83 protein-coding genes and 1 pseudogene are annotated in these 94,470 nt (G+C 71.5%); 45 read left to right on the forward strand and 39 right to left on the reverse strand.

The genetic code is table 11. The features are described 5' to 3' along the window. Positions 1-202: 202 nt before the first annotated feature. Positions 203-631 (forward strand): SRPBCC family protein, encoded by a 429-nt coding sequence (locus J4573_RS48860; protein WP_307797522.1) that lies wholly within the window; start codon positions 203-205, stop codon positions 629-631. Then, positions 628-1,200 (forward strand): DNA-3-methyladenine glycosylase I, encoded by a 573-nt coding sequence (locus J4573_RS48865; RefSeq protein ID WP_208263304.1) that lies wholly within the window; start codon positions 628-630, stop codon positions 1,198-1,200. The genes J4573_RS48860 and J4573_RS48865 overlap by 4 nt, the downstream gene beginning before the upstream one ends. Here the strand turns inward: J4573_RS48865 and J4573_RS48870 are convergent. Beyond that, positions 1,191-3,764: an ABC transporter permease gene (locus J4573_RS48870; RefSeq protein ID WP_208263305.1), complete on the reverse strand. Its 2,574-nt coding sequence runs from the start codon at positions 3,762-3,764 to the stop codon at positions 1,191-1,193. The two genes, J4573_RS48865 and J4573_RS48870, sit on opposite strands and share 10 nt — an antisense overlap. A 5-nt stretch (positions 3,765-3,769) precedes the next feature. Then, positions 3,770-4,504 carry an ABC transporter ATP-binding protein gene (locus J4573_RS48875; protein ID WP_208263373.1) on the reverse strand — a complete coding sequence of 245 codons (735 nt, stop codon included), beginning with the start codon at positions 4,502-4,504 and terminating at the stop codon, positions 3,770-3,772. Positions 4,505-4,878: 374 nt separating this feature from the next. Here J4573_RS48875 and J4573_RS48880 point away from each other — a divergent pair. Next, positions 4,879-4,986, forward strand: a pseudogene (locus J4573_RS48880) (DNA-binding response regulator); the annotation flags it as partial. A 145-nt stretch (positions 4,987-5,131) separates the two neighbouring features. On the opposite strand, the gene J4573_RS48885 reads toward J4573_RS48880, so the two are convergent. Continuing rightward, positions 5,132-6,439, reverse strand: a complete 1,308-nt coding sequence (locus J4573_RS48885; protein WP_208263306.1) for a cryptochrome/photolyase family protein — start codon at positions 6,437-6,439, stop codon at positions 5,132-5,134. Positions 6,440-6,643: 204 nt separating this feature from the next. Here J4573_RS48885 and J4573_RS48890 point away from each other — a divergent pair, with 204 nt between their 5' ends. The 3 genes from J4573_RS48890 (at position 6,644) to J4573_RS48900 (ending at position 9,253) form a co-directional block, all read left to right on the forward strand. After that, entirely contained in the window at positions 6,644-7,567 is a 924-nt protein-coding gene (locus tag J4573_RS48890; protein WP_307797513.1) for a MerR family transcriptional regulator, read from the forward strand. A gap of 106 nt (positions 7,568-7,673) precedes the next feature. After that, positions 7,674-8,306: an RNA polymerase sigma factor gene (locus J4573_RS48895; RefSeq protein ID WP_243774827.1), complete on the forward strand. Its 633-nt coding sequence runs from the start codon at positions 7,674-7,676 to the stop codon at positions 8,304-8,306. Between the two features lie 5 nt (positions 8,307-8,311). Further along, positions 8,312-9,253 carry a YbgA family protein gene (locus tag J4573_RS48900; protein ID WP_208263308.1) on the forward strand — a complete coding sequence of 314 codons (942 nt, stop codon included), beginning with the start codon at positions 8,312-8,314 and terminating at the stop codon, positions 9,251-9,253. A 7-nt stretch (positions 9,254-9,260) separates the two neighbouring features. On the opposite strand, the gene J4573_RS48905 is transcribed toward J4573_RS48900, so the two are convergent. Both J4573_RS48905 and J4573_RS48910 read right to left on the reverse strand, forming a co-directional pair. Continuing rightward, positions 9,261-10,085, reverse strand: a complete 825-nt coding sequence (locus tag J4573_RS48905) for an enoyl-CoA hydratase-related protein (RefSeq protein ID WP_208263309.1) — start codon at positions 10,083-10,085, stop codon at positions 9,261-9,263. Beyond that, positions 10,039-10,851, reverse strand: coding sequence for a PaaX family transcriptional regulator (locus J4573_RS48910; protein ID WP_208263310.1), 813 nt, complete (start codon positions 10,849-10,851; stop codon positions 10,039-10,041). Before J4573_RS48910 ends, J4573_RS48905 begins: the two co-directional genes overlap by 47 nt. 77 nt (positions 10,852-10,928) lie before the next feature. Here J4573_RS48910 and J4573_RS48915 point away from each other — a divergent pair, with 77 nt between their 5' ends. From J4573_RS48915 to J4573_RS48930, 4 genes are all read left to right on the forward strand, one after another. Beyond that, positions 10,929-12,131 (forward strand): RNA-guided endonuclease InsQ/TnpB family protein, encoded by a 1,203-nt coding sequence (locus J4573_RS48915; RefSeq protein ID WP_208263311.1) that lies wholly within the window; start codon positions 10,929-10,931, stop codon positions 12,129-12,131. 192 nt (positions 12,132-12,323) lie between these two features. Next, on the forward strand, positions 12,324-12,491 hold the full coding sequence (locus J4573_RS48920; protein ID WP_075022250.1) for a DUF3117 domain-containing protein: 168 nt from the start codon (positions 12,324-12,326) through the stop codon (positions 12,489-12,491). A 148-nt stretch (positions 12,492-12,639) separates the two neighbouring features. Continuing rightward, complete coding sequence (locus J4573_RS48925) at positions 12,640-14,115, forward strand: leucyl aminopeptidase (protein ID WP_208263312.1); 1,476 nt, start codon at positions 12,640-12,642, stop codon at positions 14,113-14,115. A gap of 142 nt (positions 14,116-14,257) precedes the next feature. Beyond that, positions 14,258-14,800, forward strand: coding sequence for an anthrone oxygenase family protein (locus J4573_RS48930; protein WP_208263313.1), 543 nt, complete (start codon positions 14,258-14,260; stop codon positions 14,798-14,800). A 64-nt stretch (positions 14,801-14,864) separates the two neighbouring features. Here the strand turns inward: J4573_RS48930 and J4573_RS48935 are convergent, their stop codons facing one another. Then, entirely contained in the window at positions 14,865-15,479 is a 615-nt protein-coding gene (locus J4573_RS48935) for a hypothetical protein (RefSeq protein ID WP_208263314.1), read from the reverse strand. Positions 15,480-15,487: 8 nt separating this feature from the next. Beyond that, complete coding sequence (locus J4573_RS48940; RefSeq protein ID WP_208263315.1) at positions 15,488-16,090, reverse strand: O-methyltransferase; 603 nt, start codon at positions 16,088-16,090, stop codon at positions 15,488-15,490. Positions 16,091-16,301: 211 nt separating this feature from the next. Between J4573_RS48940 and sigE the strand changes: the two genes are divergently transcribed. The 6 genes from sigE to J4573_RS48970 all read left to right on the forward strand — a co-directional run bounded on the left by sigE (position 16,302) and on the right by J4573_RS48970 (position 21,618). Next, entirely contained in the window at positions 16,302-16,946 is a 645-nt protein-coding gene (sigE, locus tag J4573_RS48945) for an RNA polymerase sigma factor SigE (RefSeq protein ID WP_243774828.1), read from the forward strand. A gap of 54 nt (positions 16,947-17,000) precedes the next feature. Beyond that, positions 17,001-17,666, forward strand: coding sequence for an anti-sigma factor family protein (locus tag J4573_RS48950; protein ID WP_208263316.1), 666 nt, complete (start codon positions 17,001-17,003; stop codon positions 17,664-17,666). Next, complete coding sequence (locus tag J4573_RS54965; RefSeq protein WP_208263317.1) at positions 17,663-18,961, forward strand: sigma-E factor regulatory protein RseB domain-containing protein; 1,299 nt, start codon at positions 17,663-17,665, stop codon at positions 18,959-18,961. Before J4573_RS48950 ends, J4573_RS54965 begins: the two co-directional genes overlap by 4 nt. Before the next feature lie 81 nt (positions 18,962-19,042). Then, positions 19,043-20,842, forward strand: a complete 1,800-nt coding sequence (locus J4573_RS55805) for a trypsin-like peptidase domain-containing protein (RefSeq protein WP_208263318.1) — start codon at positions 19,043-19,045, stop codon at positions 20,840-20,842. 178 nt (positions 20,843-21,020) lie between these two features. Then, positions 21,021-21,371 carry a sec-independent translocase gene (locus J4573_RS48965; protein ID WP_208263319.1) on the forward strand — a complete coding sequence of 117 codons (351 nt, stop codon included), beginning with the start codon at positions 21,021-21,023 and terminating at the stop codon, positions 21,369-21,371. A 52-nt stretch (positions 21,372-21,423) separates the two neighbouring features. Next, positions 21,424-21,618, forward strand: a complete 195-nt coding sequence (locus tag J4573_RS48970) for a hypothetical protein (protein WP_208263320.1) — start codon at positions 21,424-21,426, stop codon at positions 21,616-21,618. A gap of 95 nt (positions 21,619-21,713) precedes the next feature. On the opposite strand, the gene J4573_RS48975 is transcribed toward J4573_RS48970, so the two are convergent. After that, entirely contained in the window at positions 21,714-22,856 is a 1,143-nt protein-coding gene (locus J4573_RS48975; protein ID WP_208263321.1) for an Mrp/NBP35 family ATP-binding protein, read from the reverse strand. 125 nt (positions 22,857-22,981) lie between these two features. Between J4573_RS48975 and J4573_RS48980 the strand changes: the two genes are divergently transcribed. After that, on the forward strand, positions 22,982-23,446 hold the full coding sequence (locus J4573_RS48980; RefSeq protein WP_307797514.1) for a MarR family winged helix-turn-helix transcriptional regulator: 465 nt from the start codon (positions 22,982-22,984) through the stop codon (positions 23,444-23,446). Positions 23,447-23,547: 101 nt separating this feature from the next. Here the strand turns inward: J4573_RS48980 and J4573_RS48985 are convergent, their stop codons facing one another. Both J4573_RS48985 and J4573_RS48990 read right to left on the reverse strand, forming a co-directional pair. Further along, positions 23,548-24,066 carry a DUF1003 domain-containing protein gene (locus J4573_RS48985; RefSeq protein WP_208263323.1) on the reverse strand — a complete coding sequence of 173 codons (519 nt, stop codon included), beginning with the start codon at positions 24,064-24,066 and terminating at the stop codon, positions 23,548-23,550. Then, complete coding sequence (locus tag J4573_RS48990) at positions 24,063-25,379, reverse strand: magnesium transporter MgtE N-terminal domain-containing protein (RefSeq protein WP_208263324.1); 1,317 nt, start codon at positions 25,377-25,379, stop codon at positions 24,063-24,065. The genes J4573_RS48985 and J4573_RS48990 overlap by 4 nt, the downstream gene beginning before the upstream one ends. Before the next feature lie 132 nt (positions 25,380-25,511). Here J4573_RS48990 and J4573_RS48995 point away from each other — a divergent pair, with 132 nt between their 5' ends. Next, positions 25,512-26,411, forward strand: coding sequence for an RNA polymerase sigma-70 factor (locus J4573_RS48995; RefSeq protein ID WP_208263325.1), 900 nt, complete (start codon positions 25,512-25,514; stop codon positions 26,409-26,411). A 43-nt stretch (positions 26,412-26,454) separates the two neighbouring features. Here the strand turns inward: J4573_RS48995 and J4573_RS49000 are convergent, their stop codons facing one another. Next, the gene (locus J4573_RS49000; RefSeq protein ID WP_208263326.1) at positions 26,455-26,982 is read right to left on the reverse strand and encodes a hypothetical protein; all 528 of its coding nucleotides are present in this window, start codon (positions 26,980-26,982) and stop codon (positions 26,455-26,457) included. A gap of 39 nt (positions 26,983-27,021) precedes the next feature. On the opposite strand from J4573_RS49000, the gene J4573_RS49005 reads away from it, so the two are divergent. After that, complete coding sequence (locus J4573_RS49005) at positions 27,022-27,963, forward strand: HpcH/HpaI aldolase/citrate lyase family protein (protein ID WP_208263327.1); 942 nt, start codon at positions 27,022-27,024, stop codon at positions 27,961-27,963. Positions 27,964-28,159: 196 nt separating this feature from the next. Next, the gene (locus J4573_RS56500) at positions 28,160-29,710 is read left to right on the forward strand and encodes a CPBP family glutamic-type intramembrane protease (RefSeq protein WP_208263328.1); all 1,551 of its coding nucleotides are present in this window, start codon (positions 28,160-28,162) and stop codon (positions 29,708-29,710) included. Here the strand turns inward: J4573_RS56500 and J4573_RS49015 are convergent. The 3 genes from J4573_RS49015 to J4573_RS49025 form a co-directional block, all read right to left on the reverse strand. Further along, complete coding sequence (locus tag J4573_RS49015) at positions 29,602-31,296, reverse strand: serine/threonine protein kinase (protein WP_208263329.1); 1,695 nt, start codon at positions 31,294-31,296, stop codon at positions 29,602-29,604. The genes J4573_RS56500 and J4573_RS49015 overlap by 109 nt on opposite strands. Positions 31,297-31,414: 118 nt before the next feature. Beyond that, a complete protein-coding gene (locus J4573_RS49020; protein ID WP_208263330.1) occupies positions 31,415-32,098 on the reverse strand; it encodes a hypothetical protein in 684 nt (227 codons plus the stop codon). A gap of 128 nt (positions 32,099-32,226) precedes the next feature. After that, positions 32,227-32,646, reverse strand: coding sequence for an NUDIX hydrolase (locus J4573_RS49025; protein ID WP_208263331.1), 420 nt, complete (start codon positions 32,644-32,646; stop codon positions 32,227-32,229). A gap of 72 nt (positions 32,647-32,718) precedes the next feature. Between J4573_RS49025 and J4573_RS49030 the strand changes: the two genes are divergently transcribed. The 4 genes from J4573_RS49030 to J4573_RS49045 all read left to right on the forward strand — a co-directional run bounded on the left by J4573_RS49030 (position 32,719) and on the right by J4573_RS49045 (position 35,930). Further along, positions 32,719-33,372 (forward strand): DUF6758 family protein, encoded by a 654-nt coding sequence (locus tag J4573_RS49030; RefSeq protein WP_208263332.1) that lies wholly within the window; start codon positions 32,719-32,721, stop codon positions 33,370-33,372. Between the two features lie 54 nt (positions 33,373-33,426). Continuing rightward, positions 33,427-34,269: a PHP domain-containing protein gene (locus J4573_RS49035; RefSeq protein WP_208263333.1), complete on the forward strand. Its 843-nt coding sequence runs from the start codon at positions 33,427-33,429 to the stop codon at positions 34,267-34,269. Positions 34,270-34,338: 69 nt separating this feature from the next. Continuing rightward, a complete protein-coding gene (locus J4573_RS49040; RefSeq protein ID WP_208263334.1) occupies positions 34,339-35,046 on the forward strand; it encodes an MBL fold metallo-hydrolase in 708 nt (235 codons plus the stop codon). Further along, positions 35,043-35,930, forward strand: a complete 888-nt coding sequence (locus tag J4573_RS49045; protein WP_307797515.1) for a RecB family exonuclease — start codon at positions 35,043-35,045, stop codon at positions 35,928-35,930. The genes J4573_RS49040 and J4573_RS49045 overlap by 4 nt, the downstream gene beginning before the upstream one ends. Here J4573_RS49045 and J4573_RS49050 read toward each other — a convergent pair. Beyond that, positions 35,927-36,835, reverse strand: coding sequence for an oxygenase MpaB family protein (locus J4573_RS49050; RefSeq protein ID WP_208263335.1), 909 nt, complete (start codon positions 36,833-36,835; stop codon positions 35,927-35,929). The two genes, J4573_RS49045 and J4573_RS49050, sit on opposite strands and share 4 nt — an antisense overlap. Positions 36,836-37,038: 203 nt before the next feature. Continuing rightward, complete coding sequence (locus J4573_RS49055; RefSeq protein WP_208263336.1) at positions 37,039-37,914, reverse strand: alpha/beta fold hydrolase; 876 nt, start codon at positions 37,912-37,914, stop codon at positions 37,039-37,041. Between the two features lie 69 nt (positions 37,915-37,983). Between J4573_RS49055 and J4573_RS49060 the strand changes: the two genes are divergently transcribed. Further along, positions 37,984-38,682 carry a glycerophosphodiester phosphodiesterase gene (locus J4573_RS49060; protein ID WP_208263337.1) on the forward strand — a complete coding sequence of 233 codons (699 nt, stop codon included), beginning with the start codon at positions 37,984-37,986 and terminating at the stop codon, positions 38,680-38,682. A 33-nt stretch (positions 38,683-38,715) separates the two neighbouring features. Here J4573_RS49060 and J4573_RS49065 read toward each other — a convergent pair whose 3' ends face one another. After that, entirely contained in the window at positions 38,716-40,791 is a 2,076-nt protein-coding gene (locus tag J4573_RS49065) for a phosphocholine-specific phospholipase C (protein ID WP_208263338.1), read from the reverse strand. A 295-nt stretch (positions 40,792-41,086) separates the two neighbouring features. Further along, the gene (locus J4573_RS49070; RefSeq protein ID WP_208263339.1) at positions 41,087-42,568 is read right to left on the reverse strand and encodes a DEAD/DEAH box helicase; all 1,482 of its coding nucleotides are present in this window, start codon (positions 42,566-42,568) and stop codon (positions 41,087-41,089) included. 605 nt (positions 42,569-43,173) lie between these two features. Here J4573_RS49070 and J4573_RS49075 point away from each other — a divergent pair. Together J4573_RS49075 and J4573_RS49080 are read left to right on the forward strand one after the other, a co-directional pair. After that, positions 43,174-43,983, forward strand: coding sequence for a hypothetical protein (locus tag J4573_RS49075; RefSeq protein ID WP_208263340.1), 810 nt, complete (start codon positions 43,174-43,176; stop codon positions 43,981-43,983). Then, positions 43,980-46,010: a protein kinase domain-containing protein gene (locus J4573_RS49080; protein WP_208263341.1), complete on the forward strand. Its 2,031-nt coding sequence runs from the start codon at positions 43,980-43,982 to the stop codon at positions 46,008-46,010. Before J4573_RS49075 ends, J4573_RS49080 begins: the two co-directional genes overlap by 4 nt. A gap of 101 nt (positions 46,011-46,111) precedes the next feature. Here J4573_RS49080 and J4573_RS49085 read toward each other — a convergent pair whose 3' ends face one another. The 7 genes from J4573_RS49085 to ligD (J4573_RS49115) all read right to left on the reverse strand — a co-directional run bounded on the left by J4573_RS49085 (position 46,112) and on the right by ligD (J4573_RS49115) (position 51,506). Next, positions 46,112-46,402: a GlsB/YeaQ/YmgE family stress response membrane protein gene (locus J4573_RS49085; protein WP_208263342.1), complete on the reverse strand. Its 291-nt coding sequence runs from the start codon at positions 46,400-46,402 to the stop codon at positions 46,112-46,114. A 140-nt stretch (positions 46,403-46,542) separates the two neighbouring features. Continuing rightward, positions 46,543-46,776: a DUF3107 domain-containing protein gene (locus J4573_RS49090; protein WP_208263343.1), complete on the reverse strand. Its 234-nt coding sequence runs from the start codon at positions 46,774-46,776 to the stop codon at positions 46,543-46,545. 308 nt (positions 46,777-47,084) lie between these two features. After that, a complete protein-coding gene (locus J4573_RS49095) occupies positions 47,085-47,705 on the reverse strand; it encodes a TetR/AcrR family transcriptional regulator (protein WP_208263344.1) in 621 nt (206 codons plus the stop codon). A 122-nt stretch (positions 47,706-47,827) separates the two neighbouring features. Continuing rightward, complete coding sequence (locus tag J4573_RS49100; RefSeq protein ID WP_208263345.1) at positions 47,828-48,025, reverse strand: hypothetical protein; 198 nt, start codon at positions 48,023-48,025, stop codon at positions 47,828-47,830. Positions 48,026-48,050: 25 nt separating this feature from the next. Beyond that, positions 48,051-49,433, reverse strand: coding sequence for a dihydrolipoyl dehydrogenase family protein (locus tag J4573_RS49105; RefSeq protein WP_243774829.1), 1,383 nt, complete (start codon positions 49,431-49,433; stop codon positions 48,051-48,053). Positions 49,434-49,541: 108 nt separating this feature from the next. After that, a complete protein-coding gene (gene ligD / locus J4573_RS49110) occupies positions 49,542-50,441 on the reverse strand; it encodes a non-homologous end-joining DNA ligase (RefSeq protein ID WP_307797516.1) in 900 nt (299 codons plus the stop codon). Positions 50,442-50,531: 90 nt separating this feature from the next. Beyond that, positions 50,532-51,506: a non-homologous end-joining DNA ligase gene (ligD, locus tag J4573_RS49115; RefSeq protein WP_208263346.1), complete on the reverse strand. Its 975-nt coding sequence runs from the start codon at positions 51,504-51,506 to the stop codon at positions 50,532-50,534. 113 nt (positions 51,507-51,619) lie between these two features. On the opposite strand from ligD (J4573_RS49115), the gene ku reads away from it, so the two are divergent. Next, positions 51,620-52,498: a non-homologous end joining protein Ku gene (ku, locus tag J4573_RS49120; RefSeq protein WP_208263347.1), complete on the forward strand. Its 879-nt coding sequence runs from the start codon at positions 51,620-51,622 to the stop codon at positions 52,496-52,498. 75 nt (positions 52,499-52,573) lie between these two features. On the opposite strand, the gene J4573_RS49125 is transcribed toward ku, so the two are convergent. The 7 genes from J4573_RS49125 to J4573_RS49155 form a co-directional block, all read right to left on the reverse strand. Beyond that, entirely contained in the window at positions 52,574-53,332 is a 759-nt protein-coding gene (locus tag J4573_RS49125) for an SGNH/GDSL hydrolase family protein (protein WP_208263348.1), read from the reverse strand. Between the two features lie 116 nt (positions 53,333-53,448). After that, positions 53,449-54,063: an ATP-binding protein gene (locus J4573_RS49130; RefSeq protein ID WP_208263349.1), complete on the reverse strand. Its 615-nt coding sequence runs from the start codon at positions 54,061-54,063 to the stop codon at positions 53,449-53,451. A gap of 359 nt (positions 54,064-54,422) precedes the next feature. After that, on the reverse strand, positions 54,423-54,623 hold the full coding sequence (locus J4573_RS49135) for a DUF397 domain-containing protein (protein WP_208263350.1): 201 nt from the start codon (positions 54,621-54,623) through the stop codon (positions 54,423-54,425). Then, a complete protein-coding gene (locus J4573_RS49140; RefSeq protein WP_208263351.1) occupies positions 54,620-55,498 on the reverse strand; it encodes a helix-turn-helix domain-containing protein in 879 nt (292 codons plus the stop codon). The genes J4573_RS49135 and J4573_RS49140 overlap by 4 nt, the downstream gene beginning before the upstream one ends. 299 nt (positions 55,499-55,797) lie before the next feature. After that, positions 55,798-56,547, reverse strand: coding sequence for a nucleotidyltransferase domain-containing protein (locus J4573_RS49145; RefSeq protein ID WP_307797517.1), 750 nt, complete (start codon positions 56,545-56,547; stop codon positions 55,798-55,800). A gap of 34 nt (positions 56,548-56,581) precedes the next feature. Then, positions 56,582-57,211, reverse strand: coding sequence for a potassium channel family protein (locus J4573_RS49150; protein ID WP_208263352.1), 630 nt, complete (start codon positions 57,209-57,211; stop codon positions 56,582-56,584). Between the two features lie 119 nt (positions 57,212-57,330). Beyond that, positions 57,331-59,601 (reverse strand): MMPL family transporter, encoded by a 2,271-nt coding sequence (locus J4573_RS49155; protein ID WP_208263353.1) that lies wholly within the window; start codon positions 59,599-59,601, stop codon positions 57,331-57,333. Between the two features lie 160 nt (positions 59,602-59,761). Here J4573_RS49155 and J4573_RS49160 point away from each other — a divergent pair, with 160 nt between their 5' ends. Then, positions 59,762-60,487 carry a TetR/AcrR family transcriptional regulator gene (locus J4573_RS49160; protein ID WP_307797518.1) on the forward strand — a complete coding sequence of 242 codons (726 nt, stop codon included), beginning with the start codon at positions 59,762-59,764 and terminating at the stop codon, positions 60,485-60,487. Positions 60,488-60,661: 174 nt separating this feature from the next. Here the strand turns inward: J4573_RS49160 and moeZ are convergent, their stop codons facing one another. Then, positions 60,662-61,843 carry an adenylyltransferase/sulfurtransferase MoeZ gene (moeZ, locus tag J4573_RS49165; protein WP_208263355.1) on the reverse strand — a complete coding sequence of 394 codons (1,182 nt, stop codon included), beginning with the start codon at positions 61,841-61,843 and terminating at the stop codon, positions 60,662-60,664. Between the two features lie 213 nt (positions 61,844-62,056). Here moeZ and J4573_RS49170 point away from each other — a divergent pair, with 213 nt between their 5' ends. The 8 genes from J4573_RS49170 (at position 62,057) to J4573_RS49205 (ending at position 69,195) form a co-directional block, all read left to right on the forward strand. Then, positions 62,057-62,263 carry a hypothetical protein gene (locus J4573_RS49170; protein WP_208263356.1) on the forward strand — a complete coding sequence of 69 codons (207 nt, stop codon included), beginning with the start codon at positions 62,057-62,059 and terminating at the stop codon, positions 62,261-62,263. A 238-nt stretch (positions 62,264-62,501) separates the two neighbouring features. Then, positions 62,502-63,329, forward strand: coding sequence for a hypothetical protein (locus J4573_RS49175; RefSeq protein ID WP_307797519.1), 828 nt, complete (start codon positions 62,502-62,504; stop codon positions 63,327-63,329). Further along, positions 63,323-64,792, forward strand: a complete 1,470-nt coding sequence (locus J4573_RS49180) for a S8 family serine peptidase (RefSeq protein ID WP_208263357.1) — start codon at positions 63,323-63,325, stop codon at positions 64,790-64,792. Before J4573_RS49175 ends, J4573_RS49180 begins: the two co-directional genes overlap by 7 nt. A gap of 25 nt (positions 64,793-64,817) precedes the next feature. Further along, entirely contained in the window at positions 64,818-65,570 is a 753-nt protein-coding gene (locus J4573_RS49185; RefSeq protein ID WP_208263358.1) for a hypothetical protein, read from the forward strand. Continuing rightward, positions 65,564-66,754, forward strand: coding sequence for a S8 family serine peptidase (locus J4573_RS49190; protein ID WP_208263359.1), 1,191 nt, complete (start codon positions 65,564-65,566; stop codon positions 66,752-66,754). The genes J4573_RS49185 and J4573_RS49190 overlap by 7 nt, the downstream gene beginning before the upstream one ends. Before the next feature lie 57 nt (positions 66,755-66,811). Beyond that, a complete protein-coding gene (locus J4573_RS49195) occupies positions 66,812-67,561 on the forward strand; it encodes a hypothetical protein (protein WP_208263360.1) in 750 nt (249 codons plus the stop codon). Then, entirely contained in the window at positions 67,555-68,706 is a 1,152-nt protein-coding gene (locus J4573_RS49200) for a S8 family serine peptidase (protein WP_208263361.1), read from the forward strand. The genes J4573_RS49195 and J4573_RS49200 overlap by 7 nt, the downstream gene beginning before the upstream one ends. 183 nt (positions 68,707-68,889) lie before the next feature. Then, positions 68,890-69,195 carry an MGMT family protein gene (locus tag J4573_RS49205; protein ID WP_208263362.1) on the forward strand — a complete coding sequence of 102 codons (306 nt, stop codon included), beginning with the start codon at positions 68,890-68,892 and terminating at the stop codon, positions 69,193-69,195. On the opposite strand, the gene J4573_RS49210 is transcribed toward J4573_RS49205, so the two are convergent. Both J4573_RS49210 and J4573_RS49215 read right to left on the reverse strand, forming a co-directional pair. Beyond that, positions 69,117-70,583, reverse strand: a complete 1,467-nt coding sequence (locus tag J4573_RS49210; protein WP_208263363.1) for a phosphodiester glycosidase family protein — start codon at positions 70,581-70,583, stop codon at positions 69,117-69,119. The two genes, J4573_RS49205 and J4573_RS49210, sit on opposite strands and share 79 nt — an antisense overlap. A gap of 98 nt (positions 70,584-70,681) precedes the next feature. Beyond that, positions 70,682-75,865 carry an L-type lectin family protein gene (locus J4573_RS49215; protein WP_208263364.1) on the reverse strand — a complete coding sequence of 1,728 codons (5,184 nt, stop codon included), beginning with the start codon at positions 75,863-75,865 and terminating at the stop codon, positions 70,682-70,684. A gap of 414 nt (positions 75,866-76,279) precedes the next feature. On the opposite strand from J4573_RS49215, the gene J4573_RS49220 reads away from it, so the two are divergent. The 6 genes from J4573_RS49220 (at position 76,280) to J4573_RS49245 (ending at position 86,172) form a co-directional block, all read left to right on the forward strand. Next, positions 76,280-76,699 (forward strand): hypothetical protein, encoded by a 420-nt coding sequence (locus tag J4573_RS49220; RefSeq protein ID WP_208263365.1) that lies wholly within the window; start codon positions 76,280-76,282, stop codon positions 76,697-76,699. Positions 76,700-76,924: 225 nt separating this feature from the next. Beyond that, on the forward strand, positions 76,925-80,050 hold the full coding sequence (locus J4573_RS49225) for an ATP-dependent helicase (RefSeq protein WP_208263381.1): 3,126 nt from the start codon (positions 76,925-76,927) through the stop codon (positions 80,048-80,050). 165 nt (positions 80,051-80,215) lie between these two features. Then, positions 80,216-83,578: an ATP-dependent helicase gene (locus J4573_RS49230; protein WP_208263366.1), complete on the forward strand. Its 3,363-nt coding sequence runs from the start codon at positions 80,216-80,218 to the stop codon at positions 83,576-83,578. 101 nt (positions 83,579-83,679) lie between these two features. Next, complete coding sequence (locus J4573_RS49235) at positions 83,680-84,462, forward strand: class I SAM-dependent methyltransferase (protein ID WP_208263367.1); 783 nt, start codon at positions 83,680-83,682, stop codon at positions 84,460-84,462. A gap of 52 nt (positions 84,463-84,514) precedes the next feature. Next, positions 84,515-84,901 (forward strand): hypothetical protein, encoded by a 387-nt coding sequence (locus tag J4573_RS49240; protein WP_243774830.1) that lies wholly within the window; start codon positions 84,515-84,517, stop codon positions 84,899-84,901. A 56-nt stretch (positions 84,902-84,957) separates the two neighbouring features. Then, complete coding sequence (locus tag J4573_RS49245) at positions 84,958-86,172, forward strand: cation:proton antiporter (RefSeq protein ID WP_208263368.1); 1,215 nt, start codon at positions 84,958-84,960, stop codon at positions 86,170-86,172. A gap of 78 nt (positions 86,173-86,250) precedes the next feature. On the opposite strand, the gene J4573_RS49250 is transcribed toward J4573_RS49245, so the two are convergent. Continuing rightward, positions 86,251-87,855, reverse strand: coding sequence for an AMP-binding protein (locus J4573_RS49250; protein WP_307797520.1), 1,605 nt, complete (start codon positions 87,853-87,855; stop codon positions 86,251-86,253). A 167-nt stretch (positions 87,856-88,022) separates the two neighbouring features. On the opposite strand from J4573_RS49250, the gene htpX reads away from it, so the two are divergent. Then, complete coding sequence (htpX, locus tag J4573_RS49255; protein WP_208263369.1) at positions 88,023-88,880, forward strand: zinc metalloprotease HtpX; 858 nt, start codon at positions 88,023-88,025, stop codon at positions 88,878-88,880. Positions 88,881-88,902: 22 nt separating this feature from the next. Here the strand turns inward: htpX and J4573_RS49260 are convergent, their stop codons facing one another. From J4573_RS49260 to J4573_RS49270, 3 genes are all read right to left on the reverse strand, one after another. After that, a complete protein-coding gene (locus tag J4573_RS49260) occupies positions 88,903-90,654 on the reverse strand; it encodes an IucA/IucC family protein (RefSeq protein WP_307797521.1) in 1,752 nt (583 codons plus the stop codon). Beyond that, positions 90,645-92,231 carry an IucA/IucC family protein gene (locus J4573_RS49265; protein ID WP_208263370.1) on the reverse strand — a complete coding sequence of 529 codons (1,587 nt, stop codon included), beginning with the start codon at positions 92,229-92,231 and terminating at the stop codon, positions 90,645-90,647. Before J4573_RS49265 ends, J4573_RS49260 begins: the two co-directional genes overlap by 10 nt. A 75-nt stretch (positions 92,232-92,306) precedes the next feature. Next, the gene (locus J4573_RS49270) at positions 92,307-93,446 is read right to left on the reverse strand and encodes an ATP-grasp domain-containing protein (protein WP_208263371.1); all 1,140 of its coding nucleotides are present in this window, start codon (positions 93,444-93,446) and stop codon (positions 92,307-92,309) included. A 131-nt stretch (positions 93,447-93,577) separates the two neighbouring features. Between J4573_RS49270 and J4573_RS49275 the strand changes: the two genes are divergently transcribed. Then, a complete protein-coding gene (locus tag J4573_RS49275; protein WP_208263372.1) occupies positions 93,578-94,186 on the forward strand; it encodes an HD domain-containing protein in 609 nt (202 codons plus the stop codon). The last annotated feature ends 284 nt before the right edge of the window (positions 94,187-94,470 follow it).

The following is a 94,470-nucleotide window of genomic DNA, read 5'->3' on the forward strand; positions in this document are numbered from 1 at the left end:
GGGGCGGGGGGGGGGGGGGGGGGGGGGGGGCGGGGGGGAGGGCGGGTGGGTGCGTGGGGGGGGACTCGGTTGTTGAGGTTCCCAAGGGGGAGAACGGGCGGCCTGTGCCGCCTAAGGAGCAGTCTTTCGAAGAGGATGAGCTCTTCGAGCAGACGTTGTTCGATGACCATGAGTCGAACGCTGAGGAGCGGTCTTGAGCCGGGTGGCGGTTCACGCGGAGGTCGTGTCGGGGGCGCCTGCCAAGCGGGTGTTCGAGGTGCTGACCGATTGGCCGCGGCATGCGGAGTGGATGCCGTTCACCCGGGCCGAGGGCGGGCATGAGGTGGGCGCGACGCTGGAGGGGTGGACCGGGATCGGGCCGGTGGGGTTCACCGACACCATGGTCATCACGGAGTGGATTCCGGGGCAGCGGGTGACCGTTGAGCACACCGGGAAGCTGGTGCGGGGCGACGCGTGGTTCGAGGTCACGCCGGTGGCGGACGGCTGCAAGATCTTGTGGGTGGAACGCGTCGACCTGCCGCTGGGGGTGCTCGGGCGGGTCGGGTGGCTCGTCGCGGGGCCGGTGGTCCGGTTCTTCATGGGGCTCGGGCTTCGGAGACTGTCAGAGGTGGCAGGTAGAACGGGCGCATGACCGCGGTAGTGGGTGAGGACGGGCTGGCGCGCTGTCCCTGGGGGTTGTCGGCACCGGATTATGTGGCTTACCACGATGAGGAGTGGGGCCGCCCGATCCGGGATGACCAGGGGCTTTACGAGCGGCTGTGTCTGGAGGCGTTCCAGTCGGGGCTGTCGTGGCTGACGATCCTGCGTAAGCGGGAGGGGTTCCGGGCGGCGTTCGCCGGGTTCGACATGGAGAAGGTCGCTTCTTTTGGTGAGGCGGATGTCGAACGGTTGCTGGGCGACGCGGCGATCGTGCGGAATCGGGCCAAGATCGAGGCGGCCATCAACAATGCGCGGGCCGCTTTGGAAGTGCCGGGTGGGCTGGCCGAGGTTGCTTGGAAGTACGCCGATGCGGATTCTCCTGGGTACGCGGACATCGGGGATGTGCCGGCCACCACGGATGGGTCCAAGGCGCTGGCCAAGGAGCTGAAGCGGCACGGATTTCGGTTTGTGGGGCCCACTACCGCTTATGCGCTGATGCAGGCTTGTGGGCTGGTCGACGACCATCTGGTGGGTTGCTACCGGCGGGGCGCCTACCGCTGAGCTGCTTGGAGTACGGGGATCGCGGCGGCTCGGCGGGCGGGGAGTGCTGAGGTCGCCAGGGTCACGGCGGTGGCGGAGAGCGCGATGAGCGGGAACAGCCACCAGGGTGGGTTGGGCTGCAAGAAGCTGCTGCCGCTCGCCACGTGCATGAGGTAGACGGTGGCGATCGAGGTGCCCACGCCCAGGAGCGTGCCCAGGAGGACGACCGTGGCGGCCTCCCAGCGGACGATGGAACGGATCTGGGTCGTGGTGGTGCCTACGGCTCCTAGGAGGCCGAACTCGCGGGTTCGTTCGGCGACGCTCATCGAGATGGTGGTCGCCATGCCGAACAGGGCGATCACCAGGGCCATCGCCAGGAAGCCGTAGATCACCTGGAGGCCGTTGGTCATCGCGCCCTTGGCGAGCTTGATGTAGGCGGAACGGTCGTAGACCTTGGCGCCCGGGATGGCGGACAGGGCCTGGTTGAGGGCTTGTGAGCTGCCGCCGCTGACGAGGACTGCCTGGGTCGCGGCGGAGCCGTCCAGGCGGTCCATGGTGGCGGGCGCTACCAGGGCCTGGTCGGCGAAGAGGTGGGACGGGTCGTGGTAGGCGGCGCGGACCTTGAGGGTCAGGCGGCCCTGGGTTGCACGAACGACGATGTTCTGGCCCGGCTTGATGTGCTGGGCGCGGAGAACGTTGGTCGTGAGGGCAATCTCGTTCTGGCGCAGGGGCGGGAGGTGTCCGCCCAGCTTGAGGAGCGCGGAGAGGCCGATCTGGTCCGCTCCGGTGATGGAGAGGTAGACGGGTTCGGGGTCCTCTTCGGGGGACGGACGGCGGGGAGGAGGTGAGACCAGTTTGGCTTCGGTCTGAGTGAGGGCCGTCGCGTGGGTGACTCCGGGTACGCGGGCCAGCTTGTCGGCGGTGTCGCGGGGGAGCGGCGTCTGCGTGCCCGCTGTCTTGCTCCCCACGGCGACGGCGTGGTCGGCCTTCATGACCTGGTGGCCGGTCTCGTCGAAGCGGGCCTGCGCGGACAGGACCATGAGGGCGGTGGACGCGGCCAGCGTCACGCCGAGCATGAGCGAGGACGCGGCGGACGAGACCCGGCGGGGGCTGCGGGTGATGCTGGCGCGGGCCAGGCGTCCGGCCTCGCCGCTGAAGAGGACGCCGATGCGGCCGACCAGGCCGCCCAGCGGGCCCACGAAGAACGGGGCGAGCATCGCCAGCGAGCCGACGGCGACCATCGTGCCCATGAGGATCATGATCGCGGTGCCGACCGTACGGTCCGGGCCGGGCGGTTCCTCGTAGCGGATCGCGAAGACCGGGCCGTAGAAGATCCACGCGGTGGCGAAGACCGCGAGGGCGCCCAGGAGCCGGGGCCAGCGGCGGCCTCGGTCTTCGGAGGCCGAGTCGCGCAGCGCCTGCATCGGGGCGATCCGGGCGGCCTTGCGGGCGGCGCGCCACGCGGCGAGCTGCGTGACGAGGATGCCGCCGAGCGCGGGGGCCAGCAGCGGGATCCAGCCGAACTGGACCTCCCCGGCGGAGATGTCGAAGCCGTCCTTGGCGAACAGGTAGGTAAGGATCGAGGAGACCGGATAGCCGAGGGCCACGCCCGCGATGCCCGCGACCAGGCCGAGGGCCAGGGCCTCGAAGCGGATCAGCCGCTTGATCTGGCGCGGGGTGGCGCCGATGGCGCTGAGGAGCGCGAGCCTGCGGGTGCGCTGGCGGATGAGCGTGCCGAACGTGTTGGCGACGACGAAGATGCCGACGAAGACCGCCACGGCGGCGAGCATGCCGATCGAGCCGCCGATGGAGACCCCGGCGGACTGCACGTCGGCGGACTGCGCGTGCCGGACCGAGGCGGCGGTACGTACGGTCGCGCCGGGGACGGAACGGGCCAGGTCGGCGCGGAGACGGTCGGGCGCGACGGAGGACTTCACCCACACGCTCTGCCACGTGCCGGCGGGCAGCCCGGCGGCCTGCCGTACGGTCTCGGGCGCGCCGAGGATCAGGTCGCCCGCCGCGACCGCGCTGTGGCCCTGCACGGTGACGACGCCGACGATCTTCATCGTGGTCGTCTGGCGAGGAAGGAGAAGGCGCAGGTCGGAGCCCACGTGGAGGTGACCGGCGCGGGTGAGGTGGCGTACGACCGCCACCTCGTTCGGCGCGGCGGGCGCGCGGCCGGACTCCAGCCTGTACGGGTTGAGCCGCGCGTCGGCGACCCACGGGCGCAGCAGCGTACGGGCCCCGGCGGGCGGCGAGATCGCCTTGCCGTTCGACCCGGCGGCCGTCACCGGCACCATCGCGTCACCGGCCGCCGCAGCGACCCCCGGGCGGCCGGTCACCTGGTCGAGCCGGACCCGCCCGTCCGGCGCGGCGTAAACGTCGTCAGGGTCGGTCTCGCCGCCCTGCACCAGCACGTCCGCGCGGTGATACTCGCTGGCGTCGCTGCCGGACACGGCCGACTGCGCCCGCATCGCGAACTGCAGCGACCCCGACATCAACCCGACCGACAACAGGGCCGCGACCATGGTGGCGACCAGCCGGGGCCACTCCCCGGCGAACGAACGGCGCGCGATGAGCCACATCTCGTTCAGCCCTCCAGCCGGCGCATGCGCGCGTGTACGGCGTCGATCGACGGGGAGAGCAGCTCGTCCACGATCCGGCCGTCCGCCAGGAACAGCACCCGGTCGGCGTACGAGGCGGCACGCGGGTCGTGCGTCACCATGATCACGGTCTGCCGGTAGGCGTCCACGGCGGACCGCAGAAAGCCCAGCACCTCGGTGCCCGACCGCGAGTCCAGGTTGCCGGTCGGCTCGTCCGCGAACAGCACCTCGGGCCGGGTGAGCAGCGCACGCGCCACCGCGACCCGCTGCTGCTGCCCGCCCGACATCTCCGCCGGCCGGTGCCCGAGCCGGTCGCGCAGCCCCAGCGCGTTCACGATCGTGTCGAACCACTCGCGGTCCGCACGCCGCGCCGCCAGCCGTCCGGTGAGCCGGATGTTCTCCTCGGCGGTCAGCATCGGCAGCAGATTGAACGACTGGAAGACGAAGCCGAGCCGGTCGCGGCGCAGCTTGGTCAGCCGCGTGCGCGACAGCCCGGTGATGTCCACGCCCCCGATCAGCACCTCGCCGGACGTGACCCCGTCCAGCCCCGCCAGGCAGTGCAGGAACGTCGACTTGCCCGACCCCGACGGCCCCATGATCGCCGTGAACTGGCCCCGCGCGAACGCCGCCGACACCCCCCGCAACGCGGTCACAGCCCCATCGCCCGACCCGTACGACTTGACCAGGTTGTGCGCGACCGCAACGAACTCGCCCCCAGGCATACCGGACGCGCCTGCCGCACCAGTTGCGTTGGGTGCGCCGAGGGTGCTGAGCATTGGGGGTGTGCCGGGGGTGTTGGGCTGGCCCTGTGGGGTGGGCGTGCCGGGGGAGGTGCGGGGAGCGGCGGGTGTCTTAGCCATGCCCTCAAGCCAACCCGGCGGCGGCGCCGGGCACATTGGCGTGATCCGGAGATCCTTTGCGGGGGACAGCCCTACCTACGGCGGGGTGGAACGCCGGGGTATGGCTGGCCCTACCCCGAAGTCGGCGAACAGGCCTACTGATCTTCGAGGTCCGTCCCGGTTGCCTTGAATGCATGAAATGCGCAGCTCAGGAGCCTCTTCTTTACGGCGGATCGGCCGCCTTCGCCGGGGTGACCGCCGCGGTGACCAAGCACGTCGGCTCGATCCTGGCCAAGCTCGACCTGCCGCCCGCCCCCGACGATCACCGTCGCGTCCGCGCCGTTCTCACCTACCTCCGCGGCTAGGGACGGAGTGGCTGGCCGCGGAGGTAGGCGGAGCGGGGTGTTGCGCGGGCGGCCCCGCGACTCGTGGAAAAGACGCGGGGCCGGCCGCACCGGCGGGGCGGCTCACGCCGCCGTGTGGGCCGCTCCGCCGGGGTCTGGTGCGCGGTCAATCGGGCGGGTCGATGATGGGGGCGGGGTAGCCCAGGTCGCGGCGCAGGCCCGCCGGGAGTTTCCACGGGGTGTGGATGAACGACGGGCTCACCGGCTCCAGTTCGGGGACGTATTCGCGCACGTAGTCGCCCTTCGGGTCGAAGCGCGAGGCCTGGCGGAGCGGGTTCATCACGCGGTTCGGGCGGGTGTCGTTGCCCGTGCCCGCGATCCACTGCCAGTTGCCCGCGTTGTTCGGCACGTCGCCGTCGGCGAGCAGGGAGGCGAAGTGCCGCAGGCCGTGCCGCCAGTCGATGTGCAGGTTGCGGGTGAGGAACGAGGCGGTGATCATGCGGGCGCGGTTGTGCATGAAGCCCTCGCGGAGCAGCTGGCGCATGCCGGCGTCCACGATCGGGTAGCCGGTCCGCCCCTGCCGCCAGGCCTCCAGCGCGTCCTCGTCGTCGTGCCAGCGCGCGTCGTCGCGCGGCCGGTAGTCGTCGCGGTTGATGCGGGGGAACGCGGCGGTGACCTGGTGGTGGAAGTCGCGCCAGGCGAGCTGCCGTGCGAACCCGAAGCCGCCCTCACGCCCGCGCGCGGCCGTCGCGAGCTCCAAAGGTGAGACGCAGCCGAAGCGCAGGTACGGGCTGAGCCGCGAGGTCCGGTCGCCGGGCAGGTCGTCGTGCCCGTCCTCGTATTCGGCGAGGTGGTCCCGCAGCCAGGCGCGCACCCGTTCACGGCCCGCGCCCTCGCCGCCCGGCATCAGGTCGGGTGACACGCCCGCGACGTCGAACGTGGCGAGATCGATCCCCGGTTCCAGCCCCGAAGGCACCCGTACTGCCTCCGGGGCTGGAAGCACCGGCCGCCAGCGGAGCCCGCTCCACGCCCGGAAGTAGGGCGTGAAGACCTTGTAGTGGTCGCCCGACACCGGGGTGACCGCACCCGGCGGAACGACGGTCACGCCAGGGTGGACCGCGACCGCGATCTCCCGTTCGAGCCGCTCCCGGCGCCGCCTCGCGTACTCGCTGACGTCGTCGCTCAGGTGAACGCGCCCTGCGTCGTGGTGACGCGCCAGGGCCAGCGTCTCGGCCACCGGGTCACCGCGCCGCACCACGAGCTCGGCGCCGCGCTCGTGCAGCGATTTGCGCAGGTCGTCCAGGCCGTCCAGGAGGAAGCGGACCCGGTTGGGCGCCCCGGCCGGGCTCGCCAGGAGCGCGTCGTCCAGCACGAACAGCGGCACGACGTTCTCGGCGTCCTCACAGGCCGCGTGCAGCGCCGGATGGTCATGGACCCGCAGGTCGCGGGTGAAGAGCAGGATCGTGGTCTTCATCACCCTGTGGTTCGTGGCACGGCCCGGCCACGGTTGCACGGAAACCGTCGCCAGTTGCGCGGAGACCCGCCGTCGGCTGCGCGGGGACCTGCGGGCGGGACCCGGCGGAGATTGCAACCGCGCGGCGATCTCGCGCCGAATTCCCTGACGGGGGCCTAATCTGGCCCACGTTCACAAGACGGGTGGGACGCGATGGACGGCGGGGTGGGGCTCAGTGTCGGCGCGGTGGCGCGCCGGCTGGGCGTCGCGCCCTCGACGCTGCGCACCTGGGGACGCCGGTACGGGATAGGCCCGAGCCGCCACAGCGCGGGCGGCCACCGACGCTACGACACGACCGACGTCGCCCGCCTCCAGCTCATGAACCAGCTGATCCTGGACGGCACGCCACCCGAGGAGGCCGCCCGCAAAGCCCTGGCGGCCGCCCCCGAGGATCTCCCGGCCCAGCCACCACCGCAGCAGCCCGAGCCGCGCCCGGCCTGGGGATCGGGCGGTCAGCGCCTGGCCGTCACCGAGTCGACCCCGGCCACCCGTGCGCTCGCACGCGCCGCGATGGGAATGGACGCGGTGACCATGCAACGGCTGATCGACGAGGCGCTGCGCCGGGACGGGGTCGTTCAGGCCTGGCAGGAGCTGTTCGCGCCCGTCCTGATCGGGATCGGCGAGCGGCACGCGGAGACCGGCGCGATCGTCGAGATCGAGCATCTGCTCTCCGGGACGCTGCTGAGCGCGCTGGCCAGGGAGGTCGCCACCGCCGGGCCGCCGATCACCGCGCGCCCGGTCGTGCTGGCGTGCGCGGCCGAGGAGCAGCACAGCCTGCCGGTCTACGCGCTGGCCGCGTCGCTGGCGGCGGAACGGATCGCCGTGCGGGTCCTGGGCGCCCGGATGCCGTACGAGGCGCTCGCGGCGGCCATCCGGCACCTCGGCCCGGCCGCGGTGTTCGTCTGGTCACAGACGCCCGATACCGGCGATCCGGCGCCGCTGGCCGGGCTGCCCGGCGGCCGTCCCCGTGTACGCCTGCTGGCGGGCGGGCCCGGCTGGGCGGACGACCGGCTGCCCGAACGCGTCCACCGCGTGGGAACGCTTCCCGAGGCGATCGCCGAGGTCCACGCCGCCTACGGCCACGCCTGATCTGCCCTTTCTTTACCTCTCGGATCGCCCTCCTCCGGTTGCGCACGATCTTCAAAGCGACTATGAACAAGTTTTGAAGAGGTTTTCTGCGATGGAGGGAGCGGCCATGACGGCAATGATCGAGGCCCCGGCGTCTCCGGCGTCCGCGACGTCTCCCACGTCCGCGACGTCTCCCACGTCCGCGACATCCGCGGCGTCTCCGGGGTCCGCGGCGTCTCCGGGGTCCGCGACGCTGGCGGGGCGGCTGCTCGCCGACGACGAGACCGCGCTGGCCGAGTGCCAGGCCGAGTTCGGTCCCGCGCTGCGCCGCTACCTGCGCCGCCTGGTGCCCGCCGACCTGGTCGACGACGTGGTCCAGGCCGTTCTGGTGGAGCTGTGGCGCTGCCGCCACCGGCTGGACCCGGAGCAGCCCCTGCGCGGCTGGATCTTCACGATCGCCCGCCGCCGCGCCGTCGATCAGCTGCGCGCGCGGCCCCCGGCGAGCCTGCCCCTCACGCAGGCGCTCGTTCAGGCACTCGCCCAGCCCGGCCCCGACCCGGCCGAGCGGGTGGCGCGGGCGCAGGACGTCAGGCGCGCGCTCGCCACGCTGCCCGACGCGCAGCGCGAGGCCCTCGTGCTGGCCTACTTCGGAGACCTGACCCAGACCGAGATCGCGGCCGCGGTCGGCGCGCCGCTCGGGACGGTCAAGGCACGGACCGCCCGCGGCCTGCGCCGCCTGGGCGCGCTGCTGGAGGCCTGACGGCCATGGAACCGACCAAGATCGAGACCACTCGCCCCCGCGTCGCCGTGTCGAGCTGCCTGCTCGGCGAGCCGGTCCGCTACAACGGCGGGCACAGCCGCAGCCGCTTCCTGACCGACACGCTCGCCCAGCACGTCGACTGGTTCCCGCTGTGCCCGGAGATGGAGATCGGGCTGGGCGCGCCCCGGCCGACGCTCCGCCTGGTGACCGTCGGCGACGAGGACCGCCTGCGCCCGCGGAACGGCGAAGGCGACCACACCGAGGCGATGCGAGAGCTGGCCGACCGGCAGAACGCCGTGGTGGACGGCTGGGTGCTGAAGTCCAGGTCGCCCAGCTGCGGCCCGCGCGGGGTGTCGCGCTACCTGGAGAACGGAAACCCGATCGACCGCCGCGCGAGCGGGATCTTCGCGGCCCGGCTGATGACGAACCGCCCCGACCTGCCGATCGAGGAGGACGGCCGCCTGAACGACACCGTCCTGCGCGAGCACTTCGTCGAACGGATCTTCGCGCACGCCCGGCTCCGCGCGCTCTTCGACGGTGGCTGGGCGCCCCGCGACCTGGTCTCGTTCCACGCCGCGCACAAGCTCCAGCTCCTCGCGCACGACCCGTCGCTCTACCGCGTCATGGGCCGTACGGTCGCCGCCGCCGGAAGCAGCCCGCAGGCGGAGCTGGAGGCCGACTACACCGAACTGTTCGCCGCCGCGTTCGCCGTCCGGCCCACCCGCGGCCGGCACGTGAACGCGCTGCAGCACGTCTTCGGGCCGATGAGCGAACGCCTCGACGACGCGCGGCGGCACGACATCGTCGCCGTCATCGAGGCCTTCGCGCGCGGCGAGGTGCCGCGGGAGGTCCCGATGACCCTCCTGCGGCACCACGCGCGCGGCGAGGACAACGCCTACCTGCAGGCCCAGACCTACTTCGAGCCGTTCCCCAAGCACATCGCGTAGAAGCGGATCAGCGTCCCTCGAACTCGGGCTGCTGCTTCTTCAGGAACGCCTCGGTCGCGTTGTGGTGGTCGGCGGTCTTCTCGCAGAGGTCCTGCAGCTCGGCCTCCTTCTCCAGGGCCGAGTCCAGGTCGTGAGTGGCGGCGTGGTCGAGCGCCTCCTTGACCGCGCCGAACGAGACGGTCGGCCCGGCGGCCAGCGTCCGCGCGAGCTCCACCGACGCCGGCGCCAGCTCGTCGGCCGCGACGACCCGGTTGACCAGGCCGATCTCCAGCGCCTCGGGCGCCTTCACCGGCTCGGCGAGCAGCAGCAGCTCGGCGGCCTTCGTACGGCCCACCCGGCGCTGCAGGGTCCACGACATGCCGCTGTCCGGCGCCAGGCCGATCTTGGTGAACGCGGTGCCGAACGAGGCCTTCTCCGACGCGATCACCAGGTCGCAGGCCAGCGCCAGCGACGCGCCCGCACCGGCCGCCACGCCGTTCACCGCCGCGACGACGGGCTTGGGCATCCCGGCGATGGCCTTCACGACCGGGTTGTAGTGCCGGCGCACGGTGTCGTCCAGACCCCTGCCCGCGGCGAGGTTGTCGGCGTGCTCGCGCAGGTCCTGGCCCGCGCAGAAGCCGCGCCCGGCACCGGTGATGATCACCGCGCGCACCGCCGCGTCGCCCGCCGCGCGCTCCAGCGCCGCGCCCAGCGCCTCCTTCATCTCGGCGATCAGTGCGTTGTAGGCGTCGGGCCGGTTGAGTGTGATCGTCGCCACACCCTCGGTGACGTCGTACAGCACAGTCTCAGACACCGTTGTCCTCCTCGTTACCGCGGTTCTCCAGGCAACCATCGACGAACCGGGACGCCGCGGGCAAGAGACGCGCGGCCTCGGCGTCGAAGAACCGGGCCGCTCGGATGCCCGGCCAGCCCTCCGGCAACAGGTCTGGAGGCAGTCCCGGGTCGCGGAAAAGAAACTTGCGCCATTCATGGACAAGCCTGCTGCGAATGGCGAAGGCCCGCTCGTCCGAGGGCACCCGCACATCCGACTCCGTGCCCGCCACGAACTCCCGCGCGTCGGCCATCCACTGCTCGTACGCGCGTCCCAGACCGTCCAGATCCCACGCCCGGGCCACCAGGCCGCGCACGTCCCCCTCGTACGCCGAAACGAACCGCTCGGCCCGCACGGACTCGGCGTTGAGCAGGGGGTCCAGTTCGCTGGAGGCGCGCGGGCCGACCCACGTGGACTCGTCCAGCCGCGCGTAGCCGAGGTAGCCCAATCCCGAGGCCAGCCGCTCGCGCCGCGCCCGGTCCCGGACGCGTTCGACCACCAGAAGGTGCCAATGCCCGTCCCACGGGCCCAGATCGCGGTAGATCCGGTGGGCCGCCTCGTCGAGCCGGCGGGCCGCGCGGGGGGTCAGCGCATACCCCGGGCCCTGCGGCAGGCGGACCGGCTCCAGCCACTCCTGGCGGACCATCCGGGACACCGCCGTGCGCACCGCCGGGGCGGCCACGCCGAGCGCCGCGAGCAGCCTGACCAGGGCCGCGATCGGTGCCCGCCCGCCCCGCTCGCGGAGGTGATCACCGTAGAGATCGAACAGCGCCGAACGAGCGTTCATCGAAGATCTCCCAAGACGCCCCGCCGAGGAAGGGGATTCAGGCGGGCCTCACAAACTGGCATGTTAGTTTGTGAGACATGCCCAGGACAGGTGTGAAGCGGGCGTTCAAGTACCGCTTCTATCCGACCGATGAGCAGGCGGCCGAGTTGTCGCGCACGTTCGGTTGCGTGCGCAAGGTCTACAACCTCGCTCTCGCCGCCCGTACGGAGGCATGGATCCTGAGGCAGGAACGGGTCAACTACAACGCCACTTCGGCGATGCTGACCGCATGGAAGAAGAGCGAAGAGCTCGCCTACCTCAACGAGGTTTCGAGCGTTCCGCTGCAACAGGCGCTGCGCCATTTGCAGATGGCATTCGCCGGTTTCTTCTCCAAACGGGCCAAGTATCCGCGCTTCAAATCCAAGCGCAAGTCGCGCGCCTCGGCCGAGTACACACGCTCGGCGTTCACCTACCGCAAAGGGGCGCTGACCCTGGCGCGGGTGGCCGGGCCGTTGGCGATCGTCTGGTCCAGACCCCTTCCAGCCGGTGCCGAACCGACCACGGTGACCGTGAGCAGAGACGGCGCGGGCCGCTGGCACGTTTCCTTGCTGTGTGAGGACGCCGCGGTCCAGCTGCTACCGGCGCTCTCCACGGCGGTCGGTATCGACGCCGGCCTCGATCACCTGCTCACGCTGTCCACCGGAGAGAAGATCGCCAACCTCCGGTCCGAACGCCGTGACCGGGAGCGGCTGGCCAAGGCCCAGCACGTTCTGTCCCGCAAGGCCAGGGGCAACGGCGCGAACCGGAGCAAGGCCCGGCAGAGGGTCGCACGCATCCATGCCCGGATCGCCGACCGGCGCCGCGACCACCTCCACAAGCTGACCACTCGACTCGTGCGCGAAAACCAAACGCTCGTGATCGAGGACCTGAATGTCCGGAACATGGTCAAGAACCGGAGACTCGCGCGCGCCATCTCCGACGCGTCCTGGTCGGAGTTCCGCAGCCTGCTGGAGTACAAAGCGCAGTGGTACGGACGCGAGGTGATCGCCGTGGACCGGTGGTTCCCGTCTTCCAAACTGTGCTCGATCTGCGGCACTCTCGCGAATGCGATGCCGCTTAATATTCGCAACTGGGTCTGCGATGGCTGTGACACGACCCATGATCGGGACGTCAATGCGGCCCGCAATTTGCTGGCGGCCGGGCGGGCCGCATCAGCCTGTGGAGACGGTGTGAGACCCCAACGGAAACCTCCGGGCGGGCGGTCGTCGGTGAAGCAGGAAACCCCGGCTCGCGAGGGCTAGGAGTCTCCCTTCCTGGCGGAAGGGAGGGGACGCCAAGGCATGAGTCTCTCGATCTGGAGGCTGATCGTTACCACTTCGCGCCCGGAAGACGAGATAATGGACCACTACTGATGACGCGGATGCGACAGGCGGCCACGCGGCCAACGGTGCCCGGAGGCCCCACGCGGCCCTAGGCAGGAAGGGGATGCACGCATGGCGGCGATGAAGCCGCGGACAGGAGACGGTCCGCTCGAAGTGACCAAGGAGGGGCGCGGAATCGTCATGCGGGTCCCGCTGGAAGGCGGCGGACGCCTTGTCGTGGAGCTGTCCGCAGACGAGGCCAAGGAGCTCGGCGAGGCCCTCAAAGAGGTCGTCGGCTGACGCGCCGAAGGTCTCCGCGACCCCGAGATGCGGTGACGGTCCCGGCGCTCTAGCCGGGACCCTCGCCGTCTCCGCCAGAAGACCGGGCACAGAGCAACGACCGGCGGCCTGAACGGCTCGCCGGCGCACCCTAGGGGGAACCAGCAGCATGCCCATCGAGACCCAGGTGACCGGTGCGGGCGGGACGCTGTCGCAGGCGGCGGAGTCCCTGAGCGCCGAGGTGGTGGCCGTCCCGATCACGTCCGGACCGGACGGCGCGGTGGCGCCGGCGGCCGAGATCGCGGCGCTGCTGCCCTTCACGCTGGACGAGCTGCTGACCCTGCACGGCGCCAAGGGCGAGGCCGGCGAGGTCGTCTCCACCCCGGTGCGGGTGGGCGGAACGGTGCGCGAACTGCTGCTGTACGGGGTGGGCGCGGCGACCCCCGCGGACCTGCGCAAGGCGGGGGCCGCACTGGCCAGGCGCGGCAAGGGCAAGTCCAATCTGGCGGCGGGCGTGCCCGCGGGCGACCTGGCCGCGTTCGTCGAGGGCGCGCTGCTCGGGTCCTACACGTTCAAGATCGGGGCGCCGCCGGCCAAGGCCAAGGCGCCGCTCGGCACGCTGACCGTGCTGACCGAGGCGGGCCCCGAGGCGAGCGCCCCCGCGATCGAACGCGGCACCGCCGTCGCACGGGCCGCCGCGCGCGCCCGCGACCTGGCCAACACCCCCTCCGGCGAGAAGGGCCCCTCCTGGCTCGCCGAGCAGGCCGAACGGGTCGCCGCCGAGAAGGGCCTCACCGCACGCGTGCGCGGCGAGAAGGAGCTGGCCGAGGGCGGCTTCGGCGGCCTGCTGGCGGTCGGCTCCGGCTCGGCCCGGCCGCCCCGGCTGATCGAGCTGTCGTACGAGCCCGAGGGCGGCTCCGACCGCCACGTGGTGCTGGTCGGCAAGGGCATCACGTTCGACAGCGGCGGCCTGTCGCTGAAGCCGAACGACAACATGAAGACGATGAAGACCGACATGGCCGGCGGCGCCGTGGTCATCTCGGTCATGGGCGCGCTGCGCGAGCTCGGCGTGAACGCCAGGGTCACCGGGCTGGTCTCGGCCGCGGAGAACATGCCGTCCGGTTCGGCCATGCGCCCCGGCGACGTCATCACCCACTTCGGCGGCACCACCTCCGAGGTGCTGAACACCGACGCCGAGGGCCGCCTGGTGCTGGCCGACGCGCTCGCCTACGCCGACGCCGAGCTGGACCCGGACGTGATCGTCGACGTCGCCACCCTCACCGGCGCCGCCAAGGTCGCTCTCGGCCTGCGCACCGGCGCGCTGTTCAGCAACGACGACGCGCTCGCCGAGGCCCTGACGGGTGCGGGTGGCGCGGCGGGCGAGCCGCTCTGGCGGCTGCCGCTGTCGGAGGATCTGCGCCCGGCGATCGACTCCGACGTCGCCGACATCAACAACATCGGCAAGCCCGGCTTCGGCGGCGGCTCCATCACCGCGGCGCTGTTCCTGCGCGAGTTCGTGGGGTCGCGGACGTGGGCGCACCTGGACGTCGCGGGCCCCGGCCGTTCCACCGCCGACGACGGCGAGATCAGCAGGGGCGCCACCGGCTTCGGCACCCGCCTGCTGCTGCGCTGGCTGACTTCCTGACCTCCTGACCTGCGCAGACGAAGGGTCTAGACGTCCGCGTATGCGGTCCACTCTTTCGGACATGTTCCGCGCGGCCCCGCGCCGCGAGTCTTAAAGCACGACGGAAACACCGTCTGAACTTCTGAGAGTGGAGAACACACGAATGAACGCGCTGCAGACCGGCTCGCCGCGGCAGACCACTCGGCTGACGAACGCCGTGCTGGTGGCGGCCATCCTGACCACCGGCCTGGTCACCGGGGTCGAGTTCCTCTACGCGACCACGATCATGCCGGGCCTGCACGACCTCGACGACAAGACCTTCGTCGCCGCGTTCCAGGCGATCGACAAGGCGATCATGAACCCGTTCTTCATGGGGTCCTTCTTCGGCGCGGTCGTTCTCACGGCCGTCGCCGCCTTCCAGCACCGCGGTCCGGCCCTGCGCGGGGCGCTGCCCTGGCTGATCGCCGCCGCGGTGCTCTACTTCCTCGGCGTCGCGATCACGATGGCGGTCAACGTGCCGCTGAACGACGCGCTCAAGGCGGCGGGCGACCCCGGCCACATCGCGAACATCGCCAAGGTCCGCCACGACTTCCACGAGAGCCGCTGGGTGGCCTGGAACATCGTCCGGACGCTGCTGTCGCTGGCCTCGTTCGGGATCCTCTCCTGGGTCGCGGTCGCCTACCGCGCCCGCCGCACCGCCGCCTGATCCGACGCCTACCGAAGCAAAGCCCCGGGGCCCAGGGCCCCGGGGCTTCTTCCTTTGCTCGGGCTCACTTCTTGCGGCGGTCGATGACCGGGACCTCGTGCCGCTTGCGGGCCTCGGACACGATCTCCTTGAGGGAGGCCGACCAGCTCTGGTCGACCGCGAAGCACCAGCGGGCCGCCTCGGCGGTCGCCGGGACGTCGGGGAGGGTCAGCACGACCAGCCTGGGCCGTTCCTCCGTACGGGCGGTCTCGACCAGCTCCGCCGACGACAGCACCACCAGGTAGTCCTGCTCACCGCGCTTGGCACCCGGAACCCCGCGGCGCAGCGCGCACAGGCCGTGGATCTCGGACCAGGGGAGGACTCGGTCGGCCCTGCGCGGCAGCGGCCACCGGGCCGGGCGGCGCACGCCCTCGGTGTCGATCTCGAAGAGGGGGCGGCGGCTGATCAGGGTGCCCGCCACGGTCGACAGCCCGGCGCTGAACAGCGCGATGCCGACCACGCCGAGCGCGACGAATGCGACGCTGCCCACACTCAGGCCGCTCATCAGCCCGCCTGTGATGAACGCCACGGACGCGACGATCAGGATCAGGCAGGCGGCGATCTGGAAGCCTCCGCGCCAGGTCATCCGGGCACGGACCTGAAAAGCGCCGCCGTCGCGTTCCGTGGAGCCGGGTTTCATGCAGGCGCTCAGTCGCGCTTGAGAGCGCAGAGCAGGCCGTCGCCGACCGGCAGCAGCAGCGGCACCAGCCGCTCGTCCTCGCGGACCATCCGGTTGACCTCGCGGATCGCGAGCGTCTCGGGGTCGCGGACGTCGGGATCGGCCACCCGGTCGTGCCAGAGCGCGTTGTCGAAGGCCACCACGCCGCCCGGACGCAGCAGCCGCAGCGCCGCCTCCAGGTATTCGGGGTACTCCTGCTTGGCGGCGTCGCAGAAGACCATGTCGTACGCCCCGTCGGTGAAGCGCGGCAGCACCTCCAGCGCCCGCCCGACGATCATCCGGGTCCGCGAGCCGCCGAGGCCCGCCTCGGCGTAGGCCTGCTTGGCCAGCCGCTGGTGCTCATGCTCGACGTCGACGCTGGTCAGCACGCCGTCCTTGCGCATCCCGCGCATCAGCCAGATCCCCGACACGCCGCAGCCCGACCCGACCTCGACCACCGTACGGGCGTCGATCATGGCGGCCAGGAACCGCAGCGCCGCCCCGCCCGCCGGGCCGATCGGCGTCGCGCCGACCTCGCGGCCGAGACGGCGGGCGTTAAGGATGGGTTCGTCTTCGGGGAGGAATTCCTCCACGTAGGCCAGGGTGGCCTGAATGGCGTCGATGGCTGCCTCCTCGCGGGACCCCCGCCTGGCTCATGCTGGAAAGACCATATCGCTGACCGGGAACCAACTCGCGTTCCGTCGCGTTCTAACTGACAACCGGTCCACAACCGCCCCAGCCCAGGCGTGACCGTGTCGTTCCAATGCGACGAGCGTTAGGCACAGAGAGGAACAACCCGGCACCATGGGAGTCGCAGCACTTACATTCAAGGGCGCTGTGGGGGTCGGCCCCCGGCAGGGGATCGGTAACGCAGCCGCCGGGCGTGAGAACGCCCCCGAGGCCGAGTGGGCACCGCCGTCGTGGGACGAGGTGGTCCGCGAGCACTCCGCCCGGGTCTACCGTCTCGCCTACCGGCTGACCGGCAACCAGCACGACGCCGAGGACCTCACGCAGGAGGTCTTCGTCCGGGTGTTCCGTTCGCTGTCGAACTACACGCCCGGCACGTTCGAGGGCTGGCTGCACCGCATCACGACCAACCTGTTCCTCGACATGGCGCGGCGCCGCCAGCGCATCCGCTTCGAGGGACTCGCCGACGACGCCGCCGAGCGGCTGCAGGGCCGCGAGCCCACGCCGGCGCAGGTGTACGACGACCGCAACTTCGACGCCGACGTGCAGGCCGCGCTCGACGCCCTGGCGCCCGAGTACCGGGCCGCCGTGGTGCTGTGCGACATCGAGGGCCTGTCCTACGAGGAGATCTCGGCGACGCTCGGTGTCAAACTGGGTACGGTGCGCAGCCGTATTCACCGGGGAAGGGCGCAGTTGCGCGCCGCGCTCGAGCACCGCGCGCCGCGTCGCCGCGGCGCCGAGCTGCAGCCGGAGGGCGTGTAGCCCGCCGGGTGCGCAACGATGGCGCGAGACTGATCTGAACGACGAGGGAGCCGCGTGAGTTGTCTGGGGGAGCGTCTGACCGCTCTGGTCGACGGTGAGCTGGGCCACGACGAGCGCGACCGAGCGCTGGCCCATCTCGCGCGCTGCGAGCGCTGCCGCTCTGAGGCGGACGCGCTGCGGCGGCTCAAGGGCCGGTTGCGCGGACTGGCCGACCTTCCCGCGAGCGACGGGGCCGACGACCTCCCGTCCGGCGACTTCCTGTCCCGCCTGCGCGGGATGGCCGAGCCCGCCGGCGGCCTCGGCGACCAGGACTCGGGCGACGGCGAGCCGCCCACCGGGATGCCGACGCCCTCACTGCCCCTGACCAGGCCCCTGCGGCCCGGCGTTCGCGCAGGACACCCAGGGTCGGGACGGATCCCGTCCAGGCCCCGTGACAACAGGCCCGCAGCCCGGGCCGGCGGCCGTTCCGGCGCCGGTCACGCGGCCGCCGTGGGACTCGCGCGCCGCCCGCCGCGGCGCCGCTACCTCGCGGTCGGCGCCGCAACGCTCTTCCTCGGGCTCGGCACCGCCAGCTACGCCGTGGGCGGCCGCCAGGAGGCGCCCGCCGTGACCCCCGCGTTCGACCGGTTCGCGGTCGAACACGCGCTGACGTCCGGAGACGCCCCGCTCACCGATACGCTGACCGACCAGACCACCGTCCAGGTATCCCCGGAGCCGTGACCGGCCGATCTTCCAGCCCGGATCGTCGCCGCCGCCCGCTGACGGCCGCGCGTCATGCCGTGCTGCCAGGACACTTCGGGTCGTCGCCGCGCACCGACTCCGCGCGGCACCTCGGGTCGCCGCTGCTCGCCGAGGCGCGGCCGCACGCCGGGTCGCCGCTGCGTCGCAGGTCGAGCGCCGCGCTGCTCGCGGGCGGGCTCGCCGCCGCGCTCGCGCTCGCCGGGGCGCTGGCCGGGGACGCGTGCGCCGCGCGCCGCGTGGAGAGCGATCCCGAGGCCGTACGGCTGCTGGAGGCGGCCACCAAGGCGGCCAGGCAGGTGCCGTACGAGGGGACCCAGTTCCTCACCACATGGGGTCACAAGGGCTCCACCACGTCGCTGGTACGGGTCGCGCACACGCCCGGTGCCGGGACCTACTTCGACGCCGGGGAGCCCGTCCAGCGCGGCACCGCACCCGTGTCGGGCCCGAGCCGTACCGGCGGATCCACCGCCGAGCGCACCTACCAGGCCGACTCCTCCGTCGGCCGGAGCGCGCTGATCGGCTTCACGACCGAGATGCTCGCGCTGCTCACCCGCAACTACTCCCTCGTACGGGCCGCCGACGCGTCCGTGTGCGGCCGCCAGGCGCGGGTGATCGAGGCGCGGCGTTCCAACGGCACCGCCGCCGGGCGCTTCTGGGTCGATTCCGAGACCGGCCTGATGCTGCACCGCGAGCTGCTGGACGCGGGCGGCCGTTCGGTCGCCGCCACCGGCTTCCGCGAGCTGCGCATCGCCCGTCCCGCCCGCGACACCCGGGTCGCCCTGCGCGGCGGCCGTTCCGTCGGCGAGAGCACCGTCCCGGTCGTCACCGCCTCGCCCTGGGAGGACCGCCTGGCGTCGGGCGACCTCGCCTCGCTGCGCCGCTCCGGCTGGCGCATCCCCGACGCCCTGCCCGAGCATTTCAAGCTCTACGACGCCCGCCGCGACACCAAGGCCGACACCGTTCACCTCAGCTACACCGACGGGTTGTCCGCGGTGTCGGTGTTCGTCCAGCGGGGCGGCGCCGTCGACCGGTCGCGGATGAACGGGTGGCAGCGCACCCGCGACGACGGCAAGACGATCTTCCGTCGCGACTCGCTCCAGCATTGGGCCGTATGGTCCGGGGACGGCTACGTTTACACGGTGCTGACGGACGCGCCCCAGGACACCGCCGACTCGGTGATCGACGCCCTCCCCGAAGGGAGTGGCCTGCACTTCTGGGGTCGCATGGGGCGGGGCGCGCGCCGTCTTGGTACGTGGGTCAATCCGTTCGGCTGATGAACTCTTATGCTCATCACATGCCCCGATGGGCACTATGAGCGCGGATGACGAGAGCCATGCTCGGTAGGAGAGATGGGGATGACGGAAGAGAGCCGCGAGCCCGCCAAGACGCCGTCGGGGAGCGATCGGGTCGTCGCCGGCCTTGGGGCTGAGCGGACGGGGGACACCGGCGAGCAGCCGGTTTCCCCTGAGACCGCCGACGATCTCCAGCAGCCCTCGGCGGGGAACGATCCCGTCGAGCCGCAGCCGTGGGACGATCCCGCCGAGCCGCGGGCGTGGGACGACCCGGTCGAGCCGCCCGCCGCGGACCGGTCCTCCGACCTTCCGGCGGGCCGGCACGACCAGCCCGTCGAGATCGAGGCCGACCCGGCCGCCGCGCACGCCTTCGCCCCGCCGGACTCGCCCGGCGGCCACCTGCCGCAGGACGACGTCCCGCTGGTCCCGGGCATGTCCGCGGCGTCCGGCGCGCCCGCCACCGCCGTGGAGATGCCCATGCCCGAGAGCATGGACCCCGCGCGGCACCGGCCCGGCTTCGTACCGCACAACCAGGACCCGCGGGCCGGCTACGGCTGGCCGCAGCAGGCGTCCCACCAGCCTCCGCCGCCCGGAGCGCACGGCCAGGTCCCGCCCTCGGGCGCTCAGCCGATGGGCCCGCCGCCCGGCGGACCCCGGCCGATGCCCGGCCCCGGCGGCTACGGCCCGCCTCCCGGCGGCACCGGCCCCAACTGGGCCCCCGTGCCCCCGCCGCCCTCGGTGCGCGGCGGCGGCCCCAGCGTCGGCGTGCTCGCCGTGATCGGCCTCATCGTGGCGCTGGTCGCGGGCGGCGTCGGCGCGGGCATCGGCGTGATGGCCTCCGGCGACGACGACCACGGTACGGTCAGCCTCGGCAGCAGCGACGGCGGCGGCTCGTCGGCCAACAACCGGCCGCCGGACTCGATCGCGGGCGTGGCGCGCAAGGTGCTGCCCAGCGTCGTGATGATCAAGGTTCAGGCGGCGAACGGCGAGGGCGGCGCGGGCACCGGCTTCATCGTCAACAGCGGCTACATCATCACCAACAACCACGTGGTCGCCGGCGGCGGCAGCGGCGGCAGCATCCAGGTCGTCTTCAACGACAAGAAGAGCCTGCCCGCCACCGTGAAGGGCACCGACCCCGGCTCCGACGTCGCCGTGCTGAAGATCGACGGCAACCACAACCTGCCGCCGCTCGCGGTCGGCAACTCCGACAAGATCGCGGTCGGCGACCCGGTGATCGCGGTCGGCTCGCCGCTCGGCCTGCAGAGCTCGGTCACCACGGGCATCGTCAGCGCCCTGAACCGCCCGGTCCAGACGCGCAGCGAAGAGGGCGGCGACGCCTCGGTGCTGAACGCGATCCAGACCGACGCGGCGATCAACCCCGGCAACTCCGGCGGCCCCCTGGTCGACTCGCAGGGCCGGGTGATCGGCATCAACACCGCCATCGCCTCGCTCGGCGGCGGCGGCCAGTCCCCGTTCGGCGGCGAGCAGCAGAGCGGCAGCATCGGCCTCGGCTTCGCCATCCCGATCAACCAGGCCCGGCGGGTCGCCGAGGAGATCATCAACACCGGCGGCGCCAAGCGGACCCAGCTCGGCATCAACATGGACACCCGCTTCCAGGGCTCCGGCGTGAAGATCCTGGACAAGGCCCAGGGCAACTCCGAGCCCATCGTCAAGGGCGGCCCGGCCGAGAAGGCGGGCCTCAAGGCCGGCGACGTGATCACCAAGATCAACGACCAGATCGTGGACGGCCCCGCCGACCTGTCCGCCCAGATCCGCAGCAAGGCCCCCGGCGACAAGGTGAAGATCACCTACGAGCGCGGCGGCAAGGAGAGCTCGGTCGAGGTCACCCTCGCCGCAGCCTGAGCATGAAGGGCCGGGCGCGCCGCACGCGGCGCGCCCGGCCCTGTCACCTGACTGACAGGTTTCGGCGAGATGACCGGTGATCGCTGGGGCCCACGGGCTGTCGTCGAGAGCATGTTCGGCGGATACTCTGAGGGAACCGGGCCGCGCAGGTCCGGTCCCATGGTGTGTGGAGGACGGGTTGTTCGACGTCGGACTGGGCGAGATGGCGGTGCTCGTCGTGCTCGCCCTGGTCATCTTCGGTGACAAGCTGCCCCAGGCCGCCGGCCAGGCGGGCCGTGCGCTCCGGCAGCTGCGGCAGATGGCCAACAGTGCCAAGGCGGACCTTCAGGAGGGACTCGGCCCGGAGTTCAAGGACTTCGACATCGCCGACCTCAACCCGAAGACCTTCGTCCGCAAGCACCTGCTCGACGACGATGACACCACGTACGCCAACGGTCACACCTTCGACGACGACCCCTCCTACGCCACCGCCGTCGCCGGCGGCCTGGACCACGACGAACCCGCCCCCTTCGACAACGAAGCCACCTGACCTTGGGCCGGGAGCGTCCTCACGAGCAGAGAGAAGCCGAACTCTGGCATCGGTGCACACTTTGGAACTCCGGCTGACCGCGCTCGAGGCGCGGGTCGCCGACGTCGAGAACCACTTCGGTGGGCAGCTCTACCAGATCCGCCGGGAGAGCGTGGCGACGCAGCTCAACCTGGGCAAGATCATGGATCACCTCGGCGTTGCCGCGGCGACCGACGCGGAAGCCGACGAGGTGCTCGACAACGAGTGATCCTCAGACGCAACGAGAGAGGGCCCGTCCCGGGTGGGGCGGGCCCTCTCTCGTGTCCGTGGCCTCGGGCGGCTGTACGGCCGTGTGAGCGGGGCTTAGAGCTTGTTGCGGGGGGTGATGCCGAGGCTCATGCCGGACAGGCCGCGGGAGCGGCCGCCGATCTTGTCGGCGATGGTGCGGAGCTCCTTGGCGGCGCCGGAGTCGGGGTCGCCCAGGACGAGCGGGGTGCCGTTGTCGCCGCCCTCGCGCAGGCGCGGGTCGATCTGGACCTGGCCGAGCAGCGGGACGCGGGTGCCGAGGGTCTTGGTGAGGGCGTCGGCGACCGTCTGGCCGCCGCCCGAGCCGAAGATGTCCTGGCGCTCGCCGCAGTGGGCGCACGTGAGGTACGACATGTTCTCGATCACGCCGACGACCTGCTGGTGGGTCTGGGCGGCGATCGCGCCGGCGCGCTCGGCGACCTCGGCGGCGGCCTGCTGCGGCGTCGTGACCACCAGGATCTCGGCCGAGGGCAGCAGCTGGGCGACGGAGATCGCGATGTCGCCGGTGCCCGGGGGCAGGTCCATCAGCAGAATGTCCAGGTCGCCCCAGTAGACGTCGGCGAGGAACTGCTGGAGCGCGCGGTGCAGCATCGGGCCGCGCCACACGACGGGCTGGTTGCCGGCGGTGAACATGCCGACCGAGATGACCTTCACGTCGTGCGCGGTCGGAGGCATGATCATGTCCTCGACCTTGGTCGGCGCGTGCTCCACGCCGAGCATGCGCGGCACCGAGTGGCCGTAGATGTCGGCGTCCACGACGCCGACCTTGCGGCCCTGCGCGGCCAGGGCCGCGGCCAGGTTGACCGTGACGGAGGACTTGCCGACGCCGCCCTTGCCGCTCGCGACGGCGTAGACCTTGGTGAGGCTGTTGGGCTTGGCGAACGGGATCTCCTTGGCGGCCTCGCCGCCGCGGAGCTTGGTCTGGAGCGCCTTGCGCTGCTCCTCGCTCATCACGTCCAGCTCGACCCGCACCGAGGTCACGCCCTCGAGTTTCGAGACGGCCTCGGTGACGTTCCTGGTCAGGGTGTCCTTCATCGGACAGCCGGCCACGGTGAGGTAAATGCCGACGTCCACCGTGCCGTCCGGCGCGATGTCGACGTTCTTGACCATGTCGAGCTCGGTGATGGGCTTGCGGATCTCAGGATCGTTCACCGTGGCGAGCGCCGCGGTCACCTGCTCGGTCGTCAACTGGGAGGCCATGACCCCATGGTATGAACCTCCAACGGGTGCAGGCGAACCCGGGTGCCACGCAGGGTGATCAACACGCCCATACCCCGTCGTCGAGAGGCATCGCGCGGGGCGGTCGCCGGCCTTACCATCGGGGCGTGACAACGCAGTCCAGCGCCATATCGGCAGCCGAGTTCACCGTCTGGCGGACCCTGCTGCGGGCCCAGGTCCAGATCTCCCGCCGTCTTCAGGCCGATCTCCTGGCCGATCACGACCTCGCGCTCGGCTCCTACGACGTGCTGATGCACCTGGGGGAGGCCGATGGCGGCCGGCTGCGGATGAACGATCTCGCCGACCGGGTGCTGCTGTCGCGCAGCGGCCTCACCCGGCTCGTCGACCGGCTGCAGCGGGAGGGCCTGGTCTGCCGCGAGTCGTGCAGCAGCGACGCGCGCGGGCTCTTCGCGGTGCTGACGCCGACGGGGCGAGCGCGGCTGGCCGAGGCCACTCCCACGTATCAGCAGGGCGTACGGGACTACGTGCTGAGCCGGCTGGACGAGGACGACCTGAAGCAGTTCGGGCTGATCCTCGACAAGCTGGCCGACGAGCCCGTCGCGATCGTCTAGCCCGTGTGCCGGCGCGGTCTGCCATCGCGCGAGTGCGTCCGAAGGTCTGGCCGAGGAACGAGGCCAGATCGCGAAGCGATGCAGCGCTCGCCAAAGCTCGGTTAGGTCGAGCCGCCAGGCGAGGCCGTGGGCCGGGCTTTTTCGAACAGCGCGCGTTCGCCGTCCAGCTCCTTCAGCATCTGCTGGAGCTCCGAACGCAGGAAGTCGCGGGTCGCCACCTCGCTGAGCGCCAGCCGCAGCGCGGCGACCTCGCGGGTGAGGAACTCGGTGTCGGCGATGGTCCGCTCGTCGCGGGTGCGGTCCTGTTCGTTCTGAACGCGGTCCCGGTCGTCCTGCCGGTTCTGCGCCAGCAGGATCAGCGGCGCCGCGTACGACGCCTGCAGCGACAGCATCAGCGTCAGGAAGATGAACGGGTAGGCGTCGAAGCGGAGCGACGACGGGGCCAGCGCGTTCCACCCGATCCAGACCGCCACGAAGACGGTCATGTAGACCAGGAATCGCGCCGTGCCCAGGAACCGCGCGATCCGTTCGGAGAACTGGCCGAACGCCTCGGAGTCGTAGCGCGGCAGCTGCAGCGTGGAGCGCCGGATGTCGCGCGGCTGGTCCAGTCGTGCGGTCATCGTTCCTCCTCTGCGGCGGCTGAACGCAACGCCTCTTCTTCGGGGTCGTGCTGCTCGTCGGCGGTGGCGTCCATCACGGTCTCCCGCCAGTCCTCGGGCAGCAGGTGGTCGAGCACGTCGTCGATGGTGACCGCGCCGAGCAGCCGGCCGTTCTCGTCGACGACCGCGCCCGCCACCAGGTTGTAGGTCGCCAGGAACGTGGCCACGGCCTCCAGCGACATGGTCGGGCGCAGCGGGTCCAGCTCGGTGTCCACGATGCCGCTGACCAGGGACGAGGGCGGCTCGCGCAGCAGCCGCTGGAAGTGCACGGTGCCGAGGAAGCGGCCGGTCGGCGTGTCGTTCGGCGGCCGGCACACGTACACCTGGGCGGCGAGCGCCGGGTTGAGGTCGGGGTTGCGGATGTGCGCGAGCGCCTCGGCGACCGACGCGTCCGGCGGAACGACGACCGGGTCGGTCGTCATCAGGCCGCCCGCGGTGTCGTCCTCGTAGGTGAGCAGCCGCCGCACCGGCGCCGCCTCGTGCGGCTCCATCAGCGTCAGCAGCTGCTCGCGCTGCTCGGTCGGCAGCTCGCCCAGCAGGTCGGCGGCGTCGTCGGGGTCCATCGTCTCCAGGACGTCGGCGGCGCGCTCCACCTCCAGCTTGCCGAGGATCTCGATCTGGTCGTCCTCGGGCAGCTCCTCCAGAACGTCGGCGAGGCGTTCGTCGTCCAGCGCGACCGCGACCTCGGTACGGCGCTTCTCCGGCAGGTCGTGCACGAAGTTGGCGAGGTCGGCGGGCTTCATCCGCTCGAACGCGGCGATCAGCCCGGCCGCGCCCTGCCCGTTCTCGATGGACGACAGCCCGGTCACCGCGTCCCAGTCGACGACGAACAGCTCGCCGCGGCGGCGGCGCAGCCCGCGGCCGACCGTGCGGTTGACCGCGACCTTGGAGACCAGCCAGTCCTTGGTCCGGGCCCGCTCCATGGCGACGTCGACGACCTGCACGTCCTCGCCGTTCTCGGTGAGGTGGACCGTGCGGTCCAGCAGTTCGGCGATGACCAGCGTCTCGGACTCGCGCTGCTGGAACCGGCGCACGTTCAGGCGCCCGTTGAAGACGATCGCGTCGGACTCGATGACGGTGACGCGGGTGATCGGCAGGAACAGCGGGCGGCGCGGCTGCACCTCCACGACGAAGCCGAGCACGCGCGGCGGCTTGGCGCCGAGCCGCAGCGCGACGACGACGTCGCGGACCCGGCCCACCTGGTCGCCGGCCGGGTCGAAGACGGCGATTCCGGCGAGCCGGGCGATGTAGACCCGGGTCGGGGATGCGCTCATGGGCGGAACACTACCCGTGATCATGCAGCTCACCCGGAGTGGGACCGCCGCCTGGGCGGCGCGGAAGGGTGGGCGACACCCGGCCCGGGGGTGGGGTTAACCGGGCGTTCGCCGCGTGAGAAGGTCGGTGCCATGGGCGTTGCGGTGGACGAGGTCTTCCAGGAGTACCGGAACCTGCTCTTCTCGGTCGCCTATCGGATGCTCGGCACGGCCGTCGACGCCGAAGACGCGGTCCAGGACGCCTGGATCAAGTGGTCGGCCGCCGATCGCGGCGACGTGACCGACCCGAAGGCCTACCTCATCCGCATCACCACCAACGTCTCGCTTGACCGGCTCCGGTCGGCGCAGGCGCAGCGCGAGACCTACGTCGGCCCGTGGCTGCCCGAGCCGATGCTGACCTCGCCCGACGTCGCCGAGCAGGCCGAACTCGCCGAGTCGGTGTCGATGGCGCTGCTGGTCGTGCTGGAGACGCTGAGCCCGCTGGAACGCGCCGCGTTCGTGCTGAAGGAGGTCTTCGGCTTCCCGTTCGCCGAGATCGGCACGGCGCTGGACCGTTCGGAGGCGTCGGTACGGCAGCTGGCCACGCGTGCGCGCAAGCACGTGGAGGCGGGCCGGTCGCGCTTCGAGGTGGACGCGGAGAAGCGGACCGCCGCCACCGAACGCTTCCTGGACGCGATGGGCGGCGGCGACATCAACGCGCTCATGGAGGTCCTCGCGCCCGACGTCACGATGTGGAGCGACGGCGGCGGCAAGGTGCGGGCCCCGCTGCGCAACATCGTCGGCGCCGAGAAGGTGGCCCGCTGGGTCGTGGGCATCACCGGCGATCCGTACGCGGGCGTGGACTGGAAGGACATGGCCTTCCGCCGGGTCACTATCAACGGCTCTCTCGGCCTGGTCATCGACGGGCCGGACGGCGTGCTGTCGGCCATCACGGTCGAACTGGGCGCGGACGGCAAGGCCGTCAGCCTGCACCTGGTCGCCAACCCCGACAAGCTCAAGGCGCTGAACGAGGGCCTCGTGCTCGACGCTTAGCGATTAACGGCGGGACGGGGCGGGGCGGGACGGGCCGTGAGGTTCACTGGTCGACCTTGCGGCGCTTGCCGCCGTACATGCGGGGCGGCGGACCGGCGGTCGTGGCGGGCGTCGGGACCGGGCGTACGGTCGCGTAGTCGTCGGGGTACTCGCCCGGCTGCTCGGTGACCTCGTCGGTCGGGGTCAGGCGGATCACCCACGACTCGGTGGCCCAGCGTTCGACCTGGCCATCGTGGCTGGGGGCGTTCAGGCGCTCCTTGGCCATCACGGGCGTCACGGCGTCCCACAGCTCCGAGCCCGGCCGCACCTGCTCGCAGGCGGCGACGAACGTGATGAGCCGGTTGCCCTTGTCCTTGCTGCGCAGGATGACCGTCACGCGTTCGGCCTCGGGCAGGCCCGGCAGCGGCTGCTCGCCCTCGCCGCCGGTCAGCACGTACGCCGAACCCTCGTGCCAGACGTGCCAGGCCGCGCGCGGCTGGGGCAGGTCCGGCAGCGCCAGCCACAGCAGGCCGGACTTCTTGGCCGCCTCCTCCAGGAGGGCCTCCAGAAGCGCACCGCTCAGCTCACCCATACCGGCAGCGTCTCACACCCGGTCGATAGCATCCGGCCCATGCGATCGCGACGTACGACCCTGGCCGTTCCCGGCAGCAATCCGCGCTTCATCGAGAAGGCACAGGGCCTGGCCGTGGACGAGTTCTTCCTGGACCTGGAGGACGCGGTCGCGCCCTCGGCCAAGGAGGACGCGCGCAAGAACGTGGTCGCGGCGCTGCGCGAGGGCGACTGGAGAGGCAAGGTCCGGGTCGTGCGGGTGAACGGCCTGGAGACGGCGTGGGCCTACCGGGACGTGATCGAGGTCGTGGAGGGCGCGGGGGAACGCCTGGACTGCCTGATGCTGCCCAAGGTGCAGGACCCCTCACACGTGCAGTGGCTGGACCGGCTGCTGACCCAGATCGAGCGCGCCATGGGGTACGAGGTCGGCCGGATCGGCATCGAGGCCCAGATCGAGGACGCGCGCGGGATGGTCAACATCGACGCGATCGCAGCGTCGTCGCCGCGGCTGGAGACGCTGGTCTTCGGGCCGGGGGACTTCATGGCCTCGATCAACATGAAAACGCTGGTCGTGGGGGAACAGCCGCCCGGCTATACCGAGGGCGACGCCTACCACTACATCCTGATGCGAATTCTCATGGCGGCGCGGGCCAACGACCTCCAGGCGATCGACGGGCCGTACTTCAACGTGCGCGACGTGGAGGCGTTCAAGCGCGTCGCCCAGCGTTCGGCGGCACTCGGCTTCGACGGCAAATGGGTGCTGCACCCGTCGCAGGTCGAGGCGGGCAACGAGGTCTTTTCCCCTGCTCAGGAGGACTACGACCATGCCGAGCTGATCCTGGACGCCTACGAGCACGCGACGACCGTTCAGGGGCGGGGCGCGGCCATGCTCGGCGACGAGATGATCGACGAGGCGTCGCGGAAAATGGCGCTCGTCATCGCCGCCAAGGGGAGGGCCGCGGGGCTCTCCCGCACCAAGACCTTCGAGCCTCCCGGCGCTTGAGGCCCCAGAGCACGCCTGACAGCACGTACGATTTCTCCCAGGTGCTGAGGGGTCTGTTTGGGGGTTGCGCGTGTCGGATCGTCCCGACGTGAACGGCTGGGCGCCACCCGACGGGGGCTCTGACTCCGACGGAGTCGGATCGGGGGGAGTGGGGGGTCGTCCCCCCTCGGGAAATGCTGACCAGCCATCCGACCCCGTGCCCTACCAGGACCCGCAGCAGGACCCGCAGGCCGCCCAGTGGCCGCCGCCGTCCTACGCCGAGCCTCAGCAACCCCAGCCTCAGCAACCCCAGCCTCAGCAGCCGCCTTATCAGCACCCGAACGGGCAGCAACCCCACCCGCAGCCGCAATCTTACGGGCAGCCTCAACCTCAGCCCCAGGCCTACCCGCAGCCTTATGGGCAGCCTCAGCCCTATGGGCAGCCGTACGGGGCGTACGGGGAGCCGCAGCCTTACGGGCAGGCCCATCAGCAGCCGTACGGGCAGCCGTACGGGCCTCCGCAGGCGCCCTTCCCGGGGTACGGGCAGCGCGTCAAGCAGCCATGGCTCGTTCCGCCGCGTCCCGGCGTCCGCTACCACCACGTCGCGCGGACGGCCGTGCACCGCTGGTGGCGGCCCATCGTCGGCACCCTGCTGATCCTCGCCTACACGATCGCCGCGATGATCGTGCTGCTGATCGGCGCATTGATCATCAACACGATGATCAACGGCGGCACGTACGAGGCGGGCAGCGGCGACTCGTTCTTCAAGAACGACACCGCCGACCTGGGCTTCCAACTCGCGATGCTCGCCGTCCTGTTGCCGTCCGTGCCGCTGGCGGCGTGGGCGGTCCAGCGGCGCCGGCCCGGAACGGTCTCGTCCGTCGCCGGTCACCTGCGCTGGAAGTGGTTCGCGGCCTGCGTCGGGCTGGCGATCCTGTTCTGCGCGGTGTCGTTCGGGTTCTCGCTGCTGGCCTCCGGCCTCGTGCCCGACACCTCGTCCTCCGACGGTCCCGAGACGTGGGTCGGCTGGAGCCGGTTCATCCCGCCCGCGCTGGTCATCATCCTGCTCGTGCCGTTCCAGTCGGCCGCCGAGGAGTACGTCTTCCGCGGCTGGATCATCCAGGCCATCGGTTCGTGGACGCTGGAGACCCGCAAGGGCAAGGTCGGCCGGGCGTTCAGCCTCGTCTTCCGTACGCCCTGGCCGGGCATCCTGGTCGGCGCGGGGCTGTTCATGGCGGGCCACGGCTACACCGGCTGGGGGATGCTGGACGTCTTCCTGTTCGGCGCGATCGCCGGGTGGCTGGCGTTCAAGACGGGCGGGCTGGAGTCCGGCATCGCCATCCACGTCTTCAACAACCTGATGGCGTTCCTGCTACCGGCCGCGGTGGGCAAGCTCGACATCGAGCAGGGCGCCGTGCCGTGGCAGTACGTGGTGGCCGACGTGGCCCCGATGGTGCTCTACGCGCTGGCGGTCGTCTGGCTGGCCAAGCGTCTCCGCCTCCCGACCACCACTCCTGCCGCCGCCCTCGCAACTCAGCCCGCGTCCGCAGCACACAACGTTCCGGTCGATGACGGTATGCCGGTCGACGATGTCGTGCCGGTCGCTCACGAGACGGCTGCCCGGCAGGAGATGACGGGGGCTCAGGAGATGGCTGCGGCTCAGGAGATGGCGGCCGCGCCGAATGACTCGTACCGTACGGCCGCCGACTCGACGCCGCCGGTGTCCGAGAGCGCCTCCACCCCGCACGAGCCCGGCCCGTACGGCTGATCGCGGTCGTCGGCGGTCGCGGCCACCCGTCCGTTCACCGACAGCTGGAGCCGGGTGAGGCCGGAGGAGAACCGGCAGTCGGCCTGGATCACGTTCTGCCCGCCCGTGGTGTCGACGCCGGACACCTCCTGCGCCGCCCGCAGCTCCTTGCGGCCGCCGGTCGCCGACTGCTTGGCGATCCCGGCCGCCCCGGTCGAGGTCAGGTAGAAGTCGTACCGGTTGGTGGCCTGCCGGACCGGGTTGCCGCCGCACCAGACGCCGTACTCCGCCGTGCCTGCCTGGATCCGCACCCCGGCCGACACCCGTACGCTGCCCATCTCGTCCGAACGGACCGGAGCGGCGGCGACCATCCCGCGGCCCGGCGGTAGCTGCAGCAGGTAGGCGCCGCCGTAGTAGCGGGCCGCGCCGCCCGCGTCCTGGCGTTCGGGCCAGCCGCGCTTGGTCTGGAAGTCGTCCTGGAACGTGGCGTGGCCGACCCCGTGACCCGGCTGCACGAGCACGTACGCCACGCCCGCGGACACGCCCACGACCGCCGTGGCCAGAACGGCGATGAAGACGCGGCGGAGTCCCTGCCGGCCCGGCGGCGGCTCGGTCTTCCTCTCCGACGACCGTCCGTCGGTGTCCGCCTCGGCCTCCAGATCGGCGTCCGGGCGGGACGTCGGCCCAGAGACAGGGGAGGCCGGAGAGGCGAGAGAGGCCGGAGAGGCCGCCTCGGTCTTCGGTACGGCCGAGTCCGGAGGCGGCGTCTCCACGCGCGTGCCGAGCTCGTGAATCGAGCTCCAGCGTTCCCGGCTGATGTCGGTGGCGGCGGCGACCCCGACCGGGCGGCCGAGCAGTTCGTCGATCAGGTCGCGGGCGCTCGGACGTTTCCCCGGATCCTTGTCCATCGAGCGTTCGACGAGCGGGGCGAGCCGTTCGGGCAGCCCCTCCAGATCAGGCTGCTCGTGCACCAGCCGGTAGAACACCTCGGGCGCAGCCGTGGTGCCGAAGGGCGCGCGTCCGGTGGCGGCGAACGCGACCACCGACCCCCAGGAGAACACGTCGGAGGCGGGCGTCACCTCCAGGCCCCGCGCCTGCTCCGGCGACATGAACGGTGGCGTGCCGATGGCCACGTTCCCGGTGATCGGCGCGGCCTCGGCCAGCTTGGCGACGCCGAAGTCGATCACCCGCGTGCCCTCGGGCGACAGGATCACGTTGCCGGGCTTCAGGTCGCGGTGGATGATCCCGGCCCGGTGCACGGCGGTGAGCGCCACCGCCGTGCCGACCGCGACCGACTCCAGCCGCGCGCCGCCGAGCGGGCCGCGCTCCTTGACGGTCTGCCAGAGCGTGCGGCCCTCGACGTACTCGGTCACGATGTAGGCCGCGTCGTCGGTGATCGCGGCGTCCAGCACCGGCGCGGTGCAGAACGGCGCGACCCGGCCGATCGCCTGCACCTCACGCTGGAAACGCTCCCGGAAGCCCGGCTGGCTGGCCCACTCGGGGTTCATGACCTTGACCGCGACGAGCTCGTCGTCCGGCGCGGCGGCGAGGTACACGATCCCCATGCCGCCCGCGCCCAGGCGCCGTACGACCTGGTAGGGACCCACGTGGGGCGGATCGGTCCCTTGGGGGTTCGTCAGGATCCGGCTCCGTTTCGGGACGGGTTCGAGACTGTTGGTTTCGGGACGGGTTCGGACTGTTCGTTTCGCGACGGGTTCGGACTGTTCAGGGCTTGGTGGGATCGGCGGGCGCGACCGGGACCCGGTCGTCGCCGACCACCACCGAGCCGGCGGCCGGATCGAGGCGGGGCGCGGGGCGCGGTCGCTGCTCGTAATCGACGAGCCCGACCTGGTCGCCACCGGGCAGCACGATCCAGCCGCCGACGATCTTGGCGCCGCGTACGGTGGCGCTGGCGCGGTAGAGCCCCGACGGCGCCCGGACGACCGGCGCGCGGAACCCCATGACGCTCTTGCGGGAGAGGCTGGCGGCCCCGACGACGGTGTCGCCGACGACCGAGCCGGTGAGGATGCCCTGCTTGCCCTGCAGGCGGACCAGGCCCTCGGGATAGAGCTTGCCGCGCAGCCAGGCCTCCAGGCTGTGACCGTCGCAGACATAGGCGATCACGTCGCTGCCCTTGACGGTCATCGCGACGACGGCCCGGCTGCCGGGCACGTGCGAGGCGTAGGTGGCGCTGGTGGTCTGCGCCACCAGCGGGGGAGGCGGCGGTACGGACGTGGCGGCGGACTCGGCGGCGGACGCCGAGGCGGACGCGGACGCGGACGCGGCCTCGCGGCTCGCCGACCGCTGGTCGCCCTCGGACGAGACGGCGCGGACGAGCGCGATGGTGCCCACGGTGATGAGGGCCAGCACGGCGGCCAGCAGTGCCAGCATGGGCCCGGTCTTGCGCATGTTCTCACGACCCCCGGAATCGCTTTGCAACCACGACACCAGGTGCCGGCAGCGCCTGCAAGACGCGCCGCTGGCCGGTCCCGGGCGATCGGAGGTTGAACCCTCAACGGGGTTCTCACCGTGCAGCGTTAACGGAGGAGACCCCAGGTGACCAGTGCTTCCACGAGGCCCGGAGTGGTCGGAAGCGCCTGGAGTTCGGCCGCGGTGACCCAGCGGACGGCTGCGGCGTCGTCGCCCGCGCGCAGCGTCCCGCCGACGGCCACCGCCGCGTAGTCGTGGATCTCGTAGATCACCTCGTCGGCGCTCCCGGCCGTGGGGGCGCCGGGCCGGTCCACGCTGCCGATCAGGGCGCCGACCTGGACCGTCAGCCCGGTCTCCTCGGCCAGCTCCCGCGCGACGGCGGTGGCGTCGTCCTCGCCGGGCTCGACCCGTCCGCCGGGAATCGACCAGAGGCCCTCGCCGGGCGGGCGGCCGCGCCGTACCAGCAGCAGCCGCTCCTGGTCGTCCCGGACGATCCCGCCGACGCACCGCACTCGCACACCGGTCATTTTGCCCCCTCTTTACCGGTACGACCAGCGGGAACTTGACGATAGGCGATCCGCCGCGCACCCTTGGTACTCATGAGGGCGGAGCCCACCTGCCCGCGGTGCGGCGGGCGACTACGTGCGCCGAGTCTGTGGTCGAGCGACTGGACCTGCGGCGTGCACGGAGCCGTACTGCCACGGCAGCCGGCCAAGAGCCCGACCGCCGACGGGCTCGCCGCGGTGCTGCAAGACACCAGGGTGCCGGTCTGGGCCCCCTGGCCGCTGCCGCACGGCTGGCTGGTCACCGGCTTCCTGACCGTCGGCGACGACCGTACCGGCGCCCGCGCCGTCGCGGTCGCGCTGTCCGGCCCGGGCCTGCTGAGCGGCCCCGCCGACATGATCCTGATCGCCGAGGACCCGGGCGTCGGCATGGGCGCCTATTTCGCCGGGCTGATGGACGGCCCGGACCCCGGAGCCGGCTTCGACGAGGGCCCCGCGCACGTCAAGCTCGAGGTCCGCGGCCCCACCGCCACCAACGGCCGCAGCGTCCCCATGTGGGCCGTCACCACCGGCAAGGCCGACCGCGCCGTCTACGTGGGCGAGGCCATGGGCAGCTGGCTCTGGGCGGTCCTGTGGCCCGCCGACGCGGGCGTCCTCATGCTCGAACGCCCCAACCTGCTGGACCTGCGCGAGCCCGGTATGGACCTGGACGTCCCGTACGGCGCCTACAGCCCCCGCCTGGACGCCTAGCCCTCGGGCGGCCGCTGCGGCTGGGCTCTCGCGCAAGTTTGCGACGATGGCGGCATGCGCATCGACCTGCACAGCCACAGTGATGTCTCCGATGGCACCCGGCCGCCCGCCGAGGTCGTACGGCTGGCGAGCAAGGCCGGGCTGGACGTTCTCGCGCTGACCGACCACGACACGGCCGGCGGGTGGGCGGAGGCGCGAGCGGCGCTCCCGGACGGGCTGACCCTCGTTCCGGGCATGGAACTGTCCTGCAAGCACAGTGCCGGTTTCGGTAATCCCGAGCCGGACAGCCTGCATCTCCTCGGCTACCTCTTCGACCCGGACGAGCCCGAGCTGGCCTCGGAGGTGGCCCGGGTCCGCGACGACCGGGTCCTGCGAGCCCAGCGCATGGTCGAGCTCCTCCAGGAGCTCAGCGTTCCGGTGACCTGGGAGCGCGTACGGGAGCTGGCCCAAGGCGAGTCGGTCGGCCGCCCGCACATCGCGCGGGCCATGCTCGAGGCGGGCGCGATCGAGACCATGGACGAGGCGTTCACCCCAGAGTGGATCGGGCCGGGCGGGCGCGCGCACGTGGACCGCTACGCCCTGGATCCCGTACGGGCCGTCCAGCTGATCCGCGGCGCGGGCGGCGTCTCCGTCATCGCCCATCCGCGCGCGACCAAGCGCGGCTACGTCTTCTCCGACGAGGTGATCGAGGAGCTCGCCGCGGCCGGTCTGACCGGCGTGGAGGTGGATCACCCCGACCACACACCCCCCGACCGCGCGGCCCTCCGCGCGCTCGCGAGCCGCCTGGACCTGGTCCCGACCGGCTCCAGCGACGACCACGGAGCCCTCACCGGAGATCGCCTTGGCTGCGAGACGACCGCCCCCGAGGCCTACCAGGAGCTCGTCAGCAGGGCCTGAAGGGCAGGTCAGCGGGGGCGTTCCGGTTTGATCTCCGCGCGGCCCGTGGCGCACGGTAGGGTGCGAGGCGTGGATGCGCGCATCGAAACGGTGGTGACGACGGGGAAGACCACCCTGGACGACACCGAGTACGACGTCGAGAACAACACCTACATCGTCGGGGACGACGACGAGGTCATCGTGATCGACCCGGGCTTCGGCTCCGAGGACGTTCTCAAGCAGGTCGGCGACCGCGAGATCATGGCGGTCATCTGCACCGACGGCAACGAGCACCATCTGGCGTCCGCGCTGGAGGTCGCCGCCGCCGGCGAGGAGGACGAGGAGAACTGGGCACCGGTCGCGCTGCACCGCGCCGACCGCCTCCTGTGGCGGGACTACTTCGGCCGCCTCGCCCGCGAGGAAGAGGACGAGGACGACGCCAAGGCGCTGCGCTCGCTCGAGCCCGACATCTGGCTGGAGGACGGCGGCGTCTTCGAGATCGGCGACGCCCAGCTGGAGATCATGCACACCCCCGGCAACACCCCGGGCAGCGTGAGCATCATCAGCGAGCAGGTCGGCGTGCTGTTCTCCGGCGACACCCTGCACCGCGGCCGCCCCGGCTCGATCGGCGGCGCGTACGAGGACCTGCGCAAGCAGCTGAACTCGATCGGCGCCCTGCTCACCCCCCTGCCGAAGGACCTGCGCGTCCTGCCGGGCCAAGGCGAGGAGACCACGGTCGGCGAAGAGGACGCCCGCTGGGAGAGCTGGGGCGCGCTCGCCACCGAACGGGACGAGTGACGGCCGAGCAGCTCGGCTTCGAGGGCATGCCGCGACGGCTCTACACCTGTACGCCGTCGCGGCTGAACACCTGGCTGGACTGCCCCCGGCGCTACCGGATGACCTACCTGGACCGTCCGGCGCCGCCCAAGGGCCCGCCCTGGGCGCACAACAGCGTCGGGGCGAGCGTCCACAACGCCCTGGCCGCCTGGTGGCGCCTCGATCTGCCCGAGCGCACTCCCGAGATGGCCGGCACGCTGCTCATGCGCGGCTGGCTGACCGACGGCTTCCGCGACGAGGCCCAGTCGGCCGAGTGGCGCGAGCGCGCCCGCGAGATGGTCGAACGCTACGCGACCGGCCTGGACCCCGCTGACGAGCCGCTGGGCGTTGAACGCACCGTGGCCACCCGTACGGACCAGATCGCCGTCTCCGGCCGCATCGACCGCCTGGACGCCCGAGGCGCCGAGCTGGTGGTCGTCGACTACAAGACCGGCCGCCACATCCTCACGTCCGACGACGCCCGCGGCTCCCTGGCCCTCGCGCTCTACGCCATCGCAGCGTCCCGCGTCCTGCGCCGCCCCTGCCACCGCGTGGAGCTGCACCACCTGCCCACCGGCGAAGTGGCGGTCTGGGACCACACCGACGAATCCCTGGCCCGCCATCTCCGCCGAGCCGAATCCATAGCCGCCGAGGCCGCCGCCGCGGACGAGGCCTACAAGACCCGCATTCCCAAGCCCCGCCAGGCCGAAGGCCTCGCCGTCGACCACACCCCGTACGACGAGACGTTCCCGCCCCGCCCCGGCAACCTGTGCGCTTGGTGTGACTACGCCCGCCATTGCCCGGAGGGGCAGGAGGCGGCCCCTCGCAAAGAGTCCTGGGCCGCCCTCCCGGTGGAAACCGCCTAAGCACCCACGAGTGAACGCTCAGCGGGCCAGCGGCGGGGGTCTCGTAGGCCGTAGAGGCCTCTGCCGAGGTCGTAGCCTTCTGCGCCTAGGCGCTGGCGGGCGCGTTCCAGCATGTCGCGGGTGGGCTTCATGAAGGCGTAGTCGTGCAGGCGTTCGGGAACGGTGCTGAGCGCCGTACGGAACGAGCGCAGGGCCGCGGTCACCGCGGGCTGTGGCACTTCGGGGAGCGCGCCGTACATCTGGCGGGCCCAGTCGGGCAGCGAGTAGTAGCAGAGGGCACCGAACGGGAAGTAGCCCGGCTTGCCCGGTGCCAGGAACTTCAGGTTCTCCGGCATCGTGGGCCACATCAGGAAGCGCACGGTCGCGGCGGCCTCTTCGGTCACTCGCAGCTGGGAGCGCATGGACGCGAGGTAGTCCTCCATCTCGCGCACGCTGCCGGGCACGTCCTCCGCGTGGAGGCCCACGTAAGTAGCGGTGTGCCTCTGCTCGTCCAGGTATTTGTCGGCCATCGCGTCGGTGAGCGGCAATCCCGAGCGTCGTGCGACCTCCAGGTAGGAGTAGACCTCGGCGCAGTGCACCCACCGCAGCAGCTCGGGCTGGTCGAGCCGCTCCTTCTTGCCCGTGTCGTGGTTGAGGATGCGCAGGCTCCGGTGGATCCCGCGGACCTTGGCGGCCAGCTGGTCGATCTCTTCGTGGCTGCCGAACGTGGCCATGCCCACGAAGTCGGCCGTGCGCTGGAGCCGCCCGAACGGGTCCTCCTGGAAGTTGGAGTTCTGCCAGACGCCCCACATGGCCATCGGGTGCAGTGCCTGCAGCATGAGGCTGCGCACCCCGCCGATCCACATGGACCGGTCGATGTGAACGCGCCACGTGACGCTCTCGGGCGGTGCAACGGTCGCCGACATTCCCCACCTCGCCAAACATGTGAGACAAACTCAGGTAAGTGTGTCATTACATTCTCGGGTTCAGCACCCCGGCCCCCTGTGATCACTGTCACCTGGGGAAAAGGTGCAGGCGGTGGGCCGTCCATCCGCCTCAGCCCGGTCGACGACCTCAGCCTGGAACGCCCGGCGGGCCTGCCCGTGCGGATCGAGGCGGCCCGCGGCCCTCAGCGGACGACGCGCTCGGCCTTGCTCCAGAAGTCGGAGAGCGCGCCGGCCGTCGTCTCCGGGGCCTCCACGGCGGGCGAGTGGGCGGCGATCGGGATGACGACCTTGGCGGCGTCCAGGCGTTCGGCCATCGCCGCCTGGGCGCGCGGGTCCCAGACGTCGTCGTCCTCGCCATAGATCACCAGTAGCGGCACGGCGGCCTCGTCGGCGGCCTTGGCCAGCTCGTCGACCCGGTCGGGGGCCGAGGTCAGCTCGGTCGCCATCGCCATCAGGCCGGTCGGGCAGTTGCCCAGGGTCCGCCTCTTGAGGAAGTCGAGGATCTCGGGCGGAACGCCGCGCGCCTCGGCGTCCGGGCCGATGCTCACCGTCCAGATCGTCTCCAGGCCGAGCTTGGGGATCGCGTCCCGCAGCGCCCTGGCCTTGTCGGCGGCCCGCCCGGTGACCCCCGCGGGGCCCGAGCTCATCAGCGTGTACGACTGGGGCAGCACCCCGCCGAGCACCGCCTCCCGGGTCACCAGGCCGCCGAACGAGTGGCCGACCAGGTGCACCGGGTCCGGGCCGAGCGCCTCCATCAGGGCGGCGATGTCCTCGCCGAGCGCGGCGAGCGCGTAGTCCTCGGGCCCGGCGCCGCGCTCGGACTCGTACTGCCCCCGCATGTCGACCGCCACCACCCGGCGACCCGCGCGGGCGAGGGTCTGCATGACCGCCAGGAAGTCTTCCTTGCTGCCGGTGAAACCCGGCACGAGCAGGGCCGGAGAGCGTTCGGCGATACCCGATCCCGGTAGCGCCTCCAAGGCGGCGAACGTGCCGCGGGAGGTCTCGATGTACGTCCGGCGCACGCCGGGGGGCAGAGTCAGGAACCGGGGCGTACTCACAGGTGGCCAGCGTACTAAATGTGATTGCGTAGACACCGGTAAAGAGCCTTCGGTGGTAGCGTCGCCAGTGTGGATCAACGCCCGCACCCGGCCGTTTCGGCCCATCGCAGGGACGAGGCGGGCGTGGCGGGGCTGCGCGCCGCGGTCGGCTCCGGCGCCGAGTACGTGGAGATCGACATCCGCCGGACCGGCGACGGGAAGCTGGTCGTTCACCATGATCCGGGCATCGGCGGGCTGCGCATCGCCCGCGCCAGCTACGAGCAGGTCCAGGACACGGCGGGCGAACGACCCGTGCCGCTGGTCGCCGACGCCATGAAGATCATGGCGGCCGGGCGTGTCCGCGGCCATCTGGACCTCAAGGAGCCCGGCTGCGAGCTGGAGGCCACCGAGCTGGCGATGGACGCGTTCGGCGAGGACGGCTTCGTGGTGACCACCAAGGACGTCGCCTCGATCACCCAGGTGAAGAAGACGTATCCGCAGGTGAAGGCGGCTTTGTCGGTGGGCCGCAGCTTCTGGGAGCCCGGCGTGGTCCGCGACATGCTGCCCGTGCGGCTCATCCGCGCGTCCGGGGCCGACATGGTGGCGCTCAACTTCCGCCTGGCCCGGGTCGGCGTCCTCGCCCAGTGCGCCCGCGCCGGGTTCCCCGCCATGATCTGGACGGTGAACGCCGAGAAGATGATGCGGCGCTTCCTGAACGATCCCCGGGTGGCCGTACTGATCACCGACCACCCGGAGCAGGCCCTCGCCCTACGCGACGGCAGGCCCTAACTAAGCCCTAACTAGGCTCTAGCTAGGCCCTGGCTAGCCGGAGATGCTGGGGCGGCCGTTCTCCAGGTGGCCCATCAGGCGGCGCTGGAACGTCTTGTCCTCGGCCGACTTGATCTCGACGTCGTACCAGCCGTGCTTGGTACCCCAGCGGACGGTGCTCTTGCCGCGCGCGGGGACGGTCACCTTGTGGGTCGCGTTGCCGTACGCCAGGGCCTTCAGGGTGAACGTGAGCGGCTTGGCGGACGGGTTGGCCAGCGTGATCGCCAGCTTGCCCGCGTCGGGCGCCGCCTGGGACGTCACGTCCGTACGGGCGGCGGCCCCGGCCGTGGACCCGGCGAACTCGCGCCGGAAGCCGTTCGGCCCGGTCAGCGTGAGCCGGTAGCCGCCCTTGACCGCGATCCGCTCGACCTTGCGTCCCGCCACGTCGTAGTGGCGCGGGGCGGCGAACTCCTTGGCGTACGGGTAGAGCGCCAGGTGCGACGACCGCGTGCCCTTCTCGATCATGGTGATGATCAGCGAGCCGCCGTCCAGGCGGGCGGACGCGTCGGTCCGGTAGGGGAGCGGGCGCGCCGGGCGGGTGCCCTTCTCCGGCGCCGGGCCCTCCTGGATGATCGGCGGCAGGGCGGGCCAGCGCCAGTAGAACTTCGGCGGCGCGGCGGGCTTGGGAACGGGCTGCGGCTTGGCGGCACGACCGAAGTCGAACGCCGAGGTCAGGTCGCCCGCGACCGTACGGCGCCAGGGGCTGATGTTCGGCTCGCGGACGCCCAGCCAGCGCTCCAGGAACCGGATCGTCGAGGTGTGGTCGAAGGTCTCCGAGCAGACGTACCCGCCGACCGTCCACGGCGAGACGACGATCATCGGGACCCGGAAGCCCAGCCCGATCGGCTTGCCGTCGTCGTGGTCGTCCTCGGCGTCCGCGGGCGGCAGCGGCGGCGGAACGTGGTCGAAGTAGCCGTCGTTCTCGTCGAAGAGCAGGAACAGCGCGGTGGACTCCCACACCTCCGGGTCGGAGGCGATCGCGTCCAGCACCTGGTAGGTGATCCCGGCGCCCTGAATCGGGCTGCCCGAGCCCGGGTGCTCGGACTCGGCGGCCGAGGCCACGATGTAGGACACCTCGGGCAGCCGCCCGCCCGCGACGTCGGCCTTGAACGCGGCTCCCAGCGTTCCGCCGTCGCTGCGGCGCAGGCCACGCTCGAACAGGTCGCGCTCAGGGGCGGACAGGGCCGCGACGCCCTTGTCCAGCGCCGCCTGCATGCTCTTGCGCTCGTCCGCGCTCGCCTTGGCGACCGCGCCGTAGAAGTCGGTCATGCTCGTGTACGAGCCGACCGGCGCCAGGGCCTTGCGCATGACCTGCTTGAACGTGGTGAGGAACTCCAGCGGGTTGTCGGTGAAGTTGTCCCACTCCTGATAGACCTTCCAGCTCCGACCCGCCTTGGACAGCCGTTCGGCATAGGAGACCTGCGCGTAGCCGGGGTGGCCGGCCTCGTCGTAGGCGTCGTTCTCGACCGCGCGGTGGCCGTTCTTCTCGTAGCCGATCGTGCCGGTCCAGTGGTAGGTCCGGTTGGGGTTGGTCGGCCCGAACACCGAGCAGTGGTAGGCGTCCAGGATCGTGAACGTGTCGGCCAGCTCGTACTGGAACGGCAGGTCCTTGCGGTCGTAGTGGACCATCGTGGCCATCGTCTTGGCCGAGATCCAGGTGTTGTGCCAGCCGTCGCCGTGCGCCTTCTGGCCGCCCTCCCAGCCGTGGTCCAGGCCCGCGATGTAGTTCACGTCGGTGAGCGGGCCGTGCCCGATCGCGTTCCGCGCCAGGAACGGCTTCACGTGCCGCAGCAGGCCCGGCTGCTCGAAGACCGGGTGCCCGTCGGGCAGCTCGATCGCGTTCCGGTCACCGAACCCGCGGACCCCGCGCAGCGCCCCGAAGTAGTGGTCGAAGCTGCGGTTCTCCTGCATCAGGAACACCACGTGCTTGATCGCCTTGAGCCCGCCGGGCTTGATCGGCCGGGCGAGGGCGGCGTGCACCGAGGGCGGCAGCATCGAGGCGACGGCTGCGCCGCCGGCGACCCCCGCGCTGGAGGCGAGGAACTTGCGGCGGGAGGGACCTTGGCTCATGCCGTGAAGCGTGGGCCGCCCGGGTAACGAGACGACGGCGATCACGCGTCCGCCCGGTAACGAACATGAAAGACATTCACATGTTCCGGCGCCGGAAACGAGAGCCGGGACGGAAACGAGAGCCGGGGCCGCGCGGACCGCTGCCTGCAGCCGTTCGCCGCCGACGTTGTCCGGAAACGAGAACTGCGAGATCACGGCGTGGTGCGTGATCTCGCAGCGGGCCGGGCGCGGTAAGGGCGCCCGGCAGGGTTCGCGGCCCGGGCACCCGGTGGGGGTGCCCGATGGGCCACGGGTATCAGGCCGTCGTCGCCTCGGTGGCTTCGGCGGCCTTGCCACCGCGGGTGCGGCGGCGGGAGCGGGTGCGGGAACGAGCCGGCTTGGCCTCGCCCTCGCCGGACGCCGGTGCGGCGCCCTCGTTCTTCCCGGCCGCCTTGGCGGTGGCGGCCTTGGTGCTGCCCGGCTCGGCCTGCTCGGCGCCCGCCTCGACGGGCTGGCCGCCGCGGGTACGGGTGCGGCTGCGCTTGCGGCGCGGGCGGGAACGGTCCCGGCCGGCGTCGCGATCGCGGTCACGCTCGCGTGGAGCCTGTGAACGGGTCTTGCCGGTCTCGCCGATGTCCTCCAGCTCCTCGGCGTCCAGCCCGGCGCGCTCGCCACGCTGGTCCTTCGGCAGCTTGCCGGTGGTGCCGGCGGGGATGCCGAGGGCCGCGAAGAAGTGCTCGGAGGTCGAGTAGGTCTCCTCCGGCGCCGCGAAGGGCAGGTCGAGAGTGGAGTTGATCAGCTTCCACCGGGTCAGGTCGGCCCAGTCGATCAGCGTGACCGACACGCCCTCCTTGCCGGCCCGGCCGGTGCGGCCGATCCGGTGGACGTAGGTGTCGGCGCTGTCGGGGCACTCGTAGTTGACCACGTGCGTGACGTCGTCGACATCGAGTCCGCGGGCCGCCACGTCGGTGGCCACCAGCACGTCGATCTTGCCGTTACGGAACGCGCGGAGCGCCCGCTCGCGCTGGCCCTGCCCGAGGTCGCCGTGCACGGCGGCCGCGGCGAAACCGCGTCCGGCCAGGTCGGCGGCGACCCGGTCGCAGGCCCGCTTGGTCTGGCAGAAGACCATGGTGAGCCCACGGCCCTCGGCCTGCAGGAGACGGGCGACCATCTCCGGCTTGTCCATCTGGTGGGCCTGGAAGACGTGCTGGACGACCTGCGGGGTCGCCTCGGACTCGGCGTGCGACTCGGCCCGGACGTTGGTCGGCCGGGTGAGGTACTTGCGCGAGAGCGCGACGATCTCGCCGGGCATGGTCGCCGAGAACAGCATGGTCTGCCGCTGCGCCGGGATCCGCTCGACGATCCGCTCGATGTCGGGCAGGAAACCCAGGTCCAGCATGCGGTCGGCCTCGTCCAGCACCAGCACGCCGACCTGTGAGAGGTCCAGGTGCTTCTGCTTGACCAGGTCGAGCAGCCGTCCGGGCGTCCCGACGACGACCTCGACGCCGTCCCGCAGCGCCTCGATCTGGGGCTCGTACGCGCGGCCGCCGTAGACCGACAGCACGCGGGTGCCGAGCTTGCCGCCGGCGACCAGGAGGTCGTCGGTGACCTGAAGGGCCAGTTCACGGGTGGGCGCGACGACCAGAGCCTGCGGCTTCTTGCCGCCGTGCGTGATCCGCTGCAGCAGCGCCACGCCGAAGGCGAGCGTCTTGCCGGTGCCCGTGCGGGCCTGTCCGATGATGTCGTGGCCGCCCAGCGCGATCGGCAGGGCGAGCTCTTGGATGGGGAATGCGTCCACGATGCCCTCGGTTTCGAGTGCATCGGCTATCTCGGGTACGACCCCGAGTTCACGAAAGGTAGCCAGGGCTTTCAGCCTCCAAAGTGCGGGGTCCTCGCTCCCCGGTGCGGCGCGGCTCCGGCCCCGGCTCCGCCGGAATCGGGTCGTCCAGGCCGTACAAGGACACAGTCCGCGCCGGCAGGTCCCCGTCTGTGGGGCTCACCCGCCGGTCGCTTCCTATGGCCGCGCGCTCGCGCGGGAGGGACCAGCCGTCAGTCAAATTTCTCGGCGACCGCAGTCAGGGGTTGAAAGCAGTCACTCATGGTGGCTGCGTGCGGTCACACTCCGCGACGCAGTGTACCGACCGTTGATTCCATACACCAATAGCCGATCACCTGTCTCAACGGTTCCCGTTTCCGTCCTATTCCATGCCGGGCCCGCAAGGTTGCCGGGAGACCGGCCGAAAACCCCCTGCACAGAGGCGATTGAGGCTCCTGAGAAAAGACGTCCGAGTGCGACCGGCCACATCCGGCCGAAGATCCTGCCATCCTGGGACCCGCCTGAATTGTGCGGCTTGTGAAGATCGGCCGGGTCGAACGGCCGGGATCGGCGAGGAGGACGGACGGATGCGGACGAGGCTCAGACCGCGGGGCGTGCTGGCCGTTCCGGCGGTGGCGGGGCTGGTGGCCGGGCTGCTGACCGGCTGCTCGTCCTCGGACAAGAAGGGGCCGGACGTGCCCGACAAGGGCGTCCTCGTCGTCACCGACAACACCGCGCACCCCGACCAGCACGTGACGCTGAAGGACGCCGAGTACGCCAAGATCGCCGGCCTGTCCGACGCGACCGCCGCCGGGAAGGTCAACCAGGCTTTGCACGCGCCGCTGGACTGGGCGGTGAAGTGGGCGGGCGGCACCCTTACGGACGACCAGAAGAAGGAGTGCCAGGGCAAGTCGAGCATCATCCAGACCAAGGTCCGGCTCGGCCTGCGCGGCGACGACCTGGTCTCGGAGTCCAACGCCATCCAGATGGTCCCCTGCTTCGACGGCGAGGGCGGGCTGCCGACCGTGCCCGTCACCGTGGACGTCAAGGCGGGCAAGGCGCTGACGGCCGACGACGTCTTCGGCTCCAAGGGCCTGGAGAAGGACAGGCTGAAGAAGCTCTGGGACACCCTGTCCGGTCCGAAGAACGACTGGAAGGACTGCGACCTCGGCGACCTGGAGCGCAAGAACTTCTTCCCCAGCAAGGACAAGGAAGACCCCGTCGAGGTGCCGCCCTCGGCCGGGTTCCTGTTCACCGACCAGGGTCTGGAGATCATCTGGTCGACGACCGGGACCGACTGCAACAACTTCACCTTCACCGCCAATTACGACAAGGTGAAGGACTTCATCGACAAGAACCTCTACCCCCGTCTGCAGGCCGCCGCGGGCCAGAAGTGAGCGAGCCCTCAGCCCGCGCCTGGCGGGTCGAGGGCTTCACCGAAGTACGGGAGCTGGGCGCGGGCGGCCAGGGCCGCGTCGTCCTGGCCCGGCACGCCACCGCGGGCACGCCGGTCGCGATCAAGTACCTCCCCCCGGACGCCGATCCCCGCGACATCGAACGGCTGCGCGGCGAGGCCCTGATGCTGGGCCGGGTCGACGACCCGCACGTGGTCAGGCTCTACCGCTTCGTCACGGGCGAGGAGGGCGCCGCGGCGCTGGTCATGGAGGCCGTGAACGGGGTCTCGCTCAAGGAGGTCCTGGCCGAACACGGCGCCATGGAGCCCGAGGCGGCCCTCACGGTCCTCAAGGGCTCCCTGCTGGGCCTGGCCGCCGCCCACGGCATCGGGGTCGTGCACAGGGACTACAAGCCCGCCAACGTGGTCGTCCAGCCCGACGGCGTCAGCAAGCTGATCGACTTCGGGATCGCGGCGTCGGCGGGGGAGGGCGCGGCCGGCGGCACCCCCGCGTACATGGCGCCCGAGCAGTGGGACCGGCGGCCCGCCTCCACCGCCACCGACGTCTACGCCGCCACCTGCGTGTTCTTCGAGTGCGTGACCGGCCGCCGCCCGTACGGCAGCGCCGCCGGCCACCGCACCGAGCCGATCCCTGCCGAGGCCGTGCCGGAGGGCCTCCGCGACCTGATCACCCGGGGCATGGCCAAGAGCCCCGCCGAACGCCCGCCTGGCGCCGCCGCCTTCGTCCGCGAGCTCGAGACCGCCGCGAGCGCCGCGTACGGCCCCAGCTGGGAAGCACGCGGCCTGCGCGGCCTGGCCCTGGCCGCCGCCGCCCTGGCAGCCCTCTTCCCCCTAGGCGCCGCCGCACTCGGCACGGGCGCCGCAACCGGACTCGCCGCCGGAGGCGCAGCAGGTGGCGCGGCTGCCGGAGGCGCCGCGGGCGGCGTGGCGGGTGGTGGTGCTGCCGCAGGCGGCGCAGCGGGCGGTGGTGCGGCAGGTGGTGCGGCTGTCGGCGGCGCTGCGGGCGGAGGCGCTGCGGGCGGCGCTGCGGGCGGTGGCGTGGCGGGCGGTGGCGCCGCTGGCGGTGCTGTGGGCGGTGGCGCGGCGGGTGGCGCAGCCGGCAGTGGCGCGGCTGCCGGTGGCGCGGCGAGTGGCGCGGCAGGCAGCGGTGCGGCGGGTGGGGGTACGGGGGTTGCTGGGCTTCTTGCGGGGACGGGGGGCAAGATCGCGGCGGCGGCCGTTGCCACCGCGGTGGCGGCGGGCGGAGCGGGTGTTTACGCGGCTGATTCCGGAGGTTCGGACCCGAAGGGGCGTGCCACCGCGGCGCCGCAGTTCAGCTACCGCCTGGCTAGCGCGAGCAAGACGTTCAACGCTCCCACTACCAATGTCTCGCTGCGCTATCCGGTGGTGTCGGGGCTGGCGACGGCCGCGCTCGAGGCCAAGGTCAACAAGGTCCTGCGCGCCCCGGCCGATCAGTGGGCCACGGACGTGCACACCGACACGGCCTCGTTCATGGGCTCCAAGAATCCCGCCAAGCCGTACACCGCGGCCCTCACCTACGAGACCGGGCTGAGCGGTCCGCGCCTGATGTCGGTTCGCTATCGGCCCCAGGAGGGTCAGCGGAACACGGTCTATCCGTTCCAGGTGACGGTCGACCTGACCACCGGCCGGGAGCTGAAGGCCCCGGATCTTCTCCGGCCCGAGGCCGTGACCGTGAGCGGGGTACGGGCGCTGGGCGACCGGCTGATGCGCGCCGGGCTGGTCTCCGGCGACCCGACCTGCCGGGGCGAGGAGCACCCGGCGCCGGACTGGTCCCAGGTCGCCAAGGACCTCAAGGACCGCGAGGGCCGGGACGGCGGGTACATCAAGATCTTTCTGGCGCCGGGCAGGGGCGAGATCGGCCTGCCGATGTTCACGCTCGGCTACTCGATGGCCTGCAATCGGGCCTCGCCGTACGCCAAGCTGCCGTACGCGCAGCTCGGCGACGTTCTGCGCCCGGAGATTCTGCGCCAGGCGACGGCCAAGCCCTAGGGCAGGGCAAGTCTCAGGGCACAAGGAAACCCCCGGCTGCAGGGGTGGCCGGGGGTTTCCGAGCGGGGTGCCCCTGAGGGGTCAGGGGCCTCTATGAGGGGTCAGAACGTGTGCCGGCGGCTGCCCCACCGGCGACGGCCCTTCCAGCCGCCACGGCTGGTGCCCCCGGTCAGGAGCATCACGCCACCGGCGGCGATGAGCAGCGAGAACAGGAAGGCGAGGAGGGTCCCGGCGCCCACCGCGGTCGCCACCATGCCGCCGAGAATCGCGCCGGCGATACCGACCAGGATCGTCAAGGGGAGGCCGATGGGGTTACGGCCGGGGACGATCAGCCTGGCGAGTACACCGATGACAGCACCGACGATGATGAACCAGAGAATCGTCGCGAGCATTGTCGATCACCATCCGTTGTCGTCCGGGGCCGCCTGAGCGGCCCGTTCGGTCGGCGATCGGTATGCCCGCCTCTCGGCGGTTAAACAAAGCCCTGCTCAGGCGCCCGGTCGGCCCCGCAGCTCGGGGCGCCCGGCCCGGCTCAGGTGTACTGGGTGCCGAAGCCGACGGTCCGGCCCTCCTCCTCGCTGATCTCCAGGTAGCCCACCCGGTCGGCGGGGATGACGACCCGGCCGTTCCGCTGGTCCTTGAGCACGAAGACGCCGCGCTCGGCCTGCAGCGCCTCCGCGAGCGCCTGCTGTACCTCGTCGGCGCTCTGCGAGGTGTCCACGACGAGCTCCTTGGGCACGAACTGAACCCCGATCCGAACCTGCACCTGATGCTCCTTTCATTGCTCTCACGGCCTCCGACCCTCGCCTGGCGGCTCGGGTCCGAACCGCGAAAGCGGCGAGCGCGACATCGCTTCGCGATCTGAGCGGGCGGCTTCGCCTTCGGCTCGTCACCCGCTCAGGTAGCGCGCTCGCGTGACGGCTGGCCGGCGCCCGGAAGAACATGCTCCTCCGATGGTCGCATGCGGATCATCGATTTCGCGGATGCGGTCCTTCGCCCGGAGCTGAACACAAAGTCCGCCACCGCTGGTGCGGAGGCGGACTTCATGACGTATTGGATCTCAGCTCGTGCGGCTCAGCCGGTCCGCGGGAAGCCGGAGATGCCGCGCCAGGCGAGCCTGGCGATGATCTTCTCGGCCGTGTCCTTCGGGATGGCGCGGTGCTGGGACAGCCAGTAGCGCGCGCTCACCTCGGCCATGCCGACCAGGCCCATGCCCAGCAGGTGGGCCTCGTCGTTCGGCGCGTTGGTGTCCTCGGCGATCACCTGGGCGATCATCTCGGCGCACTGCTGGTTGGCGCGCTCCACGCGCGCCCGCACGGGGGCCACGTTCCGCAGGTCCGACTCGAAGACCAGCCGGTAGGCCTCGCCGTCGCCGGCCACGAAGTCGTAGAACGCCTGCATGCTCGCCTGTACCCGCAGCTTGTTGTCCGTGGTGGACTCCAGCGCGTCGCGCACGGCCTTGACGAGGGCCTCGGCGTGCTCGTCCAGCAGCGCCAGGTAAAGCTCCAGCTTGCCCGGGAAGTGCTGGTAGAGCACGGGCTTGCTGACGCCGGCGCGTTCGGCGATCTCGTCCATGGCAGCGGCGTGGTAGCCCTGGGCGACGAACACCTCTTGGGCCGCGCCGAGCAGCTGCTTGCGCCTGGCCAGTCGCGGCAGTCTCGTGCCACGGGGGCGGGCGTCCGGGGTCGCGGTCACCACACTCTCCGATCACCGTTCAGTGCGGCGGTGGGGGTACCCGCCGCGGGGAATCAATCCCATCATCCTACGCGCCGGTAACCTCGCTGGTCACTAACAAAGCACCAGGCGATGCGACTCGGTCAGCGATAATCGTCCTCATCCAGCCTCACCTGACGCGCGTTTTCGGCCACATCGGCCTCGTCCGCGTCGAACGGGATCTGCTGGGGCCACTCGGGACCCTCGTCCTCGCCCGCCGCGTCCGCCAGTTGCTCGGCCGCGTCCTCCTCGGGCGTCTCGATGCCCCTGAGATCCTCTTCCGGACCGCTCGTCTCGCTCATCGTGCGTCCTCCCCTCAGAGGCGCTTCAGAGTCGCTCGGCCAGCTCCCGAAGCGGTGCTTCGATGGACTCACCGTACGTCGGAAAGGCGTGGACGACATCGGTGAGCACGCTGAGCGGCGTCTCCGCCCGGATGGCCAGCGCGATCTCGCTCATCCACTCCTCAGCGTAGAGCCCGACCGCGGCGGCCCCGATCAGCAGCCCGCCGGAGCGGTCGGCGTACAGCTCGACGCGCCCCCGGTCGTCGGCCTCCACGGCCGCCCTGGCCGTCGAGGCCAGGTCATACCCGGCGACCAGCAGCTCTATGCCCAGCTCCTCGGCCTGGCGGGGGCTGACGCCGACCGAGTAGACGGTCGGCGTGGTGTAGACGACGCGCGGGACAGCCCGGTAGTCGGCCTCCCGGCGCTTGCCCAGCACGTTGGAGATCACCACGCGGGCCTGGTAGCGGGCGGCGTGGGTCGTACGGGCTACGCCGGTGACGTCCCCGGCGGCCCAGATCCCGCCCTGGCCCGAGACCGCCTGGGCCTCGGGGGCCACGCCCGGCAGCAGGGCGCCCTCGCCGGTGGCGGCGGCGACCTGGCAGGTCTCGTCGACGGGCAGGCCGCTGCCGGGGAGCAGGGCGACGCCCAGCTCCTCCAGGCCCAGCCCCTCGGTACGCGGGCGGCGCCCGGCGGCGATCAGGATCCGGTCGGCCTCCAGCGTGCCGCCGTCCGACAGCCACAGCCGCAGGGCGAGGTCGGTGCGTTCGACCCGGGCGACCTCGGCGCCGAGGCGCAGGTCCACGCCCATCCGGCGGAGCGCGTCGGCCAGGATCTCGCCGGTGAACGGGGCCTCGGCGGTCAGCAGCCGCCCGGCCGACTCGATGATCGCGACCTGGGAGCCGTACGCCGCGTACACCTGGGCCAGCTCGCAGCCGACCGGGCCGCCGCCCAGCACCACCAGGCGCCGGGGCAGGTCGGGCACCGACAGCGCCTCGTCGCTGGTCCAGGTGGGCGCCTCGGCCAGGCCGTCCACGTCGGGGATCCTGGGCTGGCTGCCGGTGCTGATCACCAGGTCGGTGAAGCCGTGCTCCACGCCGTCGACCTCGATCACGCCGGGACCGACGATCTTGCCCCAGCCGTGCAGCACGGTCACGCCGTCCTCGGCCAGCCGCGCCACGGCCCCGTCGTCGTCCAGATGGGCGGTGACCTCGTCGCGGCGCGCGGTCGCCAGCTCCCAGGTCTCACCCCGCCTGGCCGACAGCAGCAGTGACTTGGACGGCAGGTCGGCGAAGTACGGGGACTCCCCGCCCACCAGGCGGTTCTCTACGAGCGCGACGTCACGTCCCGCCTGCGCGAGACCGGACGCCACGAGCTCGCCCGCGGTCCCCCCGCCCAGCACCACGACGTCGAAGCGATGGTTCTGCGACAACTGTTCTTCCCTCCGCACCGGTCGTGTCCCCGCACTCCATGGTGACGGAAAACGATGCCGGAGAGTGCCGATTCGAACACATACGGCACTCATTCCCTGACAGGAGCGTCAGGGGAGGGGTTGCGGGCTGTCCAGGATCGGTGCCAGAAGGTCACCGTGCTCGTCCACGCGGGCCAGCGTCTCGTCCGGGCCGAACCTCAGATCCGCCGGGCTCGCACAGGCCTCCACCTCGTCCCAGGTGACCGGCGTCGAGACGCCGGGGGACTCGGCGGCGCGCAGCGAGTACGGCGCGACGGTCGTCTTGGCCGGATTGTTCTGGCTCCAGTCGACGAAGACCTTCCCCTTGCGGAGCCTGCGCTCCATTCGGCTGACCACCAGGTCACCGTTCGAGCCCGCGAGCCGTTCGGCCGCCTCCTTGGCGTACTCCGACGTCCGGTCGCTCTCCTTGATCGGAACGTAGAGGTGCAGGCCCTTCTTGCCGCTGGTCTTGGGATAGGACTCCAGCCCGTCCTCGGCGAGCAGCTCGCGCAGCAGGACCGCCACCCGGCAGGCCTCCACGACGCTCGCCGGGGCGCCCGGGTCCAGGTCGAAGACCATCAGGTCGGGGCTGTGGATGCCGCCGCGCGGCCCGACCTTCCACTGGGGGATGTGCAGTTCCAGCGCGGCCATGTTGGCGCACCACACCAGCGTCGGCAGGTCGTCGATCACGATGAAGTCGAGGTGGTCGCGACCGCTGGCACTGCCGGGCGTCGGGATCGTCTCCTTGCGGATCCAGTCAGGCGTGTGCCCGGGGGCGTTCTTCTCGAAGAACTTGGTCCCGTCCACGCCGTCGGGGTAGCGGATCCTGGTCGCCGGGCGGTTCTCCAGGTGCGGCAGCATCACCGGGGCGATCTTGACGTAGTAGTCGATGACCTCGCCCTTGGTGAACTCGGGATAGAGGTTCTTGTCGAGGTTGGAGAGCGTCAGCTCCCGGTCCTCGACCGTCACGCTCACCTTCTTGGGGCTCACCGAGCCACCCCCCTGGTCATGGCTCCTCGCTCCTGGTCATGGCTCCTCGCTCACCTGTTCATGGCCCCTCGTTCAGGCGTCACCGGTCGTTCAGGCGTCACCGGTCACCTCGCGCGGGTCCTTGTCGTCGCGGAGGCCCCGCCAGGACGGGAAGCGCAGCCGCCCGTCCCTGGTCTCCACCGCGTAGGCCACGTCCCCGACCAGCCGAGGCTCGACCCACTGGGCGTCGCGCGAGAACTCGCGGGGCACCTCCTCGTCGTACGGGCTGGTGTCGCGGCGCAGCGGCCACAGCAACCGGTAGAGCTCGTCCAGGGCGCGGTCGGTGAAGCCCGTTCCGACGTGCCCGATGAAGACGAGCCGGCCCTTGGGGTCGTACTCGCCGAGCAACAGCGAGCCGACGCCGCCCTCGCGGCGGCCCTTGCCGGGTTTCCAGCCGCAGATGACGACTTCCCGGGTGAGGAAGTTCTTCACCTTGCGCCAGAAGTCGACGCGGCGGCCCGGGCGGTAGGGGGAGTCGAGCCGTTTGGCCATGAGGCCTTCAAGCTCCTGCTCCCTGGTGAACTCGACGAGTTCGGCCACCTGCTCGGCGTCCCCCGCGTGCAGATACGGCGGCACCTCGACCGGACCGGACGCGGCCAGTTCCAGGTCGTTGAGGAGTGCCCGCCGGTCCGCGTACGGGATATCGAACAGAAGGTGTCCATCTAGGAAAAGCAGGTCGAAAACGACGAATCGAACCGGGACCTCCCGGATCAACCGCTGATCGGGATGCTGGACGTGCATGCGCCGCTGCAGGCGCTCGAAGCTCGGGCGCCCGTCCTCGAACGCCACCACCTCGCCGTCCAGGATCACATCGTGATGGGGCAGCAGATCGGCGAGGCCGGACAGCTCTGGGTAGCGTCCGGCCAGGTCGTTGGTGCGGCGCCCGCTTGCCCGCACCCCGTCGGAGGAGACATAGGCGATGACGCGGACGCCGTCCCACTTGAGCTCCAGGCCCCAGCGTTCGGAGTCAGGGGGGAGGTCCCCGGAGTCGGCCATCATCGGCTCGACCGGCCACGGCATGGTCATAGACGCGTCATACCCTGACCCCGCTCCAAGGAAAAGGATCTACGGCCTGATCTGGCACAAATCGAACGAGATGGCGATGCTAAGGGGAAGATGCCTCTGGGTAGGGATAGATCATGCGAAGTATCTGGAAGGGCGCGATCTCCTTCGGGCTGGTCACGATACCGGTGAAGGTCTATTCGGCGACCGAGCAGCGGGACGTCTCCTTTCACCAGGTGCACCGCAAGGACGCGGGACGGATCAAGTACAAGCGGGTCTGCACGGTCGACGGCGAAGAGGTGCCGTACTCCGACATCGCCAAGGGCTATGAGCTGCCCGGCGGCGAGATCGTGGTGCTGACCGACGAGGACTTCGCCGACCTGCCGCTGTCGACCAGCCGGCGGATCGACGTGCTGGAGTTCGTCGAGGACGACCAGGTCGACCCGATCTACTTCGCCAAGTCCTACTACCTGGAGCCCGACGGGACCGGTTCCAAGCCGTACGTGCTGCTGCGCGAGGCCCTGGAGCAGTCCGGCCAGGTCGCGATCGTGAAGGTGGCGCTGCGCCAGCGCGAGTCGCTGGCGACCCTGCGCGTACGGAACGGGATCTTCGTTCTGGAGACCATGCTGTGGCCGGACGAGATCCGCGAGCCGGACTTCCCCTTTCTCGAAGAGGACATCGAGATCCGCAAGCAGGAGCTCGCCATGGCCACCTCGCTGATCGAGTCCATGGAGGGCGAGTTCGACCCGTCCCAGTACAAGGACGCCTACCGCGAGGCTCTCCAGGCCGTGATCGACGCCAAGATCGAGGGCAAGGAGGTCGCCAAGCCCGAGGCCGAGGAGGGCGAGGAGCCCGCCGCCGACCTGCTCAGCGCGCTGCGCGCCAGCGTCGAGGCCGCCAAGAAGAGCCGCGGCGAGAAGAAGCCCGCCGCCAAGAAGACCGCCGCGAAGAAGGCGCCCGCCAAGACCGCGGCCAAGAAGACGGCCGCCAAGCCCCGCACCCGCAAGTCCGCCTGACCCACTTCACGCCGATCTTGCTCTGAGCGCCCTTACGGGCCGGTGGAAAGGGCGCTCAGAGCAAGATCGGCGCGGTTACGCGATCGGGGTGAGGGTGGGGCGTTTGGCGGTGACGGTGTCGCCCGACGAACGGCCGGTGAGGCGGCGGCCGATCCAGGGGGCGAAGTAGCCGCGCGCCCAGCGGGCGTTCCACAGCCTGCGTGCGCCCCGGCTGAGCTCGGGCAGCGGCTCCAGCTCCGGCTCGTGCCAGTCGTCGGCGGGCACGCCGAGCGCCTCCAGCATGGCCAGCGACACGCGCCGGTGGCCCTCCGGCCCCATGTGCAGGCGGTCGGGCAGCCACAGCCTGAAGTCGCGGAGCACCTCCATCTGCCACTGCTCGACCACGTACGCGCCGTGCTTGGCCGCGATGAGCCGCAGATGGTCGTTGAACACCTGGAGGCGGCCCCGGGTCAGCCGGATCACCGGCACCAGGACCGGGTCGGCGGAGGTGAACAGGACCACGTCCGCCCCGGCGGCGCGCATCCGCGCCACGGCCTCGTCCAGGCGGCCGGCCAGCCCGTCCACGTCCGCGCCCGGGCGCAGCATGTCGTTGCCGCCGCCCGACATCGACACCAGGTCGGGCCGCATGTCGAGCGCGGCGGGCAGCTGGTCGTCGATGATCGGGTCGAGCAGGCGCCCGCGGATCGCCAGGTTGGCGTAGGAGAAGCCGTCCGAGCGGGCGGCGAGCGCCTCGGCCGTACGGTCCGCCCAGCCGCGCCAGCCGCCGTCCGGGTACGGGTCGCCGAGACCCTCCGAGAACGAGTCGCCGATTGCCACGTATCGCTTCCACGCCATGGTGACCATGCTAATGACCTGCCGGAACGCGGAGGCCAAGCGGGAGTGTGATCAAGACAACGGGAGCGGCGAAAGGGAGCGGGCAGGGGAGCGAGCGAAGGGAAGCAGGCGGGCGGTCAGGCGGCGGGCGTTCCGGGCTCGGGGAGCAGGGCTCTGACGGTCTTGCCGTGGCCGTGCGGCGCGATGCTGACGTTGGCGAAGCCGTTCACCACCGTCATTCCGAAACCGCCGTCGTCGCCCGGCGCACGCTGCAACGGGGGCTCGGGGGAGGCGTCGGTGACCTCGATCAGCAACTCGGGCTCCGCGCCGTACTCCGGGGTGACCAGGGCGAGCGTCAAGGTGATGGGCGGGGCGCCGTGGTTGACCGCGTTGGTCACCAGCTCCGACGTCACCGTGAGCGCGTCGTCCCGCCAGCGCTCCAGCTTCCACATGTCCAAGGCGTCGGCCACCGCGCGGCGGCCCGCCCGTACCGGCCAGGAGTTCTCGTCCAGCCGCCACGACACGCGCGGGGCCGCAGGCGCCGGAACGGGCCGGCCCAGCGCCTTCGCGACCAGGGCGGCGAGGTCGTCCAGCGTGGGCGACTGGATCAGGCGCAACGCCGGAAGGTCGCGCGGCGGCAGGGCCGACCAGAGGCCGGTCGAGCGGCCGCGCCAGAACGTCCAGTGCGGAAAGAGCCCGGTCAGCTCGTCAAGGGTCACCGATTGCTCGCGGATGGCCGGTCGCTCGGGCATGGACCATTCCTTTCGTCAGAGGTCCGGCCGCGGCGGCGCGGGTCCTCCGCACCGCGCCGCCGCGGGGCTCGTGCGGCCGCCCGCCCGTACGCGGGCGGCCGTGATGCGCCCGAGTGGGAGGGCACGGGCATCTGGCGCTGAGAAACTGGTCACGATCACAGGGGCTGGTGCCGATTCAGGTTCAGTTCGAATCGGCACACAGTGCAGCCCTGGAAATTGCGCTTAGTCTCTCCCGCGCGGTGCTAGATCACAAGGACTTTCCGTGACTTGACGCTTACTCTGACGACATCGGAGTGTAAAGAGGGCCGGGACCGTCCGATCGGCGGCCCCGGCCCGCTTTCAGGCCATCGAGTCGTTCGTCAGCGGCGGTCGTACGCCCCCTTCCGAGCGTCGCCCAGGAAGGCGGCCCACTCGGACGTGCTGAACTCCAGGTACGGACCGACCCGGTCCTTGGAATCGCGGACGGCGATGCCGTCCCCCGCGCCTGCCACCTCCACGCAGTTGCCGCTGCCGTCGCTGTGCCGCGACGTGCGCCATGCCGTGAACCTCTCGGAGATCATGGTTCCTCCGTGTCGTCGGGCAGCTCTTTGGCCGCCTTGGCGAGCAGTGCGGCGCTGTCCTCCTCTGACAAGGCAGCGTCGCGCAGCCGCCGGTACTGGTCTTCGTAGGGCATCACCTGGTCCGGCTCGGTCAGTACGAGGTCCGGATCCACGGTCTCGATCGCGACGACCGTCGGGTCGCCCGGATCGGCGTAGGTGTAGATGGAAAAGGAGGCTCCGGGCACGGCGTACCCGGAGAACGGCGCGGCTATCGGCAGGACCCTGATGGAGATCCTTGGCGCTTCGGTCGCCCGTTCGGCCAGGTGAAGCAGCTGGGAACGGGTGACCACGGCCGGCGCCCCTGGGCGCCGTACCGCGAGCTCATCGATGATCACTTCATAACTGGGGCCGCCGGGCCGGCGCAGCATCCGCTGCCTCCCGGCCCGCCCGGCGACGATCCCCGCGATGTCCAGCCGGCCCGGGCGCAGCGTCAGGAGCGCCGTGACCGCGGCCTTGGTGTACTCGGGGGTCTGCAGCAGTCCGGGCAGGTAGGCCTGCTGGTACTCGCAGATCGTGACCGCTCCCGCCTCGAGGTTGGCGTAGAGCGCCTGCCGCTCGCCCATCGACTTCAGATCCGACTCCCACCAGCCCTTGGCCGCGGCCTCCTGCGCGATGGTGACGATCTGAGTCCAGCGATCCCCGTCGACCTCGAGCACGTCGAGGATCTTGATGATGTCGTTCTGGTCGGGGGCGATGTGCCCGTTCTCCAGCCGGCTGAGCTTGGTCCGCGCCTCCCCGATCCGGCGGGCGAGCTGCTCGTGGGTGAGCCCGGCCTCCTCGCGCAGCGCGCGGAGCTCGGTGGCCAGACGGCGGCGGCGTACGTAAGGACTAATCATGCCGGTCTCCCGAACCAGGGCCGAGTGTGAACCGTGCAAGACCTGTGTGCGTGAGGAATCGTACGCCGTGCAACCGCGCTGCGTAACCGGAACCTGACAGATTTCGCATCGTGGGACGACCGGTGGAGGCCACTACTCCGTACGGCGGCACGGGGCGAGGGTTCCCTACCGCTCGCCCGGCGCCGCGTACGACGAGTGACCTCCCGGCGTCCGCCAGGCAACGTCACCGTCGCCGCCCGAACCTGGCGTCGTCCCGGGGCCTCAGCGCCGCTGTCCGAACGTGGCGTCGTCCCGGGGGCTCAGCGCCGCTGCGCGGGCTCGGCGTAGTGGGCGGCGCGGACGGCGTGGAGCCAGCGTTCGACCGTGTCCTCGTCCGGGCGCTCGGGCAGCGGCGTGCGGATCTCGTCGAAGCGCTGCTCGGCCGCCGCGAGGCGTTCGCGCGCCTCCTCGATGGCGCCGTCGGCGACGCGTTCGCCGAAGGCGCGCACGCCCTCGGGGTCGTCGAGCCGGATCGGCAGCCGGCCGGTGGCGTAGAGCTGCTCGCCCTGGGTCACCAGCCGCCACAGGTGGCGGGCGTGCTTGGCGGTCCGCTTGCGGGTGTCGGCGCTGAACGAGCCGTCGCCGCGGTTCTCCAGGCGCTTGAACTGGCTGACGGCGTAGCCGAGGTAGGCGTCGCGGACGCGGCCCGCGGACAGGAAAGCGGTGCGGATGGCGATGAGGTCGTCGCCCAGGGGCGTGCGGGTCTCGTACAGCTCGCCGGGCAGCCAGACCAGCTCGCTCGCGGTCGGGTTGCAGCTCATCGCGAGGTGCGCCCACTTGCCGGCCTCGTGGAACGTCACGTCCGGGTCGGTCGAGACCTTGCTGGCCTTCTTGCCGATCGGCGGGTGCAGGCCGTGGAACGCCACGGTGGGCGCGGCGTAGACGCCGAGCCGGTCGATGTCGGACTCGGGGGTGGCCAGGCCGTACGCGGTGGAGCCCACGATGCCCGCGAGCAGAACGTTGTCGACTTCCACATCCGCCTCCCGGGTGTCGAGGGTCTGGATCTCCACGGTGGCATGGCCTCTGGGTGGGGCGCGACCGGATTTAGCCCTCGTCGCCCCGTTTGAAACGGGTCATGAACCACGACGCGAACGAGGCCGTCACGACGCCCAGCAGCCCCAGGCCACCGAACATGAGGCCGATGCCGATCGCCCTGCCGCGCGCCGTCACCGGGAACAGGTCGCCGTAGCCGGTCCCGGTCACGGTGACGCACGCCCACCAGACGGCGTCGCCGAAAGTGGCGATGTTCGAGCCGTGCGCGCCCCGTTCGACCGACAGGACGGCCAGGCTCGCGGTCAGGCCGAGCAGGACCGTCGCACTGCCCGCGTAGACCATGGCCCTGCCCTCAAGGCCGAGCCGTTGCCGACCGTGCAGGAAGGAGAACGTCCTCAGCGTTCGCACCAGCTTGAGTGGCCGCAGCAGCGGGAGGAGCAGCACCAGGACGTCCAGCAGGTTCTTGCGCGCGTACGCCCAGCTGTCGGGCGCCAGGTGCAGCCGGACGACGTAGTCCACGAGGAAGACCACCCAGGTGGCCAGGGTGACGAGCATCCACATCCAGCGCTCGCCGCGTCCCAGGCCGGGCTGCAGGATCGGCACCGCGTAGGCGGCCAGGAACAGCAAGGCTGCGACCAGCAGCGGCACCTCGGTCGTGCGCTCCCACCGCTCGATCGTCACGGGCACTCCGGGCATGAAAAGGAGTACGGGACGAGGGTTGTTCACCTCTCGTCCCGTACTTTTCGTTCGGGGGAAACCTAACCCCCGATGTCACTGATTGTGCCCGATCAGTTACAGAGCTAAACCTGTGCCGGTTCGAGCTTGGGCGGGGCCTCCGGGGAATCCGGCGAGTCCGGGGAGTCCGGGCTGCCGGGCGCCTCCGGTCCGTCGGACTCGCGGATGCCGTAGCGCCGGTAGACGCGGGCCAGCGGGCCGGGCGCCCACCAGTTGGCGTTGCCCAGCAGCCGCATGGTGGCGGGCACCAGCAGCGCCCGGACGATCGTGGCGTCCACCAGGAAGCCGATCGCCATGATCACGCCGGTCATCTTGATGAACGCGATGCCGGAGGTGGAGAAGGCCCCGATGACGATGATGAACAGGGCCGCCGCGCTGGTGATGATGCCGCCGGTGCGCTGCAGGCCGGTGGCCACAGCGGTGGTGTTGTCGCCGGTCAGGTCGTACTGCTCGCGGATCCGGGACAGCAGGAACAGCTCGTAGTCCATGGACAGGCCGAACAGCATCGCCAGCATCAGGATCGGCATCGCGGGGGCGATCGTTCCGGTCGCGGTGAAGTCCAGGACTCCGGACAGATGGCCGTCCTGGAAGATCCAGACCATCGCGCCGAAGGCCGCCGACAGCGAGAACAGGTTCATCAGCATGGCCTTCAGCGGCAGGACCACCGAGCCGAACGCCAGGAACAGCAGGACGAACGTGGCCGTGCCGACCCAGAGGACGAGCCAGGGGAGCGTGGAGCCGAGACTGTCCAGCTGGTCGACCACGGTGGCCGACTCGCCCCCGATGTGGGAGTCGGCGCCCGGCGGCGGCGTCACGTCGCGTACCTGCTGGGCCAGCGAACGGGCATGGCTGCTCGTCGCCTCGCCGTCGTAGGTGAGGGCGATCCGGGTGGTCTGGCCCTTGGCTCCGGTGATCGAGGCGCCGTTGATGCCGGGGATGGCGGCCAGCCGGTCGGAGTAGGCCTTCACCGCGGCCTGGTCGGAGGTGCCGGTGACGATCGCCTCGATGGGGTCGGTCGAGTTGCGGGGGAAGTCGTTCTGGAGGGTGTCCGACACCACGCGGGCGTCGGCGGCGGTCGGCAGGACGCGGGCGTCCAGGCCGCCCCAGCTGATGCGCAGGAACGGGGAGCCGAGCGCCAGCAGGAGGGCGATGGTGGCGACGGCGTAGATCACCGGGCGGCGCATGACGCTGTGCGCCAGGCGCAGCCACCGGCCGCCCTCGGCGCTGGCCGTGATCCCGACCGCTGCGCCGGTTGCGCCGGTTGCGTCGGCCGCGGCTGGGCTGGTGGCCTTGCGACGGCGTACGGCCAGGGCGTTCACCCGGGGGCCGAGCACGGCCAGCATCGCCGGCAGGACGGTCAGCGCGCCGATCATGCAGACCAGGACGGTGGCGATCCCGCCGTAGCCCATGGAGATCAGGAAGTTCTGGTCGAAGAGCAGGAGGCTGGACAGGGAGACCGCGACCGTGATGCCCGAGACCGCGACGGTACGGCCGGCCGTGGACATGGTCGCGGCGAGTGCGTCCTCGACCGACTTCCCGCGGGCCAGCTCCTCGCGGAAGCGGCCGACGACGAACAGGCCGTAGTCGATCGCCAGCCCCAGCCCGAGGAACGTGGTGATGTTGATCGCGAAGATCGACACGTCGGTGAACTCGGTGAGCAGCCGCAGCGCCGTGAACGAGCCCAGCACGGCCAGCCCGCCGACCAGCAGCGGCAGGCTCGCCGCCACCAGGCTGCCGAAGATCACGACCAGCAGGATCAGCAGGACGGGCATCGCCATGCCCTCGGCGCGGCCGATGTCGGACGAGACGCGCTCGTTGACGGCCGTCTGCGTGCCCTGGTCGCCGCCGACCTTGGCGGTCAGCCCGGCCCCGGCCAGCGCGTCGGCCCTGGTCAGGTCCTTGGAGATCGACTTGTAGTTGTCCTCGCGGGTCTTCTCGTCGCCGCCCGCGAGCTGCAGGACGGCGTAGGTGGCGGTGCGGTCTTTGCTGACGAACTGCGGCGACTTGGTCGTCCAGTACGTGGAGACGCCCGCGACCTTGTCGGACGGCAACCCGCCGAGGGCCTTGTCGACCGACTGGCGGTAGGACGGGTCGTCGACCGTACGGCCGGCGCTCTTGTACAGGACCACGACGTCGGCCTGGCCGCGGCCGAGGTCGTGTTCGGCGATCTTCGCCGCCCGGTCGCTCTCGCTGCCCGGCGTGTCGAACCCGCCGGCCGAGGTGAGGGCGCCGAAGACACCGGTGCCCCAGACCGCCATGAAGACGATCGCGATCAGGGAAAGCCCGAGGATCGGCCGCCGCCGCCGATGAACGAGGCGGCCCCACGATTCGAACATTGTCTGCTCCCGCACCTTGTCGCTACCGGCCGGCTCGTGTCATCGGCCAGCCTGCGTTACTAGCAATCACGTCAGTGAACGTCGTAAACTTGCTAACGGTGTTAACTCTGCATGCATCGTTTACTTACGTCAAGGGTGTTTTTGAGGAATCATGCGGGACGTGACGAAGTCCAGGCGGGACCGGCTCCGCGAGGCGACCATGCTGGAGATCGGCCAGACCGCGCGCCGGATCCTGGTCGAGGAGGGCCCGGAGGCGGTGACGCTGCGCGCGATCGCCCGCGAGATGGGCATGACCGCGCCCGCCCTCTACCGCTACTTCGACAGCCACCGGGAGCTGCTGCGCCACCTGGTCGGGGACGTCTTCAACGAGCTCACCGAGTACCTGCACCGGGACCTGAAGCGGCTGCCGAAGGGCGACATGAGCGGGAAGTTCCTGGTCGCCTCGCGCAGTTTCCGGCGCTGGTCACTGGACCACCGGCGCGAGTACGCGCTGCTGTTCGGCGCGCCGCTGCCGGGCCTGGGCCACCAGGAGCAGATCGACTTCGCCGAGGAGTGCGCCCAGCGCTTCGGGCTGACCTTCCTGACGCTGTTCCTCGAGCTGTGGAACATGTTCCCGTTCCCGGTGACGCCCGAGGACGAGATGATCCCGGAGCTGCGCGAGCAGCTGCGCCGCTACCGGGACGAGGCGCTCGGCGTGGACCTGCCGCTCGGCGTCATCCAGGCGTTCCTGCAGTGCTGGGTACGCCTGCAGGGCGCCGTGAGCCTGGAGGTCTTCGGCCACCTGGAGTTCGCGCTGAGCGACGCGGAGCCGATGTTCGAGCTGATGCTGGCCGAGCTGACCCCGAAGCTCGGGCTCGACTACAGGCCACCCGGCCAGTCCGCCTGAGAACGCACCTGAGAACGCACCGGAGACGTTCCGGGGACGTTCCGGGGACGTTCCGGAGAGGTTCCGGGGACGTTCCGGAGAGATTCCGGAGAACGCGAACGGCCGACCTGAAGCGGGGGGCGGGATGCCCCGACCGCGTCAGGCCGGCCGTGTTCGCTCTTTACAGGCCGAGCGTCAGTACTGGGGGAGGCTCGGGTCGATCTGGTTGACCCAGGCCACCACGCCGCCGCCCACGTGGACGGCGTCGGCGAAGCCCGCGTTCTTGACGACCGCGAGCGCCTCGGCCGAGCGGACGCCCGACTTGCAGTGCAGGACGATCTTCTTGTCCTGGGGGAGCTTCTCCAGGGCGGAGCCGTTCAGGAACTCGCCCTTGGGGATCAGCGTCGCGCCCGGGATGTTGACGATCTCGTACTCGTTGATCTCGCGGACGTCCACCAGGAAGATGTCGTCGCCGCGGTCCTGCATGGCCTTCAGGTCGTGCACCGAGATGGTGGAGTCCTTGGCGGCCTCGGTCGCCTCCTCCGACACCGCGCCGCAGAAGGCCTCGTAGTCCTCCAGCAGCTCGGTCTGGGTGGGGTTCTTGCCGCACAGCGGGCACTCGGGGTCCTTGCGGACCTTGACGTTGCGGTAGGTCATCTCGAGGGCGTCGTAGATCGTCAGACGCCCGACCAGCGGCTCGCCGATCCCGGTGATGAGCTTGATCGCCTCGTTCACCTGGATGGAGCCGATGGACGCGCACAGCACGCCCAGCACGCCGCCCTCGGCGCACGACGGCACCATGCCGGGCGGCGGCGGCTCGGGGTAGAGGCAGCGGTAGCACGGGCCGTGCTCGGCCCAGAAGACCGACGCCTGGCCGTCGAACCGGTAGATCGAGCCCCACACGTACGGCTTGCCGAGCAGCACGGCCGCGTCGTTCACCATGTAGCGGGTCGCGAAGTTGTCGGTGCCGTCCACGATCAGGTCGTACTGGCCGAAGATCTCCAGCACGTTGTCGCGGTCCAGGACCTCGTTGTGCACCTGGACGTTGATCAGCGGGTTGATCTCGCGCACGGTCTCGGCGGCGGACTCGGCCTTCGGCTTGCCGAGGGTGGACTGCCGGTGGATGATCTGGCGCTGCAGATTGGACTCGTCGACGATGTCGAAGTCGATGATGCCGAGCGTGCCCACGCCCGCCGCGGCGAGGTACATCAGCGCGGGCGAGCCAAGGCCCCCCGCGCCGACGCACAGGACCTTGGCGTTCTTGAGCCGCTTCTGCCCGGCCATCCCGACGTCGGGAATGATCAGGTGTCGCGAGTAACGATTGACCTCGTCACGGGTGAGCTCCGCTGCGGGCTCGACCAGAGGTGGCAACGACACGGTGAGTGCTCCTGTGCTGACGCTCGGCTTCAACGGGGGCGGACGCCTTCGTCCCTCATCGCACAACCTTGCCATGCCCCGCCGCATTCCCGAACCCCCGCCCGGGGCGAAAGCCCACGTCAGCCCGTACCCAGGGATGACCCGCCGCCGCGGGGGTAATGGGCCGGGGCAGATGATCAGGCTCGGGGCGAGGGGTTGATGGTGATGGGGCTCATGGACAGGTTCTCGCAGGGTCTCTCCCGGCGGCGGGCGCAGCGTGCCGCGGCGCGGCGCGAGCGGCGGCGCACCCCGAGCGCCCGGGAGCTGCGCGCCCAGGCGCGGACGCAGCGGGCCGAGGACAAGCTGCTGCAGACCGAGGCCATGATCCACCAGGAGGCCGCCCGGATGCGGCCGGGCCGCCGCCGCCAGGGCTCGCGCTAGCCCACCGGGTTTCGCGCTGGACGGCCGGGGTTCGCGCTGGACGGCCGGGGTTCGCGCTGGACGGCCGGGGTTCGCGCTGGACGGCCGGGGTTCGCGCTGGACGGCCAGGGTTCGCGCTGGACGGCCAGGGTTCGCGCCGGACGGCCAGGGTTCGCGTTCGGCCGGCCAAGGGCAGCGCTAGACAGGTCACCTTCAGGTGCGGGCGGAATGTCCCGAACCGGAGATAACCTTTGCGCTTGTGGCGTTCCTGCCCCCCATCGACCAGCCCCCGGCTCCGCCCGGCCCCCCGGCGAGCCGGCCGCCCGGCCCGGCCGGGCCCGTTCGCGTGCTCGGGCTGCGCGCCCGCCAGTGGATGCTGATCGCGGTCGCGCTGGGGCTCGCGTACGTCGTGACGACCGTGACGTCGATGATCGGCGCCTGGTCCGAGCTGCACCGCGACCCCACCAACGCCGAGCTGAAGCGGGCGGCGATCGCCGAGGTGGCGGCGCGCTGGCGTACGTGGGAGGCCTCGCGGATCTTCCCTGAGCGCCTCTCGTACGACACCGACCAGGGGCGGAGCGAGTTCGCGAGCCGGATCGGGATCGTTCCGCAGACCACCTGCGAGACCGCGGTGGACGGCGAGATCGCGGCCGTTCTGCGGGCGCAGGGCTGCCAGGCCGTGCTGCGCGCCACCTACACCGACCCGATCCAGGGCATCGTGATCACCGTCGGCGTGGTGGCGTTCCGCGACGCCTTCGCCGCCGACCGGGCGTACAAGCAGATCCCGAACGCGCCGGTCACCGACCGCGTCCACGGGCTGCGGCCCGCGCTGCGCGCGGCGGCGTTCCCCGGCACCGCCGCCGCCCGCTTCGCCGACACCGCCCGTCAGGACCGTTCCTCCACCCGCGGCGGGCCGTACGTGGTGCTGACCACGGCCGGCCAGTCCGACGGCCGCCCGGCCGCCGCGGTCCCCAAGAACCGGCCGGGCCAGCCGTTCGGCGCCGCGCCGCAGCTGGGCTGGCAGATCTCGCGGACGCTCTCGGCGCAGGCGATGCCCGACTGCTCGAGCCGGGAGTGGCGATGCTGAGGAGGGCGGCGGCCGCCGTCGTCGCGTTCGCGGCGTCCTCCGCCCTGTTTTTCCCCGCGCAGGCGGCGAGCGCGGACGAGTTGCGCGACGCCCAGCAGCCGATGTTCAAGACGCTGTCGGTCGAGAAGGCCTGGCAGGTCACCAGGGGTGCGGGCGTCACGGTCGCCGTCGTCGACTCCGGCGTGGACACCCGCCAGCCCGACCTGAAGGGCGTGGTCACGACCGGCCCGAACATGCTGGCCGAGATCGACGAGGGCACCAAGCCCCACCACGATCACGGCACCGGAATGTCCACGCTGATCGCGGGTCGCGGTCGCGGCCCGGGCAAGCGCGACGGCGTGATGGGGATCGCGCCGCAGGCCAAGATCCTGGCGATCCGCGCCATCGCCGAGCCCGAGGACGCCAGCTACCAGCGCTACAAGCGCGCGGAGGAGTCCAAGGACCCGGTCGCCGAGGGCATCAAGTACGCCGCCGACCACGGCGCCGACGTGATCAACCTGTCCATCGGCGAATACCAGGGGGACCCGGCCGAACGCGAGGCCATCGGCTACGCGATCGGCAAGGGCGTGGTCGTGGTGGCCGCCGCGGGCAACGACGGCGACAAGAAGCGCAGGCTCGACAAGGACGGCTTCGCCCCCTACTCCTACCCGGCGTCCTACCCGGGCGTGATCGCGGTCGCCGCGACGACGCCCGAGCACGAGCGCGCCCCGTTCTCCAACCTCAACTACTCGGCCGTGGTCGCGGCGCCCGGCACCGGCCTCCCGGCCGGCGGCCCGAACGGCATCGACTACATCAGCACCGACGGCACCAGCGACTCGACGGCCCTGGTCTCGGGGATCGCCGCGCTGATCCGGGCGCGCCACCCGCGGCTGCCGCCCGCGCTGGTCGCCCAGGCGCTGATCACCAGCGCCAAGCCCGGCGTCTACCGGCCCGACCTCGGGTTCGGCGAGGTGAACGCGGCCAAGGCGCTCGCCGCGTCCGACGCGCTCACCGCGCCGCGCGACGCCGTCGTGGGCAAGCCAGGCGGCGACCGCTTCGCCGACGACGAGCCCCAGCCGGTCGCGATCATCGACCGGCCCGCCTGGGTCCGCCCGGTGATCATCATCGTCGCGGTGCTGGGCGTCGCCGGGATCATCGCCGCCGCGGCCATCGCGCTCGCCCTGCACCGCCGGAACCCGGCCCGCCCGGTCCTGCTCGCCCCGCCCCCGCCGACCGGCCCGCCGCCCATGGCCCCGTTCCGCTCGTACGTGCCGCACCCCACGCCGCTAGGACCACCACCATCGCCGCCGGTGTCGCAGGCGATGCCGCCATCCGTGCCGCCATCGGCGTCGCAGTCGACACCGCCATCCGTGCCGCAGTCGGTGCAGCCGCCGCCTGCGTCCGCCCACGACGATCCGCCCTCGGGCACGGACGGCCCGCCGCCGAGCGCCGACGGCCCACCGCGGTTCGAACGGCCCATGTGAGGCGTTCGTCGGCTACGCTCCGGTCGTGTCGCGCGCCGAGATCTCCGCACCGGACCTGGAGCCGGACCCGGACCTGCCCGGCGGGTCCTGGGCCGTGCCGGTCGTCGCGGCGTTCGCCGGCCTGGTCTGCCTGGCCGTGCTGGTCGCGGCGGCGCTGCGCCTGGCGGGCGAGCTCACCCGCGACCCCACCGACGCCGAACGCCGGGACGCCGCCGCCACCGAGGTCGCCCGCCGCTACCTGACCTGGCCGGCCGCCCGGATGTTCCCCGACGCCCTCCCGTACACCCTCGACGTCGGCGGCGACGAGGTCGCGCGCCGCGCCGGGATCTCGCCCGACACCCGCTGCGCCACCGGCCTCGACCCGCAGCTCGCCGCGCTGCCCGACTGCCGTGCCGTCCTGCGCGCGGTCTACCTCGACCAGGCGCAGGGCCTGGCGATCACCCTCGGCGTCGCCGCGTTCGCCCAGGACAGCGCCGCCCGCGCCGCCGCGGCCCGCTTCTCGACCCGCCGCCCGAGCCCCGGCCTGCGGATGCTGGCCTTCCCCGGCTCGGTCACCGCCCGCCTCACCGACGCCGCCCGCCAGACCGCCGCCGTACGCCAGAACGGCCCGTACATCGTCGCCGCGACCGTCGGCTACGTGGACGGCCGCCCGTCGGTGAAGGGCGCCAAGCAGGAAGAGGCCGTGACGGCCCTGGCCCCGCAGCTGGCCGACGCGGTGCTCAAGCCCCTCGTCACCCCGGACCAGGTGAACTGCGACCTGCGAGAGTGGACGTGCTGAGGCTCCTGGCGGCGACGGCGGCCCTGGCGCTCATCGCCCCGTCCGCGGCCTACGCCGACGACATCCGCGACAAGACCACGCCCATCCTTGAATCGCTGAAGGTTCCCCAGGCCTGGTCCCTCAGCCGCGGCGCCGGCGTCACCGTGGCCGTCCTGGACTCAGGCGTCGACCCCGACCAGGCCGACCTCACCGGCTCGGTCACCACCGGCCCCGACTACACCAGCGGCGCCAACCCCGCGGGCGTCGGCCCCAAGCGCCTGCACGGCACCAACATGGCCTCGATCATCGCCGGACACGGCCACGGCCCGGGCAACGCCGACGGCATCATGGGCGTCGCGCCCCAGGCCCGCCTCCTGGCCCTGCGCGTGATCCTGGAGAACGACGAGCCGGGCTTCAACTACTTCGCCTCCAACGAACGCTTCGAAGGCACCATCGCCCAAGGCGTCCGCTACGCCGTCGACCACGGCGTCGACGTCATCAACCTCTCCCTGGGCCGCAGCTCGCCCACCAAAGAGGAACGCCAAGCCGTCGCCTACGCCCTCTCCAAGAACGTCGTCGTAGTCGCCGCCGCAGGCAACGGCGGCGCCAGCGAAAAGGCCCGGCGCACCGGCCACGCCCCGTTCTCCTACCCCGCCTCGTTCCCCGGCGTCATCTCGGTCGCCGCCGTCGACGAGAACGGCGCCCACGCGGGCTTCTCCAACCGCAACTCCTCCGTCGTCGTCTCCGCCCCCGGCGTCCACATCATCGGCGCGGGCCCCGGCGGCCAGTACTGGATCGGCGACGGCACCAGCCCCGCCACCGCGTTCGTCTCAGGCGTCGCCGCCCTGATCCGTTCCCGCCACCCAGGCCTCGCCCCCGCCCTCGTCACCCAGGCGATCGTCGCCAGCCCCCACCCCACCCGCCGCTACGACCTGGGCACCGGCTTCGGCGAGATCGACGCCCGCCAGGCCCTCACCGAATCCGACCGCCTGGCCTCCGCCCGCCCCAACGGCCTCGGCCTACCCCCCGAAACCCGCTTCACCACCGCCGCCCCCCATCCCGTAACCGTCGTCCACCATGACACCCGAACCATCGTGATCACGGCCCTGATCTGCGCCCTCGCCGTCGCGGGAATGGTCCTGGGGTTTACCGTCGCCGCTGTCCGCCTCCGGACACGCCGCGCCCCCCTCCCGCAACCCGAATGAGACCCGGCGTCAACAAGATCAATCCCCGTGTCCGAAACACCCGAATTGTCGCCCCCGGTGCGACGCCCCCGCCGGCTCCTGGCAGCGGCCCTGGCCGCCCTCGGCCTGGCCTCCATCATCGGCGGCGGCACGGCCATCGCCGCCGACATCACCCGCAAGCCCACGGCGAAGGAACGTGACAAGGCCGGCGAGAAAGAGATCGCGACCCGCTGGCGCCGCCTCAACGCCGCCGAGATCTTCCCCACCTCGTTCGAGCCGGGCCTGGCCACCCAGTACGCCGCCGTCAACGGCAACGAAAAGGACCCGCTCCTGCGCTCGCAACGAGCCGGGATCGCCGCGCCCGCGCCCTGCGCGGAGGCGCTGGACCCCAAGCTCGCGGCGGTCGCCCTGAAACACGGCTGCAGTCAGGTCCTGCGCGCGACGTACGTGGACTCGAGCGGGACCATGGCCACGACACTGGGGATCGCGGTCATGCCCGACAGCCGTGCGGTCGACCGCGCCGAAGGAGCCTTCGACTCCGCGCTGGGCACGAACGCGGCCAAGGAACGCTTCGGCGTACGCGTCGTCGCGTTCCCGGGCACACCGGCACGCAACTTCGCCGACGCGAACCGTCAGGACTTCTTCGAGGGCTCCAACGGCACGCCCTACCTGTTCTTCCGCTCGAGCGGGTGGCTCGTGGCGCGCGGCCACGTCGACCGCGACCGCGTCACCGAGACGTTCGGCTTCGCCGACACCGCGCTCGGCAAGGTGATCCACACGTTCAGCCTCATCGAGGCACCCTGCAAGCGGAAGGACGTCCGATGCTGAGCCGCCGCCTCGCGCTGCCGCTCGCCACGGGCCTGCTCGTCGCTCTCGCCCCGCCCCTGGCACGCCCGGCGCAGGCGGATCCCGTCGAATGGGCCAGACGCCTCGGGAACGACTACCTCCAGGCGCAGCAGGTCACGCGGGGCAAGGGCGTCACGGTCGCGCTGCTCGGCGACGGCGTGGCGTCGGGCGTGCACACGCTGGACGGCCGCCTGGCCAAAGAGAAGGACTTCGTCCACACGCCCCACCCGAAGCGAGTGTTCGGCACGCTCATCGCCACCTACCTGGCGGGCAGCGGACCGACCAGCGACTCGCCGTTCGGCGTCCGCGGGCTCGCCCCGGCGGTGAGGGTCCTGCCTGTGCGCATCGAGGCGTCCTCGAAGGAAGCCGGATTCGAGAAATGGAACAAGACCGCCGACTGGGACGACATCATCGCGAAGGGCATCCGCTACGCCGCGGACCAGAAGGCGGACGTGATCGTGCTGCTTCCGGGCGACGAGGACCGCTGGGGGCTGATCCGATCGGCCGTGGCCTACGCCCTCAGCAAGAACGCGGTCATCATCGCCTCCAGCAGCAACGACGACGCCGCCGGCATCGTCTCCCCGCGGGCGAACGCCGGTGTGATCGGAGTCGCGGCCCTGAACGCGAAGGGAAAGCGCGACGGCAAGATGACCACCGCGAGCACCCGCACCTTCGTGGCGGCTCCCGGCTTCAAGCAGCCCACCACCGGACCCGGGAACGACCCGTGGACCTTCTGGGGCGGAGGCCCGGCGGTGACCTGGGTCGCGGCCGCCGTGGCGCTCGTCAAGGCCGAATACCCCAAGCTCACGCCCCCGCAGGTGGAGCAGGCCATCGCCCTGTCGGCGCGCAACCCCAAGGGCCGCGGCCGCTACGACACCGACATCGGCTTCGGGATCGTCAACCCGGACGGCGCGCTCAAGGAAGCCCGCACGCTCGCCAAGGCCCCACCCTCCGCTCCGCCCGCGCAGCCGGCCGTCCTCGACACCGAGCACTTCGGCGGGAAGCCGAGCGCGATCCGGGCCGTGCCGTACAACCCCGTGTGGATCGGGGGCTTCGGGGCGCTGATGCTCGCGGGGCTGGCGTCGATCGTGGTGGCGGTGCGGCTGTTCACCCGGAGGCGTTCATGAGGCGGCGGCTTGTGGCGATCGTCGTGGCCCTGCTCCCACCGAGCATCTCGACGGGAAGAAGGCCGGGGCTGTTCGGGCGGTGCGGTACGACCCGGTGTATCGGGGGGTTCGGGGTGCTTGCTGTGGTGGGGTTGGGGGCGATCTTGGTGGCCGGGTGGTCGGTGTCGCGGGCATCATCGGGGGATGCAGAGCGAGCCTGACGAGTATGCCGAGGCGGTCCTGGATCTGGTGGACCAGATTCCGCCTGGGCGGGTCATGTCGTACGGGGACGTCGCGGAGATGATCGGGCGGGGCGGGCCGCGGCAGGTGGGGCGGGTGATGTCGCTGTACGGGGGTGGCGTGCCTTGGTGGCGGGTACTCAGGGCCGATGGGTCGTTCCTGCCGGGGCATGAGGTCAGGGCGCTGGCGGCTTACCGGGAGGAAGGGACCCCGCTCAAGTCGGACGGGGGACGGGTGGACATGCGGACGGCGCGTTGGGACGGGGCCTGATCGCGGGTGACGAGGACGGCGCTGCCCACCTTGCGTTCGTGCTGGTCTGAGGGTTCGTTCACGACGTGGCCGCGGACGACCATGGTGGTGGAGCCGCCACCGTCCAGGTTGACGGCGTCGGTGGCGCCCAGCCTGCGCATGAGGGCGGCGCCTTCGGGGAGCGTCATTCCGGCGCTGTGGGGCGAACGGCCGTCGACGGTGACCAGGAGGATGCGGCCTTGGGCGTCGATGCCCGCCATGGTGCGGGGGCCTCGGCGCATGACCATGGCGTAGAACGGGCCGGGGCGGGCGGCGACGGAGGATGAGCCGGCGTTGAGCTCCACGCGGCCGTTGCGGACCAGGGTCACGTTGCCGCCGACCGCGTAGGTGCCGGGGAGCATCGGGACGGGCAGGCCGGTGCGGCGGTCGGTGACCTTGGCGTAGATGGAGAGCGTTCGGCCGCGAGGGGTGTGGGCGGCCAGCCACGCGGCGCCGGTGCCGGTGCCCTGGAGGAGGATCTTGCCGGTGGGGACGGTGGAGCCGCGCCTGGTGCGGTCGCGGGTCCAGGTGCTCTGGACTGTTTGGGTGTCGCGGTCGATGAGGACTTCGCGGGAGGGGACGCGGGGGAGCGCGGCACCGTATTCGTGGGTGAACGCGACGACCGAGTTCTTGCCGGGGAGGGCGTTGAGGCCGGTACCGCGGGCTTTCTCGCCTGGGGGCCTGATTTTGAGGCGGGCGTAGAGCTCGGTGACCGATGCGTCGAGGCCCTGGAGGAGGAGTGCGCTGCGGCGGCCCTTGTCGGAGCTCAGCAGGGTGCCGTTCTCGATGAGGGCGCCGACCGGATCGCCGGGGATGGCGGAGCCGATCAGGAAGAAGCCGCCGTTCACCCCGGCGAGTGCGCCCTTCGACATCGCGCGGACGGTTTCTGGCCTGGCGGTGCTGCGGCCGGTCGTTATCCGTACGCGGCCGGGGTCTGCGCGGAGGATGTGGATTCGCCAGGGGCCGGAGGTCGGGCTGCCGTCGGCGGCCAGGGGTTCGGGGGCTGAGTTGAGGGCGCGTGCGTTTTTGGTGGGCTTGCTGAGCTTTTGGGCTAGGGCCTTTGCTTTGGCCGCCGTACGGAAGTGGCCTACGCGGACGGAGTAGCCGAGGCGGCGCGGGGCCATGTCCAGGGCGGCCGGCGTACGGACCTCGCGCATGACGCCGTTCAGGCCGCGGGCCTTGAGGTTGCGCAGGTGCGCCTCGGCGGTCGCGCGGCTGCCGAACGCGGGGCGCACGGTGACGGTCCAGGGGGCGGAAGGCGCCTTGCCGAAGTCGTTGCGCGTCCAGGTGACGCCGGGGGCCAACAGGGCGATCGGGGGCGGGGCCGTCATGGTCAGCGACGCCATCACGGTCACACTGCGCAAGATCACGCTGACGAAAGGTAGCAGGGGGAACGCGGGAGGGGCGGGAGCCCGCAGGCCCCCGCCCCTCCGTTCAGCGAATCGTCACCTCAGTGAGGCGGACGCCGTCACCAGTGCCAGCGCGTCCTCCGTTCGTTGCCGGTCAGGACGAGCACCCGGGCCGGGCCGCACTTGTTGTCGCTCGGGTCGATCTCGTCCTTCACCGCGACCGAGGCCGACACCTGCGGCGTACAGGCGCCGTCCGCGCACACGTTGCCGGTGAACTCGATCATCGGGTACGAGTCGCCCGGCTGGAGCGCGTCGTCGCCGGTGCCCGGGCGGGTGCAGGTGACGTCGTAGTCGCCCGTGACGCACTTCCAGCCCGTCCCGGAGACCGTGGTGACGTCGATGCCCTTCGGCATCGGGAACTTCACCGTGACCGGGCCGTCCGTCGGCTCGGTGTCGGCCGCGTTCGCCACCTCCAGCTGGAACGTGGCGGGCTGCCCGGCCACGACGTCGCCGAGCTGGCGGGCCGTGACGGACAGGTTCGGGCCGACCGCCGGGCCGACGATGAGGCCCTTCTTGGCGTCACAGGCGTTGTTCTTCGGGTTCACGTCGCCCGGGGTGTCCACGACCGCCCGCGGGTAGACGGTCCCGACCTGGCCCTCGTCGACCTTGACGTCGATCTGGATCGGCGGGAACGCCGAACCGCCGTCGAGCGCGTCGTCGCCGGTGCCGGGCCGGGTGCAGGTGACCTTCTGCCCGGTGACGCGGCAGTCCCAGCCGGGACCGGCCGCCTTGGTGACGGTCTGGCCGTCCGGCACCACGAAGGTCTCGGTGACCTTCTGGTACGTCGGGCCCGCGCCCTTGGCGTTGGACACGTCCACCCGGTAGGTGCCGGTGCCCGGCGAGGTGAACGCCTTCACCGGCGTGACGACCGTGGTGAGGTCCGGCCCGATGATCCGGATCGGTACCTCGACGGACGGCGCCGTGTTGTTGTCGGTGTCGGTGTCGCCCTTGGTGTCGACGTGCGCGGTCGGCCTCGCCGGGCCGGCCGTGCCCGCCGGGATGGCGACCTTCACCAGGACCGGCGGGTAGGACTCGCCCGGCTTCAGCGGGTCCGTACGGCGGCAGGTGACCTTGCGGCCCGCCGTCGTGCAGTCCCAGCCGTCGCCGTCGGCCGAGGTGACCTTCTGGCCGACCGGGACCGTGATGGACTCGGTCGCGGGCCCGGTGCTCGGCCCGGCGTCGGGCGCGTTCGACACGTCCACCTGGTAGACGCCCTCACCGGGCGAGGTGAACTCGCCCTTCGGCGTGACCTTGGTGGTCAGGTCCGGGCCCTTGGCGCGGACCGGGAACTCGGCCTTGGCCGTGTCGTTGGCGGGCCGCACGTCGCCCTTGGTGGCGACGGTCGCGGCCGGCTTGACCGGGCCGGTGGTGGACGCCGCGGTGTCCACCGGGATCCGTACGGTCGGGAACGTGGCGCCCGGCTGCAGCCCGTCGGTACGGGTGCAGGTGACCTTCTGGCCGGAGGTGCCGCAGTCCCAGCCCTCGCCGGTCACCTCGCCCGGCGTCTGCCCGTCCGGAACGGTGAACGTCGCGGTGACCGGGTCGGTGCTCGGGCCCGCGGCGTCGTCATTGCCGACATCGAGCGTGTAGACGCCCCTGCCCGGTGCGACGAACTCGCCCTCGCGGCCGATCACCGTGGACAGGTCGGGTCCCTTCTTCCTGATCGGCAGCTCGGCCTTGGCGGTGTTGTCGCTCGGGTCGAGCTCGCCGGTCGTGGTCGAGGTCGCGGTGACCGTGGACGGACCGTCGGTGCCCGCGGGGATGTCCACGGTCACCTTGATGGACGGGTAGGTCACGCCCGGCTTCAGCACGTCGTCGCCGTTGCCGGGCCGGGTGCAGGTGACCTTCTGGCCGGACGGCGTGCACTCCCAGCCGTCGCCGGTGGCGGCCTTGATGGCCTGGCCGTCCGGGATCGTGACGGTCCCGGTCACGGCGCCGACGGTCGGCGCCGCGCCCTTGGCGTTGGCCACGTACACCTTGTAGACGCCGCCGCCCGGCGAGGACAGCACGCCGTCGGCCGCGACCTTGGTGTTCAGGTCCGGGCCGTACGCCTTGACCGTGCCGTCCAGCGGCGGCGCGGTGTCGTTGCGCGGCTCGGTGTCGCCCGGCGTCTTGATGACCGCCTTCGGCGAGAGCGGGCCCCGCACCCCGGCCGCCGTGTCCACCGTGATCTTGATCGGCGGGTACGACGCGCCCGGCTGCAGGACGTCCTCGCGGGTGCAGGCGATCTGCTGCCCGGACGTGGTGCACTTCCAGCCGTCGCCGGTCACCTCGCGCGGCGTCTGGCCGTCCGGGACGACGAACGTCTCGGTGGCTGGGCCGGTCGTCGGGCCCGCGTTGCGGTCGTTGTGCACGTCGGCCTGGTAGACGCCGGTGCCCGGCGAGGTGAACTCGCCCTCGCGGGTCACCACGGTCGACAGGTCCGGGCCGAGGATCCTGATCGGGATCTCGGCGGCCGCGGTGTTGTCGCTCGGGTCGGTCTCACCCTTGGTGTCGGCCTTCACGGTCGGCTTGGCCGGTCCGGCGGTGCCCGCCGGGATCTGCACGTCCACCCGGATCGGCGGGTGCGCGCGGCCCGGCTGCAGGACCGCGGGGTTGGTGCAGGTGACCTGCTGCCCGCTGGTCTCGCACTCCCAGCCGTCGCCGGTCACGCCCTTGATGACCTGGCCGTCCGGAACGGTCAGCGTCGCGACGTCGGGCTGGTAGCTCGGCCCGGCGCCCTTGGCGTTGGACACGTCGATCTTGTAGGTGCCGGTGCCGGGCGCGGTGAACTCGCCCTCGGCGGCGATCCCCACGGTCAGGTCGGGTCCCTTGGACTTGATCGGGAGCTGGGCCGTTGCCGTGTCGTTCTTGGTGTTGACGTCCCCGGTGGTGGCGCTGGTCGCGGTCACGGTGACCGGGCCGGTCGCGCCCGCCGGGACGGCCGTCCGGACGGTGATCGTCGGGAACGCCTCGCCGCCCTTCAGCGCGTCGGGCCGGGTGCAGGTGACCTTCTGGCCGGACGTGCTGCACGTCCAGCCGTCGCCGCCCGCGCCCTTGACGGCCTGGCCGTCCGGGATCGTGATGGTCTCGGTCGTCGGCCTGTACGTCGTGCCGGCGCCCTTGGCGTTGGACACGTCGACCGTGTACGCGCCCTCGCCGGGCGAGACCAGGTCGCCGCTGGTCCCGATGGTGGTGCTGAGGTCGGGGCCGTTCGCCTTGACCGGGATCTGCGCCGTGGCGGTGTTGTTGTCGGCGTTGACGTCCCCGGCGGTGTCCGCGGTCGCGGAGACCGTGGCGGGCGCGGTGACGCCCGGCGGGACGTCGACCTTCACCCTGATCGGCGGGAACATCTCGGCCGGCGCGAGCGCGTCGGGCCGCGTGCAGGTGACCTTCTGACCGGACGTGGTGCACTCCCAGCCGTCACCGCTCGCGCCCTTGACGGTCTGGCCGTCGGGGATGGTGATGGTCTCGGTCGTCGGCCTGTACGTCGGGCCCGCGCCCTTGGCGTTGGCCACGTCCACCCGGTAGACGCCGCCACCCGGCGACATCAGGTCACCCTCGGCGCTCAGCGCGGTGCTGAGGTCGGGCCCCTGGTTCTTGATCGGGACCTGCGCGGCGTCGGTGTCGTTGGCCGAGTTGGTGTCACCCGGCGTCGCGAGGTGCACGACGGCCTTGACCGGCCCGTCCATCCCCGCCGCGTTCGCGACGTCGACCTGGACGGGCAGATACGACCGTCCGGGGCCGAGCGGGTCCTTGCGGGTGCAGGTGACCTTCTGGCCCGCCGTGTCGCACGTCCAGCCGTCGCCCTTCACGCCCGTGACGGTCTGGCCGTCCGGTACGGTGAACGTCTGGGTGACCGTGCCGGTGGTCGGCCCGGCGTCGGAGGCGTTGGTGCTCTCCAGCCGGTACGAGCCCGTACCCGGCGAGGTGAAGTCGCCGACGGGCGTGACCGAGGCGGCCAGGTCCGGGCCCCTCGCCGGCGCGGCCGCGATCTTCACGCTGCCCTTGGCGAGGTTGTCGGCCGGGTCGAACTCGTCGTGCGTCGCCGACTCGGCGGCCAGCGGGATCTCGCCCGAGGCGTCCGGCGCCACCGCCGTGTCGATGGTGATCTCCGGGTACGACTTGCCGGGCTGCAGCGTGTCCGCGCCGGTGCCCGGCCGCGTGCAGGTGACCGTCTGGCCGTCGATGTCGCAGGTCCAGCCGTCGCCGCGCGCCGGGCGCTCGGTGCTGACCGGCTGCAGCTGCTTCGGCAGCGTCATGGTCATGGAGACCTCGCCGCTGGTCGGCCCGCTCAGCTTGGTGCTCTTCACCGAGACGCCGATGCTGCCGGTGCCGCCCGCCTTGAACTCCGACTTGGGCCGCAGCGAGGTCTGCAGGTTGGGCAGCAGCGTCCGTACGGTCAGCCCGGAGATCTGGTGGATCGCCCGCGCGTTGCCCGTGCTGGCCGCGAAACCGAACTTGTAGGTCTCGGGCAGCTTCGGCTGGCCCTTCACCCCGTCCAGGTCCTGCTCGATCTCCCGGACCGGGCCCTTGCCGTAGTCGACGTCCACGGTCATGTAGTTGGCCGTGGAGATCTGCACCTTCACGTGCCGCTTGGCCGACGAACGCTCCCTGGAGGCGTCCAGCGCGAGCGGCCCGTCGGCCTTCTGGCCCTTCACGTAGGTGTAGCGGGCCTGCTCACCGCCACGGATCACCACGTTGTTCAGCTGGGCGGCCTTGGTGCCGCTGCCGAGCGCGTCGAAGCTCGCCTTGGAGAAGTTGCCGTACTGGTCGAAACCGACGCCGACCAGGCCGCCCTTCAGGCCCGCGGCCTTCCGCTTGGAGTCGATGTTGGTGGACGAGTAGCCGAGGCCCGCGCCGTAGCCGCCCGCCTGGGTCGGCGAGGCGGCCCCGTCGATCAGGAAGAACGAGATGCCGTCGCCGCCGCGGGCCGGCTTTCCGCTCGGCTTCCCGTCGTACTGGTACATGTCGAATTCAATGCTGGCGCCGCGTCCCGACTGCCTCGGGCTGTTGTTGAACACAAAGCCCGACTGGTTCGCGTCATTGCTGGTCAGCTGGAGCGTGCCCGACCCGTTGCCGTCGGAGGCGCCGCCGGGGCAGGCGGGAATGCCGCCGCTGGTCTTGCCGGTCCCGGCCGTGAGGCACGGCGTCTTGGACCCGGCCCGCGCGCCGGAGATCCACTCGCCCGCCGGGGTGTCGTCACCGGCGAAGGTCTCCTGGAACCGTTCCCCGGCCCCGCCCACCCCACCCGGAGTGTGCACGGCCGCCTGCCCACCGGGTGGCACGGGCGGTGCGGGTGCGGCCGAGGCGGGCTGGGCGCCAAGGCAAAGGGCACCCGCAGGAACCATCACCGCGAGGGCGATCGTAGCGGCCAGTGATCTACCCATGGATCTGCTCGGATGCAGACGTTCAAATCGCATGAATTCCCCCGAAATTGGCGCCGAGCGCCGTCCATCGGCAGCGTTGACCTGCCGGAACGCTGCCGATCATTCCCAAATGCCGGGGCTTGTATTCCGCGAAATGGCGGGCCATCGGATTTGTTCCCCTATGTCCCGAACTGGGAAAACGCTACGCCGTCTTTAGCTCGCCTTTTCATGAGGACGGGTAGCTCGGGAAATGCCGGACATCGGCACTCTGGGATCGGTTGTGGGAGAAAGAGGAAGGGGGCTCCTTCCATGGGGGAGCGAGGTGCCCTGGTGGGGCGCAAGGCGGGGATCGTCGCGGGGGTGCTGACGCTGTCGGCGGCCACGTTCGTCGCCACGGCGGCGGCCGCGATCGAGACGACGGCCCGGCCGGACCACCCGACGTCGGTGTCCACCGGCGCGAGGCAGGCCGATCCGAACGGCGCGCGGCAGGCCGATCGCACCGGCGCGCGGCAGGCCGATGAGACTGGCGCGCGGCAGGCCGATCCGACCGACGAGGCGACGCCGGACGACGCGGCGACGCCGACGGACGACGGAACGCCGACCGACGACGCGACGCCGACCGACGACGTCTCCGGGGATCCCTCGGAGGAGCCGACCGACGACCCGTCGGCCGACCCGTCGACCGACGTCGGCAAGCCGCTCTGCGGTCCGGGGTCGCGCTGCCGCTGACGCGCCCGACCTGCTCGGGAGGGCGATTCGCCGCTGACGTGGGCACAACACGCGCGTTGGGCACTGCAATCGAACGTCGTATCGAACATCACATCCGCGACATGCGTCCGATGTGGTCAGATCCGCCTCGTTGATCTGCTCCAATGAAATGTTGTGCCCACTGCTTCCCCAGCGGCCTCGTACCGCCTCGTCCGCCGCGCCGGTCCGGCGCGCGCCGAGCCGCCGGTGCTCGACGAGCAGCAGCGGCGGGTCGTGGCGCACGGGAGCGGCCCGATGCTGGTCCTGGCCGGTCCGGGCACCGGCAAGACGACCACGATCGTGGAAGCGGTCGTGGACCGGATCGAGAACCGCGGGGTCGATCCGGAACGGGTGCTGGTCCTCACGTTCAGCCGCAAGGCCGCCGGTGAGCTGCGCGAGCGCATCACCGGCCGGCTGCGGCGCACGACCCGTTCGCCGCTGGCGCTGACGTTCCACAGCTACGCCTACGCGCTGCTGCGCCGCGACGCCGTGCTGAACGAGGAGCCGCCGCCGCGCCTGCTGTCGGGGCCCGAGCAGCTGCTCGAGGTCCGGCGCCTGCTGGAGGGCGAACGGGCCGACGGCGCCCGCGACTGGCCGCCGCGGCTGCACGAGACGCTCGCCACGCGAGGCTTCGCCGAGGAGCTGCGCGACTTCTACCTGCGCGCCGCCGAGCGCGGCTTCGGCCCCGAGGACCTGGCGGGCCTCGGCCGGGTGCGGGGGCGCGACGACTGGACCGCGATCGGCCGCTTCATGGAGCGGTACGTGGACCGGTTCGCGCTCGACCCGGTGCCGACCTACGACTACGCCGAGCTGATCCAGATCGCGGCCGGGCTCCTCTCCGACGAGGAGGTACGGATCCGCGAGGCGAGCGCCTACGACGTGGTCTTCGTCGACGAGTACCAGGACACCGACCCCGCCCAGGAGGAGCTGCTGCGCCGACTGGCGGGCGAGGGCCGCGACCTGATCGTGGTCGGCGACCCCGACCAGTCCATCTACGGCTTCCGTGGCGCCGACGTGCACGGGATCCTGGAGTTCCCCGAGCGCTTCCGGACCATCGACGACGAACCGGCCACGGTCGTGGCCCTCCGAACGTGCCGCCGGATGGGCCCCGAGATCCTCGCCGCCTCGCGCCGCGTCGCGCGCCGCCTGCCCGCCGGAACGTCCACCTCCGCCGAACACCGCGCCCTCCGCCACCTGGAAGAGGCCGAGGAGGGCGAGGTCCACGCCGTCATCGCCGACTCCGAATCCCAGGAGTCGGCCCTGGTCGCCGACGAGCTGCGCCGCGCCCACCTGCTGGACGGCGTGCCGTGGTCGCGGATGGCGGTCCTGGTCCGCAGCGCCCAACGGCAGGTCCCGACGCTGCGCCGCGCGCTCGCCCAGGCCGGCGTCCCGGTCGTGGTCGCGGGCGACGAGGTCCCGCTGATCGGCGAGCCCGCCGTACGGCCGATCCTGATCCTGCTGCGCGCCGCCCTGAAGAAGGGCTACCTCGACGAGATCGTCGCCGAGGACCTGCTCACCGGCCCGCTCGGCGGCGCCGACGCGCTCGGCATGCGGCGCCTCAAGCGGGCCCTGCGCGACCTGGAGGACCTGTCCGGCGGCAGTCGCCAGCTGAACGAGCTGCTGATCGCCGCCCTGGACGACCCCCGCGAGCTGACCCTCGTTCACGAGAAGGTCCGCGCCCCCGCCGAACGCGTCGCGCGCCTCATCCAGGTCGCCCGGGACGCCTCCGACCGGGGCGGCACCGCCGAGGACGTCCTGTGGGACGTGTGGCGCGAGAGCGGCCAGGGCGAGGTGCTTCTGGCGCAGAGCATCAAGGGCGGCACGCGCGGCGCCTCCGCCGACCGCGACCTGGACGCCGTCGTCGCGCTCTTCGACCACGCCGCCCGCTTCGTCGACCGGCTGCCGCAGGCCGGGCCGGAGCTGTTCGTCGACAACATCGCCTCCCAGGAGATCGCCGGCGACACCCTCGCCGAGCAGGCGCCGCAGGGCGAGGCCGTACGGATCCTCACCGCGCACCGCTCCAAGGGCCTGGAATGGGACGTCGTCGTGGTCGCCGGAGTCCAGGAGGGCGTCTGGCCCGACCTGCGGCTGCGCGGCTCCCTCCTCGGCATCGAGGAGCTGATCGAGCTCGCCGCCGGAAGCGAGCCGCAGGGCGCCGACGGCCAGGCCGGCGCGGCGGCGGGCGCGTCCATGGCCGCCAAGATGATGGACGAGGAACGCCGCCTCTTCTACGTCGCCGTCACCCGCGCCCGCAAGCGGCTGGTCGCGACGGCCGTCGGCGGCGACGACAGCGAGGAACGCCCGTCCCGCTTCCTCAACGAGCTGCTGCCCGGCGCCATCGAGGAGTCCCAGCTCGACGAGAAGACCCGCTGGCTGTCGCTGTCGGCGCTCGTCGCGGACCTGCGTTCGGTCGTCGCCGACCCGTCCCGCCCCGAGCCGCTGCGTCGCGCCGCCGCCGGTCACCTGGCCCGCCTCGCGCGCGCGGGGGTACGCGGCGCCAGACCGGAGAACTGGTACGCCATCACCGCCCTCTCCGACACCGGCCCCGCCTACGCCGAGGACGAGCAGATCACCATCTCGCCGTCCCAGGTCGAGGCGTTCACCACCTGCGGCCTGCGCTGGCTGCTCGCCTCCGCCGTCGGCGCCCAGGACGGCGGGCCGAACGAGTACAGCACGATGGGCAAGGTCATCCACGCCGTCGCCGAGATGGCCGGGGCCGACGAGAGCGTCACCGAGGTCGACGTCGCCCAGCGCCTCGACGAGATCTGGCACGACCTGGAGTTCCGCAGCGCCTGGTACTCGGAGAAGCAGCGCGAGCAGGCGTCCACGATGGTCGACAAGTTCCTCTCCTGGCACCGCGACAACCCGAACGAGGTCGTCGCGCTGGAGGAGTCGTTCAAGGTCGACATGGGCCGCGTCGTCATCAAGGGCCGCATCGACCGCGCCGAACGCGACGACGAGGGCCGCGCGGTCATCATCGACATCAAGACCACCTCCCAGGCCGTCCCGAAGGACGAGCTGGCCCGCCACCCGCAGCTCGGCGTCTACCAGTACGCCGTGATGCTCGGCGCGTTCGAGCGGCACGGGCTGATCGAGCCCGGCGGCGCCAAGCTGATCCAGGTCGGCAAGGGCGCGTTCACCGCCAAGGTGCGCGAGCAGGAGCAGCCGCCGCCCAGCGAGGACGCCGACCCCGAGTGGCCGAAGAAACTGGTGGAGATCGTCGCCACCGGCATGGCCAGCGAGGTCTTCCAGGCGCGGGCGAACGACAAGTGCCGTACCTGTCCCGTACGGTCCTGCTGCCCGGTGCATGAGGAAGGAGGGCAGGTCGGCTAGTGAGCCGCAGGGCCGCGCCGTCGCCTGGACTGACGAGCGACCCGCGAGCGCAGCGAGCACATTGGACTCGGGAGTGCACTCGCGAAGCGAGTGCAGCGAGCGCCCGCGAGTGAGGAGGGAAGGCGGCGGCATGAAGCGGCCCGGAGGCGAACGGGGACGCTGCCCATGATCACACCAGCCGAGCTGGCGCGGCTGCTGGAGATCCCCGAACCGACCGACGAGCAGGCCAGGGTGATCGAGGCACCGCTGGCGCCGATGGCGGTCATCGCCGGTGCGGGTTCCGGCAAGAGCGAGACGATGGCCGCGCGGGTGGTGTGGCTGGTCGCCAACGGCTTCGTCCGGCCGGAGCGGGTGCTCGGCCTGACGTTCACGCGCAAGGCCGCGGCCGAGCTCGGCATCCGCGTGCGCAAGCGGCTGGACAAGCTGAAGGAGATGCTGCCCGGCGACGAGCTGGAACGGCTCGGCGGCGAGGCGCTCTTCGACGGCGAGCCGATGGTGTCGACCTACCACTCCTACGCCGCCCGGCTCTTCGGCGACCACGCGCTGCGCGAGGCGCTGGAGCCGACGATGCGGCTGATCTCCCCGGCGGTCGCGTGGCAGATCTGCTCGCGGGTCGTCGACTCCTACCACGGCCCGATGGACAAGATCGAATGGCAGCCGGACACGGTCACCAAGGCCGTGATGGAGCTGTCGGGCGACCTGTCGGAGCACCTGCGCACCCCCGAGGACGTGCGGCGGGTCGGGCAGTGGCTGGACGAGCGGTTCGCCTCGGTGAAGAAGGTGCTGAAGCCGCAGCGCGACATTCTCGCCAAGCACGCGGTGCGCGAGCAGCTGATGCCGCTGATCGAGGCGTACGGGCGGGCCAAGGGCGACCGTGAGGTGGTCGACCACGGCGACCAGATGTCGCTGGCCGCGCGGATCGCCTACAAGCATCCCGAGGTCGGGATGATCGAGCGGTCGCGGTTCTCGGTCGTGCTGCTGGACGAGTACCAGGACACCAGCCAGGCGCAGCTGGTGCTGCTGACGTCGTTGTTCAGCGGGGGACACCCGGTGACGGCGGTCGGCGACCCGTGCCAGTCGATCTACGGGTGGCGCGGCGCGAGCGCGGGCAACCTGCTGCGCTTCGCCCACGACTTCCCGCTGAACGCCCCGATCGCCGACCGCAAGCCCGATCCGGCGCCGGTCGTTCAGCTGAGCCGAAGCTTCCGGAACGGCGAGCAGATCCTGGACGCGGCGGCCAGGATCCAGGAGGAGCTGCGGGCCGAGACGGCCGCCGTGCCGCGCCTCGTTCCGGGGGCGGGGCGTGAGGGACGCGGGCGGGTCGAGTGCGCGCTGTTCGAGACCATCGAGGACGAGGCCGAACGGATCGCCGCCCGGATCGCGACGCTGATGGCCTCCGACCCCGAGATCGCCCCGGACGGGGCGCCGCAGGACGAGCCGCTGGTGTACTCCGACATCGCCGTGCTGGCGCGGAAGCGGTCGCAGTTCCCCTTGATCCGGAAGGCCCTGGAGTCGCGCGCGATCCCGGTCGAGGTGGTCGGGCTCGGCGGGCTGCTGACCGTTCCGGAGGTGCAGGACGTCGTCGCGACGCTGCGCGCGATGCATGACCCGACGGCGGGTGCGTCGCTGGCGCGGCTGCTCACCGGGCCGCGCTGGCGGCTCGGCCCACGCGACCTGGTGGCGCTCGGGCGGCGGGCGCGGACGCTGGCGCAGGAGGCGTCGCGGGACGTCACCCCGCCCGAACGTCCTCCCGAGGAGCCGGAGGCTTCGGCGGCGTCAGAGGAGACGCCGCCCGACGATCCGCTGCGTCAGCTGGTCAGCGAGCTCAACCAGGAGACCGGCAGCCTGGTCGACGCGCTCGACGACCTCGGCCCGCACGAGGCCTACTCCCCGGAGGGCTTCGGGCGGCTGCGGCGGCTGCGCGACGAGCTGCGCGGGCTGCGGTCCCAGGTCGGGCTGGCGCTGCCCGACCTGGTGAACGAGGTGGAACGCGCGCTCGGACTCGACATCGAGGTCGCGGCCCGGTCCGGGCTCGACCCCGTCACGGCGCGGGCGGACCTGGACGCGTTCATCGACGCCGCCGCCACCTTCGCGGGCGACGCCGAGGACCCGACGCTCGGCGCGTTCCTGGCCTACCTGAAGGCGGCCGAGACCGAGGAGTTCGGGCTGGAGGCCGGGCGCGTCGGCGAGACCAACAGCGTCAAGCTGCTGACCGTCCACGCGTCCAAAGGCCTGGAATGGCCCGTCGTGATCGTGCCGGGCCTGTCGTACGTGCCGCAGAAGAGCGGGGGACCGGCCAAGGGCTCGATCTTCCCGTCGCCGCCGCAGAACGCCACCCGCTGGACCGCCAACCCGCGCGTCCTGCCGTTCATGCTGCGCGGCGACCGCGCCGACCTGCCCGTGCTGAACGGCCTGGAGAAGGAGGACCTCGCCGCGTTCGACCAGGCCTGCTCGGAGCGTGACCTGCGCGAGGAGCGGCGGCTGGCGTACGTGGCCGTCACGCGGGCCTCGGCGCTGCTGATCGTCACCGGCTACTGGTGGGGGTCGTCGGGGCGTCCGCTCGGACCGTCGCCGTTCCTGGAGGAGGTCCGGCAGACCTGCCTGGAGGGCGCCGGGCAGGTCGCGCTGTGGGCCGAGCCGCCCGAGGAGGGCGTCACCAACCCGCTGCTCGCCGACCCCGAGGAGGCGCAGTGGCCCGCCGGCCCGGGCGAGCGCGGGACGTCCGACCTCACGGCGCGCGCCCGGTACGAGGCGATCGTCGAGGGCGCGCAGATGGTCGAGGACGCCATGAGCGGCCGCCACCGGCTGTGGGCCGGTGACGAGGGGCTGGAGGACGCCGATCGTCGGCGCATGACGGCGTGGGCCCGCGACGTCGAGCTGCTGCTGGCCGAACGGGACCGTGGACGCGGCGGCGACGGACTCCAGGTCGAGCTGCCCGCGCACCTGTCGGTGTCGTCGCTGGTGTCGCTGGCCAAGGACCCGGCCGCGCTGGCCCGGCAGATCCGCCGCCCGATGCCGCGCCCGCCCGCTCCGTACGCGAGGCGAGGAACCGCGTTCCACGCCTGGCTGGAGAGCCGATGGGGGCAGCAGCGGCTCATCGACGCCGACGAACTACCGGGCGCCGCCGACGAGGACGCCGCCGAGGACTCCGAGCTCGCCAGGCTCCAGGCGCGGTTCGAGGAGTCGGAGTGGGCGGCGCGCGAGCCGCTCGACATCGAGGTCCCGTTCGAGACGATCATCGGGGACCGGCTCGTGCGCGGCCGGATGGACGCCGTCTTCGGCGCCGCGGGCGGCGGTTACGAGGTCGTGGACTGGAAGACCGGCCGGCCGCCGCAGGGCGACGATGCGCGCTTCGCCTCCGTGCAGCTCGCCGCGTACCGGATGGCCTGGGCGAAGCTGAAGGACGTGCCGGTCGAGAAGGTCAGCGCCGCGTTCCACTACGTGGGCGACAACGTGACCGTTCGCCCCGCCGACCTGCTGGACGAGGCCGGTCTCGCCGAGCTGCTGGAGCAGATCCCGTCGGTGTAAGGCGTCCAGGAGCGTGTGAGGTTAGCCATTCGGCTCTGTTCACGCTGCGTGCTTTCGGGGATTATCCGTGCAACATCTCCCCACTGAGAGGCGGCGTGCCCGTGACGCATGCGCATGACGACAAGGTCGTACGGGAGTTCTCCAAGCAGGCGTCCACGTTCGGGGACCCGAACCTGAACACGGCGTTCACGGCACATCTGGCGAAGCTGGTGGAGTTCATCGATCCCGAGCTCGACCTTGAGGACGTCGTGCTGGAGGTGGACGCCGGGACCGGGCTGGTGTCGCGCGCGCTGGCCCGCCGCGTCCGGCACGTCACGGCGCTCGACCTCACCCCCGCGATGCTGGAGCAGGGCAAGCGCGAGGCCGACCGCGACGCCATCACCAACGTCACGTTCACGTGCCTGGACGCCACCGGGCTGCCGTATCTCGCCCGTTCGTTCACGCTGGTCGTCACGCGCTTCTCGCTGCACCAGGTCGCCGACCCGGTGACGGTGGTGCGCGAGATGGTCCGCGTCAGCCGCCCGGGCGCGGCCGTCATCGTGGCCGATCTCGTACGCCCCGAGGGGACGGACGCCGACGTGGACCGGATCGAGCGGCTGCGCGACCCCTCCCACGGAACGATCCTCGGCTTCGACGCGATCGCGGACCTGCTGACCGAGGCGGGCGCGGAGGTGAAGCGGACCGACCGGTTCGACGTCGTCCGGCCGCTGGAGCCGTGGATGGCGCAGTCCCGCACGCCCGACGAGGTCGCCTCGGTGATCCGCAAGGAGCTGGAGGCCGAGCTCGCCGGCGGCGGCCCCGAGACCGGGATGCGGCCGTCGATCGTGGACGGCGAGCTGCACTTCACCCACTCCCAGGGCTTCTTCTGCGCGATCGCCCCCTGATCTTCGAGCGAATGTTCGACGGATGTCGGCGGTGGCCGCTATCTTGTCGAACATGGGTTCTAACGTGCTCAGTACTCCCCGAGGGGGGACCACCCCCCACGCCCCCCGCGGCGCGCATGAGGCGGCTTCGCCGCCGAAGTGGCGCCACGCCGATCGCGAACCCGCCGCGCTCGCCATGCGCATCGGTGTCGCGGCGGCCGAGGTCGCCCTGGCGACGTTCGCCCGCAACATGGACCTGGACGATCTCGGCGAGGACGGCGTGGAGTTCGAGGGTGCCATCGGCCCGCTCGAATGGCCGCTGTTCTCCCTGGTCATCGACACGCTCGCCGAGTCCCACGCGGGCGACGAGCGGTCGCTGGACGAACGGCGCACCGAGGCGCTGAACGACCTGGCCCGCATCTGCATGGCGGCCAAGGGGCGTCGCGCCGGCGCCGCCTGATCCAGAGCCCACCCCGATCCGTGATCTGTTGATCACGCTCGGTTATCGTCGGTCGGGTGTCGAGTTCGGCTTACACCTTCTCCGCGGTCGCCATCGTGGCGGCGGGCGTCGTCGCGCCCCGCCTGTCGGACGCGTTCTCGCGCTGGATCCCGGTGCCCTCGGTGGTGCTGGAGATCGTGCTCGGCATCCTGATCGGCCCGGTCGTGCTGGGCTGGGCGAAGGAGGGGCCGTTCATCGGCCAGCTCGCCGACTTCGGGCTCGCCGTGCTCATGTTCCTGGCCGGCTATGAGATCGAGTTCGACCGGATCCGCGGCGGGCCGCTGAAGCTGGCCGTCTCGGGATGGCTGGTCTCGCTCTGTCTCGGGCTCGGCGCGGGGCTGCTGTTCCAGGGCTGGGACGTGCTGGCCGTCGTGGTCGGGCTGTGCCTCACCACGACCGCGCTCGGCACGATCCTGCCGATGCTGCACGACGCCGGCGCGCTGCCGACGCCGTTCGGCGCGCGGGCGATGGCGATCGGCGCGCTCGGCGAGTGCGGGCCCATCGTCGCCATCGCGGTGCTGCTCGGCGGCGACCAGCCCGCCAAGACCATCACGCTGCTCGCGGTGTTCGCGGTCATCACGGTGACGGCGGCGATCGTGGCGGTGCGGGGCCGGCGCAACCCGCAGGTGGCCCGGATGATCCGCGCGACGCTCACCACCAGCGCGCAGCTGGCGATCCGGCTGGCCATGTTCATGATCGTGCTGATGCTGTGGATCGCGGACTCGTTCGGGCTGGACGTGCTGCTCGGCGCGTTCGCCGCGGGCATCATCGAGCGGCTGGCGATCGAGGCCGCCGACAGCCCGCGCACCCAGGAGGTGGTGAAGTCCAAGCTGGAGGCGATCGGCTACGGCTTCCTGGTGCCGTTCTTCTTCGTGGTGAGCGGCATGCGGCTCGATCTGGCCGCGCTCGCCGAGGACCCGTGGGACCTCGCGCTGATCCCGCTGTTCCTGCTGCTGTTCCTGGTCGTGCGCGGCGGCCCGACGATGCTGCTGCACCGGCGCGACCTGCCGTCCGGCGAACGCAGGGCCCTGTCGCTGCTGGCGTCCTCCGCGCTGCCGCTGGTCGTGGTCATCACCACGCTGGGAGTCGAGGAGCACAACCTGAAGCCGAGCATCGCCGCCGCGCTGGTGTGCGCGGGCATGCTCTCGGTGCTCATCTTCCCGCTGGTGGCCCTGCGGTTGCGCGAGTACTCGGTGCGCGGGGCGGGCCTGGAGAGCGGCGACGCGCTATGAGCGCTGAGAATTCGGGCGGCGGGGTCGGCTTCGGAGGGCCGTCGGCTGGGGTCGGCTTCGCAGCGCCGTCGGCTGGGGTCAGCTTCGGAGCGCCTTCGACCTGACCTTGCCGGTGCTGGTGCGGGGGAGTTCGTCGACGAAGTGCACGTCGCGGGGGACCTTGTAGCGGGCCAGGTGCCTCTTCACGTACGCCTTGAGGGCGTCCTCGGTGACGTCCGGGGCGGCCTCGGTCCGTACGACGTAGGCGACCAGCCGCTGGCCGAACGCCTCGTCGTCCACGCCCGTGACGGCGACCTCGGCGACGCCCGGATGTCCGCCGAGCAGGTCCTCGACCTCGGCGGGGAAGACGTTCTCGCCGCCGGAGACGATCATGTCGTCGGCGCGGCCGTCGATGAACAGCCGGCCCTCGTCGTCGAAGTGCCCGAGGTCGCCGGTGCTGGTCAGCCCGTCCCGTACGGCCTTGCCGCCGCCCCCGGTGTAGCCCGCGAACCGCAGCCCGCCGCCGGTGTGGATCTCGCCGACCTCGCCGGCCGGCAGCTCGCGCCCGTCGGGGTCGAGGATCTTGATGGTGAGGCGGTACGAGGGCCTGCCGACCGTGCCGGGCGCGGCGCGCAGGTCCTCGGGCGTGGCGATCGTCGCCCAGCCGGTCTCGGTCGCGCCGTACAGGTTGTGCAGCACGTCGCCGAAGCGGGACGTGAACGCCTCGGACAGGTGCGGGAGCAGGGCCGACCCGCCGCAGACGACCACCTGGAGGGACGCGGGGGTCGAATGATCGTCGGCGGCGTCCAGGACGCGCTGGAGCATCACCGGGACGGCGACCAGCGCCTCGGCCTGGAGGTCCTCGATCGCCTCCAGGACCTGTACCGGGTCGAAGCGGCGGAAAAGGATCAGGGGCATCCCCATACCCAGCGCCACCGACGCGTACGCGAAGCCCAGCACGTGGAACATCGGCGGACCGACGACGATCGGCGCCCCGGACCTCAGCGGGACCCGCATCAGGTGGGTGAGCCCGGCCGGGATCATCGAGGCGAGCGAGATGTCATGCCTGGCGCCCTTGGGGGTCCCGGTCGTCCCGGACGTCATCACGATGACCTTGCTGGGCCTGCCCGGGCGGAGCGGCCTGGGCTCGGTCGTCGCGGCGAGATCGTCGATCGACTGGTGCTCACCGTCGCCGTCCACCCAGGCGTGCACGCGCTGCCCGGCGAACGCCGACTCGTCCACCACCGGGTCGAACTCCTGGTCGTGGATCAGCAGCGCCACGCCCTCGCGTTCGGCGACCTGGCCGAGCTGGGTGGCCGAGAAGTCGGTGTTCAGCAGCACGACGTCGCCGCCGAGCCGGGACGCGGCGAGCACCGCCGTGACGAACCACCGGTGGTTGCGGCACAGCACGCCGACGCGGTCGCCCTCGTCGATCCGTTCGGTCAGCGCGGTCGCCAGGGCGGCGGCGCGGTGTTCCAGCTCGGCGTAGGTGAGCGAGCCGCGCTCGTCGACGATCGCCGTACGGTCGGGGTAGCGCAGCGCCGCCATCGCGCCGACCGTGCCGGGGTTCGGGCCGAACCGGACGTACTGGAACGGCAGGCGCGCGGCGCGGTCCGGCCGGATCGGGTGGAGCATCCCGACGTCGCGCACCGCCCGGGTCGCCCGGAGGCCCAGTCCCGCAAGCTCTCGCACCCGGTGCAGCACGTCTGTCTCCTTTGTCCGTCCGGAGGGGGAGTGTCCGGGGTGGGAGGGGTCTGCCACATACCCGTTCTCCAGTAGATCACCCCGGAAAAGGTCAAGAGTTCACCGGGTGCAGGGCGAGGAGCGGCCGCGGTGGATCGGGCCGGGCGCGGCGCGGGGACGTACCGTTCGTGCACGCGAACGGACTCAAGACCGCGATGCTCATCGGCGGCCTCTCCGCGCTCGTTCTCGCGGTGGGCTGGCTGGTGGGCGGTTCGACCGGGCTGACCATCGCCCTGGTCATCGCCCTGGTCACCAACGGCATCGCCTACTTCTACAGCGACAAGCTCGCGCTGCGCTCCATGCGGGCGCACCCGGTCAGCGAGGCGGAGGCGCCCGGGCTCTACGCGATGGTGCGGGAGCTGGCCACCACCGCGCGCCAGCCGATGCCGCGGCTGTACGTGTCGGAGACGGCCGCGCCCAACGCGTTCGCCACCGGCCGCAACCCGAAGAACGCGGCGGTCTGCTGCACGCGCGGCATCCTGCAGCTGCTCGACCAGCGGGAGCTGCGCGCGGTGCTCGGGCACGAGCTGTCGCACGTCTACAACCGCGACATCCTCATCTCGTCCGTGGCCGCCGCGCTCGCCACCGTCATCACCTATCTGTCGCACATGATGCTCTTCACCGGCGGCCGGAACGACCGGGGCGGCGGATCGCCGCTCGGCGCACTCTTCATGATCGTCCTCGGTCCGCTGGCCGCCGGGGTCGTCCGGATGGCGATCTCGCGGACCCGCGAATACCAGGCCGACCAGTCCGGCGCCGAACTCAGCCAGGACCCGCTGGCCCTGGCGAGCGCGCTCCGCAAGATCGAGACCGGTGCCCAGGCCCGGCCGCTGCCCCAGGACAGCTCGATCGTCTCGACCAGCTCCCTGATGATCGCCAACCCGTTCCGCGGCGGCGGGATGTCGTCGCTGTTCGCGACGCACCCGCCGATGGCCGACCGGATCGCGCGGCTGGAGCAGATGGCCGGCCGGCGCCTGCCCGGCTGAGCCGTTCCTGAGTCAGTTCAGTTCAGTTCAGATCGGGCGCGGGCTGGGCCAGTGGGTTGGGCGTCGGAACGTAGGTCGCGCCTCGATCGGCCGAACGCGCCCAGCGGGCCCGCAGGTTGGCCTTGGCCGGGAGCGGAACGCCGGCGAGAAGCGCGCGCATCTCCGGCCGGTCGTGGCCGAAGTGCTTGCGTGCGACCTGCCAGAGCGTGCGGTCCACGGCCGGATGCAGGTCGGCGACCGCGGCGGCCACCTCGGTCAGATGGTTGACCAGCAGGCAGTAGACGACCCGGTTCCAGCCGCGGTCGGCGTCGTACGTCATCGCCTCGCGGACCTGCGCCGGGAGGCCGGACAGGTCCCAGCGGCCGTCGACGAGCTTGGTGCCTTCCAGATCGCGGAACACGGCCTGTACCGGCATGCCGTCGCCGTCCACCGCGATCAGGACGTTCTGCAGATGCGGCTCCAGCACGATGCCGTGATCGAAGAACGCGTGCAGCACGGGCGGCGCGACGTGCCGGACATAGGCGTCCCACCAGGCGATCGCGCCGTCGGGCGTCTCGAGCGCGGGCAGCGTCGCCAGGTGGGCGGAGTACGGGTCGGTCAGGGCGGCGGCGAGCAGCGGCGTGCCCGGCAGGTCGCCGACGCCCTGGCGAAGGATCACGCCCAGGCCCTCGTACAGGCGCTGGTCGGCGAGCGCCACGCTGCGGTACGCGGGCTCGGCGAGGAACGTCGCGCCTCCGGATGCTGCGGTTCGCAGGCGGTCGAAGACCGGGCCGACGAGCTTGTTGAGGACGGTCGCGCCGGTGAGCTCGTACCAGGCGTTCTTGCGCACGCAGTTGGTGATGCGGACGTCCAGGCTGAACTTGCAGAACACGTCGGCGGCCGGGAGATAGGCCGTGCGGACCGAGGACGTCGGGAACGCGTCCGGCGCGGCCGGGCCGAGGTCCTGGATCAGGCCCGCGGCGAACGCGCGGCGCAGCATCGGGCGTTCGGCGAGGAGGCGGAGCTGCCACGGGTGTGCGGGCAGGAGCGTGTGGCCCTGGGGCGGGGGCGGGCCCAGCTCGTCCAGCTTGGCGAACGCCTGCGGGTCGCCCTCCTGCGCGAGAACGTCGTCCCGTACGGCGAGCCAGCGCGGGTGGAAGCTCGCACCGGCCTCGGGCGCGTACGCCAGCCAGTCGGTGGGCGAGCCCTGGCGCGCCTTGGGCGACGGGTGGAAGCGATGCCCGGCGATGAGCGACTGCTCGGAGTCCAGGTAGCGATTCTCCGGCGGGCCGTTCTCTGTGGGGCCGTTCTCTGTGGGGCCGCTGTCTGTGAGGCCGCTGTCTGTGGGCTCGGCGGGGGCGGAACGCTTTGTGAGGATGGACTCGAGTGCGGCGTGGCTGTCGGCCACCTGGCCGAGGAACTCCGGGTTGGCCCGGCCGGTCGCCAGCTCCAGCTCGCCCGCGATGAGAGAGGCGAGCCGGTCCCAGCGCGCCGTGATCCACTCGCCGTCGCGGCGCTCCTCGTACGGCGGCGCCAGGCGGTAGGTGGCGCCGACCGGCGGTCTGGCGAGCGCCGCGCGCAGCGTCACCCCGACCCGCGGCAGCCTGGCGACCAGGTGCGCCTCGTCCGGCCACACCTGCTGCTCGGGCGCGCAGACCTCGCGGATCAGGCAGTTGAGCAGCGCGGCCGCCGTCGCCTCGGCGGCCGCGCCGGCGGCGGTACGGGTGTCGTCGCCCGCCGTCGCGCCGGTGTCGGCGCTGGTCGTCGAGTGGATCGTCGAGTGGGTCAGGAGCACATTCCGTCCCGTAGGTAGTTGGGCCCGAGCGGGCCGTAGTGCTTGTTGATGTCGGCGGCGCCGGTACGGGCCTTGTCGACCAGCGTCCCCGCCGTGACCATCGCCTTGGTCGGCAGCCGGTCGGCGTCCAGCGTGCGGGCCCGCAGGAACGCGTCGCCCGGGCCGAGCGCCGCGTCCAGCCGTTCCCGGATCATGCACAGGCCCGTCCGCAGCGGCAGCAGGCCGCGTTCGGCGAGCCCGAAGGCGAGGGCGGCGGCGCAGAGGTGGAGGGTGATCGTGACGAAGACGCGGGCGAGGGCCTCGCGGTCGTGCGTCATCATCCGCGCGTCGTGCAGGGCGTACGGGGTGGTCTGCTCGTTCTCGGGGAGCCGGGTGCGGAGGCGGTCCGGGTCGATGAGGGCGCCGTCGTTGTCCTTGAGGAGCAGCTTCAGCATCCGGTCGTCGTCGAGGACGAGCGACACGTTCTGCTGGTGCGCCTCCAGCGCGATGCCGTACCGGAAGAGGACCACGTTCCACCTGAAGAGCGCGTCCAGGTAGGCGTCGAAGGTCTCCCGTACGTTCCAGCGCTCGATCACATGCCCGCCGGCCGGATCCTCTGCCAGCAGCGCGGCGACCGGGACGACGTGCGCTCTTGCCGTCTCGGCGGGGAAACGGCGTACGAGGTGGCCGAGGAGCGGGGTGCCGGCGTGGCCGTACGTCTGCTCGTCCGCCAGCAGGATCGGCAGGTGCTCCTGCTCCAGAACGCGGTGCAGCAGGCGTTCGACGCGGGCGCCGTCGGGGAGCGTGCCGGGGACGATCGTGCGGCGGTTGCGCAGGCCCAGGGTGCTCGTCGGGAGGGGCAGCTTCAGGTGGGTGAGCGAGGTGACCGCCACCGTGCGCATGGAAAGTGTGGGGCGCACGCGGAGATGTCGTTCGTCCGCAACGGCGAGCGTGGGATCGGTGCGGATGAGCGGCGCCGTGAGGGGGTGCACGGGGAAGACATCGGAATCGGTGTCCAGGCCCAGGTCTTCCGGTGCGGGCCACCACTCTGGGCGTACGCCCGCCGCCGTCACGCGCGCGTGGGGGACCGCTGCCCAGGCGAGCTCGAACGACGGGCCGAACTCGGGCGCGTACCGCCGCAGCTCCGCCGTCGTCAGCCCGCTCCTGCACCGCCCCGTCGGGTAGACGGGATGGTCGGTGTAGGCGGCGAGCGTCTCGTAGAACGTGCCGGGCCCGTGGCGCAGATCGTCCGGCGCGTGCGCGAGCCGGTCCATCACCTCCGGCCGCGCGTTCTCATGCAGCCGCAGCGTCGCCGCCGTCTCCCTGCACTCGCGCTCGAACGCCGTGACGTCGTCGCGCGGATCGGCCAGCCGCCGTACGGCCGCGAACACCTCGTCCAGCCGTATGCCCTGCGCCGGATCGACGACCAGGTCGGTCAGGAACCCGCCCTCGCGCAGCCGAACGGTCCTGCCCTCGCCGTCGCCGCCTCCGGGGAGGTCGAGCGTGCGATGGTCCGCGTCGAGGTAGCGGCGCATGCCCGCGTAGTCCTCGCGCAGCAACGTGTCCAGAACGCGGGCGGCCAGCGGCCCTTCGCTCATCGGATCGCTTCGTTCATCGGGTCGTCGGTCGGGTCGTTCATCGGGTCGGTCGGGTCGTTCATCGGATCGTCTCGTTCATCGGATCGTCCAGGAGTGTGCGGCCCGGAACCGTCCGATGGCCGCCTCGACCTGCTGCTTCGCAGGGCCGATGGCGCGGATGGTGCCCAGGTAGTCGCGGTTGGTGTGGGTGAGCTCGAAGCTCTCGCCGGTCGCCCGCTGGGGCATGTAGGCGAGCCGGACGTCGCCGTCCTTGGTCTCCATGGCCTCTGGGGCTTCGGTGAGCGTTCCGGCTCGTTCGGCCAGGACAACGTCGGCGACGGCGTGCAGGCCCGGGGGAGCGGTCGGCGCGGGCAGCCGCTCGCCGAGGTGAACGCGGAGGATCTGCTCGAAGAGCGGGATGCCAAGGAGGTCGGCCATGAGGAAGTCGCAGTGATCGCCGATCACCCGGTAGTTGACCTCGATGATGCGTGCGCGGCCGTCATGGACGACGAACTCGGTGTGGCACGCGCCGAGGCCAATGCCCAGCGCCTTGATCTGCGCCACGATCTGGTCCGTCTCGGGCGGGGGCGGCGCCCACTCCAGACGTTCCTCGATGAAGTGGGGCGGGGGCGAGATCGTCGTCAGGTACGAGCCCAGCACTCGCGTCTCGCGCCCGTCGCCCAGCGTCTCCAGGGTGTAGAGCTGCCCAGGCAGATACTCCTCAACGACCAGGGCGTCGGCCCGCCTTGTGCGGATCTCTTTGGTCCTGGCGGCAAGTTCGTTCGCGTCGTGCACAAGGAAGACGTCTTCGCTGGCGACGCCTTCGCGAGGCTTGAGTACGAGTGGGAACGGCGCCTCTACCGGCACTCGTTCCGCTTCTGCGTCTGCCGCGAAGACCGGATCCCTGCTCGCCAGGTGGCGCCGCATCAGCGCCTTGTTCTTCGCCCGCGTCGCCGCTCGCCAGTCCTTGCCCGGCAAGCCGAAGTAGGTGGCGGCCAGCGCTGTCGACGCCTGAAGGAAGTCGCTGTTGGAGAAGAAGGCTGTGGGCTTCTCCGCCGCCGCGACGATCTCCCTGTAGTCCTTCACATCGCACGCTACGATCGGCCCGCCGAAGACCTTGGCATGGTCCGCGGGCCGGTCCGTCAGCAGTACGACCTGCAGTCCCAGGCGTTCTGCCGCAGGCAGGAAGCCGTGCGTCACCGAGTCGGTGACCTTCCCGGCGACGAGGTGGAGCAAGGCGTCCCATCCAGTGAGGTAAGGCTTGCCTAAGTCGAAGAGGCCACCATACTTTCGGGGCGGCCCGTCGGAGGCAAGAACGATGGCATCGCGTGTCCCGTTCCGTCCGCCGATCCGCGAGGATGGATTCCATGGATCTTGTCGACCGCTGGGTGAGCCTCGCCGGAACCGACACCCGGCACATCGGCGTGGACCTGGACGCTCGTTACGGTGAGGAGCATCGCCGCTACCACACCCGCGCCCATCTCCTGGCCGTCCTGAACCTGGTCGACGACCTGGCCCCGCACGCCGCCGACCCCGACGCCGTCCGCCTCGCAGCCTGGTTCCACGACGCCGTCTACGACCCCGAGCGCGCCGACAACGAAGAGCGCTCCGCCCGTCTCGCCCGCCGCATGCTCGCCGACACCGACCTGCCGGCCGAGGTCGTCGAAGAGATCGCCCGCCTAATCGTTCTCACCGAGACGCACGCCCCGGACGCCGACGACCGCAACGGCCAGGTCTTGTGCGACGCCGACCTAGCCATCCTCGGTGCTGCCCCTGAGGCCTACGCCACGTATGCCGCGTCGGTGCGCGAGGAGTACGCGTTCGTGCCGGACGAGTTCTTCAAGGCTGGGCGAGCCCAGGTTCTGCGCGGGTTGTTGGAGCTGCCGTCGCTGTTCCATACGGCTGAGGCTCGTTCGCGGTTTGAGGAGCAGGCGCGCCGCAACGTCGAGACCGAGCTCATGCTGCTGTCGGCCTGAGCGTCGTCGGTCGGGTTCTCTTTCTTCTTGGTTGCTGGTTCTGGGTTCTTCTTGGTTCTTTTTCTTGGTTCTTTGAGTGCGGCTCTTGGCGGCAGCGGCCTCCCCTTCCGTGGGGGTTGGGTGCCCGGCTGCCGGGTGGGTGTTGGTTGAAGGCCGAAAGGCTCGGCGACGAGGAAGGTGGGGGCGGGGTTGGGGGTGCTGGTCGGCTGCGGGCTTGGCGCGGGTTGGGCTTGGTGCTTGTGGCGGGTGCGTGGCGGGGTTGGCGTTCGTGCCTGTAGGTCCGG

It is taken from the genome of Actinomadura barringtoniae (assembly GCF_017573505.1).
Lineage (GTDB): Bacteria > Actinomycetota > Actinomycetes > Streptosporangiales > Streptosporangiaceae > Spirillospora > Spirillospora barringtoniae.

Excerpts from the sequence above, each read along its gene's own strand:
- J4573_RS48865 (WP_208263304.1), top strand. The coding sequence starts at position 628 with ATGACCGCGGTAGTGGGTGAGGACGGGCTGGCGCGCTGTCCCTGGGGG.
- J4573_RS48870 (WP_208263305.1), bottom strand. The coding sequence starts at position 3,764 with ATGTGGCTCATCGCGCGCCGTTCGTTCGCCGGGGAGTGGCCCCGGCTG.
- J4573_RS48875 (WP_208263373.1), bottom strand. The coding sequence starts at position 4,504 with ATGCCTGGGGGCGAGTTCGTTGCGGTCGCGCACAACCTGGTCAAGTCG.
- J4573_RS48885 (WP_208263306.1), bottom strand. The coding sequence starts at position 6,439 with ATGAAGACCACGATCCTGCTCTTCACCCGCGACCTGCGGGTCCATGAC.
- J4573_RS48895 (WP_243774827.1), top strand. The coding sequence starts at position 7,674 with ATGACGGCAATGATCGAGGCCCCGGCGTCTCCGGCGTCCGCGACGTCT.
- J4573_RS48900 (WP_208263308.1), top strand. The coding sequence starts at position 8,312 with ATGGAACCGACCAAGATCGAGACCACTCGCCCCCGCGTCGCCGTGTCG.
- J4573_RS48905 (WP_208263309.1), bottom strand. The coding sequence starts at position 10,085 with ATGGTTGCCTGGAGAACCGCGGTAACGAGGAGGACAACGGTGTCTGAG.
- J4573_RS48910 (WP_208263310.1), bottom strand. The coding sequence starts at position 10,851 with ATGAACGCTCGTTCGGCGCTGTTCGATCTCTACGGTGATCACCTCCGC.
- J4573_RS48915 (WP_208263311.1), top strand. The coding sequence starts at position 10,929 with ATGCCCAGGACAGGTGTGAAGCGGGCGTTCAAGTACCGCTTCTATCCG.
- J4573_RS48920 (WP_075022250.1), top strand. The coding sequence starts at position 12,324 with ATGGCGGCGATGAAGCCGCGGACAGGAGACGGTCCGCTCGAAGTGACC.
- J4573_RS48925 (WP_208263312.1), top strand. The coding sequence starts at position 12,640 with ATGCCCATCGAGACCCAGGTGACCGGTGCGGGCGGGACGCTGTCGCAG.
- J4573_RS48930 (WP_208263313.1), top strand. The coding sequence starts at position 14,258 with ATGAACGCGCTGCAGACCGGCTCGCCGCGGCAGACCACTCGGCTGACG.
- J4573_RS48935 (WP_208263314.1), bottom strand. The coding sequence starts at position 15,479 with ATGAAACCCGGCTCCACGGAACGCGACGGCGGCGCTTTTCAGGTCCGT.
- sigE (WP_243774828.1), top strand. The coding sequence starts at position 16,302 with ATGGGAGTCGCAGCACTTACATTCAAGGGCGCTGTGGGGGTCGGCCCC.
- J4573_RS55805 (WP_208263318.1), top strand. The coding sequence starts at position 19,043 with ATGACGGAAGAGAGCCGCGAGCCCGCCAAGACGCCGTCGGGGAGCGAT.
- J4573_RS48975 (WP_208263321.1), bottom strand. The coding sequence starts at position 22,856 with ATGGCCTCCCAGTTGACGACCGAGCAGGTGACCGCGGCGCTCGCCACG.
- J4573_RS48985 (WP_208263323.1), bottom strand. The coding sequence starts at position 24,066 with ATGACCGCACGACTGGACCAGCCGCGCGACATCCGGCGCTCCACGCTG.
- J4573_RS48990 (WP_208263324.1), bottom strand. The coding sequence starts at position 25,379 with ATGAGCGCATCCCCGACCCGGGTCTACATCGCCCGGCTCGCCGGAATC.
- J4573_RS48995 (WP_208263325.1), top strand. The coding sequence starts at position 25,512 with ATGGGCGTTGCGGTGGACGAGGTCTTCCAGGAGTACCGGAACCTGCTC.
- J4573_RS49000 (WP_208263326.1), bottom strand. The coding sequence starts at position 26,982 with ATGGGTGAGCTGAGCGGTGCGCTTCTGGAGGCCCTCCTGGAGGAGGCG.
- J4573_RS49005 (WP_208263327.1), top strand. The coding sequence starts at position 27,022 with ATGCGATCGCGACGTACGACCCTGGCCGTTCCCGGCAGCAATCCGCGC.
- J4573_RS49020 (WP_208263330.1), bottom strand. The coding sequence starts at position 32,098 with ATGCGCAAGACCGGGCCCATGCTGGCACTGCTGGCCGCCGTGCTGGCC.
- J4573_RS49025 (WP_208263331.1), bottom strand. The coding sequence starts at position 32,646 with ATGACCGGTGTGCGAGTGCGGTGCGTCGGCGGGATCGTCCGGGACGAC.
- J4573_RS49030 (WP_208263332.1), top strand. The coding sequence starts at position 32,719 with ATGAGGGCGGAGCCCACCTGCCCGCGGTGCGGCGGGCGACTACGTGCG.
- J4573_RS49035 (WP_208263333.1), top strand. The coding sequence starts at position 33,427 with ATGCGCATCGACCTGCACAGCCACAGTGATGTCTCCGATGGCACCCGG.
- J4573_RS49050 (WP_208263335.1), bottom strand. The coding sequence starts at position 36,835 with ATGTCGGCGACCGTTGCACCGCCCGAGAGCGTCACGTGGCGCGTTCAC.
- J4573_RS49065 (WP_208263338.1), bottom strand. The coding sequence starts at position 40,791 with ATGAGCCAAGGTCCCTCCCGCCGCAAGTTCCTCGCCTCCAGCGCGGGG.
- J4573_RS49075 (WP_208263340.1), top strand. The coding sequence starts at position 43,174 with ATGCGGACGAGGCTCAGACCGCGGGGCGTGCTGGCCGTTCCGGCGGTG.
- J4573_RS49085 (WP_208263342.1), bottom strand. The coding sequence starts at position 46,402 with ATGCTCGCGACGATTCTCTGGTTCATCATCGTCGGTGCTGTCATCGGT.
- J4573_RS49100 (WP_208263345.1), bottom strand. The coding sequence starts at position 48,025 with ATGAGCGAGACGAGCGGTCCGGAAGAGGATCTCAGGGGCATCGAGACG.
- ligD (WP_208263346.1), bottom strand. The coding sequence starts at position 51,506 with ATGACCATGCCGTGGCCGGTCGAGCCGATGATGGCCGACTCCGGGGAC.
- ku (WP_208263347.1), top strand. The coding sequence starts at position 51,620 with ATGCGAAGTATCTGGAAGGGCGCGATCTCCTTCGGGCTGGTCACGATA.
- J4573_RS49125 (WP_208263348.1), bottom strand. The coding sequence starts at position 53,332 with ATGGCGTGGAAGCGATACGTGGCAATCGGCGACTCGTTCTCGGAGGGT.
- J4573_RS49130 (WP_208263349.1), bottom strand. The coding sequence starts at position 54,063 with ATGCCCGAGCGACCGGCCATCCGCGAGCAATCGGTGACCCTTGACGAG.
- J4573_RS49135 (WP_208263350.1), bottom strand. The coding sequence starts at position 54,623 with ATGATCTCCGAGAGGTTCACGGCATGGCGCACGTCGCGGCACAGCGAC.
- J4573_RS49140 (WP_208263351.1), bottom strand. The coding sequence starts at position 55,498 with ATGATTAGTCCTTACGTACGCCGCCGCCGTCTGGCCACCGAGCTCCGC.
- J4573_RS49155 (WP_208263353.1), bottom strand. The coding sequence starts at position 59,601 with ATGTTCGAATCGTGGGGCCGCCTCGTTCATCGGCGGCGGCGGCCGATC.
- J4573_RS49170 (WP_208263356.1), top strand. The coding sequence starts at position 62,057 with ATGGACAGGTTCTCGCAGGGTCTCTCCCGGCGGCGGGCGCAGCGTGCC.
- J4573_RS49180 (WP_208263357.1), top strand. The coding sequence starts at position 63,323 with ATGCTGAGGAGGGCGGCGGCCGCCGTCGTCGCGTTCGCGGCGTCCTCC.
- J4573_RS49200 (WP_208263361.1), top strand. The coding sequence starts at position 67,555 with ATGCTGAGCCGCCGCCTCGCGCTGCCGCTCGCCACGGGCCTGCTCGTC.
- J4573_RS49205 (WP_208263362.1), top strand. The coding sequence starts at position 68,890 with ATGCAGAGCGAGCCTGACGAGTATGCCGAGGCGGTCCTGGATCTGGTG.
- J4573_RS49220 (WP_208263365.1), top strand. The coding sequence starts at position 76,280 with ATGGGGGAGCGAGGTGCCCTGGTGGGGCGCAAGGCGGGGATCGTCGCG.
- J4573_RS49230 (WP_208263366.1), top strand. The coding sequence starts at position 80,216 with ATGATCACACCAGCCGAGCTGGCGCGGCTGCTGGAGATCCCCGAACCG.
- J4573_RS49240 (WP_243774830.1), top strand. The coding sequence starts at position 84,515 with ATGGGTTCTAACGTGCTCAGTACTCCCCGAGGGGGGACCACCCCCCAC.
- J4573_RS49265 (WP_208263370.1), bottom strand. The coding sequence starts at position 92,231 with ATGAGCGAAGGGCCGCTGGCCGCCCGCGTTCTGGACACGTTGCTGCGC.
- J4573_RS49275 (WP_208263372.1), top strand. The coding sequence starts at position 93,578 with ATGGATCTTGTCGACCGCTGGGTGAGCCTCGCCGGAACCGACACCCGG.